Origin of the sequence: Exobacillus caeni, from assembly GCF_005747095.1 — a bacterium.
GTDB lineage: Bacteria > Bacillota > Bacilli > Bacillales > Guptibacillaceae > Exobacillus > Exobacillus caeni.
This window is the reverse complement of sequence record NZ_SWLG01000007.1, coordinates 170,608-285,950: the sequence shown is the minus strand read 5'-3', so window position 1 is coordinate 285,950 and position 115,343 is coordinate 170,608. Positions and strand designations below refer to the sequence as shown.

Here is a 115,343-nt window from a genome sequence, read left to right as displayed (position 1 = left end):
TCCAGAGTGAATTCGCGGTCAGTGCCGCTTATAATACCAGTCGTTACCGTATTTTGCAATCCGAGCGGGCTGCCGAGGGCAATCACTTCATCTCCAGTCTCAGCCAACCGTTCTTTTGTAATGGCAAGAGGCTCCTGTCCGGCCAAATCTGGAACCCGCACGAGTGCAACATCATCCGTTTCGCCTTTTCCGATTACTTGTCCGCTGAATTGTTTTGCATCGGATGTTTTGACCGTTACTTCGCTTGCCCCAGAAACAACATGGGCATTTGTGATCACATCACCTTTTTCATTATAAAGGAAACCTGAACCGACATTTTTTCCATCAGAGGTAGTAACTTCAATTTGAACGACGCTCTTTTGCGTTTCATGAATGATCGATTTTAAATCAGGATTAGCATCGATTTCTCCCTGTTCCTCAAGCGACAGTTCTCTTCCGAGAGTGGAGCTTGCCTGGACGGTTAAATTTTCATAGTGAGTATACAAAAAATAAAAGCCTGTTCCGGCAGCCAGAAACAGTAAAATAGTGGCTGTAATCGAAACAAGTGCCGCTTTATTCATCGTGTAAGCAGTCCCCTTTCTCTATGTAAAGAATAATATTGTTTTTTTTTTTGATTTTCAAATATGTTAGAAACTGGGACAACGAAGCGATGCCTCTTTGCTCTATTGATGGCCAGACTCTTTTGGTATCCCCTGGGATGTCATGCCTGCAAAAAAGATTCGGCAATCCATAAGACGCGCCTGAACAAAAAGCTGGATTAAAATCAACCACGCTCGCTAACAGAGCCTTTTACGAAAAGGATGTTAGCGACCAGGAGGATAAACATATTCACTTGAAAACCAAACAGAGTGAAAGTGGTATTCGGAAAAAATTTCACGAGTGAAGTATTCTGGTTTTTCAGAGAATGCCACGAAAGTCATAGAAGAAAAATCGGAAACCGATTCGAATAGTTTAATAAAGGAAGAAGACCTGTATTTATCTTGGGGTAACAAGACCTGCCAAAAGCCTATTCAAGGTACCAGGTCATATCGGTAATTTTCACTGTATAATTTTTTAGCTTTTCTTTTTCTGCTTCAAGGTTCAACACCATAAAATCAAATGTTCCCTGGTCGTCAGGATAAAGGGTATCCGGGTTTACATAGATTTCGCCTTTATTGTCAGTAGGCTCTTTCTTTTCATTTAACACCGTGTATTTTATGGAAACCGAGAAAATGGGGACCGTTGCAACACTTTGAACCTTTCCCTTTACAACAAGCTCGTTGAATTCGTTAACTTCTGTTGTAACTTCTTCAAGCTTAAGGGCATCGGTCTGGTTTTTTTCTTTTTCTTTTGCGGCAGCGACCATCGCCTGTTCGATCCGTTTTTGTTGAGCTTGTTCAAAGGCTGTTTGCTTCTTTTTGATCGCCGTTTGCAGATTTTTCAGTTTTTCACTGTTTTTGTTGATCTCGAGCCCTTTTGCTACCGTAGCAAGTGCATTGGTAAAGTGGTTTTCAGTAAGATAGCCATTTGCCTCTTTGTAAGCAACCTCGACAATCTGCTTGCGTACCTGGTCAGCAATCTCAGCCGCTTCTTTCACTGTGAGTGATTCTGCTCGAAGTAAGATCGGCTTAAGCTCATCGATTGTCTCCTTGCCGTTCATGTCATACTTTAACTCAGCGACCATGACCGTTGTTCTGGCATTTCTAACTTTTTTCTGCAAATCTTCGACAAGTTCGCCATCATATTTTTTTAAGGTAGAATCCGTTTTACGCAGACGTGCAAGCGCATCAGTGTAGGCATCTTGCTTGCGTTCTCCATTCGCGCTATCGAGTTGATGTTGCACATCCATGGCAAGCTGCATCAATTTCTGGTTAGATTCAGCAGCTGGAAAATCACTTCTATCTTTTTGGGCTTTTTCAAATTTTTTATAAGCTTCTTCGTATTTCTCTTGTTTTGCGAGTTGTTCTCCTTCTTTAAATGAACTAACAGAGGCTTCTGTTAATGATTTTTCGTAATAATAATAACCTCCAAGTCCTTCTCCTAAAAGAAGGGAAGCTGCCACAGGTATGGAGACCCAGAGTTTCTGACGTTTTCTCTGTTTTTGTCGTGTGGCAGGAGTCAGTTCATTTCCGCAGTTCATACAATACTGATCCTCTTTATGCATGCTTTTTCCACACTTGGTACAAAACAATTTTTTCACCTGCTTTCATTCTGATACTCTATCTATTTTGACATAAAAACTGGCATAGTGGAACATCTTTTCGAACCATGTCGGTTAACGAATTGAGATTTTTTTCCGTTCCTCTATACTAGAAGTAATTGATATCGTCTATTAGAGTTAATCCATAATTTTTTCACCAATTTGAACTATCCTTTATGAATGTTACTATTAACTGGACATAAGTTGAAATGGCTCTTTTTTCCTAAAAATGAACGATGGAGGAATCGGATGAACGAGAACACTGCCTTAGTAATAATAGACATGCAAAATGCCATGTTTCAAGAGCTGAACCCTGTATACAATGGAGAGAGGCTGCTAAACATCATCAACCGATTGATAGAAAAAGCAAGAGAAAGCGGAGCGCTTATCATCTTCGTCCAACATGAGGCTGGTGTGGGAAAGCCGCTTGAGCGTGGATCGGTTGGATGGAAACTGAATTCTTCCCTTCATCGACAAGAAGAAGACTTAATAATTGAAAAAAAGACTCCGGATTCGTTTTACAAAACTAAACTCAACGAAGTGTTACAGCAGAGGAATATACAGAAGCTTATACTTGCTGGAATCCAAACAGAGGCATGCGTAGATACAACTTGCAGAGGCGCGTTCAGTCATGGGTATGACGTGATGCTGGTCAAAGACGGGCACAGCACCTGGGATTCAACTGGCCTGACAGCTAGCCAGATTATTGCACACCATAACAATGTCCTGAGGTGGTTTGCGGATGTGAAGGATGCAGAGGAAATCGTTTAGATATGAGCAATTTCAAGTCATCAACTAAAGGGTGACCGTACGAATGGCTGGCTCAAAAGAGGATGCGCTCGCTTTCTTAAAGTACTTTAAACAGAGCGCAGTCGAAATAGATAACCTGATGTACGGATAGGACGGCTATCGTAAAACATATAAGAGCAGGCCGGACAATTATAACAATGACTTTTATGAAACCTTGCATGTTGATGGAAGATTACTTGAGAAGGGCTTTTGTAAGTTTTTTTCATGGATTAAAATGGAGGGGCGTTATGATTGAAATTGTGAAGGTAGATGGAAAACATCTTGAAGTGTTTCTAAAAGGAGAGGGCCGGACAGTTGTGCTTCAAACCGGAATGGGCGGATCTTTTGATGAATGGTTTGAAGTTGCGAATGCTTTATCAAAGAAATGCAGGGTGATGATGTACCACAGGCCGGGATACGGAAACAGCAATATCTATGAAGGAGATAAATGGACAACATCCGCAACGGTCGAGGAAATAAATGCGTTATTAGAGTACTTTGGCATAGAGGAACCGGTAATAATGGCGGGGCATTCCTATGGCGGACTCTGCGCGCAGCATTTTGCGATGCGTTATCCGGAAAAGGTTGCAGGAATCGTTCTGATCGATTCAACCTCTTTTGATATCCATAAACTGGACGAACTGGATCTGCCTGAGATGGATAAACTTAATTCGGATGAAATGTGGATGGAGAGGTGCGAACGTTACTCTGGGATGTCACCGGAAGAGCTGGGCGAGGAAATGAAACCTGAGCTTTCTGACAGGCAAAAAAGCTATCCTTATGTGACACAAGAGCGGCTTCTGGAATTTCCGGCCAATCCGGCTCTTTACCGGGCTGTAAGAGGGGAAATGGAGTCATGGAAAGAATGCGAAAAAGGTGAAAGCTGAAACCGGCTTTCCGGATGTTCCCCTGGTCGCAATCGCAAGAGACCCCGAGCACTCGATTAATTTTTTAAAAGAGGAAGGAATACCGGAGGAGGAAGCGATCATGTTTGAAAAGCTCTGGCACCAGCTTGTTGCGGAACAGGCATCCCTTTCAACACAAGGCAGACTTATGATTGCGAAAAACTCCTCCCACTCCGTTGATGCTGATCGTCCAGACCTTGTTATTGAGGTTATTAAAAGCTTGCTTTAAGCGTATTTGCAGATTTTTTTCAACCAAAATATTTTTGCAAGATATTCCCATACCCTGTATGATAGAGAATAGAGAATAGAGAATATTACAAAACGATGACAGGGAAGGGTAAACATGGCTAATAAAAAGAAAAAGAAAAATCAAGTGCCAGTTCGTTTAAATATACTATTCTTGTTTGTGTTCATCCTTTTTTCACTTTTGATATTGCGTCTGGGAACGATTCAGATCGTCCAGGGCGAAAAGTATGAACAAAAGACAGAACAAACAGAGAATGTAGTCGCAAAATCGTCAGCCCCACGGGGAAAAATGTATGACAGGCAAGGAAGAGTAGTGGTGGACAACAAGCCGACCTATACACTGACCTATATTCGCTCACAAAACACCGACCCATCCGAACGGCTTGAAACAGCAAAAGTGCTTGCTGATTATATCGAAAAAGAAACTGACAAACTAACAGAACGAGATTTAAAAGACTATTGGATCTTGACGAGAGAAGAGGAAGCAAAGGCAAAACTATCAGAAGAAGAATGGGAAAAGCTTGAAGACAAAAAAGCTTACCGGCTTCAGCTGGACCGGATAACCGAACAGGATTTAAACCAGATCACGGAACCAGAGCTGGAAGTTGCTGCGATCAAACGTGAGATGGATACAGGGTATGCATTGACCTCACAGGTTATTAAAGAAGGGCTGACCGCGAAGGAAATGGCGGTTATCAGCGAACATCTTGCTTCACTTCCGGGCGTTGACATCAAAATGAGTGCCGAAAGGGAGTATCCATTCGGAGATACACTGAACCCTATCTTCGGAAATCTTGGACCTATTCAGAGGGCAAGCAAAGATTTTTACGTTTCACGAGGATATGACTTAAACGACCTTGTTGGTAAAAGCTTTCTTGAACAGCAATATGAAGAACTGCTTCGCGGGCAAAAAACGAAGACGAAGTTTATAACCGACAAATCGGGAGAACCGATCGGCAATCCTGAGACGATCCAGGGTAAACGGGGAAATGACCTTGTACTGACAGTCGATATGGAACTTCAACAGGGTGTGGAAAAAATAATCGAGAAGAACATCAGGGAAGAGGCATACCGCTACCAGGTTCATTCTGCTTATGCGATTATGATGAACCCTAAGACCGGAGAAGTCCTAGCGATGGCAGGTAAAGAAAAGGATGGTAAAGGCGGGTTTATCGATAAGCCTTATGGGACCGTCTATAATGCATATGAGATGGGTTCCGCAGTTAAGGGTGCCTCCGTATTGACAGGGTACAACCTCGGAGTAATTAGTCCGGGTTCGGTACTGGTGGATACACCTCTTTATATTGGTGAAACAAGGAAAAAATCATATACCAGCAACGGTATGGGACCGATTAATGATCTTACAGCCCTTGAGAGATCTTCCAACGTATACATGTTCCGAATCGCTATGAGGGCAGCCGGATTTGACTATGTCCCCCATAAAAAAGGTGGGACCTGGAATCCTGATGCCTATGGTGAAGTAAGAAGAAATTTTGCACAGTTTGGCCTGGGTGTTAAGACAGGCATCGATGTTCCGAACGAATCGGTTGGATATAATGGCGGTATACAGCAAATTGGTAACCTGATGGACATGATGATCGGCCAGTTTGACACGTACACGCCGCTTCAAATGGTTCAATATATATCCACTATTGCGAATGGTGGCAAACGGATGGAACCGCATCTAGTCAAAAGCGTTCGCGAGCCAACAAATGGGGATGGCCTTTCAAACAGTATTGTGTACCAGAATGAACCAAGAGTGTTAAATCATGTGGAAATGAAACAGAGCTGGATTGAACGCGTACAGCAGGGGCTTTATCAGGTAGTACATGGATCCAGAGGTACAGCAAGAAGATATTTTGAAGGTGCAGACTATGTAGCGGCAGGTAAAACAGGAACTGCACAGTCTAATGATAATTACAACCTTACCCTTGTAGGATATGCCCCTTATGATGATCCAGAGGTGGCTTTTGCCGTTGCTGTTCCTGATGTTAACGGTGAAGCAGCCATCAACAAGCACATCGGCAGGGAAATTCTCGATCTTTATTTTGAACTGAAAAAATCCGGATCAAAAATGAATTTGAACGATGAAAAAATGGATGAAGAGAAGGCATCCTAGAAAGAGAAGTTGGAAATCTAGCAAAAATCCGCTAGTGGACTAGTCAGTTTGTCCATTCTTTCTTTCAAAGATTCTCATATACTAGTTGTAAGATAGGAGCAGCCGCAACTCCTCCTATCACCATCACTCCTTATCAAGGGGCCCTCGCTTTTAGCGGGGGTTCTTTTTCTATTTGAATATTAATATATGATAAATCACAGGTTTTGGAACATCTTTTCGGAGTTTCAGAGAAAGTATTCCGGGTTTCAGGGAGCAACTGTTCAAAATTCAGTAGGGGAAATTGATAGGGGGCAGCAATTTATTTATAAACCGCATGTTTTGACGATGTGCTGCAAAGATATGCTTTCATATTTTCATATACGGTAAAAAAGCTTAGAAGGAAACCATCCCTCTAAGCTTAAAAGTAAGGTAAGAATACGTTGGAATAATCATAGTCTAACATAAAAATTGTCCGTTCCTATGAGTATGGGAAAAAAACCATATTTTAATCTCGAGGATAAATTTAAATAAAAACAAACGATTTTAATCATTTGTCTATACAAAGTTATTCCAGAAACATAACATACTATATGCAACTGATATTCCATACCTCACCTCCAGAGACCTTATCCGTTACAGGGTAAGGTCTTTTATTAGTTTTGTTCTTCCGGGCGCTTTTTGGAAGAGCAAAGAGCATCGCTTCGTTGTCCCACCAGAATAACATCATTCATTACCATAACTATTTGTTTAAAAGCCTACCGCTAAACCCAAACAAAAAGCTGTTGCCAAACATAAACTAAAACAACCCTTTGTGAAACAGAAAGGAGGATTTAGAATGGATAACAGTATTTTTGGAATGATTGAGCAAAAAACCGGGGTGAAAAAAGAAGATATTTTTAAACTTGCAAACAGCTTTTCAAATGCTAACTTCCAGGATGAGAAAACTGTTCGCAGAGTAATTAAACAAGTTGCCCAGACAGCAGGAAAGCGAGTGCCAAAAGAGATAGAGGATAAGCTAGTAAACGCGATAATCAATAAAAATATACCGACCAATTTGACACAGTTGAAAAATAACATGAAGTAGGCTAGGCGATTGGCCAAATTAGGTTGAAAATGTAAGTAAAAAGAGATAACCAGGATAGATGAATTCCTGGTTATCTCTTTTTTAGTTCGAGCTGCTCGAACTGCTAACGGCAGCAGCTGTAGTAGTGGCAACAATAATAGAAGTGTTGATTTCTGAAACGATCTGGGACACCGCTTTCCCGTAAGTTTCCTCAGAGCTGATCGCTTTGATTCGTTTCTTTGCTGCTTTTCTTTCGTCCGGCTCAAATACTTCGTTTATTAAGTTACAGGCTTTAATGAGACTTAGAAGGGCTACGATCCTCTCTTCTCTTTCTCCATCCTGAAAAACGGCCTCTTTAATGCGTTTGCGTAGTTCTTGTTCCGGCAGCGGGTTTGATGGAGGATAAAGGTTGCGGGAAAAGACCCATAAGATTTTATCTTCTACTTTACGAAGAATCTCTTTTTCAATTAACCGATCCAATAAGCGGTTTTTGATGTTCAACTTGTTGCCGATCGTCATTACCCAGTACTTTGGCGTTCTTTGTTTAGTGGATTCATGGATATGAAGCAATACTTGATCGAGCAGTTCATCGCCAGTAGTGGAAGGGTCTTTTACGATAACTTTTTTCTTATGCAGATCGAGTTTATCATAGAATGTCAGTTCTAACAGAACGGCACCGGCAAGTCCATACATTAACGCAGTGGAAGCAGAGGTAACAATAGTTCCTTTTTGGTCATGGAGGCCGAGGAGAAGTAATTTTTCGGGCAGTGTAAGCATCATAATTCTTCCTTTCTTTCGCAGTTCTCGTTATTACATACGAACTACAAAGGAAAGGGTTTCAATCTTTACCGTAGATCTTTTTTTACCTGTTCCAGATCATTTTTCAGCTGCTTTAAAATACGTTCGCTGTCATCTAACATGTTTTTAAAGTCATTTTTTGTCTGGCCCAATACGCTCTTAAACTTATTTCTGCGTAACACCTGGATGTCTTTAAAATACTGTTCAAAATATTCCTGGTTCATATTTCCATCACCCCCAAACACCCTTTACCTTTATCGTATAAGAATTATCCACAAAAATGTAGGGGTCAGACCCCCAATTTTCTGTGGACAACACCACAAAAAATTGGGCATGAGAAAAGGGTGCAGCAAATAGCTGGCACCCTGTTAGCTTTCGAATCCTATGTTTTCCGGTTTTTCGCTTTCCAGGAACACTTCCTGATAGGTATTTATCTTCATTCCTGTTACCTTATGAAAAGCTTCATAAAAGTTATCTTCTTTCATTTGGATGAGAATTTTTAGAATGACTTCCTTGCCTTCCATGTCTGCCAATTGTTTGATAGCTTTGTAGCTTTGAAGGTAAGGGTCATAGTTTTGCTTCCTTGCCTGATGAAATTGCTGATTCGTATCCAGTTCTTGAAAATCTACTGTTTCAAAGGCCTGGGTTGGACCGTTATCTCCGTAACCAGCATATTCTGCCACACCCTCCTGGAACCATTGCGGCACATTAGAAGAATCGACCCCAAGTTCGGTGAGAAGAATATCCATGCGAAAATGATTGTACTCATGGATGATAGTGCTTTTAAGCTCCCACTTTGTCATCTCTTTATTAGAAAGCAAGTGGATTGATTTCTCTTCTTCTGAATAAAACCCTACAACAGATTCAAGAGTCGATATCTTTTCAAACGTATTCTTGTCATCGTAAAGAATTACATCGACTTCAGGCTTCTCTTGTTTTCCAAAAAGCATGTCGGCAATTCGGTCGGCTTCTCTGAAACTGTTTTGAACCATTGCCATCGATTTCTCGTCCGCCTCGGGATAAAGAAAACGGATGTGTTCAAAATCTTTTTCGTTAAGCTGGCTTTGATATTCTTCTTCCAGCTGATTACGTTTAATTTGATCGATAATGTTAGGTGAAAGGGCGACCTTTTCTTTCGCTGTTAAATTGCTTTCTGCTCCAATGATGCTGTTAAAGAAGAGGGTCAGGATAAGCATGCATATGAGGGGAAATCCACTGACAACGAATAAGAATGGTTTACCGTATTTCTTTTTAAAAAGATACCATTCGTTCATGTGCTTATCTGACTCAAATACGATAAAAATCCAGATACCTAACATGAAAATGAGCGCTGTTGAAATATATACAGATTGAATGCCCATTAATAACAGCATCAGGAACATTAGACTGATAAGACTAAACGACTTTACCAAAGATTGAATGTACCTCATCTTACTCCTCCAAATTTTCTATTGTTTGTATTCATGTAAATATTTTGAAATCGTTTGGTTACAAATGTAAAAAGACTAAGAAACGAATTGTCTCTTAGTCTTCTGTTTCCCGGTTCCTTTAAAAAGCTAACCGTCCATTGTGCAACGAAACAGTATCGTAAATTTGTTTTAACAATTGCAATGATAATTGTTACAAATTGTGGCGCCATTCACTGGCAGGGAAAGAGCAAAGAAGATTTATGGTCAAAACTTCTGGAATGAGGTACATTCAACAGGTTAGATTCCCTTTGGTTATTTAGTCAAATAAAGGATGAAACCGCTGGCCGCCGAATTGTCCTGGCTGTGTTCCCGGCTGTCCAAACGGTTGCCCGAATTGCCCCGGCACTCCATATTGACCGCCTACCCCAGGCTGCCCCATTTGTCCCGGTTGTGCGTAACCCTGGCCAGCTCCGTATGGTAACCCCTGCTGGCCAGTCGGTCCTATCGGCTGTCCGAACTGCCCTGGCTGTCCTGCCTGGCCGGGGATGCCGAACTGCCCTGGCTGTCCGAATTGTCCCGGCTGTCCATATTGGGGCGTCATACCCGGTTGCCCGAATTGCCCCGGCTGTCCATATTGTGGCATCATACCCGGTTGCCCGAATTGCCCTGGCTGTCCATATTGAGGCATTGTACCCGGCTGTCCGAACTGTGGCATCGTTCCTGGTTGCCCGGGTTGGCCAAATTGTCCTGGCTGTCCGAACTGTCCAGAGGGTCCGAAGGTTTCACCTGAGCCAAATTCACCGCCCTGTTGTTCAGTAAGACCTGGATATTGAGGGAATTGTCCTGGCTGTCCGAATTCCGGCATCATACCTGTTCCCGTTTGTCCAAATTGTCCCGGAACTCCAGACGGCCCCTGTGGGGTGAAAGGGGTATCTAAGTCTACATCTCCTGTTGGGATTTGGAATTGTCTCTCTTCAAAAATCAACATGATCGCTCCTTAAAAATATATTTTACATAAACACATTATTCTTTCACTGGATTTGGGAGTCTGTCTATTGCAAAAAAGGGCGGTGTAAGAATTACCGCCACATTAAATTGCATAAAGTTCATTCTTGAGATGTAAGGATGGTAAGAGCGGTTAAAAAATTGAGAAAAAGGAGTATACGATGATTATCCAGAGAGCTACCGAACAGCAAATGGAAGAAATAAAACGGCTGTCAGGAAAGGTAATGGAAGAAAGCTCGGTGGGAAGAGTAGGTCCTGACATGCAAAAAGCAACTAATCTCTTGAATGTTAACCTTCAGATGGGAGGCTATTACCTTGTTGCTGTCAAAGAACCGGATACTTTAATGGGATGGCTTATGATATCGAGAACAATCGATTATTTAACAGGACAGAAAATTGGATTTTTTTATGAGTATTATGTTCGACCTGAACACAGGAAACAGGGAGTTGGCCGTAAACTTCTTCAATCTGGAATATTAGACCTTAAAAAGAACGGGTATAAAAAAGTGCAGGGAAATGTTTTTGCTGGAAATACGGCAAAACTTTTTTATGAACGAATCGGTTTTAAAGATGTGTCAACATTAGTGGAACTCGATTTATCAGATGATGAAGGAACATAGCGATAGGACTAAGATCCGGCCGGTTAAGAAATTGACTGGCTGGAAATAAAATAGATAGAGAAGGAAGGTGGCGAGGTATGAAAGGGATCATTTTCGATCTCGACGGCACGGTATATCGTGGCGAGGAATTGATAGACGGAGCTGCTGAAACGGTAAAACGAATGAAAGAATTGGGGAACAAAGTGGTTTTTTTAACAAACAAACCGATTGCTACAAGAAAAGACTATGTTGAAAAGTTAAACAAATTGGGAATAGAGGTACAACTTGAGGAGGTCGTGAACTCAGGTTATTTAACTGGCATGTACTTGAGTAACGTTTTAAAAAGAGATGAGAAAGTCCTTGTTATTGGAGAAGATGCGCTTTTAGAAGAAATAGCTCCATTTAATATACCTTTAACCGAAAGTGAAGAAAATGCAGAATATGTCCTGTTATCATGGGATCGAGATTTCACGTATAAAAAACTGGACAAAGCATTTCAGGCCTGGAAAAACGGTGCAAAAGTTATAGCCACAAATCCTGACAGGACCTGTCCTGTAAAAGGCGGTGAGGTGCCGGACTGCGGAGCCATTATCGGTGCATTGGAAGGAGCAACCGGGGAACCGATCCATGCTGTGATTGGAAAACCTTCAAGTTTTGCAGCTAATTCCATCGCGAGGGATATTTTCAAACTACCGCCGGAACAATGTTATATGATCGGAGACCGATTGGAGACAGACATCCGAATGGCGGTTGAGAACGGGCTCCAGAGCATTCTTGTCTTAACAGGCGTCGCATCAAAGGAAGAAGCGGAATCATCGAAATATCAACCGGATTTTATTTTGAACAGTGTAGCGGACCTTGATTCTGTTTTGGTTGGGTCATAGAGAAAGACCGGGAGAGGGTGATTCCCGGTCTTTTTGTGGCAAAAATAAAAACAAGTATTTTAGTATAAAAAGAAAATCAATATGCTTGTTAAAACACCAACCCAGATACTAAGTAAAATACAATAGCCCATGATATCTCTGATATGAAGACCTACAACACTAAGAATTGGCAGGGCCCAGAAAGGTTGAATGAGATTTGTCCAGGCATCTCCCCATCCAACTGCCATCGCTATTTTACCAGGATCTACACCGATCGCCATTCCTGCCGGTACTTGCAGGGGGCCTTGAAGAGCCCACTGACCACCACCTGATGGAGCTAAAATATTTACGAGTCCAGCTGTCCAATATGTAAAAACATTAAAAGACGCCGGAGAAGCAATAGAGATCATCCAATCTATGATTGATGCACCTAGTCCTGAACTTGTTAGAATAGCAATTATTCCAGCATAAAAAGGAAATTGCAAAATAATTGGAGAAATTGAACCGGCAGCCTCTTTAAAAGCATTGGAAAATTGGCCCAAAGATCGATGTAAAAAAAGTCCTGCTGATAAGAAAAAGAGATTAATTATATTTAAGTCCAAATCACGTCCGTTTGCAATTTCATAAATAACATATAGAAGTCCAATTGCTCCTATTAACAGTCCGATTATCGGTGTAGTTTCGAGGCTTTGAGCTGGAGTAGGTGCCTCCTCAATAGTAGCAGCCTGTTGCTCTAAAGCTGTTTCATCTTTTGGAAAATGTAATGGTTTATAGCTTTTTATGTTTTCTTTTGGTGACATTAGTGCCAAAAAGATTGGCATTGTTATTACTAGAGCAAGAAATATAAGAATTGTTCCTGGTGCAAAAATTGTTTCAGAGGTAGGGATAACACCCATAACACTTGCTAAAAAGTGGTCGGGAGTTGCAACAGTTAATCCTATAGAACTTGATAATCCAGCAGTATATAGAACGGTCGGAGCATAAGCAGAAGCAACTAATAGAGGAAAGTGAACATTTGAATTTCTTTTTCCAATTTCCTTTGCAATAATCGCTCCAACCACAACTGCGAGCCCCCAGTTAATATAGTATGCTGCTGCAGAAACGAGAAAGGTTATAATATATGCCTTCTTTGGAGTGTTTGCAAATCCAGAAATAGATCGAAGAAAGTTATTGATGAAAGGAACTGCAGCAAGAACCATTCCAGTCATAAGCAATAACACCATTTGCATAGTGAATGCCAAATAGGTCCAAAAGCCATCACCCCAAGATTTTAGAATTGTTGCTGGTTGGTTTAAATTCATAAAGATTGCAATTACAAGTACAAATAGAGTCATCAACACTGCAATAACAAAAGCGTCTGGCAAATAACGACGGACCCCTTTAGCAAATAAATCAGCTAATTTTGTCAATAAAAACTCCCCCCTTGGAAAAATTAAGAAATCAAATATATTATATGACGCTTGACTATTTCAAAAAATTATCAGAACATAAAATGATGGTATGATTTTTTTGTCCATATTGTATAAAGGATTTTTAGCTTGGGGGTTAGAAAATGGAGTCTCTTGGAATAGATGCAGGGGGTACACTAATTAAAGTTGCTTACATAGAAAATGAAACAATTCATTATAAAATGTTCCAGTCGAACCAATTCAGGGATTTAAAAGATTGGATAGATGGGAATTTTGCTTCTCCTAACATCGCGCTAACAGGTGGCAGGCAGTCGGATTTAGAGGATTATCTGGGACTTCCTGTTATGAAGGTAGAGGAGTTCATCGCAACGAGTGTCGGAGTAAAACAGTTGCTTTCTATCAATGAAGTCAAGCCAGGGAAAACATTTCTTGCAGTAAATATCGGTACAGGAACTTCGATTCATTTGATTAAAAACGGTGAAACGACCCGTGTGGGCGGAACTGGAGTTGGCGGTGGAACGATCCTCGGACTTGCCCATTTGCTAACCGGGATAAAAGACTTTGATAAAATGGTTGCGCTTGCAAAACAGGGGAACAGGGACCTGGACTTAAAAGTAAAGGATATTTACGGCAAAGCGGTTCCACCGATTGACGGCAATATTACGGCCAGCAACTTCGGGAATTTTTTTAATATCGTCAATACCCAGGACTATTCTGATGCTGACATCCTTGCTGCCCTTATCGGAATGGTAGCAGAGGTAATTGTAGTGATCAGCAATGCGATGGCAGTCCAGCATGATTGCGAATCGATCGTCTATATCGGTTCGACGGTTCATCAAAACGATTATTTGAAATCAGTTCTAAGGGAATATAAATCATTGAGCGGCCTGGAGCCGTTGTTTATTGAAAATGGCGAATATAGCGGCGCGCTTGGCGCACTGAAACAGTTGAAATAGAAGGAAGTAAGTCAACCAAAAGCTGGTTGGCTTTTTCTATTGCATTTTTCCGGGACTTAGACGGAGAAAAAAATCAGACCAGAGACTGACTCAAAACCATTCTTCAGCTCGGTTTCAGAAAGGCTTGAAAATCGTAAACTATAACCAGAAAGGAAAACAAAAGGAAAAAGGAGGCAAAACAAAATGGAAAACTTATACGTCCTGGAACAAGAAATCATCAAGCACCGATAATCGGAGAAAAAATTTTAGAAAAGGGAGTGAGAAGAATGGAAAATCTATACGTACTTGAACAAGAGATCATCAAGCATCGATAAGCCTTCGACAGATACTAAAATGATTTAAAAAAGGAAAGGATGAAGAATATGTTAACGATCGTAAAAATTTTGTTCAATTTTACAAGAGAGACAGAACATCATCGAGAGATAAAACATATTATTGAGAAGAATCTCGATCGGCGAATTGAATTCTATAACATACATTAACACCTGAAACCTTCCATAAAAAGGTCAGGTGTTTTTTGTTTGCACTAATTGTGATGCCATACGAGCCAGCCACTATTATTGCTTCTAACGATCAGGAGCTGCCTCTGTGTTAAATGGGATGAAGAAGAAGGAAAATTAATTTTAACGATCCATGAGTATTCTGTGACAGCTTTACCACAAAGCTTAGAAGCTGTTTTATATGTGAAGCTTCCCTTTTTTATGGGGGAAACAGATACTATTTGCCATCGCTGCTGGGCAGTGTCCTGGTAGACCATCGGCACAATGGCTGGAAGGGCAGTTAACAGCATTTTCTTTTGATTTTTAGAAGGGATAATAAGTTCTTCTGAATCTGGACAATTAACTAGGCTGGCTAATGATTGTGCTGAACCGGATTTTGCAGGCAATAAAAGCGTAAGAAGTAAGATCATTATAAAAAAGTTCTTCAAGTAGTTTAGTCCTTTCCTTTAAGAATTTCTTGCCTATCTAAGCATGCGGTATCTTCTCAAAAGTTTCCTTTTTCTGTGAGAAGGCGGGAATAGTGAGTGGAGAGATCCCTGCGAAGGCTGCCCCCGATAGTTCCCAAACGTTTGCGGTACACATGCTCACCATAGCTAAGATATGATGCAATATCAGTTTATCGAAAAAAGGTGAAAAGGTGGATGGTGTGACCGTTGGATCCGATGGCGAGGGAGCAGGAGAACATACCCGGTCCAGAGTATTGCCAGTTCTGAAGAAGAAAGTAACGATTGGTGGGAAGTAATCAAGTATCTCACTCCGTTTCTATGGAATTCAACATTTAGTATTGTCCGAAAGTGTATTTTTCTTCCAGGTTGGTTAGTAAGAAAGTGGCGCGATATTCTTTCGAAACTTATGTATAAAAGATCTTGAAAAGCGCATTCTAACTAGCGTTGGGTTATTCCAACTCCTTAAAAACCATTAATGCACAAGGGGGCTTTCTTTTATGAAAAATAATCAACAAAACCAACAGAACCAGCAAAACCAACAAAACCAACAGAACCAACAAATGGAGCTTCAATCGGCTGTACAGGCTGCCCAAAAAGCACAGCAGGAGATCCAAAAGGCAACTGCCAGCGCTAACCCGCAGCAAATGCAACAGGCTCAACAGCAGCTCCAGCAAGCTCAGCAACAGCTTCAAACAGCTCAGGGAAGCATGACACAGGCAAGCCCTCAACAACAACAGCAGTTGCAGCAGGCCCAGCAGCAGCTTACCCAGGCACAACAGACTATTCAGCAAGCGCAATCAAGCCAGAACCAAACTTCTTAATATTACAGTCCCCCTTTTAGGGGGACTCCGATGGGCTATAGCCAAGCGGTAAGGCAACGGACTTTGACTCCGTCATGCGCTGGTTCGAATCCAGCTAGCCCAGCCAAATACATATATGAGATAATGCCAAATAAATGTGAAAGAATAAAGGCAAGCGGATAGCGGAACAGCAGGGAAGAAAAAGTGGAAAGGGGTTGTCCACAATATTTTTGGGGTCTGACCCGCAGAAAACTGTGGATAACTCAAATAACTGTTGATAGTTGCTTATAAGCGGAAAAAAGCTCTGGTGGGATACCAGAGCTTTTTCGCCGTATAGAGTTAGCAAGGGAGAAGGCTCGACGTCGGTAGTAAGTTTAAGAACATAGATAAGAGCAACTACGCCTCTGTCTTCGCCGAAAGGCTTGCCAATCGTGCAGGTTTTCTTTGTGTTCCGTTCTAAATAAATAAGTAGGACACCGCATAGATAAGTAATAAAATGAATGCAACTCCAAAGCACATTGATAGTATTTCTCTTCCTTCCATGGTATCCTCTCCTTTCATTTTTCCAATTGTAACATCTTTGTCACAATTTAGAATCAAACGATTGTACTACAATTATCTAAGTAAATGGTATGTTTCTAGTTATAAAATAAAAGTATTTTTCGGTTACCGGGCAATATGGGTATATTGATTTGGTTAATTAGGGAGAAGGAGGGGAAGGCAATGAAAATTGCAGAAAGCGAGAGGCTTGTTCTTCGAGAAATGACGCCGGATGATGTGGATCGTTTACTTGTGATTTTTTCAGATCCGGTAGCGATGGAACATTATCCTTCTATAAAAACAAAAGAAGAAACAAAAGAGTGGATAAACTGGACACTCGGAAATTACAAGGAATATGGGGTAGGTTTATGGATTGTGGAACGGAAGGATGGAACTTTTGTCGGACAGTGTGGAATCGTTCCGCAAACTGTAGATGGAACAACACAATTTGAGATCGGCTATCTATTTGTAAGGGAGCACTGGAGGAAAGGATATGCGACAGAGGCAGCAGGCGCCTGCAAGAAGTATGGCTTGGAAGAGAAAGGATATGAGAAATTGATTTCCCTGATCGCCCCGGAAAATATCGCTTCAAAAAAAGTCGCTCTAAACATCGGCATGTCATTTGAAAAAGAAATACAAAAATGGGACCGGAAGATTGAGGTTTATTCCGTTAGCATAGGTTAACCAGGAGATGAAAGTTATCCACAAAAAACGGGGGGTCAGACCCCCTGCCAAAAGATAAGGGGATTCCCCTATATATTAGTAGGCGTGTTTTTTTTACAATGAAGTTATACAAGGTTGTAAGCGTTTTCTATAGGAGGGGATAAGATGGACAAGCACTATACTGTGGCAATCGTTGGAGCAGGTACTGGAGGTATTTCGGTAGCATCGAGACTATTGAGGGGTGCGCCGTTTTTGAAAGGGAAAGTAGCGATCATTGATCCTGCGGAAAAACATTACTACCAGCCGTTATGGACACTTGTTGGCGGGGGAGTGGCCGAAAAGGAAGTCACCGAAAGAAGCATGGCCGATTTAATTCCGCAGGGAGCAGACTGGATCCAGGAAGCGGTTAACGCCTTTTATCCGGAGGAGAATAGCTTAACTACTGAAGCGAACACCTCTATCACATATGATTATCTCGTAGTTGCAGCAGGGATCCAGGTGAACTGGGACCAGATCAAAGGCTTGAGGGATGCGATCGGAAAAGACGGTGTCTGCAGTAACTATTCCTATGAATATGTCGATTCAACATGGGAAAGTATCCGTAATTTTAAAGGCGGAAAGGCAATCTTTACACAGCCGAACACACCGATTAAATGTGGAGGCGCCCCGCAAAAGATCATGTATCTTGCTGACGAATATTTCCGTAAGTCGGGCGTAAGAGACAAAAGCGAGGTCATTTTTGCTTCCGCCGCAGAAAATATTTTTGCAGTAAAACGGTATGCCGACACACTGGACCAGGTTATCGAACGTAAACAGATAACAACGAACTATAACCGTAACCTGGTAGAAATCATCCCGGATAAAAAAGAAGCTGTATTCGAGAACCTAAAGACAAACGAAAAAGAAACGATGAAGTATGACATGATCCATGTAGTTCCACCGATGAGCGCACCGGATTTTATCAGCCAGAGCCAGCTTGCTGATGCACAGGGATGGGTAGATGTTGACCCGTTCACCTTACAGCATAAAACATATGCAAACGTTTTTAGCCTGGGGGACAGTTCGAACCTCCCGACTTCCAAAACAGGTGCAGCTATCCGAAAACAGGCACCAGTTGTCGCAGAGAATTTATTAGCTTTGCTTAAGAACAAGGAAATGAAAGCAACTTATGATGGATATACCTCATGTCCGCTCGTTACTGGCTATAACAGCCTGGTGCTTGCTGAATTTGACTATGATAAAAATCCGGCAGAGTCCTTTCCGATCGATCAATCAAAAGAGCGAGTGAGCATGTATATTATGAAAAAAGATTTTCTACCGATCATGTACTGGAACGGAATGCTAAAGGGAGTCATGTAGGCATACGAAGGGAGGAGCTATAGTGGGAACCACCAGTGAAACAAAACCGATGGAAGAATTGATTGAGTCAATCGAAAAAACAGAACAAATCGAATCGTTGAACTATCTGGTCACAAAGCTTCCAGAGCTTGTTCAAACACTGAAATCGTTAGAGGATGTTTCAGTATTTGTAAAATCCACTTTGAATGATAAACAGTCACTTGAAGCAGTGTTGAGTGATGCTGAAACAAGGCTTGGCCAGCTAAATTTGAACCAAACGTCGTTCGAATCTTTAGCGAAAACGATAGAACTGCTTCCAAGGATGGTACCGTATCTGGAGAAACTTGAAGAGCTACTTGTGTTTTTTAGCAGTGTTTTGAAGGACCGTGAGTCTTTGGACTTTGTAAAAGAAGATCTTCAAAAGGCCGTGGAGCCGTTAAACCGGGGAGTCAGCATCGTGAAAGAGACGAACCAAAGATTTGAACAAAAGCAAGATGATTCGAATGTCTCGATCCTGAGGATTTTCAAGCTTACGAAAGACCCTTCTGTCCAGAGGGCATTGAAGTACACAGAAACAATGCTAGAAGTAATTTCAGAGAAAAAATAAAAAGAGCTGGAGGGGGAAACGAAATGTTTTTTCGGACTTTTACAGATGAAAAACTAGCTCATTACTCTTATCTGGTCGGATGCCAGAGATCCGGGGAAGCGATTGTTATCGATCCGGCACGGAACATCTCTCCATATCTGGAAACAGCGAAAAAAGAAGGCCTGGCCATTGTAGCAGCGACTGAAACCCACATCCATGCAGATTTTGTCTCGGGAGCGAGACAGCTTGCCAATGACATCGGTGCAAAGCTTTATCTGTCAGATGAAGGAGACGAAAACTGGAAGTACCAGTACCTTGATGAGGTGAAACATGAACTAGTTAAAGAAGGGGCGGCTATTAAGGTTGGAAACATAGAGCTCGAAGTACTGCACACGCCGGGACATACGCCGGAAAGCATCTCGTTTGTTTTGACGGATAAGGGCGCTGGCGCATCAAAACCGATGGGGATTTTCACAGGTGACTTTGTGTTTGTCGGTGATATCGGGCGTCCGGATTTACTTGAAAAAGCAGCGGGAGTAGCCGGAACAGCTGAAACGGGTGCAAGGCAGCTTTTCGATTCGATAAGCAAGTTTAAAAATCTTGAGGATCATCTGCAAGTATGGCCTGCACATGGAGCGGGAAGTGCCTGCGGGAAGGCGCTTGGAGCTGTACCATTATCTACTGTCGGCTATGAAAAGCTATATAACTGGGCGCTCCAAATCGAAAATGAAGAAGAATTTGTGAAAACCGTACTGGACGGACAGCCAGAACCTCCAAAATATTTTGCGATGATGAAAAAGGTAAACAAAGTTGGCCCTGCAGTTTTAACAAACGAAACATTAAACAGGCTGGAAACAGTAGAAGAACTGGAAGCAGCCACCCGGAAAAAGGTGTTTATTGATACAAGGCCGGCAGACCAATTTGCCAGAGGGCATCTACAGGGAACCATCAATGTTCCGTTTAACAAGTCATTCACGAACTGGGCAGGATGGATCCTAAGCTATGATGAGGATTTTGGACTTATTACAGAAGAGCCAGAAGCAGTCCGTGAATCCTTGCAATCGATCGGGCTCGACCGGTTTACAGCATATGCTGATCCTTCTCTTTTGAACGAGGTATCAGAGTTGGAAACATATCCTGAAATAGAGGCATCAGCATTACAGGACCATCTGGAATCCAGTGATTATTATCTAATAGATGTCCGCAACCAGAGCGAGTGGGAAGCTGGGCATATAGAAAAAGCTAACCATATTATGCTTGGCACGGTGTTAGACCGTTTGGATGAAGTGCCTGCTGATAAACATTTGATCGTCCAATGCCAGTCGGGGGCCCGTTCTGCAATCGGTGCGAGCATCCTTCAGGCAAAAGGTTTTAAAGATGTGACAAATTTAAAAGGCGGTTATCTCGCCTGGCTAGAAGAAAAAGGGCCGGTTGTTTCAGCATAAGCAAATACCCCTGGTGAATTTTTCCTACTAACAAAGGGAAAAATCGAAGGGGTTATTTTTTTTTGTAGGAGTTTGGTTGGTGGTACCCATGGGGGTATTCGTGATATAATAATAATAAGCTAGGTCGATAGTGAGGGAGCCGGCATGGAAAATAACAATAAGCATAGCAGATTTTTAGATCAAATATACGAGTACATCCAGGATGGAATAATTGTGATGAATCACGACCGTGTCATCCTGGAAATGAACCCTGCAGCAGAAAGGCTTACAGGCTGGGCCCTTTATGACAGGGTCCCATACTGTTCTTTTTGTGAAAAAAGGGAAGTGAAGCCGGATGAGGAACGCTGCTACCTTATCTCAAGAGATGAAGTGCCTTATTTTCTGTCAGAAATGCCGACTTACCATGGACGAACGATCGATGTGGAAATGAGCACTGCGAAGATGTTTCATGATGAAAATACGGGGGAGCGCCATTACCTGCTTGTTTTAAGAGACCAGGCGATTAAGAAGAAGGAAGAGGAAGCGCGAATTTCCAAGCTGATGATTAAGAAGCTGACAGAAGCACAGGAGCTTGAGCATAAGCGGCTTGCACAGGAACTCCATGATGGGGTAGGCCAATCGCTGTACAGCATTTCCATTGCACTCGATGCGATTGAAAAGCATGTACATGACCAAGAGCTTCTTACCTATTTTCACGAGGTGCGTGATGAGCTTGATAAAGTAATGACTGATGTCAAAGCATATGCTTATCAATTGAGGCCTAAAAGCCTTGACCAGCTCGGCCTCATCCCAACAATCGAGATGCTCGTCCGTTCTGTAGAAACCAAAATGTTGAATGCGACCATCGATTTTCATACGAATATTAGCCGGCGATTTGATTCGATGATTGAGATCAACTTGTACCGCATTGTTCAGGAAGCGTTACACAACATTATGAAGTACTCCAGTGCGAGTTTAGTGGAAGTTACCGTAAAAAGGTTGGAACAGGGGATTTATGTAAGCATTATCGATAACGGGGTCGGTTTTAACCGGGATGACAATAAGGAAGGACTCGGAATAAAACACATGGAAGAGAGGGTTAACCAGCTCAACGGAAAGATTGACATTCGTTCTTCAAAAGGAAAAGGAACTTCGATCGTAATACTAATTCCTCAAGAACAGGTGGGATTACATGATTAAAGTAATGATTGTAGATGACCATGTTTTGATTCGCAAAGGAATAAGGTTGTTGCTCGAAAATTATCCAGACCTGGATGTGGTAGCAGAAGCAAGCGATGGGGCAGAAGCGATCACTCTTGCGCTAAAGGTTGAACCTGATGTTGTGTTAATGGATCTATCGATGCCTGACGGGCTCGATGGTTTTACTGCCGCAAAAGAGATCATGGCCCAATTGCCCGCAGCAAAAGTCGTTCTTTTAACGATGCATGATGAAGAAATTTATGTCCGTAAAGCCATTCATCTGAATATTCATGGATATACGTTAAAGAAAAGCCATGAAAATCTTCTGTACGAAGCGATCACGTCTGTGAATAAAGGAGAGCGGTATTACAAAACCGGTTTTCCAGAAGAACAATTGAACAAGCTTTTTGATGATCAGGAAAAGGAATCGATCCTGACTAACCGTGAGCAAGAAATCGTGAGGCTGGCGATGCTCGGATTCACCAACATCCAAATATCCAGGCAGCTCTCTATCAGCCCAAAAACAGTTGAAAACCATAAAACCAACATCATGCAAAAACTGCATCTCAAAAACAAACACGAACTCATCCGATACGGGATTAAAAATCATTATCTTGATTTGAGCATATAGGGGGTCTGACCCCATTAAAATTGTGGATAACTTCATGCTTGCTTCAGGCAATGAAAGAGGTAGTGAGAAAGATGATAAAGAAGACTCGCACGATAGCGAGCCTTCAGGGGAAGACAGAGGGTTAGTTGCACTTATCTATGTTCTTGAATTTTTTATCGATGTCGAGCCTTCCCTAATGCATAAAAAGTGATACTTCCTTATACGGTAACAAAGAGGCAGGTCCGTGTAGGGACCTGCCCTGTATTATAGGGGGACTTGCCCTTTTTCATACGGCTTTATCAAAGCGTAAAGCGTTTCGATATGCGGGATGTCGATCCCGGCTTCTTTTGCGAGTCTGATGGCTCCGCCCTGAAGGTGCTCGACTTCCAGGGTGAGCCCTTTTCGCATGTCCTGATGCATAGAAGAGGTAGCCTGGTCTGGAAGGCTTTGCAGTTTTAAGAAGCCATCTTCAATATCCTGTTCCGTCAGGGAAGTCCCATAGCTGTTTGCCAGGTCTTTCATTTCTTCAAGGACTTTTTTGGATAGTTCTTTTGTTGCTCCACAGCTTTTAATGGTACCGATAGAAAAATCCCCTGCTGTTGTCACGCCTGACATCGCGGTGATAAACATATATTTTCTCCACATTTCTTCTTCGATTGTAGGGATGTTCTTCCCGTCGATGTTGGCAGTGCTAACAATACTCTGTAACTCTTCACAGAAGGGTTCTTGTGACTTGCAGAGCGGGCCGAACAGAAGCGTATCCATCTCACTTGAGTGGACAACATGGCCCTTTTCATCAAGCGTTGAAATGATGTAAGCAGCACCGCCGAGCACAGCATCTTTTCCTAGTTCGCTCTGAAGGATCGTAATATGTTCCATGCCGTTTAGGACTGGCAATACTTTTGCTCCCTTATCAACTAATGGATAAAGCAGAGGCAGTGTGTCGGTCAAATGATAGCCTTTAACAGCTAAAATAACTAGATCAGGATTTTCGATTTTTTCAACGGTTTGTACAACACGAGGATGGTCAAACGTGTAATCACCGTTAACGCTATGTACCTTAAGGCCGTTTTCTTTGATTTCCTTCGCCCGTCTTTCTCTGACTAAAAACTGGACAGATTGCCCTGCTTCCTGAAGTCTTGCCCCAAAATAAGCTCCGAGTGCTCCAGCTCCGATAACAACAATATTCATTAGCTCACTCCCTGTTCTTTTATTATCAAGTACTATAAAAGTGAAGAAATCTTATACCTGTCTCTCCTTATTAATTGGACAAAAGACAAAGTAAAACCTCCCATGAAGAAAAGGTTTCTAAATGGAAGGTGTTAAACGATACCTCAGGCACTCGTTTTCTTTGCAGCAGGTACTTCGTTTTTCTTCTCTTTTTGTTTTCCCCACCATGTTGCAAGTGCTGGTCCTGAAATGTTGTGCCAGACGCTGAAGATCGCGCTGGGAACTGCTGCAAGTGGAGAGAAGTGAGCCGCTGCGAGCGCTGCTCCGAGACCCGAGTTTTGCATACCGACTTCAATGGAAATAGCCTTTTGGTCTTCCAAATCCATTTTTAACAGTTTAGCAAGCCAGTATCCGATCAATAAGCCAAGTAAGTTATGAAGAATAACGACGGAAAAGATAAGTAATCCTGTTTCTGCAATTTTGTCCTTGCTCAGACCTACTACTGCGGCAACTATCGCTACAATAGAAACAACGGAAACGAGGGGAAGAGCTTTGATACTATGTTCTACCTGTTTTCGGAACAACATTTTCACCACTAATCCCAGTACAATAGGAATAACAACTATTTTAAAAATAGACCAGAACAGGCTCCCCGCTGAAATTGGAAGCCATTTACTTGCGAACATAAGTGTAAGAGCCGGCGTTAAGATTGGTGCCAGCAGCGTGGAGACGGAAGTAACCGCCACCGATAGAGCTGTATTGCCTTTAGCTAGATAAGTGATGACGTTAGAAGCAGTACCGCCAGGACAACAGCCTACCAGAATTACACCGACCGCAACTTCTGGTGGAAGGCGTAGCACGACTGCGAGCCCGAAAGCAAGCAGCGGCATGATCACAAACTGGGCGGCAACCCCGATCGCCACATTTTTCGGTTGCTTAAAAACCTCTTTAAAATCATCCAGGGAAAGAGTCATCCCCATACCGAACATAATAACCCCTAATAAGATGGTGATGTATGCCCCGATCCAAGTGAATCCTCCAGGGAACAAAAATCCTAAAACAGCAAAAGCCAACACCCAAACAGCAAAGGTATTACCTGCGAATTGGCTCGCTTTCTCTAAAGCCTTCAAACTACCACTCCTCTTAATGTTTTAACGACGATTATACGCTTTATTCTAAATTTTTCAATAACTTTTAACAAAAAAGTTTAGAATATTAACGCTTTTATTCACTGAAGAACAATTAGGAACTTTATTTTAGGGGAGTTTATCCGTTATCCACAGAAAATATGGGGTCAGACCCCCGGATTATTTGCAACTAATTCAAGAAACTTGCTGCTAAAATAATTTGGTATACTTATTAAAGCCAGAAAATAACAATCGTTTGGGTTATCCACAAAAACGGTGGGGTCAGACCCCGAGGGAGTTGTTGATATGTCCTTTAAGAAAGATGGAGTTCAGGAGTATAGAGGTTCCGAGGCTTATGAGAATGAGCGTTTCTTTGAGCAGTATATGGCAAGGCGGGCTAGGGAGAACAGCCCGAACAACACGATTGAACAGCCGATCATGGATGAATTGCTGGGTGGGGTAGAGGGACTGGATGTTCTTGATTTAGGCTGCGGCGATGGAACCTCAGGTGTTTCTCTTTTGAAGAAAGGTGCCCAGTCTTATACCGGGGTGGAAGGTTCGGGGAACATGGCGAAACTGGCAAGAAAGAATCTGGCCGACGTTAATGGCCGGGTACATACGTCCACGATGGAAAAATGGAATTATCCTGAAAAGCAGTATGATCTGGTTATCTCCAGGCTTGCGTTTCATTATCTTGAAGATCTTACCCCGATTTTCAAAAAGGTCTACGGTGCGCTTAAACCTGAGGGAAGATTTGTCTTCAGTGTCCAGCATCCTGTTTTAACATCCACAACGAAAAGCGCAGCAAAATCAGGCCGCAGGACAGACTGGATCGTGGATGATTATTTCCAAACCGGCAAACGGGTAGAGCCGTGGATCGATGAAAAGGTGGTAAAGTACCACCGAACAACTGAAGACTATTTCGCGGAATTGAAGAAAGCTGGATTTCAAGTCGAGGATCTGCGCGAAGGAAGGCCGAACCAAGAAAGATTTTCAGATGAACAGGAGTTCCAGAGACGAAACCGGATTCCGCTTTTCCTCATTTTTTCAGCAAAAAAGTAAGGAGTTAACACAATGATTAAAGAACTGGACAAAAAAGATTTCTATAAATGCCTATCGTTGCTTCAAGGCAATCCGAGTATAGAAGCAAGAGCTGTAATAGAAGGGAACAATCCCGGTAGAGTTTTTGTAGATGACCCGAAAAATCCAGGAACAGGGCTCATCTGGTTTCATTCAAACGATCTGGGGTTTGCTTTTATCGGTGATCCAGAGAACGGGCCATTTAATGATAGCCTGAACGATTTTGTCGATAACTATTTAGTAGGGGAAATGAAAAGGAGAGGCCTGAATGGCATGTATGCCGCAGTTTACCATCACGAGTGGGAACGGACGCTGTCAGCCCTTTTTCAGGATAATGAAGGATTTGGAATCGACAACCAGAGAGTCTATAAATTTGACGAGCAGAACAACCTTCCTCCTTCCCCTGTTTTCGACAGCCGTTATGAAATAGTAAAGCTAACAAAACAGATGCTTGAAAAAGGAAAGCTAAAAAATGGAGCGTTTTTACAAAAGAAAATCCAGGAGTTCTGGATAACAACCGAAGATTTTTTTCAAGAAGGAGTCGGCTTTGCAGCGATACATAACAACGAAGTCGCGAGTCTCTGTTTCTCTGCGTTTGTAGCGGGCAATACCCATACGGTGGATATCGAAACATTGGAAGGTCATCGGGGAAATGGCCTGGCGGGAATGCTAGCTTACGAGTTTGTAAAAAAGTGCCGGGAACAAAAGATAACGGTCTACTGGGATTGCATGGAGATTAACGAACCGTCCAATGCTGTGGCGAAGAAAACAGGGCTAACAAAGCGGTTTGAATACAGAGTAGTATACTTCAACTTTTAAAAGGAGAGTGCCATGATTTCACAGGCAGCCATCGTTCATTCAGGAAACGTGCTAATGGTAAAGCAAAAGGTCCAGCGGGGAGCAGTTGTATGGAATTTTCCGGGGGGAGGTGTCGAACCGAACGAAACACCGGAACAGGCATGTACACGAGAGGTGAAAGAAGAAACGGGCTATACCGTTGAAATCCAGGCCTTACTGCAAAAATCACCTTCAAAATACACTTTTCTGGCTGGGGTTAAAGGCGGGGGTTTGTTCATCGACAGGACTTTACCGGAAAACGAAGATATTTTCGAAGCAAAATGGATTGCACTGGATGACATTGATAAGTTTGATAGCTATACATGGCCGGTAATCAATAGAATTTTACAGAGGAAAAGAGAATCGGAGGCGCAGTTGCAATGAGAGATCCGGGAACCGTCTATTTAAAAAATTCTTGCGAGCAATTCAGGCATATCAAACAGCGTGCAGAAGCTGCCATCGAGCAGTTAAACGAAGAGGAGTTCCACTGGGTCCCGAATGAGCAATCGAACAGCGTCAGTGTTTTGCTCCAGCATATAAGCGGAAACATGCATTCAAGATGGGTGGATTTTTTGACAGCAGATGGGGAAAAGGACTACAGGGACCGGGATGCAGAATTTATAAATCAATTTTGTTCAAAAAAAGAGTTGATGGAACGCTGGGAGAGCGGCTGGTCGCTTTTGTTTCAAACGCTGGAAGGGCTTTCCCCAGGGCTTCTTCTTCAGGAAGTTACCATTCGTAAGGAACGCCTGACGATTATGGAAGCAATCCAGAGAGAGCTTGCTCACTTACACAATCATCTTGGGCAAATCTTGTATATCGGTAAACAATTAAAGGGCTCGGAGTGGAAAACGCTCAGCATTCCTAAAGGACAATCAAGATCTTTTATCCCGGCTGCCATAAAAAATAAGGCTGGTGAGGAACAATCAGATTCGACTTCATAAAGTTCTCTTTCACTTTAATAGCAATGATGGTTATTTTCCTTCTCACCACACTGGTGTTGATCTGGATTCATTTCTTAGGAGCGGCGGTAGTGGCATTGATTCTAGCCATGTTGATTATCTTTGCCACAATGTGTATATCGCTGATGGGAATGGTGAAAAGAAGGAATCAAAAACGGGTATTATTTTTATTGATCCCTTTTTTCATCTCTTTTATCGTTCTTGTTTTCATTGGATATATGATGCTCTATAACAAGCTTTACTTTTTATTTTAGGCGCTTTTCGCATACTTTGTTGCTTAATAAGCTTCCTATTAGAGATGAACTGCGATGTAAGTTACTTCTGACCGCTGCGGAAATAAACTACGCTTTCCGCGTGCTCGCGCTGAGCCTCCTCGCTCGCAAAGAACGCTCCCTGCGGGGTCTCAACGTCTTCACTTTCCCGCAGGAAGCGAACTGCCCGGAGTGAAAATCAATGCTGCATTTGCGTCGTAGTTTATCGCTTTTGTGCGAAAACAACAATCTTTTAGAAAAACACCTTATTTTAAAAGGAGGTACGTGCAGTGTTAGTGACGTTTTATGAGTATAAGATTAAACCAGAGCAGAGGAATGTCTTTGAAGAAGTTCAAGAAAAAGCAAATATTCTTTATGAAAAGCATGATGCCGGAAAAACACTGCACTTTGAAAATCTGCAGCAAGAAGGAACATGGCTGGAGATCTTGATCAACAGTCCTGCTGAAAAAGCGGATGGCATGCAGAATGATCCAGAAGTCAACGCTCAGTGGGATGTATTTAAAAGCTGCCTTGCAGAAGAAGAGATCAGCGAAAGGGAGTACAGGTTACTATCAGGCGATTTTGAACCTGCAGGTGAATTTATGAAGCTTTATAGATTTCACGTCCCTCCTCAAAACTTGGAACGTTACTTTGAAATCAACGCGAATACAGCTCATATCTACAACTATTATATCGACTCCAAGACCGTTCATTTGCAATGCAAAAGCAATCCGACCGAAATCGTTCAACTCCAATTTTATAAAGACTACGAAGCCTATGAAAAAGCGATGGAATCCGTTAACAATGAACCCGAAATCACCCTCCTATGGGACCAGTTCACATCCATCCTGGAACCTGCCCAAAACAAAATAGAAGAAAAAAACTACCAACAGCAACAGTTTACAAACGAAAGCTAGTGTAGAGTTATCCACAGAAATCCGGGGGTCAGACCCCTTCACAAAGACCCTTCACAAATTGTGGGCAATCGCATACATATATTCTGTAGTATAAAACAGGGAGGCAATGGCCTATGTATGATGATCGCCAACAAATGCAACCGGGGATGATGCAGGGCGGAATGGCCCAGCCTGGCATGATGCAGCAAGGCCAAATGACACAGCAAGGCCAAATGATGCAGCAACAGGCAATGAGCCAGGGGGATATGTCACAGCTGTTAAAGGATATTGACAAAGCAGCAAACGATGAATATGGTGCGGTACAATATTATACAAAGCTTGCAGAACTAGCTCCGAATGATCGCTTCCGTCAACAGGTCCTGGGGATCAGGCAGGATGAGATCAAGCATCTCCGCTGGTTTTCACGCATCTATTTTAGGCTGACGGGACAATATGTAACATTAACTACAGCTGAACTGCCGAGAACATTCCGCCAGGGAGTAAGTGACTCAATTAAAGATGAAGAAGCAGCGGTAGGATTCTACCGAAACATCGCTGCCCGACTGGGAATGTATCCGGCATATCAGCGCTTTTTTCAAAATGCAGCAATCGATGAAGCAAGGCATTATCAAATCTTTACTTCTATTCAGCAGACGCTCCAATAGTTTGCCTGACATCATCATTCCAACAGAAAAATCCTGCCCAACTGAAAACAGGGCAGGATTTTATTCCGTATGTTTTTACTTTTTTATAAAACGCAGCAGGTACTCGGTGTCCTCTGGATAGGTATGACTTAGCTTATCAAGAGTTGCGAGATCTTTCCATCCTACTTCCAGGACCAGGTCGTCTGGATCATCTGGTTTCATTTCACCACCGGTAACAATAGCTTCAAAATAGTGGGTTTCAACTTGAATGCCTTTTATTTCAGTCTGCTTTGTAAAAAGCTTCTGTTCAAGTGCGATATCATAGCCCGTTTCTTCTTTCACTTCTCTTATACAGCATTGTTCCGGATTTTCCCCTTCTTCAATTCCTCCTGATGGTACGGCCCATCCATCATCACCCTTGCAACGCACCATTAAAACCTCTCCTGAATCATTTACACAAATTGCAGCAGACCCCTTCCAGCTTTTCATTTGCACTTCCCCCTTTAAAACATATCAAAAAACTAATACAATTATATCCGAACAACTCAGAATATTGCTAACATTACCGGAAGATAGCTAATCATCCAGATCATCTAATGGCAAAATGAATTATCCACAATCTTAAAGGGGTCAGACCCCGCTTTGCGTTTTATTGCATCATTTTCCCAAAAAATTCCGTCTAATAGATTGTAAGGTTAAAATAAAAAGATGCACCGATACAAGGAGGTCGCAGTGAAAAAGAAATTACTGATTTTTGGAGGATTAATAGTTTCGGCTATCATAATCGCCGCCTTTTCTGTTTATTATTTTGGCGATGACAGTACCAGGACCCTGCAAGAAGCGAAAAAGAACGACGAAGTGAATGATGTCGAGCCTGAGAAAATTATTAAAGAGGAAGAAAATATAAAAGAGGCAAAAGCATTTTTAAACAAACAAATCCACCTGATCCATGATTACTTCAACAACCTTCTTGGTTACGGCGCATGGAAAGGAGTCAAACCGCAAGAGCGGAGTGTCCAGCTAGAAGAACAAAAGAGAGTCATAGAAGAGGATTTATTGCCCAAAACGGAAGGCACGTTGAAAACCGATCTTGAAGATGCAGTAAAAGGAATCGATGATGCACTTGCGAATAACAATGTAAAAGACTTATTCATCACTCATCGAATTTTACATGACCTTGATGTTGTATTTAATGATTATCAGGCTGACCGATATTGGGGTGTGACGAAAACTTTTGGCGGGGAGTAAGCGGATAAAAATATCATCTATTATTAAGCATATTCCATTTTAGTATTGTTTACCCTAAAAGAAAAAGGAGGGTATCGATGGGAAACGAAAGAAAAGCGAGAAAAGATAAAGAACGTTATGAAGTGTACAAGGGAGATCTCAACAGGGAAGAGTTCGATTCTTCTTATGAATACACAACTGGGAATAAGGCCAGTCAAAGTAAATACGATAAAAAATGAGGAAGGGGCGGATAGCCCTCTTTTTCATGTACTAAGGAAACTATAACTTTTTAGCAGAGGAGAGTGCTCGACGTTGTTGAAAAGTTTAAGAATATAGAGAAGCGCAACTATGCCTCCGACTCCCACGTAAAGGATTGCCGATCGCCCTCTTTCTTTGAAACATTCCTAACAGTTTCTTCGTAAATAGATAAACGGCCAGACCGGAGAGGAGAGCAAAGTCATGGAAAATAAAAAGAAAACAAAGAAGTGGGAGTGGATTTCTGATATACTTTTTAGCATTCCGGATTTGATTGAGGTTGTTTTTATTGGGGTACGCTTTGTGTTTAAATCATTTTTCCATGTATTCAAGCACTGGAACTAAGATTATTAAAAACAATAAAAGTATCGATTTAAGCTAGCAGTTTTTAAAAAATTGAACATCTTAATGGATAATTTACAAGCCTATCACTGTCTTATTTGTTCTTCAAATGACCACCTATACAACTAAATAAAAAAATGTTTTTCTTATTTTAACTTTTTATTCTTAATCGCTTCTTAAGCGATCCAGAATTATCCTCGATTTCCTTACTGTGTTTTTTTTTAGTTAATCGCTCTGCTTTCAACAAGTTGTTTTGTTGTTACATTTCAGGTATAAATTTGTTTCGTGCATTCAATACACTAGTTTAATCGGGAAGAAAACCAAATTTCTTTAACTTTTCATGTATCTCATTATCCTTTAAGGGATTAGAATACACTTCTTCAAAATATTTAAGATTAACATTTCCATCCTCACTTAAATAATTCTTTTCAATTAATTTAGTTGAAATATAATTCCTGATTTTTACGTAGCTATCGTAAGCTTCCTTTGCCTCATTATCCGTCACAAAGAACTTACCACTATGAACAATATCATTTCGAATTTTATATAATTTTTCATACCATTCATTAACAACGTCATGATTATGAAAATTAAGTTTCACACCTAACTTTCTAGAAAGATGTTGTTCCACTAAATTTCTGAAAGGTAAATTTTTTTTATTTAATATTTCTTTTTCAATTTCTTTTTTAGGTTTGTTGAATCTAATACCATCTTGAACGATAATTAATCGCATAGTGTTTCTAATGAATATTTCAAAAGATGTTTGAAGTTCAATAATTGCAGAAAGAAAATTCTCTGAAGCTAATGAGTGTTTGGCACTTGAATAAAAGCGGTCAACTAATCCAATTTCAGGATGTTTTTCCCATGTACTTAACATTTGTTGAGTCTTTGACAAATCATTACCATTTAATATTTCTCGTTCCTCAATTAATTGCATAGGGGAAGTTATATATAAATAAGTTTCACCGTCTACCTCAATTGGTAAAAAATCTGGCAAGTCATAAACACTTATTTCTTGTATATAATTTAGCTCATTTGTAAACCTTAAAGCTGAGAGAAAATTATTAATAAAACCTAAACAGTTGTATATTATCCCCCTTAACATTTCACTTGATTCGGAGGGAACTCCGTCACCATCATATATATAGGTGATTTTTAACAGAGTTTGAATAGTCTCTGTATATTCTATTTTATCCTTAGACAAATATAAAGGGGAATGTTTAAATTCAACTTGAAATATCTTATTTTGATACCCTGTTACAGCCTTATTTCCTTCTTCAATAGGTAACCGAAATGGTAATGGAATTTCAACATATGATTTAATTAGCACCAACCCCTGTTACAAAGAAAAATTCACCATTTATTTCTAGAATACCATAAAAAGGCAGTGATACAAATGTATCACCCACTTAAATTACACAAACCGAGCAGTACGGTGCCGAAATCAAGCAAAGCAAAATGGGTAGAATATCATTTTTTAGAAAATATTATAGTGGATTCTTCTATTATTATTTTTAAGTTTAATGAAGTTTCATATTTTCTAAGGCGGTATAGCAGCTAAAAAATGTAAAAGCATTTCAGCCAATTTCAAACGAATCGGCCAAAATGCTTCCTGTATCATGGAACAATTACCATCGATTTGTTCTCTTTTGTTTTCTTTTCATCGTTGACATTATAGTAAGAATTTAGAAGATCGAGGAACCGGTCGACAAGGGATAATGCAAGTATCCCGTTTCCTTCTGACCGTTTTCCGAAACCGATCGGTACAGTCCGTTTGATTAATTGAGAATAATGCTCTGGCTCAGTTAGCGGACGGTCAAATTCTTTTTCAGCTATATTTATGAGCAGTGCAAGAGCTCCTGAAACGTGTGGAGTCGCCATGGAAGTTCCCGAAAGACGTGCATATTTTCCACCGGGATAGGTAGATAGAATATCGACTCCGGGTGCCACAAGGTCGACCTGGTCATTCGTGTTTGTAAAGCTCGCTAGCCTGCGGTTTAAATCCACTGCTCCGACTTGAATCACTTCGTTATAAGCACCAGGATAAGAGAATTCGTCTGTATTCCCGTTGTTGTCGCCTTCGTTTCCGGCTGCACAAACGACGAGCACGCCTCTGGAGACGGCCTGTTTAATAGCTTCATGAAGCTCTGGGACATCGGTTGGACCGCCGAGCGACATAGAAATAACCCTTACCTTTTCTCCCTCAGAACTTCTCCAATCCACTGCGTAATTGATGGCGTCGATGATCCATTTGTATTTTCCGCTTCCCTGTCCGGTCAACACTTTTAAAATTAGTAGATTTGCTTCAGGAGCAGCTCCTGAAAAACCGTTTTGATTTAAAGAAGCAGCGATTGTACCTGCCACATGTGTTCCATGTCCGTTATTGTCTTCATAATTTTTAGGATCAGCATTGTGGTCAGAGGTGAAATTTTTGCCGTCTATAATGCGTTCGGCTAAATCCGGGTGGTCTGTCTGGCAGCCTGTATCGATGACAGCGACGATACAGCCTTTTCCTTTATTCGATTCTGTCCATAAATCAGGGGCCTGAATCATCTCGATTCCTCTGGGCAATTGCGAAGCCGTTTCTTGAACCTCTTCCACAAGATAAGGAATAACACGAACATCATTCATTTTGACGCCTCCTCATTTTTAATAAGAAACAAAGGAAGACCAGCTGCTGCTATCAAATTATTATCAGAATTATCTAATAATTAATAAGGCTTGTACAGTTCCGAAAGAGCTATTTTTATTATGGTGAAAAAGGCACAGATACATTGATCGATGTTAAAATTAGGAAAAACTACCTGTTTGGAGGTATAACGATGATCGATCCTTTCAATCCGTTCGACCGAAACAGAAACGACGAGGATCGGAGAGGCAAAGACAAGTTTCGAATCATTTATGATACGTGGGGATTTCCGCTTATCCTTTTAGGTTGGATCATCTGGGCGCTCTATGCCTGGATCACAGGATAATTTAGGGGAATAAAGGAACCCCTTTGGTTGGCGGCCTTGATGAATATAGTTATTTACACATTATGATTATTCTTGGAAATATAAAAGGACACCTGAACCAGGTCCAGGTGCCTTATTTCATGTCGCTCGGATATTGAGCAGGAGAATGGTTATCGATTTCCCAGGCGAGAATTGTTGCACTGTCCCTGCCGTATTTCTCCTGTACATCATTCAAAACTTTTTTAACAGCTTGTTGATTGCTTTTATCCATCATTTTTTTATAAAAAAATTCCTGGTTTTCGTATGGCCTGTCGCCAAACTCCAACACCCCATCTGTCAGCATCACAATTTTGTTTAAGCCGCCTCTTAGCTCCCTGATTCCTGATGAATAGCACGGAACCGGAAGAGAGAAGGTATTCACTTTGCCGATCCACTCAAAATAGTTTCTTTGGTTAAGCATAACCTGGCCGAGCGCTTTTAGCTCAGGATGAAGTAAATAGACAACGCAGTCTCCTACTGACAACCACCAGAGATAATTGCCGGCTCTTAAACAGATTAAGCAAGCCGTTTCCCCCTGTACGTTGCTGCATTTCTGAAGAAACTCTTCAGATTTTAAAAGAGATGTTAGTCGGTTTTCCACTGTCTGGAACACGTGATCAACAGGCTCTGATTCAAGAATTATTTTTATTGTTTCATACTCTCCCGCTATAGTTTCCACGAGCAGCCGTGCGCTCTGGTCTGTCATGTGGGCATCCAGTAGCATCGCGAACTCCCACTCATCTCTCGTCCATAAGAGCAGCCCGTCTTCGTTTTTGGCTGCTCCCGCTTTCGTGTTCCCTCCATACCTGCCGACCGTCACTTTACCGACTTGCTCGATATCGATGGTATCTAAATAGCGTTCCTCGCTGCCGGTCCAGTTCATACAACTTGTTATTGCTCTTTCCAATGGCTCTCCTCCAATAACTAACTAGATTCCTTTAAATATGCAGGATAATCGAACGGTGCGACTTTTTCATATTCCTCTTTCGGCCCTATATAAAAGGTGAGGACGTAAGGATTAACAAGCACTTCGTGTACTAACTTTTCCGGGATCTCTGTTACGATTCCTTCACTGTCCACAAAGTAAAACTTATCGATTTTAGGAGAATATTCGATTTGTTCTGGAGGAATCGCCGCTTTTCCATCTTCACTTACTTGAATGATAGCTTTATCGTTTGCCTCCATGTATGATTGCCCTTCTTCTATGCCATATTCCACCTGCACCCAGCCCTGATAATCTTCTGGTATATAAAAGTGGAAAGGCTTCTGGTCGCGCAATTCAGGAAGATGCGTTTCCAGTGCAAAGCCGCTTGATTGTTCAAATTCTTCTTTCTTTCCGACAAAAAAGTGATAGATATTATCATAAGTAACATCTTCCCCATCACTTGTTTGTGTATGAAAGCTCCCCATACTGTTGCCGTGGATGTCCTTTTGAAGCTCAAGGCGCTTTTTTGAGCCTTTTTTATCAACATAATAATATTCATCCTCAACAGAAGAGCCTTCATAGGAAGAAGATGTTCTTAATATGCCTTCTTCGGGGATAGAGGCAACAAGGTGTTCATATTTCTCGGTGAGCGGTGGGTGGGAGTCTTGATCGTAGATAATCTGCACCCATCCTTCATAACCTTCAGGAATTTGATAAACTGTCGGCGTGATCTCTTCCGGGAACATATTCTGGTATACCCATGAAAAACTTACGGCAAGCAAAACAAGAGAAACGACTCCTGCCGAAATTATCGTCATTCTTCCATTCAACCGATAGCCATCACTGTTTCTATCTTGAGCCCATCTTCTTGAAAGTTCGTCAACAATCCAATATAGCACAGCAACGGGCGCTGTTAATGCTAACTGGGAAAAAGCAGAATAGTCATAGTCCCATAAGAAAATAATCAAAGTGGGGACAAGCACAAATAAAATATGTATGAAAAAAGCAACCATCGGCCGTGCTTTATGAAGCTTGATCGTAGAGAGATCAGACAATAAAGAAACTGGCAATCCGTATAAAAAAATCGCCGGAAAAACATAAACAGCTGTGGCCAGCCCAAAGCCGATCGCTTCTGGTTCCATCGTGAAAATTCCTATCGCCGTAAATCCCATCACTGTAAGTAGACTAGTAATCAAGGAAACAAGCAACTTTCTTCCAAAGTACGTCAAGGATATCGCCTCCTTATTCTCATTATAGCAGGAAAAATTTGTAGAAGTACCTATCCTGTTCAAGGTTGAAAAAGATAAGCGAAATGTCGTGTTTCTAAAAGAACTTAATAGTTTTGAATGAAAGTTGTTGTAAAAATATGGTACGTTTAAAGGGATACATAAATTTGAAACATTTTTCGTGAAAATGTCGTCTATGCTACAGATGGTGATGGGGGAAGGAAGAATGTCGAAGGATTACCAGACAAACCAGGACTATGAAGACTTGCTCGAACAATTGATCGATGAATACGGCCAGAGTGTTAAACGCCTCGCATACACCTATGTAAAAGACTGGGCACTTGCAGAAGACGTGACACAGGAAGTATTCGTCAAGTGCTTTGACCATCTGCATACGTTCCATGGAGAGAGCACCTATAAGACATGGTTATACCGTATAACCATCAACCATGCAAAAGATATGTTGAAGAGCAAATTCTTCCGGCAGTTCGATGTGATTCAACGGCTGAAGCCTCAGGGAGGAAGGACGGAACAATCAGCTGAAGCCAGAGTGGTACAGGATAGCGAAGATGAGCAACTCGCAAACGAAGTCCTGAGGCTGCCGAGAAAATACAGGGAAATTATTATTCTTTATTACTACGAAGGATTAAAAATGCGTGAAATCGAAGCGGTGACCAATTTGAGGATGGCCACGGTTAAAACCAGGCTGCGACGCGGGAAAGAGCTGCTTAAACAACAGCTTGAAGGGAGTGAATAGAATGGACGACAGGTTGAAAAATCTAAGGAAAAGCATGGACAGGACTGTCTTTCGAAACGGAGATTTCCATCCTGGCGAAAAACATTCGATCCTGAATAGAGTGAGATCGGAATGGGGAAGCCAGGAAGACAGCCGAAGGTTTTTAAAGTGGAATGCCATGCTGTCATTTGCTGTTTGTTTTCTGCTTTTAATTGGTCTCGGAACTTATGCATTACAGAATATGAACCCCGACATAGCGATGGACCAGGTTAACCAGGAACCTGAAGGCATCAAGGATACCGGGGGGAATCAGGACAGCACCACGGATGTTTTTGATGAAAATGGAGATAAGATCCACTTGCTTTACGATCGAGAAACAAAAAATGCAAAGGAAGCGGATGCCGACAGTTTAAATGTCTTTAATGCAGAAGAAGATTCTGATGCAGCACAAAAAGCCCTTGCAAATATTAATGATAAGCTCGATATATATACGATAAGCGGAATTCAGGAGAGAGCAACACTTATGTCCGTATCTTATGTGCCTGAAAAGGGTCCTGGAGTCCTGTTAGACTATCATGTCCCGGAAGCGGATAAAAGAGAAGGGAAGGTTGAAATAGCTGGTTCCATGGCTGTATTCGCCTATCCAAAAAGCAAACTCCCAGAAAACTCCCGATTTGCAAAACAAGACATTGCTAAAAACACGAAGCAGCAGAACCGTGCAGAGCAAGAAACCGAAAAAGTGGAACCGAAGCTTGAAAAAGTGGAACGTTTTCACATTAATGCGATGGAATGGACCTATTACAAAGACCACATCCATCGGGATTATGTCCTAACAGGGGAAAAAGACGGAATGGTCTATGAAATAACAACAAAAGGGGCATTTTCCGTCGAGAGGTTAAAGGATTTATTGAAGCACTTTAAAAAATGAGCTTATTTTTGAAAGTATTCCAATAAAAACCAGGTGAACTGAATGGCCACCTGGTTTGTTTCTGTTTATTCTGTCTCATTTACCTTCATAACAGAATAATTTGTTTTCTCTACGTCTACATGGTTGTTAACGCTTCTGGCAAAGGCAAGAAAATCTTTTCCGTTAACCACTTGCTCACCGTTTTTTTCTCGAATTTGAAAATGGCCTTGATCACTAAGCTGCTTGATTTTTTCCTGGCTTAATCCAGTCATGCCTGAAAGCACGATAAGAGGATAGTCTGTGCCATTATCCAGTTCTTTCACGGGCATTTTATAGTCCATCATCATCTCTCCTTAAAAACGTTTCACAATTGGTATCCTGGCATTCATCGCTGTTCCTGCCGCTCACTTCGATCGCTTCGGCAATACAGACAGCACCTTCGCCCCAGTACTTGCAAGATGCTACCGTGCAGCGGATCGTTGGGGTTACTTCATATTCCGGATCAAGCAAACCGGCAATACTTCCTGTCCAGTTTACATTGTCTGCTGAAGAAACATAATTCAATATCCTGGCATTATGGCTAAAAGTTTTGCACATCGTGTTCTCAGCTATTTCAGACATATGTGTTTCTTCTTCGTGCAAAATATCGATATTACCTGCTCCGCACCGGTCTCCGTATAAATAATGAGTACAAGTGCTTACAACACATTTGACTCCAGGTTTGATCATTGGATAACTCCACCCTTTTTCCTTTTATTCTGTTAGTAAAAGTTTGTCCGAATTTAATTTAATCCATGTATAAAGGAAGAAGTTTTATGAGGAAAAATAAAAAAGATGCTCCTCCATAAGATAGAGAAACATCTAAATCACACTACATTAATTGTAAGAGTGTTTTATGGACTTAACTTTGGACGGCCGAGCAAATAACCCTGCCCAAGCTGTACACCGATTTCTTTTGCGGCTGCTACGTCACATCCTTCTTCAAAGCCTTCTACGACGAGCGTCGTGGTTTTTCCGTCAAAAAAGCCAAGCAGCGATTTGATCAGCTTTTGTTTTTTTTCAGAGTTCGCAAGATCCTTCGAAAAGTACCGGTCAAGCTTTACGAAATGAGGCTCTAACTCAAGTGATGCACGGAGCGATGAACGACCTTCTCCTACGTTATCAAGCGCAACAAGATAGTTGTTTTGCTTCAACAGTGCAACCACTTTTTTCAGGGCAGAAAAATCAGGAATATCTTCAGATCCGTTGATTTCAAAAACGACATGCTCATTCTTGACGTGTGAGATAGCTTTAAGCGATTGCAGGCTTTCCAGTACGTTTAGAAAATCCGGATCTGTAAGTGTGGATGGGTAGATATTGATGAACAGACGAGCGTTCATAAATTCCTGCTGGTAGCTTTCAAAAGTTATGTATGCATTAAAAATAGCAGCGATATCTAAGTCGATCAGCATATTCTTATTTTTAGCATAGGTAAAAAGTGCTTCTGGATTTTCGAATTTGGATGTTCTGATCAAAAATTCATATCCAAAAACAGATCGGTCGGAAAGGTTGCGTATAGGCTGGAACACATGATGAAATTCGCGATTTTCGATCAGTAATTTAAGTTCTGCATCATTCACTAGAGGGACACTCCTTTAAACAAAAAACACTCTATGCCCTATTATATCGTAAAAGAGAGATTTTCACGTTATTAAAACACGAATTGCAAGAAAAAGCTTATTAAATTCGAATCATGCTTCTGAAAATTATTAAAAAGCTTTGTTCCAAGAGTAGCAAGTAAAAATTTAAAAGTCTATAGCTAAAGTACCAAAACAGAGGATGTGTGCCATGAACACACCAGGAATGGGCAGTGAGAAAAGCAATTTTGTGATAAAAAGTTTTCAGCCGCTCCGTGGTAAGAGCGGCTGAAAGGATTACTGCTGGTCAGATACGAACACACGGTGACTGTTGAAAAATTCGCTTAAGTCCATGCCGGACGACCGTTCCATGGCACTGATGAATTCTTCCGTAGAAGAAACTCCGAATTTCTGCTCTTTAAAATAACTTCTCATCGCTTCATAAAATACGCTGTCTCCAAGTTCCTGGCGAAGATCGTTCAAGGTGCTCGATCCATATCCGTAAATCATCCAGTAATAATAATTGATTCCGCCTTCAGAAGCTCTTGCTGTAAAATCGGAAACAGGGCTTGAAAGATGATAGTACTCATCCGGTACAGGCGGTACTTCAAGGCTATCCAGTTCCCCGTCATAGAGGGATGCTGCAAAGCTTGCGAAGGATTCATCCAACCACGGTTCGTCATATTCGTTGTCTCCGATAATCCCATAGAACCACTGATGTCCGATCTCATGTGCGTTAACCGATTTCGTCCATTCAAGGGAGCGCTCTCCTGAAAAACTGATCATAACGAGCTGAGGGTATTCCATTCCCCCGAACCAGCCCTCCATCGTTACAACGTCTAGTTCAGGCCACGGATACTTGCCAAATTTTTCGCTGAAAAGCTGAATGCTTTCAGCACCTGATTCTAGAAGTGCATCAGCATATTTTGCATGTTCATCTGAATAGTACACATTTACATCTACGTTGTTTACCTTTGTAGAAATAACATGGTAGTTCGGGTTCATTTCCATCGCAAAATCGCGAACATTAAATGCTTTATAGCGATGGGTTGCAAGATCTCCATGGACCGTCGGCTGTCCGATTTCCGTTCCGGTTGCAGCGATAACCTGCTCTTTCTCCGTCGTAACAGTTACATCATAGCTGCCGGATACAGAATAGAAGGCTTCCCCGTAAGGATAATAAGGATCTACGTTCCATCCCTCATCATCATAAACGGACAGGATCGGAAACCAATTTCCCATCGAAACTGTGTCCTTGTACCATCCAAACCTGTCCTGCTGTTCGGGCAGGTTCACTTCAAAATCCATTTCCACATTCACAGGCTTATTTTCCTTTAAGGAAAGTCCGCTAATATGTAGGGAAGTGCCATTCATTTCATACTCTGCTTTCTTGCCATTCACTTTAATGTTAGCAACATCCATACCGCCGCCGTTTTCAGCAAATGTTTCGGCATTGCCCCACAGGTTAAAATAGAGGTTTTCAAGGTTATCCATGATATTGTTTTTAAACGTCACGTTCATTGTTCCTGAGACATGGTGGTTTTCAGAATCATAGGAAACATCCATCGTATAAGCAGGATCGACAGGCCCAAGAACATCCTTGTCTTTCAGCTTTTTCCTGGCAGCAATTGCAGAATGATCGATGGTTACAGAAGGATTTCCAGCAGGGGTGTAGGCGCCGTTTTGTTTTGCAAATTCACCAGGGTCCATGCTGGATGCAGAAACTGGAAGTGCCAGGGAAACAGTTAACGAAGCAACAGTGATACTTTGAAAAGCTCTTTTCAAGATGTGTTTTAACTTCAAAAAAATCCCTCCTTTTAGTCTCATTAACAAAAGTTCTTTCGGAGGGCAAAGCTTTCCTTGAGCCAAATAGTTCATTTTAAAATACAAAAAATAAGCAAAAAATCCCGTTTTATTCCAAAAATGGAAAATGAACAACGCGATTAGATCTTAAGTTATGGAACTTTTTTCCTTGAGGGGTATGCAGTCACTTTTCCTGGTGTTAAAAGATAACCCTGTAGCTGGGCACCTTTTCTCTTCCCTAAAAAAGGCTCTTTCTCTACAACAATAAAGCGGCAGCCAATTCTGGCTGCCGCTTGTTATATAATTTAGTAGATTATTTATTTACAACCTTATACTCATCATGTGCAAGAACCTGCTTCGGTTCCTCAGGCTGGAAAGAATTTTCGAACCCTTCAGTATCAACGATCACCGTATTGTTCAGAACTGAAATGACCTTTCCTTTGATTCCGTCAAACTCTACTACGTCATTTACTTTAGCTTTTGTCAACACGAACACCCCATTTTTTTCTATTTTTATCATCTTAGTAAAAAATAAGCAGAAAATCAAGAAATTAACAGAATCTTCAATACTAAATCCTGTTTTTCTGGGACACAAATTAAGATGTATAATACCCTATCAATTCTTTTTTAAAACATGTCTGTTTATAGAAGCATACGATCACTTTTATTTTATAACTTTTTATGACAACGGGGAAAGGAACAAAACCAGAGTAAATTCGGCTCATATTATCTACTCTTAAAACTGTGAGAAGGTTTATTCCAAGCATACACTTTTCCGGCTTGCCCGTTCTATGTTATAGTTGACTAACGACCGTTAGGAAGGTGATGTTGTGGAAGTTCAAACTTCGCAGAACACAGCTGATAAGATCAAAGCTGTATCACTGTCACTGTTTGCAAGGAAAGGGTTTGAGGGAACCTCGTTAGCGGAAATTGCTAGCCGAGTCGGAATCAAAAAGCCTTCACTTTATGCCCATTTTAAAAATAAGGAAGATATCTTTTTAGCAGTCATCGACAAGGTGATGGCAGATTATATCGCTTACTTTGAGACAGTGGCTAATAAGCTAGTTAACAGGCAGGCGGAGGAGAAGCTTTTTATCCTTTTAAAAGAAAACACCGATTACCTGCGTGATGAAGAATTGGGATTGATCTGGAAAAGGATGATGCTGTTTCCGCATGAGACGTTGAAAGAGAAGCTCAAAGAAAAATTTTTAGCATCTGAAGAAAAAATGACAGGTACAATTCTTGCGATATTAAAAGAACTAAAGGAAGATGGCATAATTCAAGAAAATACAGAAGAAGTGCTCGATGCTTATTATTGTTTAATGGACGGAACCTTTGAGCAGGTGTTTTATTATCCGGAAATTGAACATAAAAGGAGATTACAGCATTCATGGCAGGTCTTTTGGAAAGGCATCAAGCGATAACGAGAGGGGGAAGGAAAATGGCCTGGCTTTATCTTGTTTTAGCGGGGATAACGGAGGTTGTCTGGGTGATCGGCTTAAAATACTCAGAAGGCTTTACAAGGCCTCTCATTAGTATTCTTACTATCCTGATGATCATCGTGAATTTCTGGCTTTTCTCAAAATCGTTAAAAACAGTGCCGATCGGAACAGCTTATGCAGTTTTTACCGGACTCGGCGCAGCAGGAACCGCTGTAATAGGGATGATCTTTATGGGAGAATCGGCAGGCTTTCTTAAGGTCTTCTTCATTTTATTGATGATCGGCGCGATAATTGGCTTGAAACTAACAGATAAAGAAGAAGAGCCCCAATCGGATTCTTCCAGATAGGAAAGGTGATATCAATGGCATGGATCGTTTTAGTTTTTGCCGGTTTTGCGGAAGTTGGCGGAGTCATCAGCTTGAAAATGGCAGAAGGATTTAAAAAGATCAAACCAATGTTTTCGGCTTTTTTATTTGGGTGTGCCAGTTTCTATATGCTTTCAATCGCCATGAAGACACTTCCTGTTGGATCTGCTTATGCAGTATGGACAGGGATCGGCACGGCGGGTAGTGTCCTGGTTGGAATGGCTTTTTTCAATGAGAACAGAGATATCAAGCGGATTGTGCTAATTTCCTGTATTGTGATCGCTGCGGTCGGTCTGAAAATTACTGGTTAAATTTATAGTTATCGAAAAATATAGTAAAAAAGATTTGAAAATGGATTGACATTAGGGAACGTTTGTTCTAATATTGGAATTAAGTTATTTGCACCAACCCCCTTGCGGCATCTCTTTTTTAGAGGTGCTTCTTTTTTTGGGGTCTTTTATTTAACATTGCAAGAAACCCGTGCGGCTATTAACAAGACTGGCAGCAAAATGTTTCGGCTCTGTCACCAGAACAAAGTAGTTGTTCATAAAGAGAAATATTGATTTTTCGGTATATGCCGGGCATTTTTGTTAATGCCTTTTTTTATTTTAAGAAATATGATTCCATAATAGTAGTAAGGATTGGCTCATATGGGCTGTAGTAAAATGGAAGAGTAGACTTGAATTCGGCTAAGAATGTGTCTATTAAGAAACAAGGTAATAACCTTTCAGCTTAGAATAACAAGATTAAGGGGTTCGTAAAATGAGTAAAAAAAGACATTGGCTCACCAGGTTAAGGAAACATAAGAAGCTAACGCAACAAGAGGTTGCCTTAAAGGTTTTTATTGACCGGGGATATTATGCGCTTATCGAAAGCGGGGAACGGAACCCGGGTGTTGAAGTCGCTAAGAAATTAGCCGATCTCATTGGCTTTCACCACTCTGTTTTTAATTTGGAATCTAATCCGTTTACTTCCGCACTTGGCCATGCACCGATGGTTTTTGCCCATTGCGATATGGACTTAAGGTACACATGGATTTTTAACCCGCCCAACTTTGGAGCAGATGACCCTATTGGATACCGTGATGACGAACTTAACAGGAACGCTGGCACGCTGGCACTCCAGCGATTAAAACAAGATGTGATCGATCAACAAACGCCATTGAGAAGAACAATACCATTTCCTACAGATACTGGTTCTCGTTCATATGTCGTATACTGTCATCCTCTTTTTAACGACCGGCTTGAATTGATAGGCGTAGCTACTGCTGCAACAGAAGTAAGTACAACTGACGATAACTTTCAGGGGAAGTGAGATGCAAGGATGTGCCATTGACCAATTAACAGAGCGGAGGGGAATGGATGGGAAAAACCATTGAGCGGGCAAATCCACTTTTCAATGAAGAAGAAACAATCTTTTTGAAAGAGGCGATATTTAAGTCTTCTGGTGACTACTTTAACAGTGGCGGTTATTCTCATATAAGCAAAGATCTTTTCGTAGATAGACTTGAAGAATTAATCAAGTGCATAATGAGCAAAGACAGTGAACGTCTTAGCCAACTGGCAAAGGATGTCGGGAATTCATGGGCAGAGACGGCTTTATCTCCGCTGATGGAGTTGCGGTTCTTATCCCAATTTAGAAAAAGTTATCTGGAGCGAATGAGTGATATGAACAAAGAGGCTTCACAAAGAGAAGTCCATTTTTTACTGGATACGTATATCTTACATTTCGTAACAGCTTTTGTTGAACGGAAGCGTGAAAATGTTGAAGAAAAAGCAGACCCGGAAGTTCCGATCATTGTTTTGACTGAAACAACAGCATTGCTTCCTTTGATGGGGGAAATCGAAACAAGCCAGACCCGGAAGTACCTGAACAAAGTCCTCGTAGAAGCTGACCGGCTAAATTTAAGTTTATTAATCATCGATTTGTCTTATATGAAAAAGGTAGAAACTTCGCTAGTTACTTTTTTAATGAAAATAGTGGATGCCATCAGGTTAATAGGCTGCAGGGCGATCGTGACAGGGATCAATGCCAGAATTGCTCCCATAATTATGAGGTCCGGAATACAGTTTGAAAACAAAGTGGCGATTAAAAATTCTGTTAAAGATGCCCTCAAAGAATAGAAGGGAAATTTTTAAAGAAAAGAAGGTATTAAATAAACCTTTTCTCCAGCTCAAGTTCATCTCTGATCGGAATTCCGTTTTGAGCGATAAGCGGGATTTCGGGTTTTTGTTCGCGTGCTTTCTCTACAGCGTTTCGGTACAGTGCAGATAGGACATAGCCCCTTTTTTGATAAAAGTGCAACGCATGGATGTTATCATTCGTGGTGATTAGTTTGATCCGTGTGCAATCTGCTTCCAAAGCCATTTTTTCAACAGCCTTTACAAGGCTTGTTCCGACTCCTTTGTTTTCCAGGATGCTATCAAGAGAGATGATTTCGCATTCTCTGTTTTTAAAAATGTAAGTCACCAATCCGATGATTTTGCCCTCTTCGTTCAATACGGCGAATCCTTCTAAAAGGTCACATTGATAAATCCCGCTTGAAATAACCATCTCTGAACTGCCCCAGTGAGTGATGAAAAACTGCTCAACCTGGTCTTTGATTTTATCGTTGATCGGTATCAGTTCCATTCCCTTTGCCCCTGCTCTTTTCTATAAAAATAGTTTACCAGATTCTCTCGCATTTGTAAGAAATTTACGAAAACAACCATGTCCTATATCGAAAGTGTGGTACCATTAAATGGAAGTAGAGTGGAGGAAGGAAGATATGAGCATTGGAGAATCCTTTTAGGAAGATTAAGTTTTGGAAGTTGATTTTATGGATGGTAGCCGGGTTTATCTTGTTTGCGATCGCGGACATCGGACTGGATTTGGCAGGATTCCGGCATGAAGAGGTTAGCAGTACTGCTTTTTCAATTTATTTTTACCTGATTAATTTTCTATGGATCGTCTATTCGTTAAAGAAAGCGGATATCGGATTATCGGAGTTGATCGGAAGAAGCAGTGGACCGGTATCCTGGAAAAAATATGCTGGTTTGACCTTAATGCAAGTTCTGGTTTCGATCTGGGCAATATTTACATTGTTTTACTTCGTATCGTTAGTGTTCCCTGACTGGGTTCTCGATACATTTAACGCTGTTGAAGAGACACCAGAAACATTTGAAGGTATCATTATCGAGCTCGTTACTATCGTGCTCATCGCACCATTCGTGGAAGAAATTTTATTCAGGGGAATCCTTTTGCATAAACTCTCAGCAAAACTGTCTTTAAAAACTTCCGTTGTGATATCATCCTTGATTTTTGCGGCTTTACATATGAATGAAGGATTTGTCGGGCAGTTTATGGGCGGCATTTTACTGGCTATTTTTTATATCGAAACAAAAAATCTCTGGGTATCGATTGCCTGCCACAGTCTTAACAATCTTATTGCGGGGATATTCATGTTTCTTCCTGGTGATCCTGGTGCAGTAGCATCACTCAGCGAGTTGCAACAGGGAACTTTTATCGCAATGATCGCCGGTCTTCCTTTCCTGGTTGGAATGGTGGTTTATTATGTGAAAACGTTCCGGAAACAGAACTGGGATATTCCTTATAAAGTTGAAAAAGCAGCTTAAACGGCAGCATGAAAAAAGGGAGCCCGTACTACGTGAGCTCTCTTTTGTTATGGCCTAATAAGGGCCTATCATTATTTAATGGTATCGAATCCGTATTTCTTAAGAATCTCGATCGCCGGTTTTGTTTGCATGTATTGGAAAAACTCCTGCGCCTGTCCACTGTGCTTCGTGTTTTTAATGATCCCCAGCGGATACACGATCGGCGTATGGGAGCTTTCATCAGCCGTTGCGGCTACTTTTACCTTTGAAGAAATTTCAGCATCGGTTCTGTATACGATTCCAGCCTCGACGTTTCCGGTTTCTACATAGGATAACACTTGCCGCACATCTTTGGCATACACCATTTTATCCTCTACAATATTCCACAGATTTAACGTTTCCAGCGTTTGTTTCGCATACTTTCCAGCCGGCACTGATTCCGGGATGCCGATCGAGAGTTTATCCGCATTCACGATGTCCTGAAAATTGTTTATAGAAGAGTTTTCTGCCGGCACGACCAGGACAATTTCATTTTTCGCTAGATCAATCTTTTTGCTGATAAGCCCTTCGTTTTGCAGTTTGTTAAACTTGTCTTCCGCAGCGGAAAAAAACACATCGACAGGCGCCCCCTGTGAAATTTGCTGCTGCAGAGCCCCGGAGGATCCGAAGTTAAAGGACAGGGTGATGTTTTTATTTTCTTGTTCGAAATCCTTTTTGATTTCTGTCATGGCGTCCTGCAAGCTGGCAGCGGCAGAGACGGTAAGATCTGTATGTTCTTTTGGTTGCTTCTCTGACTGCTGGCCGTCCTTGTCCGCACAGCCAGTGACAGAAAGCAGGAATATGATTACCAGTAATAATGAGATTCGTTTCATAGTCAGTCTCCTCTTAGAAATCTCTTATCTATTATACAGGAAAAAGATTTTTATATAGGAAAGGAAATCTGACAAAGTGATAAACTTGTTTAGGCAAAATGCACCGGGAATATAAAACCGCCTTTTCGATCTTATAATGGATTCCATTCTTTAAGAGTCGTTTTCTAACAAGGTTTTTATAAAAAATGCTATTCTAATTACAACTAACTACAAAGTAAATCATGAAAAGGAGCGATAGGAATGGATTTTAAGTTAGAGGGAAAATCGGTACTGGTGATCGCGGCAAGCAAAGGGCTTGGAAAAGCAACAGCACTGCAATTCGCGAAGGAAGGCGCTCATGTGATGATTTCCAGCCGTTCAGAAGAGGAGCTTCAAAAAGCGGTTAGTGAGATCAAAGAAGAGAGCGGAAACAAGAATGTGAATCATGTTGTATGCGATATCACGAAGCCAGAAGAAATCAAACAGATGGTCCAGAAAGCAACTGAACAGAACGGTACGATAGACATTTTGGTCAATAATGCGGGAGGACCACCGGCAGGGACGTTCGAGAAGTTTCAGGACGAAGACTGGCAAAATGCGTTTGAGTTAAATCTATTAAGCTTTATTCGAGTGATTCGTGAAGTGTTGCCTTATATGAAAAAGCAGCGGGAAGGAAGAATCGTTAACATCGCATCCTCTTCTATCAAACAAACATTGGACAATTTGATTCTATCTAACACTTTTCGAGCGGGAATCGCAGGACTGGCAAAGAGCCTTTCACAGGAGCTCGCACCGTATAACATTCTTATAAACACGGTTGGACCCGGAAAAATCGCCACTGACAGGGTAGCTGAACTGGACCAGGCCAATGCCGAGAAAGCTGGACTTTCTGCTGAAGACGTCCGAGCGAAGTCAGAAAACTCTATTCCGATGGGACGATATGGCGAACCGGAGGAATTTGCAAAAGCTGTGGTGTTCCTTGGATCCGGTGCCAATACGTATTTGACCGGCCAATCGATCGTCGTTGACGGGGGAATGGTGAAAGCTCTTTAGAAAACTGCATGTTGGTGAAAAGTTCGAAGGATTCTGGCAGCATCCGGGTTTTTGGAGAATGCGTGAAGCCGGATGAGGTCATTTGTTCCTCTATTTGTAGCTGAAAGCCCTGTTTCAGGATTTTAAAGGTCATCAGGTGCCTTATTTGAAGTAAATAAAGATGAAATGCCATCTAAAAACCTGAATAGCGGAACATATGACCTATAATAATTAAAAAAGAGCTTTTTTAAAGAAATAGCGGAACATATGACCTATAAAATTCAAGCTCCATCACGCCGGGGCGTTTTCCAATATTTACACCATCCACAATGTTCAATTCCATGGTACGATTATACTTGGTTAACGCTTTGTTAACTGCGGCAGAAAAAACTTACGCTTTTGTGCAAGGCTCTCCCCTTGCACTTTTTTTTGCGTTCTAATGATTCTCGCTTCTTTTTTCCTCTAAGTAGTTCTGGTAAGCTTGCTCTACTCGATCTGTTTCAGGGCCGATTCGGCTGCGAATATCTAACATATAAAAGCAGATTCGAAAAAGGGTAGCAGCGATCACTGTGAACCCCAGCATACCGGCTAAAGGCGACGGTAAGAGCACTATAATAAAGCTGAGCACCAAGGCTACTAATAATGATAAAAACCAATACATAAAACCAACCTCTCTTTTATTATTCCTGGTACCATCGTGGTGTGGGGTCTTCAAAATAGCGGTGGTCCTCAAGCAGGCAATGAAGCTTTTCAAGCATACTATCAACCTGATCAGGAATTGTCCGGAGTGACCAGACAACCGAAGACAATACAGCCATGGCACAATAAAGCGAATACAATCGCCAGAAACCTTCGGGAATGTTATCTCCATAATAACCATGAATCTGCCCGATTGAATACGGGACACTGACTTCCCTCGCAAAAAGGCCAAGCTTTAAGAATTCATGGATAGGATCTCCCCAGTCATAGCGGTTGAAATCGATCACTCCTCCATATTCCTTATCTTTAACAATCAGGTTTCCTGGATGAAAGTCATCATGCTGGAACAGATTCGGCCTGCCCTTCATGTAACGAATGTTTTCTTCGATAAATGTTAAAATTCGGCTGTCATTCTCGATTCTAATATCACAATTTTCATATGCATCCATATAGGCCTGATTTTTTCTTGATTTTCGGGAGTACCAGGAGTCCATTGATTCCGGGGCTTAGTAGTGGTGCATTTTTCTGAGATCCCTGCCAGCATCTATACCAACATTGTATTGCTCTTCTTCGGTTAAGTTGGGGAGTGCCTCCTCCGCGTCTTCTCCGTCCAGGAAACTAACAATCATATAACAGAGGTCGAGCTGTTCTATTCTGCCGAGATCAATCGGTTCAGGAGACATGGTGCCGAATTTCTGTACATTTTTTAAAATATAAAACTCGTTTTCTTTCTGAGGCAAGGCTTTTAAAGGGGAGACTCTAAGCAGTTGGCGGCGGTCTCCATAGTCCAAAATGAATTTTTGATCATCGGAATAACCTTTATTAATAGGTGTGATGTTCCTGCAATCCTGTAACGATGCGATGCTTTCTTTTATTCGTTCTGTCTGTAGCATATTCGGCACCTCTGTTTATATATTTAGCAGCTATAAGTCATTCAATATAAAGTTGTTTTCCTCCTTCTTTATGTAGAAAAATCATGTATCGGCAGCCATAAAGCGAAGAGCATTATTGTCTTCGGGCACAGTGGAGGATGTATCATGGGGCAGTGCGCTCAGTGAGAGGAAGCAGCTGCAGGGATTCATGCTCGCATTCAGGACAATTGATAACATGGAGGGTTTCTTAAATTACAGAGGCAAAGAAAACAAAGAGTTAACCGATCATGGAAGAAGTAAAAGGGTGTGTTGCATCCTGGCTGGAAAAGCAATATACAAAAGACAGAAGTACAGGGTTTCAAAATAGGAGTGAGGAAACGGGTATGACTCAAAAGCAAAGTGCCAGACACTTATGAGTCTTTCCCTGATGTTATGTTAAAGGAATGCATCCATTCTTTGTAGCGTTTGCCTTAAAGCCTGGAGTGAAGCGATATAATTGTCCTCAAATTCAAGGGAATGGTTCGTGCCTTCAATCAGTAAGGAGGAGTTATTGGACTTAGATGTCAGTTCATCAAAACGCTGTTTCCGGTAGCAGGGGTCTTTATCTCCGATGATAAAGAGAGATTGTTGATGGATTTTCAGCATCTCCTTATATAAAGTGTCCTCATGAATAAGAGGTGTTAAAAAAACTGATCTGGATTTATGGAACCGATCGTCAGTCAAAAGAAGGTTGGTTAAAGGAACGGTACCCAGCGATTTGCCGATAAAACAATGCTCTTTATATGCAGCTTCACTATTTATTTCATTCATTACGGTAGTTATGTCACCACAAATTTGTTCATCTTGCTCTTCTTCAGATTGAGATAAATAAGTCTCGTTTTCCCTGTAATTATAGTTTGCATGAAGCACGTCATAGCCTTTTGAAAGTAATAAGTGTGTTGAATAATGAAGCAGCGGTGCCTGTACGGTATAGCCCATCCCCGGTAAGATGGTCCCCAGTTTGGAAGAGACTTTTCCCTGCTTGATTAGAGTATAAGGAATTTCATGGGATGCGTTCACTTTTCCATGAAGAAGTTCCATAACTTTTCCCCCTGCTGTTTTAACAATTTTAAACAATTATAACTTAAAAAGGAAGATCAGGGAGAGCGATTCTATCAAATGGTGGATTGTTTTTCGTTGGCATCTTTATTAAATCTTTTTGGGATAAAGGTTTTAGTTCTATTTTAACGGTCGTACAAAGAGAAAAAGGTAAGCGGAAGGATTTTTTATCGTAGATCGGCCACAAAAAAGGAGCACTTGTGGCCCCTTTTTTGTGCTTAGAATATTTACATAGACATGTTTACATAGACTTAAGCAGTATAAGGATGAGAAGCAGAGGGACGAGGTAAGAAACAGCATGCAAAAGGAAGATTTCCCGTTTCAATTTTCAAGCCTCCAATAAAAAAGTTTCCCCAATTGTAAAAGAGTGACAAAGGATGTGTAAATAATCAATTTTTACCAGTTGAACTCCAAAGGATTTATTAAAAGATAAAGCATCGTGCCAATAGGCTTATAAGGAAGGATAAAAATAGATTGAAGGTTTTTTCCAATTTCATGAAGAATCCTTATACATCCTGCGAAGGAATCTCAGCCAGTTTGGTTAAAGGGGGAAAAGATGAAAAAGAGTAGTGTTTTATTGCTTGTTGTTATACTGGCAGTCATAGCCGGGGCTTTCTTTTTAAAAAATGAGCCGAAACAGGCAGGCTTACTGAATGGGGCAAAAAGCAAGTATGATTTATCATTTGTCCTCGATGATGTGGAAAAGGGCCATTTTACAGCTTCAAGTAAAATAGAAGTGGAAAATGCTTCAGGGGATAGCTGGGACCATCTACAGTTCTACTTTATTCCTAACGCTTTCACACAGGGCAATAAACCTGAAAGTGTGCAGGGAACAGCAACGGCCAATATCGCAAACGTGAAGTTGAACGAAAAAGAATCTAAGTATACGTTAACAGGAGACCAGCTCGAAGTCGACCTTGATGAGAAATTAGAGCCAGGAAAAAAAGTGAAAGTAACGATCGATTATGATTTCACCGTCCCTTCAGGCAGCATGAGATTTAACAGGGATGGCGATAACTTTCACCTTGCACAGGCTTATCCGATGCTGCCCACATATCAGAACGGGGAATGGAACCAGGTCCCATATAGCAGTAACTATGAATCTTACCATACAGGATTTTCGGACTTTACGATTAATGCAAAAGCGCCAAAAGGTTATTCGATCGTCAGTACTGCCGGGCAGGACTTTGATTTGAATAAGAACAGCGGAGAAGTTTCTGTCGAGAATGTGAAAGAAGTGTACCTTGCATTTTTAAAAGGGGATGAAATGGTCACGAGATCGGCAGGGGACATTGAAATTCGGGTTTTCAGCGATCAAGAACATAAGGATTTAATTAATTTTGCAGCCGATATCGCTGAAAAGGCTGTAGATTATTATACAGAAAACATCGGGGCTTATCCAGATGAACAACTTGATATCTTACTTGCGAATGACCTTGCACTCGGGATGGAATACCCGGGGATTGTCCAGGCGAAAGCACATAGTAACTATTATAAAGACCTCCAAAACACGGTTGTCCATGAAGTAGCACACCAGTGGTTTTACGGCATTATCAGCAATGATCCAGTTCGTGATCCATGGGTGGATGAAGGGATCACAGAGTTTGCTACGGTGCTGTTCTGGAAGGACAAAATGGACAATACGGAAAAGGAAGCGAGACGCATCTTAGACTTGAGGCTAAAAGTTGCTGAAAGAAGAGGGTTTGAGCCACAGCCGTCTAATTTGCCTGCTTACTCTTACGATCAAACTGCCTCTGCTTTTGTTTATGGACAGCCTGCCGATAAATTATGGAGCTTGTTTAAAAAGTACGAAGGAACCAAAACAGCCAGGGAGTTTTTACAGGCCTATTATAATAAGTATAAATACAGCCAGGTTACGACAGAGGAATTCGTTTCTTTTACAAAGGATTATTTTGATATGGAAGACAATCTTTTTTTTGAAGACTGGCTTAAGCTTAATGGCATAAGCAAGGAATAGAAAAGGAATGTTGAAAGAGGATCCGTTACTTCGGGTCCTCTTTAACTTTATAATAATTTGATTTTTCTGTCTTTTTTAAATAAGCAAAGACCCGCACACAAAAATAGTAAAACGGAGGGGAACAGGTAGTAATAGCCGATACAACTTAATCCGAGAATCGAACAGCCGATCAATATATAAGCGGATGAAGTAGTTGAGTAATCTAGATGCCTGGAAATATAAATCGCACAGATCGAGCAGAGAAAAGCTGGAAGAAAGAGAAGAAAAAAGGAGTGGTGGACAATATCCAATTCGAAAATAAAATAAAAAACGCTGCCAAAAATGCCAGATAATCCACCGAAAACGCACAGGGTGACCTCTGTTTGGCGTGTTTGTTTATACACTACTTTGCTTTTTGTTTGTTTTGCCATAACTCCTCCTATCCATCCGCCTCAAAAATATTATATAACAAATTGCAAAGGAGGGGAGGATAAAATAATTAAACATCTGAAGGGGTCTGACCCCCTCGTTTTTGTGGATAACTTTTAGAGTTTGAGTTTATGCGGTTGGGGCTGCTTTAATTGATATATTTTTTTGTGTTGCTTTGGTCTGGCGGTTTGTTTGTTGCTGGATGCAGAAAAGTACACTCCTGTTAATACCATGATCATACCGGCGATTTGCTGCCATTCCATAACAGATCCGTAAAATAAAACGGCGATCCATGCTGCGTTAATAGGGACCAGATTCATGTACATGCTGGATTTGCTTGCGCCAACCTGATAGATTCCACGGTTCCATAGAAGAAACGCGACTACAGTTGCGAAGATAGACATATAGATTATTTCCGCCCAGGACTGGTTTGACATAGATGGTACGCTGGACCAGCCGTTTTCAAACAGGGACCAGATTCCCAGCATAGCCGATCCGGCAATAGTTGTGAATGTAGTAGTTAACAATGGGGAAACGCCATTCATCACAACTTTTCCGATCAATCCGTGTACGACCCAGCAAAATAAAGCTGCAAGAAAGAGCAGGTCTCCCATGTTAACAGATAGGGATAAAAGAGTTTGGAGCGAGCCTTTCATAATGACCAGAAAGACACCTGAAAGGGAAAGTAATAATCCGAAACCGATCCGTTTGCTCCATTGTTCTTTTAAAAACAGAACGGCTCCAAGCGTCATAAACACCGGTGTTGTTGCCATAACAAGTGAACCGTTAATCGCAGAAGTATATTCGAGCGCGATAAAGAAAAAAGCGTTATAAGCAAAAATGCCGGTTATTGCCATCAAAATAAGCCCGATCCACCGTTTTTTAATAACCTCAAACCGCCATTCCGAACGGATGAGAACGAGAGGGAGCAAGAGTAAACCGGCAAACCCAAACCTGAGGGTGGCGGCCGTAATAGGGGGGATCTCAGTGATCACATGCTTGGCCGCACCAAAAGCGCCTCCCCAGAACAGGGGGACGAGCAGAAGCAAAAAGTAAATAGCGTTTCCCTGAGATTCTTTTTTCGTATTCAATATTCACGCATCCCTTTCATATTTGTTTTCCATTATTTTAGAAGGTTATATACCTCTTGCATTGGACGAAGCCAGTTCTGTTTCATATATGAAGAGGCCGCTTTGCCGTTCCTTTCTTGAAAAGAAGTTAGCATTTTTTGATGTTCATGCAGCGATTCGTCTTTGCCTGTCATTTTTTGTTTTAGGAAAACATATTTTAATCGCCGGATATGCAGTTGGAGTATGGACGAGAAATCTGAGATGTAAGGATTTTCAGCTATCTCTACGATAACTGCATGAAACTGTTCATCAAGTTCCAGAGCTTTGAACGGCTCTTCATTTTGAATAGCTTTTTTATAATCAGCGTTAATTTTTTTCAATTCATCAATTTGTTTTTCCGTAACTTTGCTGGCTGCGATTTCCGCAGCAAGAGCCTGGAGAGATGCAAGAGGCGGGTAAATTTTAAGAACATCCTCTCTGGTTAAAGAGGTAACCCTTGTTTCTTTGCCGGGATGCATCTCCACAAATCCTTGCATTTGAAGCAGTTGAAGTGCTTCCCGGATAGGCGTGCGGCTAACTCCGAGTGCTTCCGCTATTTCTGCATCATAGATTTTTTCCCCTGGAAGGAGCGTGCCGTCGATAATCCACCGTTGAAGCTGGTTAAAGGCCTTTTCTTTTGCCGACAACCGGACCGGGGAGGAATATCCCTCTGGAATTGGCATACGTTTCACCTCGTCAAGACAAAGTTTATTTTCTGACTAATCAGAAATATATCGCATATTTTATATCAGTGTCAACCATTATTCACCACAAAAAAGAGCCCTGAAAAAAAACTCCAGAGCTCTCAGGTATTTGTGAGTTATCCACAGAATTTGTGGGGTCAGACCCCCGGCATCAATCGATCCCAACAGCTCCGCCTGAGCGGCTGGAGTCAGCTGCACCATAGTAAGTGCCGGTTTCCTGGTCGATGTGGACTGCCTGGACATTGCCGAGCTGTGCAGCATGTTTGTCGAAACGATGTCCTTTTTCTTTAAGCTTTTCAAATACTTCTTCTGGGATGCCTTTTTCAAAGATTAAGATTGGATATTTGCTTGTATAAATCCTTGGTTCCTCGATAGCATCTTTTAAGTCCATTCCGTATCCAATGACGTTCAGGATAACCTGGGCGACAGAGGAAATGATCGTTGGCCCTCCAGGAGAACCTAATCCCAGTACAGGCTTGCCGTCTTTAAACAATATCGAAGGGCTCTTTGTACTCATCGATCGTTTCCGGGGTTGCACTTCATTATTGCCGCCTGGTTCCGGATCAAAATCAGTTAGCTCATTATTAAGCATAAATCCATAGCCAGGGACGATATATCCTGAACCGAACGGTCGCTCAAGACTTGTGGTACAGGAAACCACGTTTCCTTCCGAATCGATTACAGAAAAATGAGTGGTCTCAGGGGATTCTTCCTTCCCCCCGCGTTCGTTAAGCTGTGGCTCTCCATCCTGGTATTTCCATGGGTTTCCATAATGAATGGTCGGATTGGAAAACTCCCATTTCACTTCCTTCGCTCGTTCTTTAATATAATCGGGATGCAGCAGTCCTTCCACTGGAATATCTGCAAACTCTGGGTCACCCATGAACGTTTCTCTATCCGCATAGACAAGTCTCATTGCTTCTGCCACCAGGTAAAACTTTTCCCAGGAATGAATGTCATAATCTGTTACATTAAGCTCTTCTAATAACTCCAGCAACTGAACGACCATTGTCCCGCCAGAGCTTGGAGGAGCAGCAGATGCAATCTTGTGCCCTCTATATTCGCCCCATACCGGCTCCTGGATTTGCGCTTCATAATTGCGAAGGTCATCCATCGTCAAAAGGCCGCCATCCTGTTGTACAGTCTCAACTAGCGCTTTGCCGATTTCCCCATTGTAAAGGGCATCAGAACCCTGCTCTTGAATTAGCCGGAACGCCTTTCCAAGATCTGAAAGATCGATTTTTTCCCCGATGTTTGGCGTTTTTCCTTCTGGCAGGAACGTTTTTTTCGCAAGGTCAGTAATTTGTCCCTGGAAAATGGCAATATGCGCCGCTAGAGTAGAGCTTACCGGAACTCCTTCTTCCGCTAAGGCGATAGCAGGATCGATGACTTCGGCAAGGGACATGGTCCCGAACTTTTCTAACGCGGTTTCCATCGCCTTTAATACTCCGGGTACTTCAACAGCAGTTGCATCAAGAGAGCGTTCACGGAATGATTCAACTTCACCGTTTTCATCTAGAAAAATATCCTTATCCACTTTTTTAGGAGAACGTGCATGCCCATTCACCATACAGGTTTGATCAGTTTTGGCATGGTGAATCATCATGAATCCGCTGCCGCCGATCCCGGTGTTCATCGGTTCTACAACATTTAATGCGAACTGGACAGCCGCTGCTGCATCGACAGCATTTCCTCCTTTTTCTAAAATATCAGCTCCCACCTGTGAAGCGATAGGGTGGGCAGACGTTACCATTCCTTTCTTACCTTGGGCATGTTGCTTTATGTTATCTATCTTTTCCTTGCTAATATGGTATTTACTCATAACTTAACCTCCGTATTTTTCAAATGTAAAAAATTAATTCCCTACTTTAAAAGGTGAAAAACACAATCATTTTAATTTAAAACAATCTTGATGGTGATGTGAAAAAATAGGCTTTCATCGAAAGCCTACTCGTTACGCTCTTTATAGCGTATTTAAAGCTAACGCTATCAGCAGCCCGAGGGCTGTAATTAGTCCAATAGTAGGATCACTCTTTTCATAAGCTTCAGGCAGCATGGTGGAGGAGACCATTGCGATTATGCTGCCTCCTGCAAAAGAACCAAGTATGGCTCTGACCTGGTCAGGTGCTCCATTCAAGAAAACATAACCTGCGAGGGAGCTCAGTGCCGTGATAATAACAGCAGCAGTCCATGAGAGAAAAATTTTCTTTTTCGAATATCCATCCTCCAACAGCCCGCTGGAACTGGAAAGCCCCTCCGGAAAATTACTGATGAAAACGGCAGCGAGTAAAGCCCAGCTAACAGAGTTGTTACCGATAAGGCTCACACCGATCATGGCTGTCTCTGGAATATTATCCATAATAGCTCCAACAAAAATTGCCCAGCCGACACCACTGCTTGAACCTCCGCTTGAACGGTTCCGTTTTCTCGCCCCGTTTTTCCAGAGGTACCAATCAAAAGCTGTAAAAATACCAGCGCCGGCTAGAAAACCGATCGTGGTTGAAAGAAGCCCGCTCGATTCAATTGATTTCAACAAAAGCTCAAAGCTTGTTGCAGCGATCAACGCTCCTGTTCCAAAAGCCATAATATATCCAAGAATCCTTTGCTTCATCGGAACGAAAAAGCTAGTAACCGTTCCTAACAAAATAGAGGAGCCTGCAACAGCCCCCCATAATAGGGCATTCCACATAAGCATCCATCCTTCGTCCTTTAACTAGTTACACTCTCCTTTTCCCTTTAGGCTGATAGCGAAACGGGGGTCTGACCCCACAAAAACTGTGGATAACTCCATAAAGCGGTGCCCTTAAAGGGTTTTCTGCTGCATTCTTGAAATGTTCCTGATGAAAATTAACAAAATAATAGGGAGGGAATTATGGAAGGATTCTGAAGATTCGACAGATTATCTGGTTATTTCTGGTATAATACATGTCGGAGGTGTTGGGGGTTGAATCAGTCGGTTTGGAAGAATCGGAACTTTTTGTTGTTATGGATCGCCGGGTTAGCTTCAAGCTTTGCGATATCCGTTTTTTTGTTTTCGCAGTCATGGTATGTGGTTAAAGTATTGGATTTGGAAGCTTCGCTTGGATTGATCTTTATCGCATCAAGTGTTCCGAGGCTTATTTTTATGCTTGTTGGAGGAGTGGTTGCAGACAGGTTCAGCAAGAAGAAGATTATGTTCTGGTCGGATTTTACCAGAGCCATCTTACTTGTGTTCCTAGTTGCTATTTTGATTACCGGGATGATCAATATATGGACATTCGTCGGTTTCGCGCTTTTATTCGGTGTGCTTGATGCGTTTTTCTGGTCAGCAGGCGGGGCGATCATGCCTGAAATCGTACATAAAGAAAATTTAACGCGGGCAAACTCGATCAACCAGATGACGAATCAATCGTCCTTTATTTTAGGTCCGATGCTTGGCGGATTCCTCGTTTCCTTCGGTGATTATACAGTCGCATTTACTACGACGATCATCTTACTGCTGACAGGCAGTATCCTGACATATATGATTAAAACAAGATATGACGTAGAGGGAGGAGCATCGGACAAAGATGAGAAGTTCTTTGCTTCCTTAAAAGAGGGAATCGTTTACGTTAAAAAACATTCTTTCTTGACTGCTCTTTTTTCGGTAACGGTCTTGTTGAATTTGTTCATTGTCGGGCCGATGCAGATGGGGATGCCATTGTTCGCCAAGAACGTCCTTCACGGCGATTCGCTCGTTTTTAGCTGGCTTGAAGGAAGTATGGCAGGGGGAATGCTGCTTGGTTCTTTAGCAGTCGGGGTGTTGAACATTAAGCACAACCGTATCAAGTTTGGTTTGACAGGTATTTTATTTGCTGGCATCTTTTTTGCCCTATTAAGTTTCACCAGTGTTTTATGGCAGAGCCTGATTTGCGTTGCCCTTTTCGGCGCGATGTTGCCTATGGCCAATATCCCGGTTGTTTCCTTGATCCAGAGCTCAGTGAAAGAAGAGATGATGGGGCGGGTGATGAGTCTGCTAACGTTTTCTTCAATGGGACTGATCCCTGTTTCCCTCGGGCTTACTTCAGTTGTGATAAGCTTCGGCATGTCCATCGATAAAATTATGCTGATCGGATCTGTCCTCGTCTGTATATGGATTATGGTCGTTCCCTTGCTGTACCGGAATCTGTTAAGTTACGATTCCTCTGTAAAAACAAATGCGGAAAACATAATATAGAGTGGAGCCGGAATGATGAAAAGCTTCATACGAAATGTGTTGTTACTCAGTGTTGTTTTCTATCTGGTATTTAGCATGCCTGATATTTTTGGGGTAGGATATGTGATCGATTTTGAAAAAGAAGTAAGCACTGGCGAGAAAGCACTCCGTTATCTTGGGGAAGGCCTTTCGATTAATGTCATGATAAAGCTAATTCTGGCGGTCCTTGGCGGCGTGTTTTTCAGCCTGTACTTTTATTTGAAAAAATTAGAAAGAAAACGGAACAATATAAGCGAGGAGAAATAGAATGATCATCGGAGCGATCCTGCTAATAATACTCGGCCTTTTTATCTTTTACGTTTTGATCGAGGTTGCGGTAAGACATGCGATCGATAATTCAAAAACGAGTGAAATGATAAAGGAACTATTTGAGGAAAGAAAGAAGCAAAATAAAAATCAAATCCCTTGATGAAGCTATAAAAGAGGCGAAATATGCGGCATACTCTTTTACATTAAAGCGGAGTTTTTAAAATATCCAGCGCCTACTCCGTTTCGCCTCTTTTTTAGTTCTTATTCATGGTTCGCAACTTCTCTCGGTCAAGCGATTGGGGAGGCTTTTCAAACCAGCCGTGCTTGATCATCAATTTAGCGCCTTTTTCTGCAAAAAGTCCGAGATCGACAAGCAACCGGGCATACATTGCTGCGAGATCTTTTCGTAAACTTGCAGCCATTCCAAGGCCGTAGTCTCCGATTCCAAATGCGCTTAAAATATTGGCCTGAAAGAGCATGAGCTTATCTGAAAAAGGTGCGTCAGTTGAATCTGTGATGGTTGAATCCCATGTTGAAGGAGAAGAAACATCATCATCCCTTAAAACGGTCATAAACTCTTCGCCGTGCTTTTTCGCGACAGTATAACCTTTCTTAAAATAATCACTGATTTCATGTGATCGGGCAACCTGGCTAAAACCTAAAAATAATGTTTTTGCCACATTGCTCACCTCGATATTTGTTCCAAGATGAGCTATTTCAATCGCTAACAGGGGGCGTGGCTTTCCAAGGAACTCTCCTAAAAATTTTACGTCATCTGCATACTCGATCTCCCCAGGATAATCGATATACGGAGCACGGATAAACACACCTTTTTCTTGCATAATCTCAACGTTTTTATCAAATAATTTTTCTGCATCGCGGAGAAAATGATGAAAAATTTTTCTAGTGTCTTTTCTTGCCGCCACTGCCCTGGCAAGACTGTATGATGAAAGGCCGCTTCGACCCATATGGTGAATATACCTCAAATACGAAACATCTGAAAAAAGCTTCGGTGCTTCAAGGTCTACATCGTCTTCGTTAAATCCATGAGGAATAGGTAGTTTTTCAATAGACAACAATGATTTAATAACTTGGATGTGCTGTTCGGAAAGTTCTAAAGCATAACGAAGAATAGGCTCTACGTCCTTATCCTCGGTGGTGTTTAGAAAATGTTTTAAAACGCAAATAGCCATCGTATCCCCCATATAAGTATTCCATATCATCGCGATTTCAGCGGAAGTTAATTTTGGAGCATTGGTAACCATCCATTTTCCTCCTATCCTTTTGTTATTTTGTAGGATGCCATTTTTAGGGTGAAAAGATTCTTTTTACAGTCATTTAGATGCCTGAATTCTCCTTCCCTTTTATATCAAGCCTTCAACCGCTATAATGGAGAGATAGACATTTTACATTCGGAAAGTTGTTGAGAAGATGCAAATTAGAAACTTTTCATTTACAAAAGAGAATATAAAAGACCTATTTCCTAACCTTGTTTACCGGCGCGGCCTTTCCTACTATCAGGAGGGCAGAGTGGGCGGTCTCAGGCTTGAAGACCAGAATTCCTGGAGCGCGATTGTTTACGGCAGCGACGCTTATCATGTTGACATAGAACTACTTGATCATGGGGTTGAAGTTAGATGCAATTGCCAGGCATTTGAGAGCTATGGCCCATGCAAGCATATTGCTGCCACGATGCTAAACCTGAGCGACAGAGGTGACTTGGACATAAGCAGCATAAAACAAGTCAAAGATGAAAACCCGATAACGGCCCAATTTATCGAAACGTTTTCAGCATATGAGCAATCTGTTTCAGAAGGCAGGCAAAATACTTACAAAGCCCCACTGCATATCGAATATGTATGTAAAGGTCCTGCCACTTCCGGCGTGTCGTTTGATTCTGTGATCACGCTTGAACTGCGGGCAGGAGAAAACAGGCCTTATATTATAAAGAACATCGGTGATTTTCTTGAAAGCATAAAAGTAAATGCAACATACCGGATTACCAACAATTTCACGTTCGATCCGACAGAGCATTATCTTGAAACAGAAGACAAAGAAATTTTTGACATGCTGTATGAAGCCTATAAAAATGAACAGGTATATAAAGATTCTTTTTCTTTGTGGGCAAGGTCGACAAATGCCCGTGAATTAGTGATACCGCCGCTCGTGGCAAAAAATCTTTTTCCGTTATTAAAAGAACGGCCGCTGTCCTTTGAGTTGCAGGGAAAACAGTATACAAATGTAGACTTTGTAAATGAAGAACTCCCATTCATATTTCAGCTAACCGAAAAAGACGGTGTTTACGAGTTTGATTTTGACGGGCTAGAGGATTCAGCTTTCTTTGATCTTTACGGGTTTTTATTTTATCAAGGGGTGCTTTATAATCTTTCTCTGGAACAAAAAGCTCTTTTGCGTGAGTTTTCACCCGCTATGATGAAAGAAGAGAAGCTGACAGTAACACAAAAGCAAATGGAACCTTTTATATCGACAGTGCTTCCCGGCCTGGAGAGGCTTGGGAATATTGAAATTTCACAGGAAGTTTCTGAGAAGATTATTGCGCCACAGCTTCAAACGAAGATTTTCGTCCAGGCTGACGAAAACCGAATCGAAATGAACGTTGAATATCATTACGGTGAAACGGTGATCCACCCTTTTAAAAATGAGCGGTCCCAGGCAGACGATACCATCTTACAAAGAGAAGCAGATAAAGAACGCGAAATTATGCAACTGATTGAAAATGCAGGAATGAAGTTTAACGGAAAACAGTTATATGTTAATAGAGAAGAAGAAATCTTTGACTTTCTGTTCTATACCCTGCCGGAACTTGAGGAAAAAGCCGAAGTGTTTGTCAGCGGAGACACTGGCAGTTTGATAAAAGAAAATGGTTTTGAGCCGATGACAACCGTAGATCTGGATGTGACCGGAAACTGGCTCGATATAACCTTTGACTTCGAAGGAATCGACCAGAACGAGGTGCAGAATATCCTGACAGCTGTTGTGGAAAAGAAACGGTATTACCGCTTGCCGGAAGGTACGTTTGTCTCATTCGAAACAGATGAGATGGAACAACTCAGCAAGCTGATGAGAGAGTTCCACCTGAACAGGGAGGATGTCACGAAAGGAAAGGGCAGACTGCCGATCTATCGCGGCCCGCAGCTTGAGGAAATGATGAACCTTCAAAATCCCAATGCTGCCCGTCTCGGTAAAGCGTTTCAAAGGCTGGTCGACGAATTGAAAAATCCAGCTGAACTGAACTTTGAGCTTCCGGAAGATTTGAATGCCGAGCTCCGCGATTACCAGAAGACAGGTTTCAAGTGGTTGAAATCGCTCGCACACTATAACCTTGGCGGGATTCTGGCAGATGATATGGGACTCGGAAAAACACTGCAGAGCATTGCTTATATTTTGTCTGAGAAACAGGAGACGAAAGATCACCGGCCGACGCTTGTTGTCGCACCGGCATCACTGATCTATAACTGGAAAAACGAGTTTGAAAAGTTTGCTCCTGTTCTTGATGTGCAGGTTATCGCCGGTACGCCGTCAGAACGGGTGGAACTGCTCTGGAATGCACAGTCAGCTGATGTTTGGATCACCTCTTATCCTTTGATCAGGCAGGATATCGACTCTTATGTGGACACTGAGTTTAACACGTTGATTCTTGATGAAGCGCAGGCGGTAAAAAATCCAAACGCCAAAACAACAAAGGCTGCCAGAAAAATCAACGCACATAAACGGTTTGCGCTAAGCGGTACGCCAATCGAAAATTCGATCGGTGAGTTATGGTCATTAATGCAAATTATTTTACCTGGATTCTTCCCGTCACAGGCAGAATTCCGAGGCTTTTCTCAGGAAAAAATCGCACAGATGGTCAACCCGTTTATTTTAAGGCGTGTGAAGAAAGACGTCCTAAAAGAGCTGCCTGATAAAATCGAAACGATGCATATTTCTGAGTTAACAAAAAACCAGAAAGAATTATACCTTGGATACTTGCAGAGAATCCAGCAGGAGACCGTGGCGGCGATACAGGATGAGGGATTCCAGAAGAGCCGTATTAAGATTCTTGCGGGATTGACCAGGTTGAGGCAGCTCTGCTGCCATCCTTCACTCTTCGTCGAGGATTACAAAGGGAAATCAGGAAAGCTAGAACAGTTAATGGATCTTGTACAAACGGCAAGAGAAAACGGCCAGCGCCTTCTCGTATTTTCCCAGTTTGCCAGCATGCTTAGAATTATCAGAGACAGGTTTGAAGAAGAGGGCTTGAACTGCTTCTATCTTGATGGCCAGACACCATCCCAGGACAGAGTGGAAATGGTGGAACGCTTCAACGAAGGCGAAAAGGATATTTTCCTTGTCTCCTTAAAAGCGGGAGGTACCGGATTGAACCTTACAGGAGCCGACACCGTTATCCTTTATGACCTCTGGTGGAACCCGGCGGTTGAAGAACAGGCCGCAGGAAGAGCCCACCGGATCGGCCAGAAAAAAGTGGTGCAGGTCATGCGTTTGATTGCTAAAGGAACGATCGAAGAAAAAATATATGATATGCAGCAAAAGAAGAAAGAGCTGATCGAAGCGGTGATCAAGCCAGGAGAAACCATGCTATCAAGCCTTTCAGAGGACGAAATTCGCAGCCTGCTCAGCATCTAGAAGTTATCCACAAAAACAGTGGGGTCAGTCCCGCTCTGCGGTACTGCGATAAAGTGTACGGCGCACGACCTGAAAAAAGAATGGGGAGACCTGTTCTTTTTTTGGTCTAATGGAACTCGAACCTCCTTTGTTTATTAGGCCTATATTAAGTGAAAAGCGTATACAAAGGGATAAAGAAAGGATGACACGATGAAGATTCTTTCAACTATTTCATTGATCGGCCTATTGATGTTGAGCGCGTGTGGAACTGCTAACAGTCCAACAGATCAAACAGCGGAAACAGACCAAACTGAAACAGCGGATATGAATAACGAGTCAGACGGAACAATTAACACAAATCAGCAGGAAGAACAGGATGATGCAACAGACTCCTCTGAATCTGCTGATGAAAATACGAATGTAAACATGGATGATAGTACTGATGACCAGTCTGATAACAATGACGAAGAGGAATCTGTTACCGAAGAAAACGATTCAGAGGGGCAGTCTGGTACTGAAGAACCGGAAGCGCAGAATGATAGTGAGGATGCAGACGGTCAAAGGGAGCAGGAAGATACGGATGCTTCAGAAGACTCAAATGAAACTGCAGATTCAGAAGGTGAAAAAGCAGAGCAAGATCAATCCGCTGAGCAGCAAAACGATGCACAGGATGAGAACAACCAGGAGCTGACCGATAAGGAAAATAACGAAAAGCAAGATGAAGAGAAATCTGCAGAAGCTGAGTTAACAAAACAACAGGCAAAAAATGTACTTCAGGAATATGAACAGACTTTCATGGAAGTATTCGATTATGCCGGGCCAAAAGGCAAGATGGAAAAATATACGACGAAGGAAAAAGTGATCGATCACTATACTGCGATCATGTCTGAAGACTGGGCGGTTGGTCTCGTAGATATGTATTTTGATAAGAGAGATGGGGCGTTATATTCCAAAGCGATGGATGCTCCTGTTTGGCTCAGGGCAGAAAAGTCGTTTGATCTTGAGAAAGTAGACGATTCAACCTATCACGTCGTCCAGGAACGTAACAACGAACTGCGCGGTCATAGAAAAATGACGTTTGTAATGAAGGATGACGGTGAGAAATGGATCGTAGAAGGAGTCCAGCAAGAGAAACTGCCGCAAGACAACAATTCTGAGGATAATAACATCTCTAAAGAGGAAGCAGAACAACTCGTACGTGAGCATCTGGATCTTGAAAACGATAAAGACGTGCATATCAAATACGATCATGACGAAAAGGACCTGTATGTTATCCACGTGTTTGACGTTGTGAAAAACGAAGATGAGTCCCATAAAGCGACAAGAGGCTGGTATTATGTGAATAAAGAAACTGGAAAAGTGACGAGTATGTTTTAACGAAGGACGACGAGGCATTGCTGCAAAGGGCGGCAATGCTTTTTCTGTTCCTGGGAAACTTTTCCTCTCCTTAATCGTACATAAAGTGCGAGGTGTTTTCATGTTGCTGCCTGTTTGTATTTCCGTATTTCTATTAAGCATTGGATGGTCTATGTTCATCATCAATAAAAGAAAGAAAAATAATGAAAGTGACGGGGGAATTAAGAGCTATTTATCAATGATTTGTTTGTACGCCATTGCCCTTTTTAGTGTGGCTGGAGTTGCATTTGATATTCTTGGGATCTGGCATTCGGTTGTAACAATCTTATTGCTGCTTTTGGCGGGATATTTCACGAAATTTATTCCAAGGAATGAAGAAAGCTAGATTTAGGTCTTTGTGTAAAAAAAAGAAAAAGAAAGTGAGCCTACTGTGATGGCATCACTTTCTTTTAAAAAAATTGTCTGACCAACATTCTTAACTAACAATACAACCTGGGAGTCTGGCTGGCATATCACCTTTTACCCTAAAAGTGAGTTGATTTGTCCTAACAACGAATCCAATAAGCCTGATACCTGGTCTAGAACACCGCTAAGTAAACCGTTATCATCAAGCAGTCCTGCTACCTGGCATAGCAAATTACCAAGAAGGTTACCTGACCCTGGTACTGCTGTAAGGTCAAGGTTAATCTCTGAAAGGTCAAGCTGTAGACCGAGCAAATCAAGGAAGATAGGTCCAAGGTCTAAATTTAAGATATCACATTCAGCTTCAGCTTGAGCCTGTTGCTGGGTTGCGTCCATCAATGAAGCAGCCTGTGCTGTTTCACTGTCAGTTGCTTCAGTTAATGTAGCGGGTACATTTTCAAACGTTTCTTTCACATCTGTAGTTACACCATCAACATTTGTTGCTTCACCTTTTACTTCACCGCTCATAAGTAAACCTTCGACTTCATCGTATGAAAGTTGTTCGATTGTAAGCATACCATCAAACGTTCCGCCATCTTCTAGAGTGCCAGTCACTTTAATGTTCTTAAGGATTTTCGAACCAGTTGTGGAAGAGGATGCAGCCATTGTGCTGAAAGGCGTAAGTAACAACGCCCCGATCAGAGCAAACGTTAGAGCTAAAGAAATAGATTTTAATTTCATTCAAATAACCTCCTGGTAGTTTTATAGTGCTTTGTAATTATTCCATGCCTGCCAGACCTCTCGTACAATACCCAATGAAAACCTTGCAAAACAGGATTTGGATATTTATCTAAAAATTGGCACTATACCACTACCTACGGTTATTTTGAAAACCCTTCCATTATCCTATAAGGGGACGATTTATAGTAAATACCGCCTTAATTTTTCTCTTGGACTAACCAGCAACAAATCTCATCTTCAAAAACTCATATTCACTGCCGTTGGTCGCCTGCATAAAATTTCCTTCAGGTTGAAAGCCCGCTTTTTCATAGACTTTGATGGCGCGCTGGTTAAACGTGGCAACAGCAAGTGTAAATGTGTGCGGAGCATATTTCTTTTTTGCGAAATCTATTCCTGCTTTTAAAAAGGAAAGCCCGTTCCCTTTTCCGGTTAAATCCGGATGCATGCCAAGACCGATATCGACCACGCCCTGTTCTGTTTCTTTAAAGCTAAAAAAGCCTTCCAGTTCATTGTTTTTAAAAACGGCGAATGTGCTGTCTCCCCTTTGGTCAGGATCCAGGAATTCTTCCAGGTCTTCCTCATCTGCTGTAATATCATAAAAGGAATATTCTCCATCGTAATGCCAGTTGTAGGCAATATCCTCTGCCTGCTTTTGGGTCATGTGCTTAAACGTATAGTCCATCTTATATCCTCCTTTTTACTAGGCTTCTTTAAAAAAGTTGAATTTCCTCTGTTTCTGTTAGGTTTATAATAAAGACAATGGTTTTTATTAAAACGGGAGGAACGAAGATGAAGAGCACAACGATCGATTTAGCAGGCCAGAATGTCCATTACTATGAATGGGGGAAAAGTGGAAAGCCTGTGCTTGTTTTGTTGCATGGACTAGCAAACAGTGCGGATTGTTTCAGAGAGTTAGTTTCATATTTAAAAGAAGAGTATCATGTTTTTGCGTTTGATAATTCGGGACACGGAAGGACAGGAGCTTTTCGAATATAATGATATTTTACTTAACTAATGAAAAAGGGTCCTATTTAAGTCATTGTTTCGTTGTTTCCCCTCTTCTAAACTTATCTTTAAGCTGAAAAGAATACTTTTTTAAAAGGAGGAAGCTGTTTGGAAACAATTGAGGAACTTGAACTTAAGATGTGTGAACCATCAGATCGATTGATCGAGGACCTATCAAAATTGAATGGCGATATACTTATTTTAGGTGTGGGAGGAAAGATGGGCCCGACACTTGCAAAGCTTGCCAGAAACGCTGCCAGCAAAGGAAATTTGAATAAAAGGGTTATCGGTGTTTCAAGGTTTACGAAAGGACTTCTGAGAGATGAATTGGAGAACAGTGGCATAGAAACGATTGCAGCGGACCTCTTAGAGGAGCAGCAGCTGAAGGCGCTTCCTGAAATAGAGAATGTGATCTACATGGTAGGTAACAAGTTTGGGACGACAGGAAATGAACATTTTACATGGGCGATGAATGCTTATCTTCCTGGTCGTGTTGCCGAAAAGTATAGAGATTCGAGGATTGTCTCCTTTTCAACAGGAAACGTATACCCTCATACACGGGTTGGAAGCGGGGGAGCTTCGGAAGAAACGCCGACAGGTCCAGTCGGGGAGTACGCTCAATCATCCCTGGGAAGGGAGCGTGTCTTCACTTATTTTTCTCATAAATACGGAACACCGCAGCTTCATTTTCGGTTAAACTATGCGATCGACATGCGTTACGGCGTCTTGCTGGAAGTTGCGAAGAGTGTCAAAGCGGGAGAAGCGATCGACCTTAATATGGGACACGCGAATGTCATCTGGCAGGGGGATGCTAATGAGATAGCGCTTCGTTCGCTCCTCCATTGTTCCTCTCCTCCAACGATACTGAATGTCACGGGTCCTGAAACCCTGTCGATACGTTGGCTGGCAGAACGCTTTGGCGAAAAGTTCGGTGTAGAGCCTGTTTTTGAAGGAGTGGAACAGGATACCGCCCTGTTGAGCAACGCATCTAAAGCACATGAAACATTTGGATATCCAAAAGTCACGATTAGGGAAATGATCGACTGGACATCTGACTGGGTTAACAAAGGCGGAGAAGTTCTTAATAAGCCAACCCACTTCCAGGAGAGAAAGGGGAATTTTTAAGTGGCCGCATCACTTGATGGTCAGTTACAAGATTTTTTGAAACAGGGAACGGTTATACCGGCCCATCCGCTTGCTCTAAAGAGCGATAGGACGCTTGACGTAGAAAGGCAGCGTGCCCTGACAAAATATTATTTGGCAAGCGGAGCCGGTGGAATAGCAGTCGGGGTCCATACGACGCAATTCGAAATCCGTGATCAAGGAATTGATTTATATGAACCCGTCTTACGTCTGGCAGCAGAAGAAGTGAACAAGTCTCATGTGAAGAGTCCTTTTATCAAAGTGGCAGGTATAGCCGGCCCATCCGACCAGGCTCTAAACGAAGCAAAGACGGCGAAGCGTTTAGGATATGATCTTGGCCTTGTCAGTATGGGAGGACTGACTGATCTGAGTGAATCGGATCATCTTGAGCGGGTAAAAGCAGTCGCCGAAGTGATTCCTGTGTTCGGCTTCTATTTGCAGCCAGCAGTAGGAGGGAGGGTTTTCAGTTATGATTTCTGGAGAGACTTTGCCGAACTTCCAGGAGTATATGCTATCAAGCTTGCTCCATTCGACCGGTATCAGACGCTGGATGTGGTTAGGGCAGTCTGTGCGTCCTCTCGTAATGAAGAGATTTCCTTATACACAGGAAACGATGACAATATCGTTGCTGACCTATTAACGGAGTACCATTTTCGAATCGGTGAAAAATTGGTGACCAAACAAATTGTCGGAGGTTTGCTTGGGCACTGGGCAGTATGGACGACAAAAGCAGTCGAGCTATTAGAAAAGGTAAAAGAAGCGAGGCAAACAGGAATGGTGCCGCTCGAGCTGCTCAGACTGGGTGCAGAAATAACCGATGCCAATGCCGCGTTGTTTGATCCTTTTCATCAGTTTAAAGGCAGTATCGCCGGAATCAACGAAGTGCTCCGCCGGCAGGGGATGCTGTGCGAAAATATATGTCTAAGCGAAAAAGAAAGATTAAGCCCGGGACAATCAGAAGAAATCGATCGGATCTATCAACAATATCCCCACCTTCAGGATGACGAATTTATCAAGGAGCACATCGATAGATGGCTTTCAGCCGAAAGAGCAAAAAAATAAGTAGGGGGATAGAGATGGCAGAAACAAAAAACAAAACAACCTTTTTCTATTCCCGTACGGAAAAAGGATTCATAGTTGAGAATTGCCGGAAACATTGGAAAAATGAAGTGGAAGAAGTTCTAGAAAGAGCTAAAAAGGCATGCGCCAATACATTCGTTTTTACCCATCGCTGGGATATGGAGAGATGTGAGATGCCGGTTTCTTTTGGCGAAAAGATCGATTGGACTTACCAGTACAAAGGTGATTTCGAATGGACAGTCAACCTTAACCGTGCGAGATTTATGGCGGAATTGGGCCAGGCGTATTGGTTGACCGGCGAAGAAAAGTTCGCTGAAGCTTATATACGATTGATGAAGGACTGGATTGCACAAAATCCACTTACGGAAGAAGAAATTTACCAGAGTGAGGCAAGGCAATACAACGTCAAAGATACCTGGCGTAAACTGGACAGCGGAATCCGGATCACCAACTGGATAAAGGGATATTTCTGTGTCAGGGAGTCTCCGGCCTGGACCGATGATGTGGAAAGACTATTCCACGATGCGCTCAAGCTTCACGGCAACTATTTGAGCATCGCCTATACCCCTCATGATAAACAGAGTAACTGGGGTTTTTTAGAAACGAACGGATTGTTTCAGATAGCCATTCTGTTTCCGGAGCTGGAGGAATCATCAAATTGGCTGAAGTTAGCGGTTGAACGGCTCGAGACAATGTGCAGGCTGCAGGTGTTTGAAGACGGGATGCACAATGAACAAAGCCCTATGTATCACCATGAAGTTCTTCACTGTTTATTCGAACCTGTATTGCTTGCAAGGATCAACCACCTTCAGGTTCCCCAGACACTGGTAGACTCGTTAGACCGGTTGTTCACTGGTTCTTTGTCGTTTGTGAAACCAGACGGCCACCAACCGATGCTAAGTGACAGTGATGATACGGATTCCAGAGACGTTCTTACCCGTGGAGCAGTCCTATTTGAAAGAGGAGATCTGAAATCACAGGGGTACGAGATGTTAGATTACGAGGGTATCTGGTATTACGGTCAAAAGGGAATGGAAACATACAGAAATCTTAAAAGCCAGCTACCGGAATTCTGTTCTATCCACATGGAACAGGCTGGATACTCTGTTATGCGCAGTGGTTGGTCAAGTGATGCCCGGTACCTCATTTTTGATGGCGGCCACATGGATATTATCCGGGCACACGGGCATGATGATTTCCTCCATTTTGACCTTCATGCCTTTGGAAAAGATTTGCTTTTGGATACGGGGCGTTATACCTACATGGAAAATGATTACCGGCGCTATTTCAAAGAATCGTTTAACCATAACACAACAAGTGTCGATGGGAAAAGTATCTCAGGATATCAAAGTTCCTGGAGCTGGAAGAACGTTGCTCAACCCAGGGAACATTACTGGAATAGCCAGCCAGCTTTTGATTATGTTCAGGCCGGGCATAACGGATACTGGCGTTTGGATGATCCTGTTCAGGTTCTCAGGCAAATATTCTATGTGAAACCTTCTTACTGGATACTGGTCGACACATTTCGATCTCATGAAGAACATGACTTTACCCAGCATTTTCATTTTGCTGAAAAACTGGCAGTAGGAATCGATCCAGATAGCTCTTTTGTCGAAGCAGCAAGCGCGGACGGAGTGAAGTTGAAGTTGCTGCAGCTCGATCCGGTAAGCCTTTCACAGGAAGAATGCTGGATATCGAGGAATTATAATGACAAGAACAAATCGACTAAAATCGAAGCTTCCAAAAAGGGGAAAGGATTCACGAGGTTTGTTACGATCCTCATTCCATACAGAGAAGAGGAAGAGCCTGATTTTACGGTCGAGAAAATCGATGTCTTCAATACCCGTTCCGAAAGGCTCTCTGAAACCGACGTGACGGCACTTGAAATGAAGAGAGGAAAAGAGTCTGAAATCATTTTGTTCTCTCATGATGGCCCAAATAGTTTTCAATTTTCTGGAACGCATCTGACGGGCGAGGTGTTATTCGTTAAAAGAAAAGACGGATTCGAACAAAGTTTTGTTGTGAAAGTTTAGAAAAGCAAAGAAAATCACCGGACTCCCGGTGATTTTCTTTGGTGCTATTAAATGCCGATCCGTTTGCGGAATTGTGAAGGAGTAACCCCGACATGCTTTTTAAAGGTCTTCGTGAAATGCGGGTAATCACTGTAACCGATGAACTGAGCGATCTCATAGGTCTTATAGGCGGGATTGTTCAGCATTTCTTTCGCTTCGTCCATTCTCATTTTTGTTAAAAATTGTTTGAAGCTGATCCCCATTTCCGCCTTGAATTCCATGCTGAAATAAGAAGAAGACATGTTGACCAGATCAGCAACCTCCTGTAAAGAAAGGTCTTCTTTAGCATAGTTCGTTTTAATGTAATCGAGGGCTGTCAATATATTGGTTCTCCGGCCGAAGTTCCTCTTTTCCTTGATAAATGTTAAAATCTCCTGGATATATTGAGATAATTTTTTGTGCATGTTGTCCGGTTCATCTGGAAAATTGGTTACCTGAAAGATTTCCTCTTCATTCATGTACTCCATCTGCTTTTCCAACTCGCCCCTCATGTAAATGATCAGATCAAGGTACTGTCTTTTGAGTAAAATGTTATCCTGCTGTTTTTCTGTTAATTTTGCATGGATTTCATCGATCATCCCAAAAGCCTGCTCTTCATCTAGAAGCCAGAGCTTCTGTACGAGCGTTTCGGCAAAAGCCTTGATGCTCCAGAGCCATTCGCTTCGCTGCTCAGATGCATATTTATCCTCATCGAGCTTTTTACGTACTTTTTCCAGCGAAGCCAGGAACTGATCAGGTTTAAGTGGCTTTAACAAAAAATCAATAACTCCATAACGAAGCGCGGTCTGGGCATATTCGAATTCATCATAGCCCGAAATGATGATGAACCTGGTCTTTGCATTCGACTCCTTTAACGTTTGAATAAATGTTAATCCGTTCATCTTCGGCATACGGATATCGGTGATGATCAGGTCGGGAGAAAGCTGTTCGTTTAACGCTATCGCTTCCAGGCCATCCTTCGCTTCTCCCACAATTTTAAATCCGGTATCATGGGAACCTACCAGGGCGGCGATGCTTTTCTTGATCATCTTTTCATCATCAACACTAATCGCTGTATACATCGCTATGCCTCCTTTCTATGTTCTTCATTTTTATAAGGCAGGTTGACTTCGACGACTGTGCCGTTTTCATCTGACTGTTTAATATAAACTCCGAACGGCTGGCCGAAGTTTCCGTATATCCGTTTATGAACATTAATCATTCCGATTCGTTTGGTCGATTTGCTGTCTGGAGGTGGTTCTTCGTTATTTTTAAAGGCAGCATTGAACATTTCCATCATTTCTTTGCTCATGCCATGTCCCTTATCCACAATGGAGAGCGTATAGTATTGTACCTCTTTCTTCCCGTAAATCCCGATGAAGGTAGGATTCAATTCATGGTCTTCATAACCGTGGACAAAGGCGTTTTCCACGATTGGCTGAATCGAAAGCCTGGGAGCGATCACATGCTTCGTCATTTCTTCATCCAAAAAGAATGTCACTGAGAGGTCCTCAAATCTTTCTTTTTGAATTTGCAGATACGAATGAATCTGCTTAATTTCTTCTTGGAGTGTAACGATCGTTTTGGAATTGCTGACATTGTATCGAAAAATATCAGCTAAGGACGTAGTCATCCTGCTGATCATCATCTGGTTTTCTATAATGGCATATGAGTTTATAATCTCTAAAGTGTTATACAAAAAATGGGGATTGATCTGCGACTGCATCGCCTGGAGTTCCGACTCCCTATTCTTAATCTCAAGTTCTTTTTCAATTAGCTTTGAATGCTTCACTTCTTCAAGCAATCCGTTTAACTCGTTTGTCATCGTATAAAAGCTGTTATAGAGTTCAGCGATTTCATCATTGCGATAGAAAGGCAACGGCTTCTTATTTATTTCAAACGTTAGATTTCCGGATTCCACCTTTTTCATCATCTTCCTCAGGTTCGACAGGGAATAGGTTAGGAAAAAGGAAAACCCTCCGACAAACAACAAGGCGACACCGATCATTATCAGCCCGGTCCATATAGTCGAACTTCTGAGGTTGATTAAGGAGGCCATGATTTTTCCAAGAGGGACGCTCGCCACCATTGTCCAGTTAGACTGGGAAGAATGGTCATAGATGTTCAGCGTTTTCAAATTGTTGCTTTTGATGATAAAGAAACGGTCCTCATCATGGTTTTCATTTTGCTCATAAGAAAATGTTTTCCCGAGCTCACTCTGATTAGGATGGAAAATAATCTTGTCGTTATCGTTTACGATCCACACGTTTTTAAAATGGCTCAATGTCACCTCGTTGATGATGCTCGCAATTTTGTTTAAACGGAGGTTCACAATCAACAATCCGGAATTATCAAAAGTGTTCTTGTCATAGACCTTTCTTACGATCGTGAGTACGGGAGTGTGATGGATAAAATCGACATCAAGTATTTGATAGGGCTCTAAATTCTTAGCATTATTCCATAATTTTGCATTCCTATTTCTGATTTCCCCCATATCCAGATATCCTTTTACTTTCACATAGTTATGTACCTGCATCCCGTTTTTATTGATCAAAGAAATCCCGAAGATGTCAGACCGTCCTTCAAGAATGCCTCCAAAAGAATCATTCTGGATTTTTTCTGAGATGACGAACCTGTCATACCTGTTCGAGGTAGAAGGATTCAGTTTAAGATAAGATTGTACCTCCGGCTTTGAAAGGATTGGAACGGTCGCCTGCTCTAGATCGTTTAAATAGAAATCCAGGTATTCATTTGTCTGGTTTAATAGATGCTGGCTATAGACGACTGCATTATTCTCGATGGCTGCGGTCGTTTTTTGGTACCAGATCTGTCCCAGCACAAGCAAAGGAATACAAACAAATATGATGATAATAAAAAATAATTTTGCATTTATGGAACCTAATTTAAAGGACATAGCCTGCTCCTTTATTCTCATTAAGGAAAATCGCTTGAATGGGGAAAAAGTTTTACTGCCCGGCACTTTGAAGAATGCTTTTAAATCACTCTCAGTATCAACTGAATAGAAATAATATTTTTTATTTTCATTTTATTTAAAAAAACACAAATTTTCAAATAAAATTACATTTTCTGATTTAATTATAACCCTTAAGATAAGAATTGTAAGCGTTACCACTAAAAAGGGGGAGAAAAAAGTTGTCAGTAAAAAGGTTATCAAAATTAATGGCAGTATTACTAGGTGTTTTTATGTTGATTTTATCAGGCTGTTCGCAAAAAACGAATCAAGAGGGAGGTTCAGACTCTGGTTCAAGTTCAAAGACTACGGAAATTACTTTAGGTTTCTATTCATCGGGTAGTGCTGACAAGAAAATGAATGAAATTATTGCTCAGTTTGAGAAAGAGCATCCCAACATCAAGATCAAAACCCAAAATGCCCCTTATCAGCAGTTCTTCCAAAAGCTTGATACTCAGATAGCCGGAGGAAATGCTCCTGATGTATGGCTATCAGACGGTGTGTTTGTCCAAAAATATGCGGAGCGCGGAGCTGCGAAAGATTTAACAGAATTGATCAATAAAGATTTAAACAAGGACGACTATTACGGACTGGATTTTAATAAAGGTCCAGAAGGAAAGTATTGGGCAGTACCACAAGGGATTCAAATTGCAGCACTTTTCTATAACAAGGATATGTTTGACAAAGCGGGTGTCGATTACCCAGATGAAAGTTGGACATGGGAAGACCTGAAAAAAGCAGGCGCTAAATTAACAATCGATACAAGCGGTAAAACGGCAGATGAATCAGGATTCAATGCCAGTAGTGTAAATCAATACGGCCTTACATTCTTTAATATAACTGAAGGGTGGATGACGGTACTGAAGTCATACGGAGGCGGAGTGTTGGGAGATGATTTGAAAAAATCAATTGTAGACTCACCTGAAAACAAAGAAGCGGTCAATTATATCGTCGATGGAATGGAACGCGGTATCTTTACAGACCCATCAGACCTACAGGCCTTCCAGAGTCCGATGTCTCCGTTCCCAAGCCAAACAGCAGCAATGCGTATTGGGATTTACGCAAGGGTGCTTGCAGCTAACGAAACAGGAGTCAATTATGATGTGACTGTCCTTCCTAAAGGTCCAGATGGCAAACGGTTCTCACCAGTTATCGCGAACTCATGGATTATCAGCAATAAAACATCCGACGAGAAGGCAAAAGCAGCATGGGAATGGATCAAGTACTGGGTATCAGAAGACGATGTTCAGAAGCAATGGGCTGAGCTGGGAGAAGCAGTACCTGTGAAAAAGTCAGTTGCAAACTCCGATCTATTTTTGAATTCTGGTGATAAGCCAAAAAACAAACAAGCATTCTTAGACAGCTTTGACTTTGCAGGAACTCTCGATGTGAATGCTGTTTGGTCAGAGTGGGTTAAAGTAATGGGGGATAACCTGAACAGAGCATTCCTTAATGAAACGACTGTCGACAAGGCTTTAGAAAATGCTGACAAAGAAGTGCAGGATGTCTTAGACGAGTTTTATAACAAATAGAAAAATAGACGATAGAAAGTGTGACTCGAATGATTGGAAACTTAAAATCTCAAACAAACATCCAAACGCAGGTTAACACTAAGAAAAAAAGAAAATCTTTGAGTAGTGAGGGGAAATGGGGATTGCTCATGATTTCCCCTTACCTCATTCATTTCATCGTTTTTATCGCATTCACCCTGCTCGCTTCCTTATATTTTAGCTTTTCAAGCTACGATATGCTGAATCCGCCTGAGTGGGTAGGCTTAGAAAATTACAATAAACTTATCCAGGATCCCGTCTTCTGGAAGTCCTTGAAGAATACCGCCTACTTCACTATTTTATTCGTTCCGACACAAACGATACTGGCGTTGATTTTAGCCGTAGCGCTAAACCAGAGCTTGAAAGGCTTGAAGTTCTTTCGAATCGCTCATTTTATTCCGGTTATTTCTTCCTGGACTGTTGTCCTGTATGTCGCGGATGCCATTTTCAATCCACGTTTCGGATTAGCGAATGACCTGCTCTTAAAATTTGGGCTTGAGCCGCAAAAGTGGCTGAACGACGAGCACCTTGTTATTCCGGTACTGGTACTCGTAGCAGTCTGGAAAGGCGTCGGCTACATGATGGTCATCTTTTTGGCCGGATTGCAAAATGTGCCGGAAGATCTTTACGAAGCCGCAGAAATTGAAGGCGCAGGGGTGATCCAAAAGTTTCGATATGTAACTGTTCCGTTGATTTCCGGAACAACCTTTCTTGTACTCGTCCTTAGTACGATCACAACCTTTCAGGCTTTTGAACAAATCTACGTGATGACTGGAAATTCCGGTGACATTACTGCAGCAGGCGGACCTAATAATGCCAGTATGGTTTTGATGCTCTATTTATTTCAGCAGGGGTTCGCCTTCTTGAAAATGGGCTATGCTTCTGCGATCGCCTGGATTCTTTTTATCATCCTGTTCGTGATCACCCTGATACAGGTCAAACTACAGAAGAAGTGGGTCCATTATGAGAAATAATGGCCAATAATCTTAGAGGTGTTATCTATGAACAAAAACCCGAATAAAAAAAGGAAAATAATCAGTTATATCATTATCTCAATCAGCTCAATTCTTATGCTGACTCCTTTCGTAACAGCTGCATTAAACTCATTAAAGACGTACAAACAATATACTGCAATCCCGGTGGAATGGATTCCTAACCCTTTTCGTTGGAAAAATTATTTGGACGTATGGCAGATGACGGATTTTGCCCAATATGGGTGGAACAGCATGGTTGTAACCATACTGTCGGTTTTAGGAGCCATCCTCTCCTGTTCGATGGTTGCCTATGCATTTGCACGACTCGACTTTCCATATAAAAACTCTCTGTTTTTCATGGTGCTTGGAACACTAATGATACCGCCGGTGGTGATGATCATCCCACAGTTCATGATATTCAAGCATATGGGATTTTTGGATACACTCATTCCCCTATGGCTGTTAGAGTGGCTCGCCCAGCCTTTTGGTATCTTTTTGATGAGACAGGCGTTCCTTCAGATTCCAAAAGAGTATGAGGAAGCGGCAAAGCTGGATGGATGCTCTCCATTCCAGACATACTGGAGAATCTTCCTGCCGATGTGCAAGCCACAACTTGCTACACTGACCATCTTTACGTTCATGACGAAGTGGAATGAAATCCTTGCACCGGTTATTTATCTTTCGTCAGAAGACAAATTCACCCTTCCTATCGGCGTACTTTCCATGTCAGGGGCATGGTTCGGAAAGGAGCAATACCTGGTGGCTGCAGCATTGATGTCACTCATTCCGATCTTGATCGTTTTCTTATTTACAGAAAAATTCTTTGTGAAAGGAGCAAGTTCTTCCGGACTAAAATAAGCAGAAAAACAAATGGATGGGAGGTGCGTGAATGTGAAAACTAGATTGCTCTTGATCGGCCATGAAAGCAACCTGAACAAAGTTAAAACAATTGCTAAGGAATTTCCTCAGCTCTCCATCATGACGGTGGAAGACCAGTCCGAGATCACGCCTGCACTCAGTGGCAAGATAGACGGGGTAATAGTCGCAAATCCTCTTCAGATGCCGAACGAAGTGTCGATGCTTTTAGATGAACTGCCTGTCTTCCATATGAATTATTCTGCCATCGCCCTTTATACGACGTTGTTCAAATTCTTTTTCAACCACAATGGGAATACTTCTTCTCCAAGAATGCTTAGCATCGATTTTTTTAACAAAGAGGATATCCGGAAACAATTGGCTGAAGAGGGGATTTCATCGGAACGGTTACGGATCAAAGAATATCATGCCAGCATAGACCCGGCCGAGTTAATCAACTTTCATACAGGCTCCTGGCAGAAAGAAAACGAAGGAGCGGTCATTACTTGCCATCCAGAGGTTTATGATTCATTGAAGGAAGAACAGGTTGAGACATATTTAATCACGCCGACCACCCCCTGTGTCAAATCATTGCTGAACAGTATCATTGCAAAAGTAAAAGATTATCAAAAGATCAGCCAGGCGGAAAATTTTCGTGTCCGTTATGAAAAAGCCGGTTCTCTTCTTAAAGAGATCGGCATGAGCGGGACGACGATCCATCGTTTAGGCTGTTTATGCGATTCAATCGGCAGCAACAACATAACCGCTGCTGAACTGGCAAAGGGATTTTCGATCACTCTCAGAAGTGCGAGGCGGATCCTGACGACACTCGAAGACCACCGGATCGCAAAGGTGATCGGTGAGGAACAGATCAAAGGGCGAGGGCGTCCAAGGTATGTGTACCATATTGATTTTAACCAATTCAACGTTGATAAACGTTTAATCCCGGCTTACGGGTAAGGATGGTTAACAATAGAGGGAAGGGAGAGAACCGATGGCAACGTTTATCATCAATACTGTATTACTGGAGAAAAACCGCTGGGAGCCTGGCAGAGTGCCTACAATCAAGGTCAGTGAATGGATGAAGGACTTCCGAAGAGATGGCTTTTCAGGTGTTGAGCTGTGGGAGAACCATGCGTTAAAGGCTTCAGAGGAAGAGACTAGGCAACTGAAGAATGCTATTCTGCCTGTTGATGTCTTTAATTCATACGCAGGGTTCGAGGACGAAAAGGAACAGGAGCGTAAAGAAACCGCTGAGATGGTGAGAAAGCTCGGGGCAAGTAACGTGAAATTCAACATCGGAGCGGATGAAAATAAGCGGGATACTTATGTGAAGAATGTATTGGAATGGAAGGAACAGCTCCCTTCTGGATGCATGCTGTTATGCGAATGTCATTCCGGAACACTGATGGAGGATCCGCAAACAGCAGCACAAGTTTTTAACGAATGGGGCTCTAATCAATTTGGGGCGATACTCCATCCGTTTCATGCACATACAGACCTCGATTCCTGGTTCGCGCATCTAGGCTCCACTATCGTCCATGCACATGTCAGTTTATATGCGGATGGCGCGTTTCAACTGCTTGAAGAGCAGCCTGAGCTTGTGAAGGAGCGTGTCAGGAAACTGAAGAAAGCGGGCTTCGATGGAACGTATTCGATGGAATTTACAAAAGGTACGGCATTAGAGAGGGAAATCCCCATGATGCTTTATGAAAACGCATTAAAGGATATGGACTTTCTTTCCACTTGTTTGAAGGAAGTCTAGAAGCATCAACAACAAGGTGATTGATGAAGGAGATAGGATCATGAGTTTAACAGTAGCGGTGATCGGAGCAGGGATCATTGCAGTGGAACATTTGGATGCCTTGAAAGGGATGGAAGAACTCCAGGCAATAGCGGTGGCGGACATCGATGAAGCAAAAGCGGAAAAGATCTCCGAGGATTATCAGGTGAAGGGCTATTCTGATTACAGAAAGATGATTGAGTCAGAGTCCCCTGATATCGTAGTCATCACACTGCCGCATTTTTTGCATAAAGAAGCAGCCGTTTTCGCTGCCAGCAAGGGATGCCATATTTTATTGGAAAAACCGATGGCTCTCACCATTACGGAATGCGATGAAATTATCGGAGCTGCGGAAAAAAATCGAATCTGTTTGATGGTGGGGCACATCCAGCACTATTTCCAGGAAAACATCATTGCCAGGGAACAAATAGAAAGCGGTGAATTAGGCGAACTCATCATGATAAATGAAACACGCCATATGAATTATTTTACGAGCGGGCGACCGCAGTGGTTTTTGGAAGCAGAAAAGTCAGGCGGCGGCATCGTGATGAATATTGGCGCCCATTGTATTGATAAAACGCAATGGTTGATGGGGAGCAGATATGCAAAAGTTTTATCAAAGTTAACATACAGGGGAGAGGTGGAAGGATTTAGTCCGGATGTTGAGGGAAGCGGGCTTCTTTATCTGGAGACCATCGATCAAATCCCTGTCACCATTTCACTCTCCGGATATGAAGGAGTTCCTAAACATGTGACGGAATTGATTTTCACGAACGGGATGATGAAAGTGGAAGTGGGAAAAGGTGTTTGGATAAGTGAAGGCGATGCTTATCAACTGGTGCATTATCCTAAGGGATCGTCCCCTTTTAAAAAGCAATTCGCTGAACTCACGGCTGCGATAAATAGAAAAGAGGTCATTCGCAATTCAGGCGAGTACGCACGATCGATTATTGAAGTGATCGAGGCATGCTATCGATCAAATAAAGAAGGAAAGATTATTGAGTTAAAAGATGCATCACTGCAAAGAAGGAGTGATCCGCTATTTTAAAGTTAAAGCTTACCGGAGACCTCGCAAGCTTTCAGGAAGGGATCGAAGAGCTGGGGAAGATATATTCTTTTGCTCTTGCCGAGGAGGGCATTCGGGTAACCGTAAAACAGTGGGAGAAGAAGAGAATTGATGTTTCTTGGAATGGAGAAGAAGGATCCATCCGGTTTAATAAAAACATCCATTTCTTTCGTGCTTTCGGGCTGTTCCTAGAGCATGCTGGAAAATATAAGCCGTTCCATCTAACCGAAGAGCCGCAGTTCGAGATGAACGGCATCATGCTCGACTGCTCCCGTAATGCGGTAATGAAGCCCGAGGGAATCGAAAGGTTCATCATCGTTATGGCGATGATGGGGCTCAACATGCTCATGCTTTACATGGAAGATACATACGAAATCGAAGAACAGCCTTACTTCGGATACATGAGAGGGAGATTTAGCAAAGAGGAGCTCAAATGCCTGGATGATTATGCTGATAAGTTTGGCATTGAACTGATCCCTTCCATCCAGACGTTAGCCCATCTAACAACCTTCCTCAGGTGGGACAGTAATGCGGAGATAATGGATACTCCGGATATTTTATTAGCAGGCTCCCCAAATACATACCGGTTGATCGAGCAGATGATCAGTGCCGTGATGGAACCTTTTCGCACCAGTCGTTTGCACCTGGGCATGGATGAAGCCCACTTTTTGGGAAGAGGCGTTTATTTAAAAAAGAACGGATATCGAACCAGCTTCGATATTATGAATGATCACCTGAAGCAAGTATTGAAAGTTACCAGAAAAAAAGGGATCGACCCGATGATCTGGAGTGACATGTACTTCAGGATGTCATCAGAAACGGGTGACTATTATGACAAAAAAGCGATCATTCCCGACAGCGTGATCGAGGGTATGCCAAGTGACGTCCAGTTCGTTTACTGGGACTACTATCATGAAGACGAGCATTTCTATAAAGATTATTTAAAAAAACATAAATCCTTTGGTACTAAACCAGTATTCGCTGGCGGGATCTGGACATTTAACGGAATAGCGATCAATTATAAGAAGACGATCCGTTCATTACATGCAGGGTTGTCCGCCTGCAAACAGGAGGGGATAAGCGAGGTATTCGGAACTCTCTGGGGCGATGATGGCGCAGAAACAAATCCGTTTACCGGCCTTCTTGGACTTCAGCTCATGGCTGAGCATGGATACGCTGAGAAAATCGACATGGAGAACGTGAAAGACCGCTTCCAATTCTGCACCGGAGCAGACATGGATTGTTTTATTGCCCTTGGCGAGTTGGACCAGCCTCCAGGTTCGGCTAAAGAGGTCCAGCTTGAACCGGATAATCCTTCGAAATTCTTGTTATGGCAGGATCCGCTACTCGGGCTGTTCGATAAACAGGTGGAAGGTATGCCGTTGAATCGCTTTTACCGGGAATTAGAACTGAAGTTGAGGCAGGAACAAATAAGAGCAGGAGGATGGTCCTGGCTGTTTGAGCTGCCACGCCAAATTTGTTCAGTTTTAACCATGAAGAGTGAAATTGGCATCAGGTTAAAAAGGCTTTATGACGAGGATGAGAAAGAAAAGCTGCGGGATATAGCCGATAACGAGCTAGTTGAGTTAACGAAAAGAGTGGAGATTTTACAAAAAATCCATTACGAACACTGGATGGAAATCAATAAACCGTTTGGATGGGAAGTGCTCGACATCAGGTACGGTGGTTTGTTGGCAAGGATTGGGACAACCCGGAAGCGACTGGAAGCATATCTATCTGGAAGTATTTCTTCTATCCCGGAACTGGAGGAAGAGCGTTTGCCTTATACTTCTGCTGTTCAGAATCATGCCTATAGCAGAAGCAATGTTTACCAGAAAATTGCGACGCCGAATGTGTTTTAATGGATGAACTACTAAATAGAAGGATGTGATTCATGAATGGAAACGGCTTGATGAATGGTATGTTTTTATAGTAAAAAAATTTAAGGAGGGAACAGGGTGGCAATACGAAAAAAAAAGAAAGTCCAATGGTTCGCACTGGTGTGTGCTTTGATTATGGTGGTAGCTGCATTTCCGACAGGAGCGTTTGCTCAGACGACATCAGGAAAGGATAAAGCGATGTGGGCATGGTTTCCGAACAAAGACATCAGCACAGAAGAAGCAAGAATGGAAATGGTTGATTTTGCAAAAGAAAAGGGAGTTAACTTGATTTACTTGAATATCGGTGAAAGAGAGGGTGAGCCTTATCTTATCGAACACCCTGAACAATATAGGAAGTTAATAAAATTAGCGCATGAAAATAATATTGATGTTTACGCATTAGATGGAGCATCCGAGTGGGCGAAGGAAGAAAATTATGATATCCCGATCAGCCGCATGCATGATGTGTTTAAGTATAACCGTGAATCTAAAAGTTCGGAACAGTTTGATGGTATACAATTCGATATTGAACCCTATTTACTAGATGAATGGGATACAACTGAAAGGGATCAACTGATCCAAGAGTATTTGGCCGTGGTGAAAATATTAAATAATATTGCAAAAGCGTACAGCAATAGCCACGATTTTGAATTCATGATAGCGATGCCGTTCTGGTTTGATGGGGATAAATATACTACAACTTATCATGGAGATACCAAACCATTATCTGACCATGTGATGGACGTAGTCAACAGTGTTGTGATCATGGCTTATCGGGATTTTGCGGAAGGGAGAGATTCCATCCTTTATCATACGGACCATGAGATGAAATATGCGAGTGAGAACGGTGTGAAGCTTGTTATCGGAGTGGAAACGCAGTACCTTGAGCCGTATGAAAAGGTTTCTTTCTTTGAAGAAGGAGAAACTTATATGGACGAACAATTAGAGGTGGTTGACCAGATTTATGCGGATGAACAAGGATACGGTGGACAGGCAATTCATAAGTATCAGAGCTATAAGGCGATGAGTAATTAGGGATGAATATTTGAATTGAATATATGCTACTAATGATTATTTATAATCTAATAAAACAAAGTAGTTCTTAGCTTTTGTAGGTGAAAATCTAATATTAATTTGAGGTTTAAAAATCTTCTCTCACGGGAAACACTTACTTTATGCTCATTCGTAAAAAGATGTGAAAGTAGGTGTCAACGAAGATGTTAGCTGTATTTAAGAAGCTATTTTGTAAGCATTCCTTTGAACATTCAGGAAGCTTCTCTTATGAAGATGAACAAGTCATCAATCGACGCTGTGGAAAGTGCGGACACACTGTCCACATTAAAAGCATATAACCATGAAGCAAACACTGTTTCTTGCAGTGTTTGCTTTTTATTTTTCAGACCTTTGAAACTTTTATCTTATTATGCCGTAGAAGATGATAGACTGTATGTATGGAGAGTTTGATCGGATACATAATCAACCAATACTTCTTTCTTTTATCTTCTTTTTTATAAGTTAGGAAGCCTTTATTAGTCATTTTCATACAAACGCTACGTTTTTATTTAGGAGGAACATCAATGGAAATACGTCTTCTTAATACTAAGGATGCTGAAGCATACTGGAATCTTCGTTTAGAAGCATTGCAAAAAGCACCGGAAAGCTTTGCGACCACATACCGCGAAGCGATGGACAGAGAAAACCCGATCGAGAGGACTGCACAGAATATTAGGGCAACAGGAAGTTTCACGCTTGGCGCCTTTGTTGATGGAAATCTTTGCGGTACGGTAACAGTCGTAAAGGAAAAAGCTGCAAAGATGAGACATAAGGCGATGCTTGTAGCAATGTATATCCAGCCTGAGCACCAGAAGAAGGGATTCGGCAAAAAGCTGGTACAAAAGGCAATAGAGCGTGCAAAGGCAGAAGGGATTGAACAAGTATTATTGTCAGTAGCCACCACAAACCCGAAAGCCAGGAAACTGTATGAAAGCGTTGGTTTTGAATCCATAGGAATCGAAAAGAATGCTTTGAAACATAAAGGGAAGTACTGGGATGAGGAACATATGATATTGTTTCTTACCTGAGACAAAAGGGGCAGACTCATAAGTGTCTGCCTCTCTCCGTTTAGCACACCATCTAGATGAATATTGGTAAAAGTTTATCTAGGTAGTGTGATGGAGGTGCCTGCCACTTTGCTTTTGAGTCTGCCCCTTTCACCATGTGCTGGTAAAATTCAGTTCGTTTTGGCATATAATGCAACATCGTAATAATAGCCATCAGGATGTTTATCGGCCTTTTTTAAAATTCCTTCCAGTTCAAAGCCCAGCTTTTCGGGAATCCCTCTGCTCTTATCGTTTGGAGTAGCAACTTTAATTTCTACTCTGACAGCATCTAACTGTGTAAATGCAAGTTCAGTCACAGCTTTAACTGCCTCTGTCATATAGCCGTTTCCATTTTCATCCGTCGAAAGCCAGTAGGCGATCTCGAACTTAGGAAACTTCCAATCGATGTGGAAAAGGCTGATATTTCCAATGAACCTGCTTTCTTTAAAAATAAGATATGTCAGCGATTTCCGCATGATAAACTCCGCTTTCGCTTCTCTTAAAAAGGTCTCTGTCTCATCTATGCTCTGTACTTTTTGGGCGAATTTCAACCACGGTCTTAACTGTGGCAGAGATTTGTTCGAAACTTCATTTACCTCAGGACCGTCACCCGGTTCCGGCACTCTTAATAATAGCCGGTCTGTTGTTAGTTCGGTTGGAATATTAAGCAGGATTGGCTCCATAACTTTTCCCCCTTTTCTTTTCTCTTGTTAAATTAAACTACCATACTATGGCAGCTAAAACTACTATGGTTTTTAATATCTTGTCTTTTGCAGGCTTTTACTGGCACTTAAATAAATCATATAGAGCAAGCACTAGAACGGACGAATGAGTTTTTTGAACAAGCCTCTTTTAAAACTATTTGAATAAACCTGAAACTATTCTTAAAGCAAACACGACTAATTTGTTAGTTAAAGGAGGGAAGGGCATGGGGGACACGGGAGAAAGCATTCAAGACATATATGAAAAGTATTTTCATGACGTGTATCAATATTTGCTTTATTTTACGAACAGCCGGTCAGAAGCGGAAGATCTAACACAGGACACATTTTTAAAAGTAATCAAAAGCTATAACAGCTTTACTCATAAATCATCCTTAAAAACATGGATTTTATCGATCGCAAGTCGTACGGCAATCGACCATTACAGAAAGAGGAAACTTATTTCGATACTCCCTGAAAAGTTAACAAACCTATACAAAAGTAACGACGGTAATCCAGATGAAGAGATCGAGCATACAGAGGATTGGGCAGTTTTGCAAAAGGCTCTATCGACATTAAAGGCTGACTTTCGAAATGTAGTTATTTTAAGGGGCCTCAAGGAATGCTCGATTAAAGAGACAGCAGAAATACTGAATTGGAAAGAATCGAAAGTGAAAGTAGATTATCACCGGGCGATTAGGCAAATGAAAAAAATGCTTGAAAAATCAAACGAAGGGGTGGTGGTTTTCAATGAGCAAAAGACCAGATAATGATTTTTTGCAGCCGTTAAAACATAGGCCAGGACTTGCTCCGCGAAAGAACTTCAAACAAGAACTTAGAACCGCGCTGATCGACGAAGCTGATCGAACTAAATCCAGGCTGCCTGTTCAAGGATGGTTTCCAAACCTTCTTGTTGCTTCGTTATTGATTTTTGGTATTTTTATCGGCTCGGACTTTGTCCTAAACTCAAGCGGAGGCAACACAGATTCGCCAGGCCATGAAAACCCGCCAGCTGTTCCAGATCAGGATCAAAAGGATGAAAAAGAAAAACAAAAGTTCGATGAGAAAGCCGCACAGCAGATCATCGGAATCGCATTCGCCCACTATTCGGTGGTCCTGAACGGCGGAGGACCTGAATCGGGAAAAACATTTACCGAGGAAGGAGAAGCTTACCGTTACATGGGTGAAGACTTTGATACAAAGCAGGAAGTACTCGATTATTTAGAAGAAGCTTTTACGCCGGAAGCAGCATTGCAGATATTCGGCGAACATCCATTTATCGTGAAGAAAGATAAACTTGCCCAGCCTGGCCAGAGATTTTCAGGGGATTACCTGTGGCAGGATACAGAAGTGGTTTCTATCACCAAAAAGGAAAGTGAAAGTGAACGGATCGTGGAGTATAATGTTCCGATCGAGAAAGAAGGTGAAACAAAGTCAGATACGTATGAATTTACGCTAAAATATGTTGATGGAGGCTGGAAGCTTGATGGAGTCATGCCGCTTTCAAGCGGGGAAGAAGAGAAGGAAAGCAAAGATGGGCCGCAAGATGATACTCCAGAATTCATGCTGACCGATGTAGAGATGGTGGCTTATAAAGCTTTCTCGAATGATTTAAACGAACAGCATTTAAAAGATCTTCCCCCTCTTAGCATCGCAAAGCTATATGTGCAGGCGGAGTTAGAGAAGAGATACGACATCTCCTATGCTTTATACACCGATCGGGAAGGCTATGTACTAAGAACGAAAGAAGAGGATCAAGCGATTCCAGAGTCTCACAGGGGGACTACAGAAGCGATCACTAAGCAATATAAAGGATTGCAGAATGGGAAATTTATTCAAACGGGAGAGTTCGAAGGCTATGTTAAATATTCGAATGCAAATGGAGAACAGGGATTTCGAATGATAAAAGATGAAGATGGGATCTGGAATGTTGGTTTCAATCCAATCCAATAGCGAGTTTAAGAAACGGCAGTCCATTTCGGATGCCGTTTCTTTGGCGAATAAACTAGTTTCCCTTACTGTCCCTTTTATCAATATGTATCGTCCCATCACTCTGAAGTTCTGCATAGAATATCTCTTCAAGACTTTGAATTCCCTGCGCCCGGAGCTGGTTCTGAAGCCATTCCTTAGTCAGGTTTAATTCTGTTAAATTCTTCTTAACGACCTTTCCATCGGTAATAAGCTCTGCGGGGAGGTATTTTCTTGGTACTGATAGAATGCTTAAATCCTTCCTGGTGACCGCTTCATTGTCCAACTTTTTAAGAACACTGAGCTGTCCGTTTGGCTCAAGGATGGCGTACTCTACTTCTTTTATTGAAAAAACGTTTTTGTTTCTGAGAAGCATACTGAGGTCATCCATGTTTAACTTATGGGAAGCCATCGCTTTTTCAAGAATATTTCCATCCCGGATGATGATGGTTGGTTCTCCGTCAAGCAGCACCCTTGCTTTAGCTGATTTTAAGCTGATATATTCCACAAGCATCGTTAGCAGCATCCATAGCGTAAGTCCTGTTACACCATCAATTAGCTTAACGTCCCGGTGAACGACCATGTCTCCTGCAATGTTTCCAAGCGCGATCCCGGTTATATAAGTGAAAAATGTAATCTGGCTCAGCTGTTTTTTCCCTAAAATCCGAACAAGAAAAAGCAACACGAAAAACCCGGTAAGCGTTCTTCCGAATGTGACTAAAATTGTTTCCATCATTATCCCTCTATAAAAGATGTATTAGCTTCCATCTTATACATCCGGGATATCATCTAAACTTTTAAAACAATAAAAAAACAGGCGATCGCCTGCTTTTTGTGGAATTAATATGTTTCCCTCAACTCTGATAAAAACATACGGATCTCCCAGAGTCTATTTTCATCAATGTTATACAGGGTTAAAAGCTGCTTGTCAGAAAACTTTTTTAATTCTTCAATGGTATAGATACGGTTTCTAATCAGTAAGTTAGCGGTTTCCCTTGCTAATCCCATAAATTCCTGTTCCGCTATCTGGCGGTTCACATCAAACAATTCCCATTCCAACTCTTTTTTACGTTCAAAAAGCTTCTTGATCATTATTGTTTGCTCCTTTCCAAAGGATAATATTTCATTTTATGTTCATTCAATCAGAAGTATGTTATAGAATTGGTGATAAACCGTTTTCTCCCCAAAAGCTGAAGCCTAAGGAATGTATGTCTGAAATAGGCTTTTTCTTAAAGATTGTTGTTTTTGAAAAAACGATAAACTGCGACATAACATAAGACTTGCCGCTACGGAAAGAGAACTGCCCGGAGCGGAAATCTATGTTGAGATAGCGTCGCAGTTCCTCTCTAATGTAAAGCTTATTAAGCAACAAGTATGCGAAAAGATCCTTGAAATAAAAAAGTAATTATTAAAAAATAAACAAAATTGTAAAAAATAGGATTAAAAAAGGTAAAAAGCGGTTATGTACCTCTATAGGAAAAACAAATACTGGCTTACAGGAGGTACATAAACATGAAAAGGCTTTATCTTGGTTTGTTGAGTTTTGTCTTTCTGGCGATCATGTTGTTCGGCGGTTTTATTGCACAGGCCTCTCACGGAAGTTCTGATAAGAATTGTGACGATTTCTCCAGTAAGCAAGAAGTCATGGATTTTTGGTACGAACACGGGTATAACGCTGAAAATGATCCTTCCGACCTTGACCGGGATAACGATGGCCTACCCTGTGAAGTGAATTCAGGTGAATGGGATTCCTATGTAGCTGATAAAGAAGACACGAATAATAATAATACAGATGAAGATGGACAGACCAACGATCAAGATGAAGCTACTGCTGATGGTGAAGAAGGCGGCGAACTGCCGGATACTGCTTCAAACCACATAACAATGGTGATTGTGGGGGCTTTCATAATGGCAGCAGGTGCACTGCTTTTCATTCGAAGAAAAGTCAGGGCTTAAAGGATTGATTAATTTATAAAAAGAAGGTAGGTTAAGAGTAAGATCAACCTGCCTTTTTTTTGCAGTATAGAAAACAAAAGTTTGTATCAAACGGTTATTCGACACAACAGCCATCAGAAGTAAGTAGTAAAAGTTCTAATAGTCAGTCAGTTAGTTTTTTAGCTTGAAGGGGGAAAGCTTGATGAGGAAATGGATCGGACTTCTCGCAATTGTTGTTGGACTTGCAGTGGCATTGCCTAACGCATACCAGTGGTGGAAACAACGGCATACGGTTGAAGCGATGAGCAATAGTGAACTGAATGAGTACTTGAGCTATGATGATACAGTTCGTGAACCCGTGAAAAAATTGCCTGGATCTAAAGATGAAATCAAGCTCGAAAAGGGGCAGGAAGTTGCACATCTGTTGATCCCTTCCATTGAAAGCAAGTATCCTGTGTACTGGGGTACTGATCCAGAGACATTAAAGCAGGGGGTCGGAATGCATGACAGTAAATGGACGGTCACACCGGAAGAAACCGGCCATGTACTGCTCGCCGGGCACAGGGACACCGTCTTTACCGAAATGGGCGACGTGAAGATCGGTGACATGGTGACCGTAAAGTATCATGACAAAGAATACACTTATCAAGTTAGAAAAACATTTATCACCGAGGCCGAGGACCGGAGCGTAGTCGTCAAAAAAGAAGAACCTCTGCTAACGATCTCAACCTGTTATCCGTTTGAATTTGTCGGTGATGCACCGTACCGTTACATCATCCAATCAGAGCTCATCAGCGTGAAGTAATCCACAAAACAAATGGGGTCAGTCCCCCAGCGCGTTAATTCGCTACAGGGGGACTGGCTTTTTCTAATGCTTTTAACTTTTTCAATGTAGTAATTAAGTTTGGTATTGACAGAAAAATTGGAAAGCTATAAACTGTGAATAGAATATTTTGGGAAGGACTGATCAAGGGGCAATGAAAAACTAATCTTATTTTCCACACCATTTTTCGAATAGAAAAAATGAGTACCTGGAGATAGGATTAGTATGCCCTTTTGGACTTCCATCGAAATAAGCGATGTTTTCTCATGCACGATATTTTTAGGGATACGTGCGTATTATATCGTTTTAGACGGAATCTTTGCCTCTTTTTTGGCATGCGGATACTAGCCTCTCCAGGTTTGCTGGAGGGGTTTTTAGTTTGCAAAAATCGCCTTCAGAAAGATGACAGGTTTAATAAACAAGAGGTGATAAATATGAACGTGATGCGATTAAGAGGCATACAAAAAAGCTTTGTTGAAAAACAGGTTTTAAAACATATCAACCTTGATATCAAACGAGGTGACAGAATCGGGCTCGTTGGTCCGAACGGAGCCGGGAAAACGACGCTCGCGAATATTTTATACGGAAAAATAAAGCCGGATAGCGGCTCGGTCCTATCCGAGCAGCAAGCTTTGAAAATCGGTTATCTTTTGCAGTCGGTTGATTATTCATCGAATGACTTTGAGAGCGTTCTCTCAACACGGGCTGCAGAAGGTTTATATGAGGTAACAAGCCAGCTTGGGCTCACAGGGATAAAGAACTGGGAAGGCGGGCAATTAGAGTATTTGAGCGGAGGAGAAAAGTTGAAGCTTGCCCTTGCCAACATCTGGACTTCCAATCCTGACATGCTGATCCTCGACGAACCGACCAACCACCTTGATTTAAAAGGCGTAGAATGGCTCGTAGAAGAACTGAAAGATTATAACGGAACAGTCATCATGATTTCGCATGATCGTTATTTCCTTGACCGAACAGCGAAACAAATTTTAGAAATTGAAGAAGGCGTCATTCAAAAATATACTGGAAACTACTCCGCTTACCGCGAAGAAAAGAAACGGCGCCATGAGAACCAACTGCATCGGTATACCGAGCAACAAAAATATAAGGCCGAAATCGAGTCCCAGATGGCAAACCTGACGAATTGGTCAGATAAGGCGCATCGAGAGTCAACGAAACAGGATGGAAAAAAAGAATATTATCGTGTAAAGGCAAAGAAGATGGATAACCAGGTGAAGTCGAAACGGAAGCGTCTCGAAAAAGAGCTTGAAAAACATAAGATCGAAAAGCCGAAGGAAGAAGCAAAAGTACGCTTTCAGTTTGAAGCAGACGGCAACCGTGGTAAACGGATCATCGAGGCAAGGGACATCCGGAAAGAATACAGCGGCAGGGCACTTTTTGAAAACAGCCATTTTTATGTGAAGCACGGTGAAAGAGTAGGAATTATAGGGGATAACGGCTGCGGAAAAACCACGTTGATCAGACTTTTACAGGGAGATGAAGAACTGACAGGTGGTGAGCTGTGGAAAAGTGATTCACTGAAAATCGCTTATCCATCGCAGGATGTTAATGACCTTCCAAAGGATAAAACGGTTATAGAAGCGTTAAACCTGAGCCGAAGGGATGAAATTCATCAGGCGCGGACGATGCTTGCCAACATGGGGCTGAAGGAAGATCGAATCAGGCAGAAAATCGAAGCTTTAAGCCTTGGAGAACGTACCAGAATCAAGCTTGCCGGAATGATGCTCCAGCAATTTGACGTGTTGATCCTGGATGAGCCGACAAACCATCTAGACCTGCCGAGCAAAGAACAGCTCGAAGAAACGCTCGATCAGTTTACCGGAACGATCCTCGTCGTCTCCCATGACCGCTATTTTATCGAACGAATTGCTGACAGGCTGCTCGTTTTTGAAAAAGGAAAAATCCGACGCTGGGAAATGGGATTACGGGAGTTTAAAGAGAAAAAACAGCAGATGAAAAAGCAGCCGGAACAAAAGAGTGTCGAAGAAGAACAGCTGTTGATCGATAATAAGATATCAGCATTAATGGGTCGGTTAAGCCTTTATACACCTGATCAAAAAGAGTTTCAGGAAATCGATGAAGAGCTGAAAGGCTGGTTTGAAAAGAAAAGGGCATTGCAGTAGAAAATAATAAAATGGATGGTGGCCATTATGAGATCAAAAGTTATTATCGTCGAAGGAATACCGGGTTCAGGGAAAACGACAACAGCAAAGCATATCGAAAAAATTTTGAAGGAGAAGGATATTCCAGTGAAGCTGTTCTTAGAAGGAAGTCTCGATCAGCCTGCAGATTATGAGTATACAGGCTGCCTGAATGAAGAACAGTTTGAGGAGCTGGTCGGAAAACATCCGGAAGACCGCGAACTGATCGCAAGGTTCACGGTGAAGAAGGGTGACAACTTCTTTATAAGCTATATGAAACTGTATGATGAAAACAAGGAAAAGCAATCTTTAATTGATGATATCGCTGCATACGATGTATACGAACTTCCGCTGGAAAAGCACCTTCCAGTAGCACTGGAAAAATGGAAAGAATTTAGTGAGAAGGCTGCAAATGAAGAGGCGGTTTATATCTTTGAATGCTGTTTCATTCAGAACCCGCTAACTGTTATGCTGGGCAAACACGGGGCGCCGTCTGGCCAGATAAGAAAGCACGTTCTGGAAATCGCAGAAACGATTAAAGGGCTAAATCCGATTGTCATCTATTTACATCAAGATAATATCAGGGAAACGATCGAAAGAGTAATTCCGGAACGGCCGGAAGCATGGTATAACGGAATCATCCAGTATTTCACCGAACAGGGATACGGAAAAGCGCAGGGGCTTGAAGGATTTGACGGCTTTGTGAAGGTCCTGGAAAAAAGGCGGGAGCTTGAGCTCGAGTTAATAGAAGAGCTGCCTTTTCAGTCCCTTGTGATCGATAACTCGGACCGGGACTGGGAAAAGATTTATCGGGAAATCGATGAAATGATTACTGGAAAAGTTACCGCAGTTTGATTGTTCGACAAGTGTATAGGTGAAGTGAAAATAAATCCCCCGGTCATGGGGGATTTTTCACATCTATCGGAAAGTAATCTCTACGGGCTTCTTGGAAATTGGCGAAAGAATCCTGCCTTATCATGTAAAGGCAACCGCATGGCAAATGTTCAATGTAAAACAGCTACAGACTGGGCTTTTTTGGATGGTCCCGCTAATTCTCCCATGAAATTTTTTGAGAACCGGCCGGCATTTCTCCCTGCATAATTTTTTCTTGTTGATCATCCACCACCTTAACATAAACGTTATAGTGGTCATACACAGTGGCATAACCGTCTTCCAGCTCTTTACTGTCAACGGTTCTTTTAGATATTTCCATCAACACATCACCAATGATGCGTTCTACTTGTTTGTTTTGGTCCGCCTGGCTTCCGGTAAAGGTAAGGCTGACATCTTTTTCTTCCAGCTTCGCATCCAAGAGGGGCAGGGTGCTGTTATTTTCATAATCAGCGATAACGTTGCCAAGAGTCGCTTCTGTTATGGTGAGGGAGTCTGCTAATCTTGTACCCTCACTTGCAGCGTTACCGGAAGTTTCTCCTGCTGCAGAATCCAGAGTCTCAGAGTTTTCCGCACATGCACCAAGCAGTGATAATGAGAGGAAAGCAGCTATGATCGACGGGATGGCTTTACTAAGTTTCACACTGATCACTCCTTTTAAATTTGTCTCCTTAACTATAAGTCGTAAGTAAACTTGTAATGGTTTCATAAAAGAAAAAAGAGGCGCATAAATTGCACCCCCGATTAATTTGAATTTTTCTTCTGAAAATCTGCCACAGCTGTAAAATAATTGCTCAGCGACTCTCCGACACCTTTATAAATGTTATAAAGTTCAGCATACCGTTCATGGTTATCACTATTTGGTTTAATAGTTTCCTTCATTGGGATCGACTCTTTGATATCTTCCAGGCTGTCTACGTTTCCGGTTGCAAAAAGGGCTGTCCATGCCGCTCCCCATGCGGAGCTCTGGTGGCTGATCGGCACCTGGACTTCTTGATTAAAGATATCAGCGAGAATCTGCAGCCAGACATGTGATCTCGCGAATCCTCCGCTGGCATAAATTTTGCTTGCCGGTCCTGCTAGCCTTTCAAGCGCTTCGCCTACTTGGTAAATGCTGAAAATAACGCCTTCCATTGCGGCACGGATAAAATGCTCTTTTTTATGGGTAGCATTTACCCCAAAGAAGTTTCCCCGTGCATCGGCATTCCAGATCGGTGCCCGTTCTCCATTCAAATAAGGATGGAAGAGCAGGCCGCCGGAGCCAGCAGGGACACTTTCTGCCATTTCAGAAAGCATTTCAAACGGAACATCTTTTTCATGAAAAAGATCTTTCACCCATTTTAAAACGATACCTCCGTTATTGATCGGTCCGCCGAGGATGGAAAGGTTTTCAGAGAACGCATAGCAAAACGTTTGCTGAAGAGTATCTGTTTCGGGCTGAGATGCAAACTGCCTGATTGCTCCGCTCGTTCCGATTGTAATCGCTACTTCCCCGGGTTCGATCGCGCCGATTCCGAGATTGGCCAGGGGACCATCACTGCCAGCCATTACAAAAGGCGTATCCGCTGCGATCCCCATCTCAGATGCAACCGGCTCTGGAAGTCCCGAGATAATCTCAGTGGGAGGTACAGGCGTGGAAAGTTGATCCTTCGAAATGCCAGCAAGCTTGAGTGCTTCTTCATCCCAATCGAGTGTACGAAGATCAAACATGCCTGTTGCCGATGCGACGGAATAGTCCACAACAGCTCTGCCAAACAATTTGTAGATCAGAAACTCTTTGATCGATAAAAAGCGGTTTGCATTTTGATAAGCGTCGTAGTTGTTTTCCTTCATCCAGATTAGTTTTGGCAGCGGGGACATCGGATGGATCGGCGTCCCTGTTTTTAAATAAATTTCCGTTCCTTTTGTACTCGCTTTCAAATTTTCTGCCTGTTCATTACTTCTGCCATCAGCCCATGTGATGGAGTTTGACAGAGGGTTTCCTTTTCTATCCACGCATATAAGGGAATGCATTGCAGAAGAGAGGCCGATCCCCAATAGCTGCTCTTTCTTAATCCTTGATTGATCCATCACGTTTCGAATGGTAGAAATAGCAGCCTCCATAATTTCTGCCGGCTTTTGTTCTACCCATACCGGATAGGGGTAATAGAGCGGATATGCTGTTTCAGATTCTGCTTTAACATGCCCTTTTAGATCGAACATCACAACCTTTACGCTTGTGGTCCCGATATCAAGGCCGATCACGAACTGTTTTGCCAATGTTGACTCACCTTTCTGTTTAGACTCGTTTCAATGAAATCGCGTTTCTATTTATAAAGATTACCATTTCCTAAAAGGAGTGTTAATTAAATAATGTATGGATGTTACTCACAATGATTTTATAAAAGTAAATATTGTTGTTAAGAATCATCCGTTTTCTAAAGATATCGCGGTTAAAAATAGTGAGTAGTGAGGCATGACGATGTTAAAAGGTGAGCTTCATAAAAAGCTTTTGATTCCAGTTCTCAGATAAATCAATTTGAAAAGTGTTTTTTAATCGGAGTACCGAAGCGAAGTAGTGAAGTTTTTAAGCTAAAGTAAAGTAAACCGAGATGATGTGTGTACTGGCGCGTCATTTTTTTACTTTCCTACTGAGTACAAGTGGCCTACACCTCAGGATTGAGGAAATTATCCGACCAGAGATGGATGGAAAGACCGTATTTTTAAATTATAATTTTATAGAGCCGTAGGGGAAGCGCTTGCAAAATTTTGGCATTTGTTAAAAAGTCTTAGAATTTTATGGTAAGATTATTTCGAGAGGGGGAAATACATTGAGTAATTTTGAGGGAAAACTAAATCGTTATGCTGAAATCGTCGTTAAAATCGGGCTGAACATCCAGGAGGGGCAGCATTTAGTGATCAGTTCTCCGATCGAAGCGGCTGAATTCACAAGAAAAGTAATGAAGCAGGCGTACCAGAATGGGGCCAGGAGGGTAACTGTTGACTGGAATGACTCCCAGACAAGCAGAATCAATCTGGAGGAAGCGCCAGAGGAAACATTAAAAGAAGTTCCTAAATGGACGATCGAAAAGTTCAAAGATCTTGCTGAAAACAAAGGAGCAGTCTTAAGTATCACCGGAAGCGATCCAAAAGCTTTTGAAGGCGTAAACCCGGAAAAAATGACACTTGTCCAACGAGCACAGGGAGAACACCTTAAATTTTTCCAAAAAGCACAGTTAAGCGGTGATACGCACTGGGCGATCGTAGGGGTCCCTACAAAAGCATGGGCTGAGATGGTATTCCCGGATAAAAGTGAACAAGAAGCAATGGATTCCTTATGGGAAGAAATCTTTAAAACAGTACGTGCAGATAAAGCAGATCCGGTTACAGCATGGGAAGAACACTCTCAAACGCTTAATGAAAAACTGGATTATTTAAATGAAAAGCACTTTAAAACACTTCATTATAAAGGACCGGGTACAGACTTGAGCATTGACCTTCATCCCGATCACCTTTGGATCGGCGGCGGTCACAACTCAACATTTGGCACAACATACATACCTAACCTGCCGACTGAAGAAGTTTTCACAGCTCCACGCAAATATGGAGTAAACGGAACGGTTTCAAGTACAAAGCCACTATCATATTTCGGGAACATGATCGAAAACTTCAGCCTTACATTTGAAAACGGCAAAGTTGTCGATTTTAAAGCTGAAAAGGGATATGAAGCATTGGAACAAATGCTTGGAATCGATGAAGGGATGAGCTATCTCGGCGAAGTGGCCCTAGTGCCGCACGATTCCCCGATCTCAAATTCCGGTATCATCTTTAACAACACCCTTTACGATGAAAATGCTTCATGCCATATCGCGCTTGGAAACGCGATCACAATGAACATCGAGGGTGCAAGCAAATACTCCAAAGAAGAGCTTGAAGAAAAAGAAGTAACTAACAGTGTCGGCCATGTTGACTTCATGATCGGTTCTGCAGAGCTTGATATCGACGGAGAAACGAAAGATGGAGAGCGTATCCCGGTATTCAGAAACGGAGACTGGGCGATATAAACAGGGTTGGAAACCGCTGCGTATAGTGCGCAGCGGTTTTTTGTATGTTAAACAAAAGGATTATTGGGTTTTATGGAAGATCGGGTGGTCGTTCGGAGGTTCGGAGAGAATTATAGGAGGTTCGGAGCGGTTTATAGGAGGTTCGGAGAGAATTATAGGAGGTTCGGAGAGGTTTATAGTAGGTTCGAAGAGGTTTATAAGAGGTTCGGAGCGGTTTATAGGAGGTTCAGAGAGGTTTATAAGAAGTTCACAGACCTTTATAAGATGTTCGTTGAGGTTTTACGAGCTCAGGAGAATTTATGGTATTGCCGAGAAGTACTCTCCAAAAATGAAAGGATCAACTAAGCGTTATCTTGACCTGCAAATATTTATTGATTTGCAGCCTGTCAGATGAATTTCGCTCCAAGTTGCCGGATGGAAAAGTGGTCATGATGCTTGTATATCTTCGGAAAGTAAGATATATCTTCGAAAAATAAGATATATCTTCGAATTCTCTGTTTTATCTACGAAAAACAGCCAAATATCGATTTTTCGACAAAACCACATTATTTCCGAGGAAATTTTTAGTAGAAAAACGCAAAAGGTTTTGTGTTCTGTTTGTCGAATGATTATGAAACGCCATAAAGAGATTATTGCAAATTATTCCTGAGGTGCACCGTGCCTAAGATAAAAGGAATTACATAGTTAATGGAAATTGATAAAAGGAGATAGCCGATGCTAGAAAATGAATTGAAATCAATTTATGACAGGGAACTACGCCGTGGTGCCACGACACCGGGATTTAAAAGAGAAGAGACCGATCTTGTGGTCAGGCAGATCTCACAATTTGGTGAGAAAGGATTTGTTATTTATTCGAACTTAAACGAAAACAATGCAAGAGAAGTTATTAAACATGAGCTGGAGTATTTTCGAAGTCTGGATCAAGAATTTGAGTGGAAGGTACATAGCTATGATAAGCCGGATAATTTAGTCGACATTCTTCAGGAGGGAGGCTTTACTGTTGATGATCCGGAAGCGCTGATGGTTATGAACTTGCATGACAAACACCCTTTGCTTTTAAAAAAAGCCAATCCTGTCATAAAGGAAATAACAGATGAAAAAGGAATTGAGGAGATTATCAGTTTAGAAGACGAGGTCTGGAAGGTTTCTCATGCCGAGTTAGGAGAAAGGCTGTGGAGAGATAAGCGCGAGAATCCTGAGTCCCTGTTTCTTTACGGTGTTTACGACGGCAACCGGCTTGTGAGCGCGGCATGGATGTATTTAGAGAATGGAACTTCCTTTGCAAGCATGTGGGGAGGAAGTACGCTTGAGGGATTCCGGCGAAAGGGATATTATTCGGAACTTTTAGCAATCCGGGCTAAAAAGGCGTATGAAGAAGGGTATCAGCACCTTACTGTGGATGCCAGTCCAATGAGCAGGCCAATTCTAGAGAAGTGCGGCTTCCTTTGCCTGGCGTATTCATACGGTTGCCAGTCTCCTTCGTTTCCTAAAAAGCCGATTTAACTAGAAAAAATTCCTTAAGGAAGTCTATATATAAGCAAAAAGGACCCGGCTGATCGCCAGGTCCTTACTTGTTTTTACTTCGTTTGATCGGTTGTATAATCATAGTCTTCCGGGTTGATCGGCTGGAACCCTCGTGGCTCATAAAAACGAAGTAGATCTCCATATACGAGCTTATCCGAGTAATCAAGCATTTTTTGTGCATATTCTTTAAACGGTTTACATGACTCTAAATCTACCTCTTCGCCAGTTGGATTAGCATAGCATTTATCGCCAACAGAAGTGTACTCAGGCGTCACAACATCTCCGTTTCTGAACGGAACGATTTCTCGGTGCTGAGGGGAAAGCAGGTCAGAACCAAATGAAATGAAATCATTCGTGTTAATACCGAGGAGATGAAGTACTGTTTGTCGAATATCTACCTGTCCGCCATATTCGTGAACTACTTTACCTTTTGTTCCAGGAACATGTATATATAGCGGAATTCTTTGCAATTGCGCATTTTTATAAGGAGTGATTTCTTCTCCAGTCACCTGTTGCATCGCACGGTTATGGTTGGTAGAAATGCCGTAATGGTCACCATACATGACGATCATCGTGTTGTCGTATAATCCTGATTCTTTCAGATAGCCAAAGAACTCCTCCAGTGCCTCATCCATATAATGGGCAGTCTGGAAATAGCCGTTCACGACTTTATCATTTGTTTCTGCTGCAGGAAAATCTGTGTCACCCGGTGCCATATCAAACGGAAAGTGGTTGGAAAGTGTAATGAATTTCGCTTCAAAAGGCTGTTTAAGTTCTGTTAAATAAGGCATGGATTCCTTGAAGAACGGTTTATCCTTTAAGCCGTAATTCCACACATCGTCTTCACTCATATTATAATAGGCAGAATCATAAAACTTGTCGATTCCAAAGGATTTATACAATTGGTCGCGATTCCAGAACGTTTTATTGTTTCCATGGAAAGAAGCGGTTGTATAGCCATTCTGACTGAGAATAGCGGGTTGCGCCTGGTACGTATTTTGCGCTTTTTCCATCGCTACTGCTCCACTCGGTAAAGGGAACAGCGAGTTTGCCATCATAAATTCAGCATCCGATGTTTTCCCCTGTCCTACTTGATGGAAGACATTATCAAAATAAAAAGTGTTTTCATCATTAACAAGACTGTTTAAGAAAGGGGTAACTTCCTGTCCGTTCTGCGTTTTGCCGATCATAAAGTTTTGAAGAGATTCCATCGAGATATAAATCACATTCATACCTTTTGCAGCCCCAAAGTATTCAGGGTTTACAGGCGTTCTGTTAGAACTTACAAAGTTCCGTATGTCAGTTAGGTCGTTGCTGCTAGCAAAAGCACGCTGTGATGATGAACGAGCTGTTTTGATAGCATCGTAGATTTGATAGTTTGCCTGGCCAAGATATTTTACAAGATAAGTACGGTCAAAGGAACGGGTCAATAGCTGCGGTCGGTCAACTTCAGCCATCGCCAGATTCGCACCAAAAATAACAAGCGCACTTGCAAAAACAAGCTGGATCTTTCTCTTTTCAATCGGAACCTGCTTACTTACAACCTTAAAAACTACCAGCATCAGTAAAAGAATCGTATCTAAGAAATAGAACACGTCTGTCCCATTCATCAAAGCTAGTGCACTGTCGCTCAATTCGCTTGCGCTGTTCGTGTGCATGATCGTCGGCAAAGTAATGAAATCATTGAAAAAACGATAATAGGCGACATTTGCATACAAAAGAAAAGACATAATTAGATCGATTCCAACAATTGCCCAGAGTCTCTTTTTACCTGTGAAAAATAATGCTATTCCAAGGAAAAATAATGAGGAGCTTATTGGATTTAAAAATAATAGAAATTTCTGTAAAGCGTTTTCGATTCCAAGGTCAAATTCGATCTGATAAACCACATATGTTTTTATCCAGAGCAGGACAACTGCCAGGAAGAATAAGCTGTAGGGTTTATTCAGCCATTTTTTTGTTTGTGAATTTAAGTCCATCCTGTTTTCCTCCTTCAGTATGGGTCGTTCCCGGATGATTGTATTATCAGGAAATATTTTAAAATAACAGGTTAAGGATGTGATATATCTTACTACTATATTTTTACTAAATCAACTGGTACTAATCACCGGGTTTTTTTCGATTATAACGGTTGTTTTAAAGACATAAAAAAGGTTTCAATTTTATTAAAAGAGCATTAAAGAATACTGTTGAAAATGGGTTTTCGTAAAATGGTTTTAACTTAACGGCTTATGACCTCTTTCTCTTTTACCACGGGTTTCATAAAGACAAACCTTCCATTTAAATGACGAACAAACCCAGGGAATAGTTTCATGCCATAAAAGTAGAACAGTACTGTTAATTTATTTTTCGTAAAGCTGGTTTCATTTTTGGACTGTGGATGATTAAAAGATAAGATGCATTGGAGGTTCCACTATGTATGAATACTTTTGCCCTGATTGCGGCGGAAATGAATGGTCTTATGACATTGAGCCCTGGAAAACCTGTCCAGAATGCGGAATGTTGATGGAACATATTGAGTTGGATGAAGAGGAATAAGGCCGGTTTCGGAATGTAATGGTACAGATTAAATTCCTTTCTGTTATAAAAATTTAATAATTGTTACATAAGACAAGACAGCCTAAAATCAGGCTGTTCCTATATGCTGTAATATTGCTTCCCTGGTAATTTTTCTATCAGCAAGTACTAAGAGCCCCCGATTCGATAAAAATAAAAAAGGATGTCCTTTATCGCTTACACAGAGCAAGTTAGAGGTGTGTCTTCCCCTGGTTCTGAAGGGATTTATCATCTTTCTTTAACATTGGTGTAACAACAAAAGGCTGTTTCTTTTATACAATTAAAAGGCAGTTTGAAAGAGCACCAATGAGGTCATCTCACCATACAATGGTTTAAAATATGATCTTAAGGGAGAGCTCAGATATGCCTTCTAAAGTTAGTTCTGTTGAAATTAATATTCTTTTCGCTAGTTCGGTCGTAAGATTTGGGGATGCTGTAAATGTCAGCCCAAAACAGGCTTCAAAATCATTTGGTGGAGCTGGCGGCTTCAATACTGGGGATGGACTTAACGTAAATAACATTGCCAGTGGGACGAATTCAGTCGATCCGGATGCAGGTGACCAGAATATCTCAATCAACAATTAAGGAAGGTTTCAATTCTAAAAGGGGGAAAAAGATGGATCAGGCGATCAAAAATTATGACAACCTCTTAGAAATGCTCGATGCCCGGTTACGGGAACCAAAACAGTTCTGGGAAACCTTTTACGAAAACAGAGAAAAAGACATACCGTTTTTCCAGGTGAAAGGGCCGGATGAAAATCTAATAGAATACTTTAATGGAGAGGTTCAGCCAGGCAAGGTTTTAGAGTTAGGATGTGGTCCAGGGAGAAATGCGATCTTCATGGCGAAAAAAGGCTGTACAGTAGATGCTCTTGATATTTCAAGGAACGCGATTGAGTGGGCAAAAGAGAGGGCGGCAGAAAAAGGCGACGAGATTAACTTTTATTGCGAGTCTATATTTGATTTTCCATTTGAGCCGGGTAAATATGATTTTATTTATGATTCCGGATTGCTTCACCATCTCGCTCCTCACAGGCGGATAACTTATCTTGAGTTAATCAAGTCAGCTTTGAAGCCAGGCGGCTATTTTGGCCTGGTTTGCTTTAATACAGATGGAGCATTGGATACTTCCGATTGGGATGTATACAGGGAAGGAAGCTTAAAGGGCGGAATCGGCTATACAGAGGAGCGCCTGAGAGAAATCTTTCAAGACGACTTTCATGTTAAGCGATTCCGAAGAATGCGGAAGATTATCCAGCCCCAAGAAGTATTTGGGGAAGATTTTTTATGGACCAGCTTGATGCAGATAAAATAACGCATACATACCATAAGGAAGGGAACTCATATTGGGTTCCTTATTTTTTTGCCATGGTAAATGGTATCTATTCGCTCATATAAAAGATTATTGGGTATTGGGTTGTGGTATAGCTCTTATGTGGCCACACTTATGGAAGGATTTAAAAGAGATTAAATAGAAAGATTAGCAGGGACAGGATTTAGAAGTGCAGTTTTAACAATAGAATGGAGGGCTGTAAATGGCGAACAAACCAAATGACCGGATGAAACGGCAGGACGTACCCAAAGAGCAAAAATGGGATTTAACGGATTTATTCAAAACAAGAGAAGACTGGGAAAAAGAACTGAAGGCAGTCAGAGAGGACCTTCCCAATGTGACAAAGTTCAAGGGGGACCTTGGGAACAGTGCTAAAGAGCTGTTGGAATGTTTGGAAGCGAAGGAGAAATTGTTGGAACGATTCAACCTGGTTTCTATGTATGCAAATTTGCGCCTGTCGGTCGATAACACAGATACGACGAGGCAGAAAGATGCATCAAGAGTTTCAGAGGCTCAATCATCTGTTAATGCTGAACTTTCCTTTGTGGAAACGGAAATTATCGGTCTTCCAAAAGATACGATCGACAAGTTTATCGAGGAAGAAGAAGGTTTGCAGCCTTTTAAAAAGTTTTTAAAAGATTTGCAGGATAAGAAGCCTCATGCCCTATCAGAGGAAACAGAGGAGACCCTCGCAGCACTGGGTTCCCTTTTTAGCGCGCCTTACACGATCTACAATCGCGGAAAGCTGTCAGACATGCAATTCGATCCGTTTATTGATAAAGAAGGAAACGAAATACCGCTTTCCTTTGCGTTATATGCCGGTAAGTACATTTCTTCCCCTTCTAAAGAAGTACGCAGAAACAGCTATGAATCTTTTAACAAAACGCTGAAACAGTATAAGCATACATTTGCTGCGACCTATGCAACGCAAGTCAATCATGAGGTGACTACTGCACGGTTAAGAAACTATGAATCTGCGGAAGATATGCTGCTGCAAGAACAGCAGGTGACAAAGGAGATGTACCATAACCAGCTGGATGTTATCCAGGAGGAGTTGGCGCCGCACATGAGGCGATACGCTGACCTGAAAAAGCGTGTCCTGGGATTAGACAGTATGACGTATGCAGACCTGAAAGCGCCGCTGGATCCTGATTTTAAGCTTGAAACGAGTTACGAGGAAGCGGCAGAAACAGTTCAGGAAGCATTGGAAATAATGGGATCCGATTACATGGATATGATAAAGACAGCGCTATCCGAAAGATGGGTCGACTATGCAGACAACGTCGGGAAGTCAACGGGAGCGTTCTGTTCAAGCCCTTACGGTGCACATCCATACGTGATGATGACCTGGCCGGATACGATGAGAGGTGCGTTCACGCTTGCCCATGAGCTCGGGCATGCCGGACACTTCTATTTTGCCGGAAAAAATCAGCGGATGACAAACACCAGGCCGTCCAGATACTTTATCGAAGCGCCGTCGACAATGAACGAGATGCTGCTTGGCAACCACTTGCTGTCAAACACAAAAGATAAACGGACAAGACGATGGGTAATCCTTCAGCTATTGGGAACGTACTATCACAACTTTGTGACCCACTTGCTGGAAGGGGAATTTCAGCGTCGAGTATATAATATGGTTGAAAACGGCGAGCCGTTGACTGCAAGCGTATTGTCCGAGCAAAAAGCGGAAGCACTCAACAAATTCTGGGGTGACTCCGTTGAGATCGACGAAGGTGCAAGCCTTGTATGGATGCATCAGCCGCACTATTATATGGGATTATATCCATACACCTATTCGGCTGGATTGACGGTTTCCACGCTTGTTTCCCGGGATATACTGGATGAAGGAAAACCTGCGGTAGAACGCTGGCTCGATGTGTTGAAAGCCGGCGGAACGATGGAACCGCTCGAACTGATTAAAAAAGCAGGTGTAGACATGTCTAAGCCTGATCCGATCCGAGAGGCAGTAGCCCATGTTGGCAAATTGATCGATGAGCTGGAGGAAAGTTACGACGAATAAGGAATTGAGAATAGGTTAAATGGAGAACTGCGAATTGAGCAGTTCTCTTTTTGGTGTGAAAGGATAAATGGATGAGAGGCGTTGTTTTCGGAGTTCAGAGGGGAATTTCGGAGGTTCAGAAAGTGACTTCGGAGTTTCGTGGGCTTATTGTAGTTCCAGCACATTTGCTATAACGCATTACAAAGCCTGCCTGTGTTAAAATGGATATAGATGGAAAATGGAAGGGCGATAAAAGAATGGAGTGTTCACGATGGGAGCAGCATCACTTGCTTTAACTAGCTTTTTGCCGCTGGTGTCAGGGGTTGGTCTATTAATTATTTTAGTGAAACTATTAAACAAGAAAAGCCGATGAGAATCCTGCTCAGCATTGTTTTGATCGGCGGGGTTGTAATTGGAGTCATTCAGTTTGAAGGAGAATTGACGCTAAATTCCATAACCAACGAGCTCGAAGAAAAAGATATTCCTTATGAAAAAACGGATGCCAATGAAAACAGTGTGTTCAATATGAGACTCCAGTTTACTCGTCCGGATGTCTTGATAATTTCAGAAGAAGACCAGCTTTATGTATACGTATTGCCAGCAAACTGGAGCGGGAAGTACGCGGAAAAGCAGTTCAGGCGAAAAACGGCATCGATGGATCTGGCCTCATTTGAAATCTATTCAGTTAAAAACATTTTAATCATCTATCAATACGACAGAAACCTGGATGATTTTAATCCGGCTATCGATGGTGCAGTACAGGAACTGATATACAAAAACGACTAACCTGCTTTTAAAAATAACAAGGGGTGTTTAGATGGAGACCTTTTTACAAATCATTCTCTTAACGCTATTAAGTATTGTGATGGTGTATTTCTGCTGGAAGTCTCCGGCTAATGCATTTATTGCAGGTGGCGTCATTACGATAACGGGCTTTACGATCGTGATGTCTTTTCTTTTGATTTTGGGATTGGTCCTGGTATACGCTTCGGCCAGTTGTAAATTTCTCCAGTTTCTCCTTGAAAAGAAGAAAGCCAGGACTACAGAGTAAAAACGTTTCCTGCTTGTTCCCTTTTTGCTTCAGGAAAAAAATGTTTAGTCGCAAGGGCTGAAAATTCCTTTTTGGCAATATAATAAATAAACCTCCTCCTATCTTCCCTTTCTTTAAATTTCTGGTAAAATCTATATAATATACTTCATCTGTTAGAAAGTAGGAAAGAGCAACATGGAATCATTTTTAATACAGCATGAATCTGAGATGCTGTTACTGTTGGAAGAGCTTGTTAACATTGACAGCGGATCCCATTACAAAGACGGCGTTGATCGAATCGGCAGGCTTCTTGAAACAAGTTATAAAGAGCTTGGATTCGAGGTTAATAAAATTGAGCAGGAGGAGTTCGGGGACCATCTTATCATGCAGCATAAAGATGCGGTTGATCCTGAAATTATCATCCTCGCTCATATGGATACTGTATTTCCAGAGGGAACAGTAGCAGAACGGCCGTTTCGAATAGAAGGAAACCGGGCATTTGGACCTGGCGTGATCGATATGAAGGCAAGCCAGGTAGCGTTGCTGTATGCTGTGAAAGCTTTGATCGAAAATGGGTGCACAGCTTATAAAAATATTCGGATCGTGCTAAACAGCGATGAAGAAGTAGGTTCATTGACTTCCCGATCTTTTATTGAAAAAGAGGCAGCAGGAAGAAAGTATGCCCTCGTAATGGAGCCTGCCAGAAAAGATGGCTCGCTCGTTACAGCAAGACGCGGGAAAGGGAATTATACATTAATAATAGAAGGAAGAGCGGCGCACTCAGGCATCGAACCGGAAAAAGGCAGAAGTGCTATCGAGCAACTGGCATATAAAATCATTCAGCTTCATGAACTGTCAGACCATGAAAAAGGCATCAATGTTAACGTGGGAGTGATCGAAGGAGGTTCATCCGCAAATACGGTTTCTGACCATGCGGAAGCGCAGATCGATATCCGGATCGCTGAACTCGAACAGGCTGAGCTCGTAGAAGAAAAACTGGAGGAAATATGCTCTTCTTCAGAAGTTTCCGGAACGAAAATTTTGCTGGAAGGCGAGATGAATCGCCCTCCGATGGAAAAAAACAGGAAGACCCGTGCCCTGCTTCGAATTATCCAGGATGTCGCAGGCGAGATCGGAGTGGAGATTGAAGATACCGCGACTGGCGGAGGATCAGATGCATCCTTCACATCCGCACTCGGTATCGCAACGATCGACGGACTTGGTCCTGTTGGCGGTAATGCGCACAGTGACAAGGAATATCTGGAAATACCCTCCCTTGTTGAACGAACGTTATTGTTGGCGACTATCATTCAGCGTTTAACTGAAAAGCATCAAAAATAAAACCATCTGGGTGTGCCCTATTAAAAGAGGCATACTCTTTTTTGTGTAAGGAGAAGAAGTTTTGTGGGAACTACAAAAAAGTCGTACAATAGTTTAGTAGAAAATAATTAAGACAGGTGAAATGCAATGAGCTCAGAAGATAAAGAACAGGTGATCCATCCTTCCTCGGGAGCAATCATCATGGCACTCGGGATATTTTTATATGCTGCAATCGAGGCTTTTCCTTTATTTGATCAAATAATGGGAGAAGTTCTTACGGTTATGCTCGCGGTATTAGGTGTAGTCATCTTTAAGTCGCTTGCACGTCAGGTGTTTAAAAAGCACTTTTTTGTTCCTTTCATAAATAATCCAGTTAACTCCTTCGTGATGGGAACCTGGATCGCTGGAATCTCAGTCTTATGTAATGTGGTTGGAAAATATTTTCCTGGATTAAGTCCGGTTTTACTCGCAGTTGCATTTTTGGATACAGTTCTTTATGTCTTATTCCTTGTAAGCTGTGTGAATAACTTTAAACAGTTGTGGAAGCATCCTACCCGCTATTCGACACATGGAGCGGTATTGCTATCAACAGTTGCGACCCAATCGCTTGTTATTCTTTGGGTCGAAATGTTTCCTTCTCTTACAAAAGTATTATTGATTTTTGCTATGTCAATCGGTTTTATATTTTATCTGTGTGGAGTTTGGTTGATTATGATCCGGTACGGCAAGAAAAAGCAATGGTCACTCGCCGAGGATTGGACAAATACTAATTGTATCATCCATGGGGCCCTATCGATCACCGGGCTTGCGATCGTATCTTCCCACATGATGTCTGCTTTATTGATGATGATTTTCTGGCTCATCGTATTCGCGTTGTTAATTATTATTGAGGCGTTAGAAATTTCAAGAGCGATCAAGCGAGTCCGGCGATTCGGCTGGAAAAATGGGATCTTCACGTATCACGTTAGCCAGTGGTCGAGGAACTTTACCTTTGGAATGTTTTATGCCTTTACAATCGCGATGCATAAGAACACATATTACATGAATGCCATGTATGACTTTCATGGAAGCTTTTTAGCGATATGGGCCTGGATTGTATTCGTTGCACTCATTTTCGAAATAGGCCTCTGGATCGAAGCGAAATGGCATCTTTTTGGAAGGCTGTCAAAGGAGGGTGCCGTTTGAATACGTTCGTAATTTTTATTGTGATTATTTTAATTGCGGCCATTTTGCAAACCAGTACTGGCTTTGGGTTTTCAATCATGGCAACACCCTTTTTATTGTTGTTGTTCCAACCGAAAGAAGCGATTCAAATCAATTTGGTTTTGTCGCTTGTCATATCTCTTTCCCTCATTTTGAAAATCAGGAAAGACATCGATTTTGGCATTGTGAAAAGGTTTATGGTGGGAAGCATTCCTGGACTGCCTGTTGGAATACTGGTGTTTACTTTATTTAACATGGATCTTTTGAAGATATCGGTGAGCATCACCATCATTTTGTTAACGTTTTTGCTTATCATGAAATTTCGTATCCAACAGACAAAGAAACGAGACTTAGTTGCAGGCGGCCTGTCAGGTGCTTTAACGACAAGTATCGGGATGCCGGGTCCGCCTCTGTTGCTTTATTTTTCAGGTACAGATACTAGAAAAGAAAAGCTTCGTGCAACAACGCTTGCATTTTACTTATTTATCTATTTTGTAAGCCTTCTGATCCAGTCACTTGTGGCAGGCACTAGTGTAACCGTTTGGAAATGGGGCTTACTGGCAATGCCCGCCGTAGGTATCGGCCTCTTTTTGGGTCAAGTGTTATTTCAAAAAATAAGCCAGTCGATGTTTCGTGTATTTACATATGTCCTTTTGTTCTTTACAGGTATTTATCTCCTTTTTGAAAGCTTGTGACTGATCTGGTGGGAGAGCAATATCAGCCCAGCATCGACTTAATTTTCCTCCAACATTTCTTTAAGCACTATCGCGTGGTTATATCGCTCGTCTTTTGAACCATAGAGAAGGATGATCCGTTCATTCTTTGCCAGGTCTTTTAATGCGTTGAGCCTGGCCAGCTTTTCAGGATCTTCATAAATTTCAGCTTTGTAGGCTTGCTTAAATGCATCAAATTCTTCTGGTTTATTATTATACCTTTTCCTTAAAGTGGTGCTTGGAGCGATCTCTTTTGCCCATTCATCAAGGTTCGCATTTTGCTTTGAAATTCCGCGTGGCCATAACCGATCGATTAAGATCCGGTAGCCTTCAGCCTGAGTTTTTTCACCATAAATACGTTGCAGTACAATTGCCATTAGATAATTTCCCTCCTGTCAATTATTGCTTCCATCGATGTTTTTTTATTTTAGGATACGACGAATCGGTGAGTATGACAAATGGATCACACTTAATGCAGGGAGCCGGGTCTGTATCTATCATTATTCTGAAACTTTTAACTTTAGTTCCGTAATACATGTAAGAAGAACGTGACAAAGAGTCGCTTGATGAAAAAGGATATTACAGCAGCGGTGGAGAAAATAATCCACTTCGATAAAAATTGTACTGGCGATTGGAGGAGCAGCAATGTTGTATGCATCGATTAATACAGGTGATATTATTTTCCAGTTAATATCGTTTGTTACATTAATTAGTATTGCTGTCGTTGTCATCTGGATATTTGTGAAGAACGCTAGAAATAAGAGCCGATTAGCCCGCATCGAGGAAAAGCTGGATCGAGTGATCACTGATAAAGACCATAAGTAGCTTGAAAAATGGCTCAAGCGAAAAATGCAAAACACTGGCCCGATTTAAAGGGTCTTTTTTTAATGGGATTTTATTTATTCTAAATTTATAGAAGGATACATTCTAACTTTATCGAATATAAGTTCATAACACCAAAAAGAGATGAGGAAAAAGTATGGATGTATTTCGTTCTACAGGAAGAAAAAGAGAAACCTACAATGTGGAGGTCAAACATTCTTTATTGTGGGAATGCGCGTTAGGTATCGCTGCGATCACAAACTCCCGGTTGTTAGAGACACTTGAGAAGCCTGCAAGCTTCTGGAAGGAGGCGAAGGTTTCTTTCTCAACGGAGCTGCTGGAGCAACTGGAGTTTGTGGAGAAAAACAATACGTGGAAAGCTTTGCTCCAACTTCTTCACGAACACGATTGTACGGAGTTACAATCCTTTGTTTCATACATAACACATTTACCGGAAAATGAATTGAAATTTATTTGTATTCCTTACTCAGGCTCCATGTTCCAGGAAACAAGAAAAAAGGCTGCCAGCGGAGACACAGATGCCGTCAATAAGCTGAAACACCAGTTGAAAGAAAATCCTTTCTTCCCGGAGTACATTGAATTTATTTGCAAAATTGATCCAGGAAAGTTAAAGAATCACCTTATCGCTGTTATGACTGCATGGTATAAAGAGTTTATCGAACCGAATGCAGATGCCCTGTTATCTTATTTAGAAAACGATACGGAAGCAAAACAGAAGATGAAAGGGAAAATGGGTCCTGAAGAATTTGTAGAGTGGGCAACAGGCGGCATCACTTATTTGCCTGAACCGAGTGTACACAATGTGCTGTTAATACCGCATTATATTTACCGTCCCTGGAATGTGGAAGCCGATGTGGAAGGAACAAAGGTATTCTATTATCCAGTGGCAAACGAAAGTATCAGTCCTGGTGACAGATATACGCCCAATTACTTTTTAGTGCAGAAATATAAAGCTCTTGGAGATGAAGCGAGGCTTAAAATCGTAAAATTACTCTCTGAAAAAAGTTATTCCTTGCAAGAGATGACAGGGAAACTGGAGCTGGGAAAATCAACTGTCCATCATCATTTGAAAATTCTCCGTTCTGCAAGGATCGTAGAGTCCAAAAATGCGAAGTACTCCTTAAAGCAACATTCGATTGCATCGTTGCCAGAAGAATTGGAGCAATACTTATCCAAACAATGAAGGAGGAAAGATAGTGGCAGATGCAGCATTGAAGGTGAAGGAACATAACGAGTATCCAGCGCTCAAACAGAATTATCCAGTTTTCCGGTTTCTCGGAGGAAATCTCATTTCCTTTTTAGGCGACCAAATCTATTTGATTGCTATTCCTCTGATGGTCCTGGCAATGACCGGTTCTCCTGTAAATATGGGGATTGTTGCTGCGCTTGAGCGTCTTCCAGTTTTACTGCAGCCCCTGACTGGCATTCTATCTGATCGATTTAATAGAAAGCACTTGCTTTTAGTATGTGACTTAGGGAGATGCTTCCTGGTAGGGCTGATCGGGGCACTGTTTATGGTAGATCTCCTGGAAATATGGTTCTTATATATCGGTGCCCTTTTAGTCGGATTGTTTAGCCAAATCTACCACACCTCCCAATTTGCAGCAGTGCCCGGCATGGTACGCAGGGAAGATTTGCATGAGGTGAATTCAATAGACACAGGAATATTTAACACTGCAGTATTAATAGGTCCTGGACTTGGCGGCCTTATCATAAGCCTTTATAATCCGGGAATCGCGCTTTTAGCAAACAGTTTTAGTTTTCTGGTTGCGTTTCTGGCAGTGTTAAGTATTTCTTTAAAAGAGAAAGAGGTTGTTCAGCCGAAAAGATCTTTTGTTGCAGATATAAAAGAGGGCTTTCAGTTTGTCATACATACGAAACCGATCTTGATGACCAATCTAGCCATGCTTGGTTCTGTGTTTGGAACAACACTTTTCCTCACCCTTATGGTCTTTCATTTAAAGAGTTCAGTTCACTTTACGTCAAACCAGATCGGATGGCTGCTTTCCATTGGGGGAGTGGGGGCAATAGCAGGTGCACTTGTGACGAACCAGTTGCGGAAGAGATTTTCATATCGGAGAATATTGTTTCTTGCTTCAACGTTTGGAGGCCTGTCGATTGTATTGTTCGGCTCTGCGGAAAACTTTTTATGGTTGGTTTTGTTTAACATGATGGGGACAATAGCTGCATCGATGATGAATCCGTGTATCATAACGATCCGGCAAACACTGACACCTGAGAGGCTGTTAGGGCGCGTGCAAGCGACGAGCAGGTTTATGACCTGGACTCTAATGCCGGTGGCAGCTTTTTTAGCAGGGATTTCGGCTGATAAAATAGGTACTCATCATACGATCATTCTTGGCGGGATGATTTCAATCTTAGCCTCTGTCTTCTACTTACATCCATCGTTAAAAGATAAAATAGAATGAAAGCTGAACCATTGAGTTCAGCTTTCATTCAGTGATCCGATTTAATAAGGACTAGAACTATGTCCCATTTCTTCGGCCCCTTCCACAAATACCCCCATTCCCCCTTTACAAACTGCCTGTAGTGTTCTAAACTATACTCTTGTGTATAATATTTACCCAGGTAAATAAATGGAGCGATAAAATGAATTCTAACAAAACCTTTCATGAAGTTCACCAGATTGCCAGATTGTCTTCAAAAGTAGCCAACGACTGTTTAAAAGAATATGGATTGTATCACGCACAGTGGTCGATTTTATATTGCTTGATGAAGAACGGGCAGATGATTCAAACGGATATTTGGCGGTACTTGAATGTCGAGGCGCCAACAGTCACCAGAACATTAACGCGCCTCGAAGAAAGCGGCTGGGTCGTTCGGAAACATGGGCGTGACAAAAGAGAGCGTCTTGTGGAGCTAACGGATAAAGCGAAAGAGCTTTTGCCAGAGATTGAAAAAAACGTCCAGAGAGCCGAAAAGCGGTTGCTGGAAAAACTAACTGAAACAGAACAGCTTCAATTAATCAATCTATTAAAGAAAATTAATTCGTAAGTAGAAAGAAGGGATCAGCTATGACTAACACTCACAAACCCCGGATATGGACAAGGGATTTTATTAGCATTGCGATTAGCAACTTTTTTATTTTTGTCGTCTTTTATGATTTGCTGACACTGCTTCCTGTCTATGTGGTAGATGGTTTGAAAGAAACAGAAGCAAAAGCAGGACTTGTTATTACTATCTTTTTGCTTTCTGCTATATTTGTAAGGCCTTTTTCGGGAAAAATCATTGACTTGCTCGGAAAAAAGAAGGCACTGTTAATCGGAATGTCCCTGTTTGCATTGTCTTCTTTTTTATATGTTTGGACAGATGATTTTTATCTTTTAATGGGACTGCGCTTCTTCCATGGGGTCTGGTTCAGTATCGTTACGACGGTAGCTGGAGCGATCGCTGCAGATATCGTACCGAATAAACGCCGCGGAGAAGGCCTTGGCTATTTTGCAATGTCCATGAACCTTGCGATGGTCTTCGGTCCGTTCATCGCTTTAACGCTTAATCAGTATGTTTCGTTCGAAGCGATATATGTTCTGTTCGGTATCATCATGGTAATCGGCGTGTTACTGTCGTTGTTCGTGAAGGTTCCGGCACAGGCACAACCTGCTAAAGTAAAAGCAAAACTTACATTTGATGACCTGTTTGAACGCAGCGTCTTTCCGATTGCGATTGTCGGAAGTTTGCTCGCCTTTACGTATTCAAGCATCATTTCGTATATTTCCATTTTTGCAAAGAGCCTTGGCCTGATGGATGCGGCAGGTTTCTTCTTCGTTGTATTTGCCGTTGCAATCCTTGTATCAAGGCCGTTTACCGGACGAATGTTTGATATAAAGGGACCTGCTTCGGTAATCATGCCTGCGTTCGTTATCTTTTCAATCGGTATGATTACACTGAGCTTTACGCAAACCTCATGGATGCTACTGCTATCCGGAGCACTGATCGGACTTGGCTACGGAACGATTGTGCCGAGCTTTCAAACACTGGCTGTTCAGTCAGCGGAAAACCATCGGAGTGCACATGCGACAGCAACATTCTTTACGTTGTTTGATACTGGAATCGCGTCAGGTTCGTTCGTGATAGGGATTGTGGTGGTCAATATTGGTTATCAAAACTTATATATGATCGGCGGCTTTTTTATTCTTGGTATCATGATGCTTTACAAACTTGTTCAGCAAAAGCGTACTGAAAAAGAAAGCTATGAAGCCAGAATGGAATACTGATCAAGTTCGGTATACCTTAATAGAATATAAGAATGAGAGAAACTCCTTTTACAAGTGTAGAAGGAGTTTCTTTACTTTTATCCATCAACCGCTAATAATTGACAATTCCGGCCAACAAGCATTATAATTAGCCTTAGTTAAAAAAGTTGCACAAAGGAAAAACTTCTAATCAACTACTACAATAAGTAATGATGAATATATTGGAGGTATAATTATGAGTCGAGAACATGCCTTTCGCTCAAAGGGAAGCCGCCAGCATTCTTTTCAGAACAGTGCGAGCTCCTCATTGAAAGGCGAAACTCACGGAATGAAAAGTTTAGTGCCGTTTTTAGGACCGGCCTTTATTGCGGCAGTTGCCTATATTGATCCCGGTAACTACGCAACAAACATCGCGGCTGGCTCCCGTTACGGATATACGTTATTATGGGTCA

At 41.8% G+C, this 115,343-nt stretch carries 122 protein-coding genes, 1 tRNA gene and 1 pseudogene (2 of these 124 only partly in view); 82 read left to right on the top strand and 42 right to left on the bottom strand.

Translation table 11 applies throughout. The annotated features are described in order from the left end of the window. Both FCL54_RS12300 and FCL54_RS12295 read right to left on the bottom strand, forming a co-directional pair. Positions 1-560, bottom strand: the start of a protein-coding gene (locus FCL54_RS12300) for a S1C family serine protease (RefSeq protein WP_138126829.1). Its footprint begins 619 nt before the window's first position; 560 of the gene's 1,179 nt are visible here — the first part of the coding sequence; it begins with the start codon at positions 558-560; its stop codon lies off the left edge, out of view. A 446-nt stretch (positions 561-1,006) separates the two neighbouring features. Next, positions 1,007-2,119, bottom strand: coding sequence for a hypothetical protein (locus FCL54_RS12295; RefSeq protein WP_138126827.1), 1,113 nt, complete (start codon positions 2,117-2,119; stop codon positions 1,007-1,009). Between the two features lie 309 nt (positions 2,120-2,428). Here FCL54_RS12295 and FCL54_RS12290 point away from each other — a divergent pair, with 309 nt between their 5' ends. The 5 genes from FCL54_RS12290 to FCL54_RS12270 all read left to right on the top strand — a co-directional run bounded on the left by FCL54_RS12290 (position 2,429) and on the right by FCL54_RS12270 (position 7,301). After that, positions 2,429-2,950: a cysteine hydrolase family protein gene (locus FCL54_RS12290; protein ID WP_138126825.1), complete on the top strand. Its 522-nt coding sequence runs from the start codon at positions 2,429-2,431 to the stop codon at positions 2,948-2,950. A 266-nt stretch (positions 2,951-3,216) separates the two neighbouring features. Further along, positions 3,217-3,855: an alpha/beta fold hydrolase gene (locus FCL54_RS12285; protein ID WP_138126823.1), complete on the top strand. Its 639-nt coding sequence runs from the start codon at positions 3,217-3,219 to the stop codon at positions 3,853-3,855. After that, positions 3,845-4,102 carry a hypothetical protein gene (locus FCL54_RS12280; protein ID WP_138126821.1) on the top strand — a complete coding sequence of 86 codons (258 nt, stop codon included), beginning with the start codon at positions 3,845-3,847 and terminating at the stop codon, positions 4,100-4,102. The genes FCL54_RS12285 and FCL54_RS12280 overlap by 11 nt, the downstream gene beginning before the upstream one ends. Positions 4,103-4,216: 114 nt before the next feature. Further along, positions 4,217-6,238, top strand: a complete 2,022-nt coding sequence (locus tag FCL54_RS12275; protein WP_138126819.1) for a peptidoglycan D,D-transpeptidase FtsI family protein — start codon at positions 4,217-4,219, stop codon at positions 6,236-6,238. 814 nt (positions 6,239-7,052) lie between these two features. After that, entirely contained in the window at positions 7,053-7,301 is a 249-nt protein-coding gene (locus FCL54_RS12270; protein ID WP_138126817.1) for a stage VI sporulation protein F, read from the top strand. An 81-nt stretch (positions 7,302-7,382) separates the two neighbouring features. Here the strand turns inward: FCL54_RS12270 and FCL54_RS12265 are convergent, their stop codons facing one another. The 4 genes from FCL54_RS12265 to FCL54_RS24240 form a co-directional block, all read right to left on the bottom strand. Continuing rightward, a complete protein-coding gene (locus FCL54_RS12265) occupies positions 7,383-8,057 on the bottom strand; it encodes a GOLPH3/VPS74 family protein (protein ID WP_171016820.1) in 675 nt (224 codons plus the stop codon). Positions 8,058-8,125: 68 nt separating this feature from the next. Continuing rightward, positions 8,126-8,302 carry a hypothetical protein gene (locus FCL54_RS24025; protein ID WP_171016819.1) on the bottom strand — a complete coding sequence of 59 codons (177 nt, stop codon included), beginning with the start codon at positions 8,300-8,302 and terminating at the stop codon, positions 8,126-8,128. 144 nt (positions 8,303-8,446) lie between these two features. Further along, positions 8,447-9,508: a DUF2268 domain-containing putative Zn-dependent protease gene (locus FCL54_RS12260; RefSeq protein WP_138126813.1), complete on the bottom strand. Its 1,062-nt coding sequence runs from the start codon at positions 9,506-9,508 to the stop codon at positions 8,447-8,449. A gap of 295 nt (positions 9,509-9,803) precedes the next feature. Then, the gene (locus FCL54_RS24240; protein ID WP_181954884.1) at positions 9,804-10,472 is read right to left on the bottom strand and encodes a collagen-like domain-containing protein; all 669 of its coding nucleotides are present in this window, start codon (positions 10,470-10,472) and stop codon (positions 9,804-9,806) included. A gap of 181 nt (positions 10,473-10,653) precedes the next feature. On the opposite strand from FCL54_RS24240, the gene FCL54_RS12250 reads away from it, so the two are divergent. Together FCL54_RS12250 and FCL54_RS12245 are read left to right on the top strand one after the other, a co-directional pair. Further along, positions 10,654-11,112, top strand: a complete 459-nt coding sequence (locus tag FCL54_RS12250; RefSeq protein ID WP_138126811.1) for a GNAT family N-acetyltransferase — start codon at positions 10,654-10,656, stop codon at positions 11,110-11,112. Positions 11,113-11,189: 77 nt separating this feature from the next. Continuing rightward, positions 11,190-11,975, top strand: a complete 786-nt coding sequence (locus tag FCL54_RS12245) for an HAD-IIA family hydrolase (RefSeq protein WP_138126809.1) — start codon at positions 11,190-11,192, stop codon at positions 11,973-11,975. Positions 11,976-12,034: 59 nt separating this feature from the next. Here FCL54_RS12245 and FCL54_RS12240 read toward each other — a convergent pair whose 3' ends face one another. Then, complete coding sequence (locus tag FCL54_RS12240) at positions 12,035-13,363, bottom strand: short-chain fatty acid transporter (RefSeq protein ID WP_246055226.1); 1,329 nt, start codon at positions 13,361-13,363, stop codon at positions 12,035-12,037. Between the two features lie 143 nt (positions 13,364-13,506). Here FCL54_RS12240 and coaW point away from each other — a divergent pair, with 143 nt between their 5' ends. Continuing rightward, positions 13,507-14,319, top strand: a complete 813-nt coding sequence (gene coaW / locus FCL54_RS12235) for a type II pantothenate kinase (protein WP_138126805.1) — start codon at positions 13,507-13,509, stop codon at positions 14,317-14,319. 526 nt (positions 14,320-14,845) lie between these two features. Here coaW and FCL54_RS12230 read toward each other — a convergent pair. Beyond that, entirely contained in the window at positions 14,846-15,247 is a 402-nt protein-coding gene (locus FCL54_RS12230; protein ID WP_171016818.1) for a hypothetical protein, read from the bottom strand. Between the two features lie 515 nt (positions 15,248-15,762). On the opposite strand from FCL54_RS12230, the gene FCL54_RS12225 reads away from it, so the two are divergent. The 9 genes from FCL54_RS12225 (at position 15,763) to FCL54_RS24020 (ending at position 22,637) form a co-directional block, all read left to right on the top strand. Then, positions 15,763-16,086 carry a hypothetical protein gene (locus FCL54_RS12225; RefSeq protein ID WP_138126801.1) on the top strand — a complete coding sequence of 108 codons (324 nt, stop codon included), beginning with the start codon at positions 15,763-15,765 and terminating at the stop codon, positions 16,084-16,086. Positions 16,087-16,117: 31 nt separating this feature from the next. Next, positions 16,118-16,192 (top strand) — tRNA-Gln (locus tag FCL54_RS12220). A 596-nt stretch (positions 16,193-16,788) separates the two neighbouring features. After that, positions 16,789-17,289 (top strand): GNAT family N-acetyltransferase, encoded by a 501-nt coding sequence (locus FCL54_RS12215; protein ID WP_138126799.1) that lies wholly within the window; start codon positions 16,789-16,791, stop codon positions 17,287-17,289. A gap of 144 nt (positions 17,290-17,433) precedes the next feature. Next, positions 17,434-18,627: an NAD(P)/FAD-dependent oxidoreductase gene (locus tag FCL54_RS12210; protein WP_138126797.1), complete on the top strand. Its 1,194-nt coding sequence runs from the start codon at positions 17,434-17,436 to the stop codon at positions 18,625-18,627. Between the two features lie 22 nt (positions 18,628-18,649). After that, complete coding sequence (locus tag FCL54_RS12205) at positions 18,650-19,213, top strand: hypothetical protein (RefSeq protein ID WP_138126795.1); 564 nt, start codon at positions 18,650-18,652, stop codon at positions 19,211-19,213. Between the two features lie 23 nt (positions 19,214-19,236). Continuing rightward, positions 19,237-20,637 (top strand): MBL fold metallo-hydrolase, encoded by a 1,401-nt coding sequence (locus FCL54_RS12200; RefSeq protein WP_138126793.1) that lies wholly within the window; start codon positions 19,237-19,239, stop codon positions 20,635-20,637. Between the two features lie 144 nt (positions 20,638-20,781). Beyond that, on the top strand, positions 20,782-21,816 hold the full coding sequence (locus FCL54_RS12195) for a sensor histidine kinase (protein WP_138126791.1): 1,035 nt from the start codon (positions 20,782-20,784) through the stop codon (positions 21,814-21,816). After that, a complete protein-coding gene (locus FCL54_RS12190; protein WP_138126789.1) occupies positions 21,809-22,447 on the top strand; it encodes a response regulator in 639 nt (212 codons plus the stop codon). Before FCL54_RS12195 ends, FCL54_RS12190 begins: the two co-directional genes overlap by 8 nt. 34 nt (positions 22,448-22,481) lie before the next feature. Next, positions 22,482-22,637, top strand: coding sequence for a hypothetical protein (locus FCL54_RS24020; RefSeq protein WP_171016817.1), 156 nt, complete (start codon positions 22,482-22,484; stop codon positions 22,635-22,637). Between the two features lie 53 nt (positions 22,638-22,690). On the opposite strand, the gene FCL54_RS12185 is transcribed toward FCL54_RS24020, so the two are convergent. Next, on the bottom strand, positions 22,691-23,617 hold the full coding sequence (locus FCL54_RS12185; protein WP_138126787.1) for a ketopantoate reductase family protein: 927 nt from the start codon (positions 23,615-23,617) through the stop codon (positions 22,691-22,693). 143 nt (positions 23,618-23,760) lie between these two features. Then, positions 23,761-24,726, bottom strand: a complete 966-nt coding sequence (locus FCL54_RS12180; protein ID WP_138126785.1) for a bile acid:sodium symporter family protein — start codon at positions 24,724-24,726, stop codon at positions 23,761-23,763. Between the two features lie 303 nt (positions 24,727-25,029). On the opposite strand from FCL54_RS12180, the gene FCL54_RS12175 reads away from it, so the two are divergent. The 7 genes from FCL54_RS12175 (at position 25,030) to FCL54_RS12145 (ending at position 29,414) form a co-directional block, all read left to right on the top strand. After that, entirely contained in the window at positions 25,030-25,785 is a 756-nt protein-coding gene (locus FCL54_RS12175; RefSeq protein ID WP_138126783.1) for a class I SAM-dependent DNA methyltransferase, read from the top strand. A 12-nt stretch (positions 25,786-25,797) separates the two neighbouring features. Beyond that, on the top strand, positions 25,798-26,622 hold the full coding sequence (locus FCL54_RS12170) for a GNAT family N-acetyltransferase (RefSeq protein ID WP_138126781.1): 825 nt from the start codon (positions 25,798-25,800) through the stop codon (positions 26,620-26,622). Positions 26,623-26,634: 12 nt separating this feature from the next. Beyond that, positions 26,635-27,024 carry an NUDIX hydrolase gene (locus FCL54_RS12165; protein ID WP_138126779.1) on the top strand — a complete coding sequence of 130 codons (390 nt, stop codon included), beginning with the start codon at positions 26,635-26,637 and terminating at the stop codon, positions 27,022-27,024. After that, positions 27,021-27,584: a DUF1572 family protein gene (locus FCL54_RS12160; RefSeq protein WP_138126777.1), complete on the top strand. Its 564-nt coding sequence runs from the start codon at positions 27,021-27,023 to the stop codon at positions 27,582-27,584. The genes FCL54_RS12165 and FCL54_RS12160 overlap by 4 nt, the downstream gene beginning before the upstream one ends. 89 nt (positions 27,585-27,673) lie before the next feature. After that, on the top strand, positions 27,674-27,856 hold the full coding sequence (locus FCL54_RS12155; RefSeq protein WP_171016816.1) for a hypothetical protein: 183 nt from the start codon (positions 27,674-27,676) through the stop codon (positions 27,854-27,856). A 287-nt stretch (positions 27,857-28,143) separates the two neighbouring features. Then, on the top strand, positions 28,144-28,770 hold the full coding sequence (locus FCL54_RS12150) for a hypothetical protein (protein WP_138126773.1): 627 nt from the start codon (positions 28,144-28,146) through the stop codon (positions 28,768-28,770). 113 nt (positions 28,771-28,883) lie between these two features. Continuing rightward, complete coding sequence (locus FCL54_RS12145) at positions 28,884-29,414, top strand: ferritin-like domain-containing protein (protein ID WP_246055225.1); 531 nt, start codon at positions 28,884-28,886, stop codon at positions 29,412-29,414. A 75-nt stretch (positions 29,415-29,489) separates the two neighbouring features. Here FCL54_RS12145 and FCL54_RS12140 read toward each other — a convergent pair whose 3' ends face one another. Then, positions 29,490-29,882, bottom strand: coding sequence for an NUDIX hydrolase (locus tag FCL54_RS12140; protein WP_138126771.1), 393 nt, complete (start codon positions 29,880-29,882; stop codon positions 29,490-29,492). A gap of 243 nt (positions 29,883-30,125) precedes the next feature. Between FCL54_RS12140 and FCL54_RS12135 the strand changes: the two genes are divergently transcribed. The 3 genes from FCL54_RS12135 (at position 30,126) to FCL54_RS24010 (ending at position 31,220) form a co-directional block, all read left to right on the top strand. After that, positions 30,126-30,641, top strand: a complete 516-nt coding sequence (locus FCL54_RS12135; protein WP_138126769.1) for a hypothetical protein — start codon at positions 30,126-30,128, stop codon at positions 30,639-30,641. A 77-nt stretch (positions 30,642-30,718) separates the two neighbouring features. Further along, positions 30,719-30,859, top strand: a complete 141-nt coding sequence (locus FCL54_RS24015) for a hypothetical protein (protein WP_171016815.1) — start codon at positions 30,719-30,721, stop codon at positions 30,857-30,859. Positions 30,860-31,079: 220 nt separating this feature from the next. After that, a complete protein-coding gene (locus FCL54_RS24010; protein ID WP_171016814.1) occupies positions 31,080-31,220 on the top strand; it encodes a hypothetical protein in 141 nt (46 codons plus the stop codon). Between the two features lie 301 nt (positions 31,221-31,521). Here FCL54_RS24010 and FCL54_RS12130 read toward each other — a convergent pair whose 3' ends face one another. Together FCL54_RS12130 and FCL54_RS12125 are read right to left on the bottom strand one after the other, a co-directional pair. Then, positions 31,522-32,547 (bottom strand): HEPN domain-containing protein, encoded by a 1,026-nt coding sequence (locus tag FCL54_RS12130; RefSeq protein ID WP_138126767.1) that lies wholly within the window; start codon positions 32,545-32,547, stop codon positions 31,522-31,524. Between the two features lie 287 nt (positions 32,548-32,834). Then, the gene (locus FCL54_RS12125) at positions 32,835-33,848 is read right to left on the bottom strand and encodes a S8 family peptidase (RefSeq protein WP_138126765.1); all 1,014 of its coding nucleotides are present in this window, start codon (positions 33,846-33,848) and stop codon (positions 32,835-32,837) included. A 191-nt stretch (positions 33,849-34,039) separates the two neighbouring features. Here FCL54_RS12125 and FCL54_RS24005 point away from each other — a divergent pair, with 191 nt between their 5' ends. After that, positions 34,040-34,192: a hypothetical protein gene (locus FCL54_RS24005; protein WP_171016813.1), complete on the top strand. Its 153-nt coding sequence runs from the start codon at positions 34,040-34,042 to the stop codon at positions 34,190-34,192. A 112-nt stretch (positions 34,193-34,304) separates the two neighbouring features. On the opposite strand, the gene FCL54_RS12120 is transcribed toward FCL54_RS24005, so the two are convergent. Both FCL54_RS12120 and FCL54_RS12115 read right to left on the bottom strand, forming a co-directional pair. Beyond that, on the bottom strand, positions 34,305-35,093 hold the full coding sequence (locus FCL54_RS12120; RefSeq protein WP_138126868.1) for a PP2C family serine/threonine-protein phosphatase: 789 nt from the start codon (positions 35,091-35,093) through the stop codon (positions 34,305-34,307). A 41-nt stretch (positions 35,094-35,134) separates the two neighbouring features. After that, positions 35,135-36,364, bottom strand: coding sequence for a DUF6843 domain-containing protein (locus FCL54_RS12115; RefSeq protein WP_138126763.1), 1,230 nt, complete (start codon positions 36,362-36,364; stop codon positions 35,135-35,137). 223 nt (positions 36,365-36,587) lie between these two features. Here FCL54_RS12115 and FCL54_RS12110 point away from each other — a divergent pair, with 223 nt between their 5' ends. Continuing rightward, entirely contained in the window at positions 36,588-37,118 is a 531-nt protein-coding gene (locus FCL54_RS12110; protein ID WP_171016812.1) for a sigma-70 family RNA polymerase sigma factor, read from the top strand. 1 nt (position 37,119) lies between these two features. After that, the gene (locus FCL54_RS12105; RefSeq protein ID WP_138126760.1) at positions 37,120-38,025 is read left to right on the top strand and encodes a helix-turn-helix domain-containing protein; all 906 of its coding nucleotides are present in this window, start codon (positions 37,120-37,122) and stop codon (positions 38,023-38,025) included. A gap of 65 nt (positions 38,026-38,090) precedes the next feature. Here the strand turns inward: FCL54_RS12105 and FCL54_RS12100 are convergent, their stop codons facing one another. The 5 genes from FCL54_RS12100 to FCL54_RS12080 form a co-directional block, all read right to left on the bottom strand. Further along, the gene (locus FCL54_RS12100) at positions 38,091-38,345 is read right to left on the bottom strand and encodes a hypothetical protein (RefSeq protein WP_138126758.1); all 255 of its coding nucleotides are present in this window, start codon (positions 38,343-38,345) and stop codon (positions 38,091-38,093) included. Continuing rightward, on the bottom strand, positions 38,335-38,733 hold the full coding sequence (locus tag FCL54_RS12095) for a DUF1540 domain-containing protein (RefSeq protein WP_138126756.1): 399 nt from the start codon (positions 38,731-38,733) through the stop codon (positions 38,335-38,337). Before FCL54_RS12095 ends, FCL54_RS12100 begins: the two co-directional genes overlap by 11 nt. Before the next feature lie 164 nt (positions 38,734-38,897). Further along, a complete protein-coding gene (locus FCL54_RS12090; RefSeq protein WP_138126754.1) occupies positions 38,898-39,623 on the bottom strand; it encodes an EAL domain-containing protein in 726 nt (241 codons plus the stop codon). 294 nt (positions 39,624-39,917) lie between these two features. After that, the gene (locus tag FCL54_RS12085; RefSeq protein WP_171016811.1) at positions 39,918-41,423 is read right to left on the bottom strand and encodes a M1 family metallopeptidase; all 1,506 of its coding nucleotides are present in this window, start codon (positions 41,421-41,423) and stop codon (positions 39,918-39,920) included. 313 nt (positions 41,424-41,736) lie between these two features. After that, positions 41,737-41,910, bottom strand: a complete 174-nt coding sequence (locus FCL54_RS12080) for a DUF2187 family protein (protein WP_138126750.1) — start codon at positions 41,908-41,910, stop codon at positions 41,737-41,739. A gap of 343 nt (positions 41,911-42,253) precedes the next feature. Here FCL54_RS12080 and FCL54_RS12075 point away from each other — a divergent pair, with 343 nt between their 5' ends. The 5 genes from FCL54_RS12075 to FCL54_RS12055 all read left to right on the top strand — a co-directional run bounded on the left by FCL54_RS12075 (position 42,254) and on the right by FCL54_RS12055 (position 45,353). Next, positions 42,254-42,847, top strand: a complete 594-nt coding sequence (locus tag FCL54_RS12075) for a TetR/AcrR family transcriptional regulator (protein WP_138126748.1) — start codon at positions 42,254-42,256, stop codon at positions 42,845-42,847. Positions 42,848-42,864: 17 nt separating this feature from the next. Next, positions 42,865-43,212: a DMT family transporter gene (locus FCL54_RS12070; RefSeq protein ID WP_138126746.1), complete on the top strand. Its 348-nt coding sequence runs from the start codon at positions 42,865-42,867 to the stop codon at positions 43,210-43,212. A 14-nt stretch (positions 43,213-43,226) separates the two neighbouring features. Then, a complete protein-coding gene (locus tag FCL54_RS12065) occupies positions 43,227-43,541 on the top strand; it encodes a DMT family transporter (RefSeq protein WP_138126744.1) in 315 nt (104 codons plus the stop codon). 451 nt (positions 43,542-43,992) lie between these two features. Further along, positions 43,993-44,544, top strand: coding sequence for a helix-turn-helix domain-containing protein (locus FCL54_RS12060; protein WP_138126742.1), 552 nt, complete (start codon positions 43,993-43,995; stop codon positions 44,542-44,544). A 47-nt stretch (positions 44,545-44,591) separates the two neighbouring features. Beyond that, positions 44,592-45,353, top strand: coding sequence for an STAS domain-containing protein (locus FCL54_RS12055; protein ID WP_138126740.1), 762 nt, complete (start codon positions 44,592-44,594; stop codon positions 45,351-45,353). 28 nt (positions 45,354-45,381) lie between these two features. On the opposite strand, the gene FCL54_RS12050 is transcribed toward FCL54_RS12055, so the two are convergent. Continuing rightward, positions 45,382-45,861 carry a GNAT family N-acetyltransferase gene (locus FCL54_RS12050; protein ID WP_138126738.1) on the bottom strand — a complete coding sequence of 160 codons (480 nt, stop codon included), beginning with the start codon at positions 45,859-45,861 and terminating at the stop codon, positions 45,382-45,384. A gap of 143 nt (positions 45,862-46,004) precedes the next feature. On the opposite strand from FCL54_RS12050, the gene FCL54_RS12045 reads away from it, so the two are divergent. Beyond that, complete coding sequence (locus FCL54_RS12045) at positions 46,005-46,844, top strand: CPBP family intramembrane glutamic endopeptidase (RefSeq protein ID WP_138126736.1); 840 nt, start codon at positions 46,005-46,007, stop codon at positions 46,842-46,844. A gap of 71 nt (positions 46,845-46,915) precedes the next feature. Here the strand turns inward: FCL54_RS12045 and modA are convergent, their stop codons facing one another. Further along, positions 46,916-47,695, bottom strand: a complete 780-nt coding sequence (gene modA, locus FCL54_RS12040) for a molybdate ABC transporter substrate-binding protein (RefSeq protein WP_138126734.1) — start codon at positions 47,693-47,695, stop codon at positions 46,916-46,918. A gap of 240 nt (positions 47,696-47,935) precedes the next feature. On the opposite strand from modA, the gene FCL54_RS12035 reads away from it, so the two are divergent. Further along, entirely contained in the window at positions 47,936-48,727 is a 792-nt protein-coding gene (locus FCL54_RS12035) for an SDR family oxidoreductase (protein ID WP_138126732.1), read from the top strand. A gap of 415 nt (positions 48,728-49,142) precedes the next feature. On the opposite strand, the gene FCL54_RS12030 is transcribed toward FCL54_RS12035, so the two are convergent. Together FCL54_RS12030 and FCL54_RS12025 are read right to left on the bottom strand one after the other, a co-directional pair. Next, positions 49,143-49,367 carry a hypothetical protein gene (locus tag FCL54_RS12030; protein ID WP_138126730.1) on the bottom strand — a complete coding sequence of 75 codons (225 nt, stop codon included), beginning with the start codon at positions 49,365-49,367 and terminating at the stop codon, positions 49,143-49,145. Between the two features lie 19 nt (positions 49,368-49,386). Beyond that, positions 49,387-50,298, bottom strand: a pseudogene (locus tag FCL54_RS12025) (aminoglycoside phosphotransferase family protein). Between the two features lie 266 nt (positions 50,299-50,564). On the opposite strand from FCL54_RS12025, the gene FCL54_RS24620 reads away from it, so the two are divergent. Then, the gene (locus FCL54_RS24620; RefSeq protein ID WP_281281369.1) at positions 50,565-50,693 is read left to right on the top strand and encodes a hypothetical protein; all 129 of its coding nucleotides are present in this window, start codon (positions 50,565-50,567) and stop codon (positions 50,691-50,693) included. A 19-nt stretch (positions 50,694-50,712) separates the two neighbouring features. Here FCL54_RS24620 and FCL54_RS12015 read toward each other — a convergent pair whose 3' ends face one another. Beyond that, positions 50,713-51,357: an alpha/beta family hydrolase gene (locus tag FCL54_RS12015; protein WP_138126726.1), complete on the bottom strand. Its 645-nt coding sequence runs from the start codon at positions 51,355-51,357 to the stop codon at positions 50,713-50,715. A gap of 574 nt (positions 51,358-51,931) precedes the next feature. On the opposite strand from FCL54_RS12015, the gene FCL54_RS12010 reads away from it, so the two are divergent. Further along, positions 51,932-53,353 (top strand): M1 family metallopeptidase, encoded by a 1,422-nt coding sequence (locus FCL54_RS12010; protein ID WP_138126724.1) that lies wholly within the window; start codon positions 51,932-51,934, stop codon positions 53,351-53,353. Between the two features lie 47 nt (positions 53,354-53,400). On the opposite strand, the gene FCL54_RS12005 is transcribed toward FCL54_RS12010, so the two are convergent. The 5 genes from FCL54_RS12005 to FCL54_RS11985 form a co-directional block, all read right to left on the bottom strand. Beyond that, entirely contained in the window at positions 53,401-53,763 is a 363-nt protein-coding gene (locus tag FCL54_RS12005; RefSeq protein ID WP_138126722.1) for a hypothetical protein, read from the bottom strand. A gap of 114 nt (positions 53,764-53,877) precedes the next feature. Then, positions 53,878-54,852 (bottom strand): DMT family transporter, encoded by a 975-nt coding sequence (locus tag FCL54_RS12000; protein WP_138126720.1) that lies wholly within the window; start codon positions 54,850-54,852, stop codon positions 53,878-53,880. 32 nt (positions 54,853-54,884) lie between these two features. Beyond that, entirely contained in the window at positions 54,885-55,553 is a 669-nt protein-coding gene (locus tag FCL54_RS11995; protein WP_138126718.1) for a GntR family transcriptional regulator, read from the bottom strand. A gap of 172 nt (positions 55,554-55,725) precedes the next feature. Further along, positions 55,726-57,396 (bottom strand): gamma-glutamyltransferase, encoded by a 1,671-nt coding sequence (gene ggt / locus FCL54_RS11990; RefSeq protein ID WP_138126716.1) that lies wholly within the window; start codon positions 57,394-57,396, stop codon positions 55,726-55,728. A 141-nt stretch (positions 57,397-57,537) separates the two neighbouring features. After that, a complete protein-coding gene (locus tag FCL54_RS11985) occupies positions 57,538-58,263 on the bottom strand; it encodes a ZIP family metal transporter (RefSeq protein WP_138126714.1) in 726 nt (241 codons plus the stop codon). A gap of 255 nt (positions 58,264-58,518) precedes the next feature. On the opposite strand from FCL54_RS11985, the gene FCL54_RS11980 reads away from it, so the two are divergent. Genes FCL54_RS11980 through FCL54_RS24000 form a run of 3 tightly spaced genes read left to right on the top strand, consistent with a single transcriptional unit; the run spans position 58,519 to position 60,217 of the window. Beyond that, positions 58,519-59,769 carry an MFS transporter gene (locus tag FCL54_RS11980; protein WP_138126712.1) on the top strand — a complete coding sequence of 417 codons (1,251 nt, stop codon included), beginning with the start codon at positions 58,519-58,521 and terminating at the stop codon, positions 59,767-59,769. Between the two features lie 15 nt (positions 59,770-59,784). Beyond that, positions 59,785-60,054, top strand: a complete 270-nt coding sequence (locus tag FCL54_RS11975) for a hypothetical protein (RefSeq protein ID WP_138126710.1) — start codon at positions 59,785-59,787, stop codon at positions 60,052-60,054. Position 60,055: 1 nt separating this feature from the next. Then, positions 60,056-60,217: a hypothetical protein gene (locus FCL54_RS24000; RefSeq protein ID WP_171016810.1), complete on the top strand. Its 162-nt coding sequence runs from the start codon at positions 60,056-60,058 to the stop codon at positions 60,215-60,217. Positions 60,218-60,311: 94 nt separating this feature from the next. Here the strand turns inward: FCL54_RS24000 and FCL54_RS11970 are convergent, their stop codons facing one another. Then, positions 60,312-61,322, bottom strand: a complete 1,011-nt coding sequence (locus FCL54_RS11970) for a DUF3231 family protein (RefSeq protein ID WP_138126708.1) — start codon at positions 61,320-61,322, stop codon at positions 60,312-60,314. 265 nt (positions 61,323-61,587) lie between these two features. Between FCL54_RS11970 and FCL54_RS11965 the strand changes: the two genes are divergently transcribed. The 3 genes from FCL54_RS11965 (at position 61,588) to FCL54_RS11955 (ending at position 66,421) form a co-directional block, all read left to right on the top strand. Further along, a complete protein-coding gene (locus tag FCL54_RS11965; protein WP_342773882.1) occupies positions 61,588-64,701 on the top strand; it encodes an SNF2 helicase associated domain-containing protein in 3,114 nt (1,037 codons plus the stop codon). A gap of 189 nt (positions 64,702-64,890) precedes the next feature. Further along, the gene (locus tag FCL54_RS11960; protein WP_138126704.1) at positions 64,891-66,057 is read left to right on the top strand and encodes a hypothetical protein; all 1,167 of its coding nucleotides are present in this window, start codon (positions 64,891-64,893) and stop codon (positions 66,055-66,057) included. A 100-nt stretch (positions 66,058-66,157) separates the two neighbouring features. After that, on the top strand, positions 66,158-66,421 hold the full coding sequence (locus tag FCL54_RS11955) for a hypothetical protein (protein WP_138126702.1): 264 nt from the start codon (positions 66,158-66,160) through the stop codon (positions 66,419-66,421). A 134-nt stretch (positions 66,422-66,555) separates the two neighbouring features. Here the strand turns inward: FCL54_RS11955 and FCL54_RS11950 are convergent, their stop codons facing one another. Next, a complete protein-coding gene (locus tag FCL54_RS11950; protein ID WP_138126700.1) occupies positions 66,556-67,179 on the bottom strand; it encodes a hypothetical protein in 624 nt (207 codons plus the stop codon). A gap of 214 nt (positions 67,180-67,393) precedes the next feature. Further along, the gene (locus FCL54_RS11945; RefSeq protein ID WP_138126699.1) at positions 67,394-67,861 is read right to left on the bottom strand and encodes a GNAT family N-acetyltransferase; all 468 of its coding nucleotides are present in this window, start codon (positions 67,859-67,861) and stop codon (positions 67,394-67,396) included. Positions 67,862-67,968: 107 nt separating this feature from the next. On the opposite strand from FCL54_RS11945, the gene FCL54_RS11940 reads away from it, so the two are divergent. The 4 genes from FCL54_RS11940 to FCL54_RS11925 all read left to right on the top strand — a co-directional run bounded on the left by FCL54_RS11940 (position 67,969) and on the right by FCL54_RS11925 (position 72,440). Beyond that, on the top strand, positions 67,969-68,175 hold the full coding sequence (locus FCL54_RS11940) for an alpha/beta fold hydrolase (RefSeq protein ID WP_171016809.1): 207 nt from the start codon (positions 67,969-67,971) through the stop codon (positions 68,173-68,175). Between the two features lie 117 nt (positions 68,176-68,292). Next, positions 68,293-69,309, top strand: coding sequence for an NAD-dependent epimerase/dehydratase family protein (locus FCL54_RS11935; RefSeq protein ID WP_138126695.1), 1,017 nt, complete (start codon positions 68,293-68,295; stop codon positions 69,307-69,309). Then, positions 69,310-70,389 carry a dihydrodipicolinate synthase family protein gene (locus FCL54_RS11930; RefSeq protein WP_138126693.1) on the top strand — a complete coding sequence of 360 codons (1,080 nt, stop codon included), beginning with the start codon at positions 69,310-69,312 and terminating at the stop codon, positions 70,387-70,389. A 14-nt stretch (positions 70,390-70,403) separates the two neighbouring features. After that, the gene (locus FCL54_RS11925; protein WP_138126691.1) at positions 70,404-72,440 is read left to right on the top strand and encodes an alginate lyase family protein; all 2,037 of its coding nucleotides are present in this window, start codon (positions 70,404-70,406) and stop codon (positions 72,438-72,440) included. Between the two features lie 47 nt (positions 72,441-72,487). On the opposite strand, the gene FCL54_RS11920 is transcribed toward FCL54_RS11925, so the two are convergent. Together FCL54_RS11920 and FCL54_RS11915 are read right to left on the bottom strand one after the other, a co-directional pair. Further along, positions 72,488-73,540, bottom strand: coding sequence for a response regulator transcription factor (locus tag FCL54_RS11920; RefSeq protein WP_138126689.1), 1,053 nt, complete (start codon positions 73,538-73,540; stop codon positions 72,488-72,490). A gap of 2 nt (positions 73,541-73,542) precedes the next feature. Beyond that, the gene (locus tag FCL54_RS11915; RefSeq protein WP_171016808.1) at positions 73,543-75,372 is read right to left on the bottom strand and encodes a sensor histidine kinase; all 1,830 of its coding nucleotides are present in this window, start codon (positions 75,370-75,372) and stop codon (positions 73,543-73,545) included. A 266-nt stretch (positions 75,373-75,638) separates the two neighbouring features. Between FCL54_RS11915 and FCL54_RS11910 the strand changes: the two genes are divergently transcribed. The 9 genes from FCL54_RS11910 (at position 75,639) to FCL54_RS11865 (ending at position 85,618) form a co-directional block, all read left to right on the top strand. Further along, complete coding sequence (locus tag FCL54_RS11910; RefSeq protein WP_138126866.1) at positions 75,639-76,961, top strand: ABC transporter substrate-binding protein; 1,323 nt, start codon at positions 75,639-75,641, stop codon at positions 76,959-76,961. 29 nt (positions 76,962-76,990) lie between these two features. After that, the gene (locus FCL54_RS11905; RefSeq protein WP_181954883.1) at positions 76,991-77,953 is read left to right on the top strand and encodes a carbohydrate ABC transporter permease; all 963 of its coding nucleotides are present in this window, start codon (positions 76,991-76,993) and stop codon (positions 77,951-77,953) included. A gap of 27 nt (positions 77,954-77,980) precedes the next feature. Beyond that, positions 77,981-78,811 carry a carbohydrate ABC transporter permease gene (locus tag FCL54_RS11900; RefSeq protein ID WP_138126685.1) on the top strand — a complete coding sequence of 277 codons (831 nt, stop codon included), beginning with the start codon at positions 77,981-77,983 and terminating at the stop codon, positions 78,809-78,811. 33 nt (positions 78,812-78,844) lie between these two features. Beyond that, on the top strand, positions 78,845-79,768 hold the full coding sequence (locus FCL54_RS11895) for a helix-turn-helix domain-containing protein (RefSeq protein WP_138126683.1): 924 nt from the start codon (positions 78,845-78,847) through the stop codon (positions 79,766-79,768). Between the two features lie 34 nt (positions 79,769-79,802). Beyond that, the gene (locus FCL54_RS11890; RefSeq protein WP_138126682.1) at positions 79,803-80,573 is read left to right on the top strand and encodes a sugar phosphate isomerase/epimerase family protein; all 771 of its coding nucleotides are present in this window, start codon (positions 79,803-79,805) and stop codon (positions 80,571-80,573) included. A gap of 40 nt (positions 80,574-80,613) precedes the next feature. Next, positions 80,614-81,639: a Gfo/Idh/MocA family protein gene (locus tag FCL54_RS11885; protein ID WP_138126680.1), complete on the top strand. Its 1,026-nt coding sequence runs from the start codon at positions 80,614-80,616 to the stop codon at positions 81,637-81,639. Between the two features lie 263 nt (positions 81,640-81,902). After that, positions 81,903-83,519 carry a beta-N-acetylhexosaminidase gene (locus FCL54_RS11875; protein WP_138126676.1) on the top strand — a complete coding sequence of 539 codons (1,617 nt, stop codon included), beginning with the start codon at positions 81,903-81,905 and terminating at the stop codon, positions 83,517-83,519. 96 nt (positions 83,520-83,615) lie between these two features. Beyond that, positions 83,616-84,572, top strand: a complete 957-nt coding sequence (locus tag FCL54_RS11870; protein ID WP_138126674.1) for an alpha-amylase family protein — start codon at positions 83,616-83,618, stop codon at positions 84,570-84,572. A 542-nt stretch (positions 84,573-85,114) separates the two neighbouring features. Continuing rightward, positions 85,115-85,618 (top strand): GNAT family N-acetyltransferase, encoded by a 504-nt coding sequence (locus tag FCL54_RS11865; RefSeq protein WP_138126672.1) that lies wholly within the window; start codon positions 85,115-85,117, stop codon positions 85,616-85,618. 149 nt (positions 85,619-85,767) lie between these two features. Here the strand turns inward: FCL54_RS11865 and FCL54_RS11860 are convergent, their stop codons facing one another. Beyond that, on the bottom strand, positions 85,768-86,319 hold the full coding sequence (locus tag FCL54_RS11860; protein WP_138126670.1) for a GNAT family N-acetyltransferase: 552 nt from the start codon (positions 86,317-86,319) through the stop codon (positions 85,768-85,770). A 245-nt stretch (positions 86,320-86,564) separates the two neighbouring features. Between FCL54_RS11860 and FCL54_RS11855 the strand changes: the two genes are divergently transcribed. Continuing rightward, positions 86,565-87,107 (top strand): RNA polymerase sigma factor, encoded by a 543-nt coding sequence (locus FCL54_RS11855; RefSeq protein WP_138126668.1) that lies wholly within the window; start codon positions 86,565-86,567, stop codon positions 87,105-87,107. Further along, positions 87,088-88,290, top strand: coding sequence for a DL-endopeptidase inhibitor IseA family protein (locus FCL54_RS11850; RefSeq protein ID WP_138126666.1), 1,203 nt, complete (start codon positions 87,088-87,090; stop codon positions 88,288-88,290). Before FCL54_RS11855 ends, FCL54_RS11850 begins: the two co-directional genes overlap by 20 nt. Positions 88,291-88,342: 52 nt before the next feature. On the opposite strand, the gene FCL54_RS11845 is transcribed toward FCL54_RS11850, so the two are convergent. After that, positions 88,343-89,038, bottom strand: a complete 696-nt coding sequence (locus tag FCL54_RS11845) for a YetF domain-containing protein (protein WP_138126664.1) — start codon at positions 89,036-89,038, stop codon at positions 88,343-88,345. Between the two features lie 107 nt (positions 89,039-89,145). Further along, the gene (locus tag FCL54_RS11840; RefSeq protein WP_138126662.1) at positions 89,146-89,397 is read right to left on the bottom strand and encodes a helix-hairpin-helix domain-containing protein; all 252 of its coding nucleotides are present in this window, start codon (positions 89,395-89,397) and stop codon (positions 89,146-89,148) included. A 420-nt stretch (positions 89,398-89,817) separates the two neighbouring features. Between FCL54_RS11840 and FCL54_RS11835 the strand changes: the two genes are divergently transcribed. From FCL54_RS11835 to FCL54_RS11820, 4 genes are all read left to right on the top strand, one after another. Continuing rightward, positions 89,818-90,261, top strand: a complete 444-nt coding sequence (locus FCL54_RS11835; RefSeq protein ID WP_138126660.1) for an LPXTG cell wall anchor domain-containing protein — start codon at positions 89,818-89,820, stop codon at positions 90,259-90,261. Positions 90,262-90,442: 181 nt separating this feature from the next. Then, positions 90,443-91,045 (top strand): class D sortase, encoded by a 603-nt coding sequence (locus tag FCL54_RS11830; RefSeq protein ID WP_138126658.1) that lies wholly within the window; start codon positions 90,443-90,445, stop codon positions 91,043-91,045. A 452-nt stretch (positions 91,046-91,497) separates the two neighbouring features. After that, positions 91,498-93,204: a ribosomal protection-like ABC-F family protein gene (gene abc-f / locus FCL54_RS11825; RefSeq protein ID WP_138126656.1), complete on the top strand. Its 1,707-nt coding sequence runs from the start codon at positions 91,498-91,500 to the stop codon at positions 93,202-93,204. Positions 93,205-93,231: 27 nt separating this feature from the next. After that, on the top strand, positions 93,232-94,077 hold the full coding sequence (locus tag FCL54_RS11820) for a P-loop NTPase family protein (RefSeq protein ID WP_171016807.1): 846 nt from the start codon (positions 93,232-93,234) through the stop codon (positions 94,075-94,077). Positions 94,078-94,270: 193 nt separating this feature from the next. On the opposite strand, the gene FCL54_RS11815 is transcribed toward FCL54_RS11820, so the two are convergent. Both FCL54_RS11815 and FCL54_RS11810 read right to left on the bottom strand, forming a co-directional pair. Then, complete coding sequence (locus FCL54_RS11815) at positions 94,271-94,756, bottom strand: hypothetical protein (RefSeq protein WP_138126652.1); 486 nt, start codon at positions 94,754-94,756, stop codon at positions 94,271-94,273. 101 nt (positions 94,757-94,857) lie between these two features. After that, positions 94,858-96,372, bottom strand: a complete 1,515-nt coding sequence (locus FCL54_RS11810) for a gluconokinase (protein ID WP_171016806.1) — start codon at positions 96,370-96,372, stop codon at positions 94,858-94,860. A 551-nt stretch (positions 96,373-96,923) separates the two neighbouring features. Between FCL54_RS11810 and FCL54_RS11805 the strand changes: the two genes are divergently transcribed. The 3 genes from FCL54_RS11805 (at position 96,924) to FCL54_RS11795 (ending at position 99,659) form a co-directional block, all read left to right on the top strand. Continuing rightward, on the top strand, positions 96,924-98,156 hold the full coding sequence (locus FCL54_RS11805) for an aminopeptidase (protein WP_138126650.1): 1,233 nt from the start codon (positions 96,924-96,926) through the stop codon (positions 98,154-98,156). Positions 98,157-98,228: 72 nt separating this feature from the next. After that, a complete protein-coding gene (locus FCL54_RS11800; RefSeq protein ID WP_138126648.1) occupies positions 98,229-98,501 on the top strand; it encodes a hypothetical protein in 273 nt (90 codons plus the stop codon). A gap of 369 nt (positions 98,502-98,870) precedes the next feature. Further along, positions 98,871-99,659: a GNAT family N-acetyltransferase gene (locus tag FCL54_RS11795; protein ID WP_138126646.1), complete on the top strand. Its 789-nt coding sequence runs from the start codon at positions 98,871-98,873 to the stop codon at positions 99,657-99,659. A gap of 74 nt (positions 99,660-99,733) precedes the next feature. Here FCL54_RS11795 and ltaS read toward each other — a convergent pair whose 3' ends face one another. Further along, a complete protein-coding gene (gene ltaS / locus FCL54_RS11790) occupies positions 99,734-101,659 on the bottom strand; it encodes a lipoteichoic acid synthase (RefSeq protein ID WP_138126644.1) in 1,926 nt (641 codons plus the stop codon). A gap of 436 nt (positions 101,660-102,095) precedes the next feature. Between ltaS and FCL54_RS24615 the strand changes: the two genes are divergently transcribed. The 9 genes from FCL54_RS24615 to FCL54_RS11750 all read left to right on the top strand — a co-directional run bounded on the left by FCL54_RS24615 (position 102,096) and on the right by FCL54_RS11750 (position 109,816). Next, positions 102,096-102,218 (top strand): hypothetical protein, encoded by a 123-nt coding sequence (locus FCL54_RS24615; RefSeq protein WP_281281368.1) that lies wholly within the window; start codon positions 102,096-102,098, stop codon positions 102,216-102,218. Between the two features lie 381 nt (positions 102,219-102,599). Next, complete coding sequence (locus FCL54_RS11785; RefSeq protein ID WP_138126642.1) at positions 102,600-102,821, top strand: spore germination protein; 222 nt, start codon at positions 102,600-102,602, stop codon at positions 102,819-102,821. Positions 102,822-102,852: 31 nt separating this feature from the next. Continuing rightward, a complete protein-coding gene (locus tag FCL54_RS11780) occupies positions 102,853-103,551 on the top strand; it encodes a class I SAM-dependent methyltransferase (protein ID WP_138126640.1) in 699 nt (232 codons plus the stop codon). Between the two features lie 220 nt (positions 103,552-103,771). Continuing rightward, on the top strand, positions 103,772-105,589 hold the full coding sequence (gene pepF / locus FCL54_RS11775) for an oligoendopeptidase F (protein ID WP_138126638.1): 1,818 nt from the start codon (positions 103,772-103,774) through the stop codon (positions 105,587-105,589). Positions 105,590-105,937: 348 nt separating this feature from the next. Further along, positions 105,938-106,354 (top strand): hypothetical protein, encoded by a 417-nt coding sequence (locus tag FCL54_RS11770; RefSeq protein ID WP_138126636.1) that lies wholly within the window; start codon positions 105,938-105,940, stop codon positions 106,352-106,354. 31 nt (positions 106,355-106,385) lie between these two features. Further along, the gene (locus FCL54_RS11765; RefSeq protein ID WP_138126634.1) at positions 106,386-106,619 is read left to right on the top strand and encodes a hypothetical protein; all 234 of its coding nucleotides are present in this window, start codon (positions 106,386-106,388) and stop codon (positions 106,617-106,619) included. Between the two features lie 174 nt (positions 106,620-106,793). After that, on the top strand, positions 106,794-107,939 hold the full coding sequence (locus tag FCL54_RS11760; protein ID WP_138126632.1) for a M20 family metallopeptidase: 1,146 nt from the start codon (positions 106,794-106,796) through the stop codon (positions 107,937-107,939). Positions 107,940-108,065: 126 nt separating this feature from the next. Further along, positions 108,066-109,103, top strand: a complete 1,038-nt coding sequence (locus FCL54_RS11755) for a TDT family transporter (RefSeq protein ID WP_138126630.1) — start codon at positions 108,066-108,068, stop codon at positions 109,101-109,103. Next, complete coding sequence (locus FCL54_RS11750; RefSeq protein WP_138126628.1) at positions 109,100-109,816, top strand: sulfite exporter TauE/SafE family protein; 717 nt, start codon at positions 109,100-109,102, stop codon at positions 109,814-109,816. Before FCL54_RS11755 ends, FCL54_RS11750 begins: the two co-directional genes overlap by 4 nt. Before the next feature lie 38 nt (positions 109,817-109,854). Here the strand turns inward: FCL54_RS11750 and FCL54_RS11745 are convergent, their stop codons facing one another. Then, positions 109,855-110,211 carry a DUF488 domain-containing protein gene (locus FCL54_RS11745; RefSeq protein WP_138126626.1) on the bottom strand — a complete coding sequence of 119 codons (357 nt, stop codon included), beginning with the start codon at positions 110,209-110,211 and terminating at the stop codon, positions 109,855-109,857. 268 nt (positions 110,212-110,479) lie between these two features. Here FCL54_RS11745 and FCL54_RS11740 point away from each other — a divergent pair, with 268 nt between their 5' ends. The 6 genes from FCL54_RS11740 to FCL54_RS11715 all read left to right on the top strand — a co-directional run. Beyond that, positions 110,480-110,659: a hypothetical protein gene (locus FCL54_RS11740; protein ID WP_138126624.1), complete on the top strand. Its 180-nt coding sequence runs from the start codon at positions 110,480-110,482 to the stop codon at positions 110,657-110,659. A gap of 154 nt (positions 110,660-110,813) precedes the next feature. Next, positions 110,814-111,860, top strand: coding sequence for an ArsR/SmtB family transcription factor (locus tag FCL54_RS11735; RefSeq protein ID WP_138126622.1), 1,047 nt, complete (start codon positions 110,814-110,816; stop codon positions 111,858-111,860). Between the two features lie 13 nt (positions 111,861-111,873). Then, positions 111,874-113,106, top strand: a complete 1,233-nt coding sequence (locus tag FCL54_RS11730) for an MFS transporter (RefSeq protein ID WP_138126620.1) — start codon at positions 111,874-111,876, stop codon at positions 113,104-113,106. 181 nt (positions 113,107-113,287) lie between these two features. After that, positions 113,288-113,692: a MarR family winged helix-turn-helix transcriptional regulator gene (locus tag FCL54_RS11725; RefSeq protein ID WP_138126618.1), complete on the top strand. Its 405-nt coding sequence runs from the start codon at positions 113,288-113,290 to the stop codon at positions 113,690-113,692. Positions 113,693-113,712: 20 nt separating this feature from the next. After that, entirely contained in the window at positions 113,713-114,912 is a 1,200-nt protein-coding gene (locus FCL54_RS11720; RefSeq protein ID WP_138126616.1) for an MFS transporter, read from the top strand. A gap of 214 nt (positions 114,913-115,126) precedes the next feature. Continuing rightward, on the top strand, positions 115,127-115,343 hold the start of the coding sequence (locus FCL54_RS11715) for an Nramp family divalent metal transporter (protein WP_138126614.1). The gene runs 1,079 nt beyond the window's last position; 217 of the gene's 1,296 nt are visible here — the first part of the coding sequence; the start codon lies at positions 115,127-115,129; the stop codon falls past the right edge of the window.

Coding starts and splice junctions, on each gene's coding strand:
- FCL54_RS12295 (WP_138126827.1), bottom strand. CDS start 2,119: ATGAACTGCGGAAATGAACTGACTCCTGCCACACGACAAAAACAGAGA.
- FCL54_RS12290 (WP_138126825.1), top strand. CDS start 2,429: ATGAACGAGAACACTGCCTTAGTAATAATAGACATGCAAAATGCCATG.
- FCL54_RS12285 (WP_138126823.1), top strand. CDS start 3,217: ATGATTGAAATTGTGAAGGTAGATGGAAAACATCTTGAAGTGTTTCTA.
- FCL54_RS12275 (WP_138126819.1), top strand. CDS start 4,217: ATGGCTAATAAAAAGAAAAAGAAAAATCAAGTGCCAGTTCGTTTAAAT.
- FCL54_RS12270 (WP_138126817.1), top strand. CDS start 7,053: ATGGATAACAGTATTTTTGGAATGATTGAGCAAAAAACCGGGGTGAAA.
- FCL54_RS12265 (WP_171016820.1), bottom strand. CDS start 8,057: ATGCTTACACTGCCCGAAAAATTACTTCTCCTCGGCCTCCATGACCAA.
- FCL54_RS24025 (WP_171016819.1), bottom strand. CDS start 8,302: ATGAACCAGGAATATTTTGAACAGTATTTTAAAGACATCCAGGTGTTA.
- FCL54_RS12260 (WP_138126813.1), bottom strand. CDS start 9,508: ATGAGGTACATTCAATCTTTGGTAAAGTCGTTTAGTCTTATCAGTCTA.
- FCL54_RS12250 (WP_138126811.1), top strand. CDS start 10,654: ATGATTATCCAGAGAGCTACCGAACAGCAAATGGAAGAAATAAAACGG.
- FCL54_RS12245 (WP_138126809.1), top strand. CDS start 11,190: ATGAAAGGGATCATTTTCGATCTCGACGGCACGGTATATCGTGGCGAG.
- coaW (WP_138126805.1), top strand. CDS start 13,507: ATGGAGTCTCTTGGAATAGATGCAGGGGGTACACTAATTAAAGTTGCT.
- FCL54_RS12225 (WP_138126801.1), top strand. CDS start 15,763: ATGAAAAATAATCAACAAAACCAACAGAACCAGCAAAACCAACAAAAC.
- FCL54_RS12215 (WP_138126799.1), top strand. CDS start 16,789: ATGAAAATTGCAGAAAGCGAGAGGCTTGTTCTTCGAGAAATGACGCCG.
- FCL54_RS12210 (WP_138126797.1), top strand. CDS start 17,434: ATGGACAAGCACTATACTGTGGCAATCGTTGGAGCAGGTACTGGAGGT.
- FCL54_RS12200 (WP_138126793.1), top strand. CDS start 19,237: ATGTTTTTTCGGACTTTTACAGATGAAAAACTAGCTCATTACTCTTAT.
- FCL54_RS12195 (WP_138126791.1), top strand. CDS start 20,782: ATGGAAAATAACAATAAGCATAGCAGATTTTTAGATCAAATATACGAG.
- FCL54_RS12190 (WP_138126789.1), top strand. CDS start 21,809: ATGATTAAAGTAATGATTGTAGATGACCATGTTTTGATTCGCAAAGGA.
- FCL54_RS24020 (WP_171016817.1), top strand. CDS start 22,482: ATGCTTGCTTCAGGCAATGAAAGAGGTAGTGAGAAAGATGATAAAGAA.
- FCL54_RS12185 (WP_138126787.1), bottom strand. CDS start 23,617: ATGAATATTGTTGTTATCGGAGCTGGAGCACTCGGAGCTTATTTTGGG.
- FCL54_RS12175 (WP_138126783.1), top strand. CDS start 25,030: ATGTCCTTTAAGAAAGATGGAGTTCAGGAGTATAGAGGTTCCGAGGCT.
- FCL54_RS12170 (WP_138126781.1), top strand. CDS start 25,798: ATGATTAAAGAACTGGACAAAAAAGATTTCTATAAATGCCTATCGTTG.
- FCL54_RS12165 (WP_138126779.1), top strand. CDS start 26,635: ATGATTTCACAGGCAGCCATCGTTCATTCAGGAAACGTGCTAATGGTA.
- FCL54_RS12160 (WP_138126777.1), top strand. CDS start 27,021: ATGAGAGATCCGGGAACCGTCTATTTAAAAAATTCTTGCGAGCAATTC.
- FCL54_RS12145 (WP_246055225.1), top strand. CDS start 28,884: ATGTATGATGATCGCCAACAAATGCAACCGGGGATGATGCAGGGCGGA.
- FCL54_RS12140 (WP_138126771.1), bottom strand. CDS start 29,882: ATGAAAAGCTGGAAGGGGTCTGCTGCAATTTGTGTAAATGATTCAGGA.
- FCL54_RS24015 (WP_171016815.1), top strand. CDS start 30,719: ATGGGAAACGAAAGAAAAGCGAGAAAAGATAAAGAACGTTATGAAGTG.
- FCL54_RS24010 (WP_171016814.1), top strand. CDS start 31,080: ATGGAAAATAAAAAGAAAACAAAGAAGTGGGAGTGGATTTCTGATATA.
- FCL54_RS12125 (WP_138126765.1), bottom strand. CDS start 33,848: ATGAATGATGTTCGTGTTATTCCTTATCTTGTGGAAGAGGTTCAAGAA.
- FCL54_RS24005 (WP_171016813.1), top strand. CDS start 34,040: ATGATCGATCCTTTCAATCCGTTCGACCGAAACAGAAACGACGAGGAT.
- FCL54_RS12120 (WP_138126868.1), bottom strand. CDS start 35,093: ATGAACTGGACCGGCAGCGAGGAACGCTATTTAGATACCATCGATATC.
- FCL54_RS12110 (WP_171016812.1), top strand. CDS start 36,588: ATGTCGAAGGATTACCAGACAAACCAGGACTATGAAGACTTGCTCGAA.
- FCL54_RS12105 (WP_138126760.1), top strand. CDS start 37,120: ATGGACGACAGGTTGAAAAATCTAAGGAAAAGCATGGACAGGACTGTC.
- FCL54_RS12100 (WP_138126758.1), bottom strand. CDS start 38,345: ATGGACTATAAAATGCCCGTGAAAGAACTGGATAATGGCACAGACTAT.
- FCL54_RS12095 (WP_138126756.1), bottom strand. CDS start 38,733: ATGATCAAACCTGGAGTCAAATGTGTTGTAAGCACTTGTACTCATTAT.
- FCL54_RS12070 (WP_138126746.1), top strand. CDS start 42,865: ATGGCCTGGCTTTATCTTGTTTTAGCGGGGATAACGGAGGTTGTCTGG.
- FCL54_RS12065 (WP_138126744.1), top strand. CDS start 43,227: ATGGCATGGATCGTTTTAGTTTTTGCCGGTTTTGCGGAAGTTGGCGGA.
- FCL54_RS12060 (WP_138126742.1), top strand. CDS start 43,993: ATGAGTAAAAAAAGACATTGGCTCACCAGGTTAAGGAAACATAAGAAG.
- FCL54_RS12055 (WP_138126740.1), top strand. CDS start 44,592: ATGGGAAAAACCATTGAGCGGGCAAATCCACTTTTCAATGAAGAAGAA.
- FCL54_RS12050 (WP_138126738.1), bottom strand. CDS start 45,861: ATGGAACTGATACCGATCAACGATAAAATCAAAGACCAGGTTGAGCAG.
- modA (WP_138126734.1), bottom strand. CDS start 47,695: ATGAAACGAATCTCATTATTACTGGTAATCATATTCCTGCTTTCTGTC.
- FCL54_RS12035 (WP_138126732.1), top strand. CDS start 47,936: ATGGATTTTAAGTTAGAGGGAAAATCGGTACTGGTGATCGCGGCAAGC.
- FCL54_RS12030 (WP_138126730.1), bottom strand. CDS start 49,367: ATGTATTGGTTTTTATCATTATTAGTAGCCTTGGTGCTCAGCTTTATT.
- FCL54_RS24620 (WP_281281369.1), top strand. CDS start 50,565: ATGGAAGAAGTAAAAGGGTGTGTTGCATCCTGGCTGGAAAAGCAATAT.
- FCL54_RS12015 (WP_138126726.1), bottom strand. CDS start 51,357: ATGGAACTTCTTCATGGAAAAGTGAACGCATCCCATGAAATTCCTTAT.
- FCL54_RS12010 (WP_138126724.1), top strand. CDS start 51,932: ATGAAAAAGAGTAGTGTTTTATTGCTTGTTGTTATACTGGCAGTCATA.
- FCL54_RS12005 (WP_138126722.1), bottom strand. CDS start 53,763: ATGGCAAAACAAACAAAAAGCAAAGTAGTGTATAAACAAACACGCCAA.
- FCL54_RS11995 (WP_138126718.1), bottom strand. CDS start 55,553: ATGCCAATTCCAGAGGGATATTCCTCCCCGGTCCGGTTGTCGGCAAAA.
- ggt (WP_138126716.1), bottom strand. CDS start 57,396: ATGAGTAAATACCATATTAGCAAGGAAAAGATAGATAACATAAAGCAA.
- FCL54_RS11985 (WP_138126714.1), bottom strand. CDS start 58,263: ATGTGGAATGCCCTATTATGGGGGGCTGTTGCAGGCTCCTCTATTTTG.
- FCL54_RS11975 (WP_138126710.1), top strand. CDS start 59,785: ATGAAAAGCTTCATACGAAATGTGTTGTTACTCAGTGTTGTTTTCTAT.
- FCL54_RS24000 (WP_171016810.1), top strand. CDS start 60,056: ATGATCATCGGAGCGATCCTGCTAATAATACTCGGCCTTTTTATCTTT.
- FCL54_RS11970 (WP_138126708.1), bottom strand. CDS start 61,322: ATGGTTACCAATGCTCCAAAATTAACTTCCGCTGAAATCGCGATGATA.
- FCL54_RS11960 (WP_138126704.1), top strand. CDS start 64,891: ATGAAGATTCTTTCAACTATTTCATTGATCGGCCTATTGATGTTGAGC.
- FCL54_RS11955 (WP_138126702.1), top strand. CDS start 66,158: ATGTTGCTGCCTGTTTGTATTTCCGTATTTCTATTAAGCATTGGATGG.
- FCL54_RS11950 (WP_138126700.1), bottom strand. CDS start 67,179: ATGAAATTAAAATCTATTTCTTTAGCTCTAACGTTTGCTCTGATCGGG.
- FCL54_RS11945 (WP_138126699.1), bottom strand. CDS start 67,861: ATGGACTATACGTTTAAGCACATGACCCAAAAGCAGGCAGAGGATATT.
- FCL54_RS11940 (WP_171016809.1), top strand. CDS start 67,969: ATGAAGAGCACAACGATCGATTTAGCAGGCCAGAATGTCCATTACTAT.
- FCL54_RS11925 (WP_138126691.1), top strand. CDS start 70,404: ATGGCAGAAACAAAAAACAAAACAACCTTTTTCTATTCCCGTACGGAA.
- FCL54_RS11920 (WP_138126689.1), bottom strand. CDS start 73,540: ATGTATACAGCGATTAGTGTTGATGATGAAAAGATGATCAAGAAAAGC.
- FCL54_RS11915 (WP_171016808.1), bottom strand. CDS start 75,372: ATGTCCTTTAAATTAGGTTCCATAAATGCAAAATTATTTTTTATTATC.
- FCL54_RS11910 (WP_138126866.1), top strand. CDS start 75,639: ATGGCAGTATTACTAGGTGTTTTTATGTTGATTTTATCAGGCTGTTCG.
- FCL54_RS11905 (WP_181954883.1), top strand. CDS start 76,991: ATGATTGGAAACTTAAAATCTCAAACAAACATCCAAACGCAGGTTAAC.
- FCL54_RS11900 (WP_138126685.1), top strand. CDS start 77,981: ATGAACAAAAACCCGAATAAAAAAAGGAAAATAATCAGTTATATCATT.
- FCL54_RS11890 (WP_138126682.1), top strand. CDS start 79,803: ATGGCAACGTTTATCATCAATACTGTATTACTGGAGAAAAACCGCTGG.
- FCL54_RS11885 (WP_138126680.1), top strand. CDS start 80,614: ATGAGTTTAACAGTAGCGGTGATCGGAGCAGGGATCATTGCAGTGGAA.
- FCL54_RS11875 (WP_138126676.1), top strand. CDS start 81,903: ATGAACGGCATCATGCTCGACTGCTCCCGTAATGCGGTAATGAAGCCC.
- FCL54_RS11865 (WP_138126672.1), top strand. CDS start 85,115: ATGGAAATACGTCTTCTTAATACTAAGGATGCTGAAGCATACTGGAAT.
- FCL54_RS11860 (WP_138126670.1), bottom strand. CDS start 86,319: ATGGAGCCAATCCTGCTTAATATTCCAACCGAACTAACAACAGACCGG.
- FCL54_RS11855 (WP_138126668.1), top strand. CDS start 86,565: ATGGGGGACACGGGAGAAAGCATTCAAGACATATATGAAAAGTATTTT.
- FCL54_RS11850 (WP_138126666.1), top strand. CDS start 87,088: ATGAGCAAAAGACCAGATAATGATTTTTTGCAGCCGTTAAAACATAGG.
- FCL54_RS11845 (WP_138126664.1), bottom strand. CDS start 89,038: ATGGAAACAATTTTAGTCACATTCGGAAGAACGCTTACCGGGTTTTTC.
- FCL54_RS11840 (WP_138126662.1), bottom strand. CDS start 89,397: ATGATCAAGAAGCTTTTTGAACGTAAAAAAGAGTTGGAATGGGAATTG.
- FCL54_RS11835 (WP_138126660.1), top strand. CDS start 89,818: ATGAAAAGGCTTTATCTTGGTTTGTTGAGTTTTGTCTTTCTGGCGATC.
- FCL54_RS11830 (WP_138126658.1), top strand. CDS start 90,443: ATGAGGAAATGGATCGGACTTCTCGCAATTGTTGTTGGACTTGCAGTG.
- abc-f (WP_138126656.1), top strand. CDS start 91,498: ATGAACGTGATGCGATTAAGAGGCATACAAAAAAGCTTTGTTGAAAAA.
- FCL54_RS11820 (WP_171016807.1), top strand. CDS start 93,232: ATGAGATCAAAAGTTATTATCGTCGAAGGAATACCGGGTTCAGGGAAA.
- FCL54_RS11800 (WP_138126648.1), top strand. CDS start 98,229: ATGGAAGATCGGGTGGTCGTTCGGAGGTTCGGAGAGAATTATAGGAGG.
- FCL54_RS11795 (WP_138126646.1), top strand. CDS start 98,871: ATGCTAGAAAATGAATTGAAATCAATTTATGACAGGGAACTACGCCGT.
- ltaS (WP_138126644.1), bottom strand. CDS start 101,659: ATGGACTTAAATTCACAAACAAAAAAATGGCTGAATAAACCCTACAGC.
- FCL54_RS24615 (WP_281281368.1), top strand. CDS start 102,096: ATGTATGAATACTTTTGCCCTGATTGCGGCGGAAATGAATGGTCTTAT.
- FCL54_RS11785 (WP_138126642.1), top strand. CDS start 102,600: ATGCCTTCTAAAGTTAGTTCTGTTGAAATTAATATTCTTTTCGCTAGT.
- FCL54_RS11780 (WP_138126640.1), top strand. CDS start 102,853: ATGGATCAGGCGATCAAAAATTATGACAACCTCTTAGAAATGCTCGAT.
- pepF (WP_138126638.1), top strand. CDS start 103,772: ATGGCGAACAAACCAAATGACCGGATGAAACGGCAGGACGTACCCAAA.
- FCL54_RS11770 (WP_138126636.1), top strand. CDS start 105,938: ATGAGAATCCTGCTCAGCATTGTTTTGATCGGCGGGGTTGTAATTGGA.
- FCL54_RS11765 (WP_138126634.1), top strand. CDS start 106,386: ATGGAGACCTTTTTACAAATCATTCTCTTAACGCTATTAAGTATTGTG.
- FCL54_RS11760 (WP_138126632.1), top strand. CDS start 106,794: ATGGAATCATTTTTAATACAGCATGAATCTGAGATGCTGTTACTGTTG.
- FCL54_RS11755 (WP_138126630.1), top strand. CDS start 108,066: ATGAGCTCAGAAGATAAAGAACAGGTGATCCATCCTTCCTCGGGAGCA.
- FCL54_RS11745 (WP_138126626.1), bottom strand. CDS start 110,211: ATGGCAATTGTACTGCAACGTATTTATGGTGAAAAAACTCAGGCTGAA.
- FCL54_RS11740 (WP_138126624.1), top strand. CDS start 110,480: ATGTTGTATGCATCGATTAATACAGGTGATATTATTTTCCAGTTAATA.
- FCL54_RS11735 (WP_138126622.1), top strand. CDS start 110,814: ATGGATGTATTTCGTTCTACAGGAAGAAAAAGAGAAACCTACAATGTG.
- FCL54_RS11725 (WP_138126618.1), top strand. CDS start 113,288: ATGAATTCTAACAAAACCTTTCATGAAGTTCACCAGATTGCCAGATTG.
- FCL54_RS11720 (WP_138126616.1), top strand. CDS start 113,713: ATGACTAACACTCACAAACCCCGGATATGGACAAGGGATTTTATTAGC.